Raw genomic sequence first — 84,029 nt, 5'->3', positions numbered from 1 at the left:
GAGGACAGTTCTCATAATCCGTCGGTCGTGGGTTCAAGTCCCACCCACCCCACCGCGCTACTGTCCTTGACCAGGCAAAACGTGAGTATCGGTGTTGCAGTCCGGGCAGGGCTGCCCTTAGCCGGTCACTCCGCCATGCCGGGGCCTGCCGCATGTACCCGGGGTGAGCGATGGGGATGCCGTGCCGGTCGAGACTGCGTTTGATCTGGCCGCGCAGCATCCGGTCGAGCGCCCACTGCTCACCCGGCTGGGTCCGCGCGATGACCCGGACGGTCGTTGCGCCGTTGCCGATGGCGACCACGCCGCTGATGTCCGGCCGCTCGAGCAGTTTGTCCGTGACGTCGGTGTGGTCGGCGAAGGCGTCGATGCCGTCCTGGATGACGTGCGTCGCCCGTTCGAGGTCCACCGAGCTGTCGAGCGGGAGCTCGACGACCACGTTCGCCCAGTCCTGGTTCATGTTGCAGACGCGCAGGATCTCGCCGTTGCGGACGTGCCACAGGCCGCCGTTGAGATCGCGGATCTTCGTGGTGCGCAGGGTGACGGCCTCCACGGTGCCGACCGCGTCGCCAGTGTCGATGACGTCGCCCACGCCGTACTGATCCTCGGACATCATGAAGATCCCCGCGAGGAAGTCCTGCACGAGGCTCTGGGCGCCGAACCCGATCGCGAGACCGAGCACCCCGGCACTCGCCAAGATCGGCGCGACGTTGATCCCCAACTGGCTCAGCACCATGACGAACGCGACACCGATGATCAACGCGGTCGCCATGCTCTTGAGCACAGAAGCGATCGTCTGCGCCCGCTGCCGCTGCCGCTCGGCACGCGCCGTCGACGCCTGCTTCAGCACGCGGTTGGCCATCTTCGAGCTCGACTGGCTCAGGCGGGCGTGCGAGCTGACCATGCGGTTGGTGAACTGGTCGATCAGCCGGCCGGCGAGGAACCGCAGGACCACGGCAACCGCGACGATGATGACGACATTGAGCAGACCGGCCAACAGGGTGCCCACGTTGTCGCTCATCCAGTCACCGATCGCGCTGAGCTTGATCATGTTCTCCGCACCGGAGTCTGGAGCCCGACGTTGGCTGAACCGACTGATGACAACTGCACGGACGCGCCTCTCCTCTCCGGTGCCTGAACGCCCACCCTGTCTAACCAAGCCGGAGACAACAGGCAAACCGGGACCGAGGGTACCTCGATGCGCATGTCCGGCATCGCAGAGCGTGGCCCCCGCGGTGGCTCGGCGCGCTCCGCAAGAACCGAGAACTACCGACTCGGGCGACGGGCCGACTCGGTCGCCGCCGCGGCCAGGACGCCCGTGTCCGGCTGATCTTCACGCAGCCGCCAAGGCGAGCGAAAGGCTCAGCGGCATCCGGTACCTGCGCCCGCCGACGGTGAAGTGCACGGAGGTGTGCCACGCGGTCAGGAGCAGCAGTGCGGCGAGCGGCACTCGCAGGTCGACGATCCAGTGGTGCGTGACGAAGTTGACGTAGATGGCCACCGCCGCGGTGAGCCAGGTGCGGTAGTCCGACACCCGCAGCTCGAGTAGCCGCCACGCCTGGCAGATGTAGCTGCCCACGGCCGCGTACAGGAACCCGCTGTACAGCGGAACCCCACCGATCTTGGTGAACGCCTCGCCCGGATAGCTCCACGAACCGAGCCGCACCTTCACCAGCTCGAACACCAGGCCGATGAGGTGGAACGCGGTGATCACCGTCACCTTGCCACGGTGAGGGCGATGCCGTACACCAACAGCGCGTCGTACCTGGGCACCGGCAACGGCACGCCCGAGCTGGCCAGCAGACTCGGTACAGCTCCTACTGGGTGCCGAGCAACGGCTCGTCGGTGGAGCGTATGTCGTGGTGTGGCAGGCCGTGTGGGTACTCGCGACGGACCCGGTCCAGACACGACAAGGCGATGTCGATGTGCTGGCGCTTGCTGGATTCGTAGAACGCTGCCGCGCTCGCAGTCAGCTTCGGTGATGCGTGCAGCGGTTTGTCCGACACACACAGGAGCGCGGCGTTGGGGATGCGGTAGCGGAAGCCGTTTGCCGCGATGCTGGCCGATTCCATGTCGATCGCGACGCACCGCGCCGTCTGCATCGCCGTGAGTGTCGGGCCCTGGTTGAACTCCCAGTTGCGGTTGTCGGTGGTGCACACCACGCCGAGCCGGTACTGGGCGCCTCGGGACTCGAGAGCGTCCAGCAGGAAGGTGCTGAGCCGGTGGTTCGGGGTCACGGGGACGGTGGGCGGCAGCACGTCGTCGAGTACATGGTCGGCGCGCAGGTAGGACGTCGCCAGCACGAAGTCCCCGAGGCGTTGATGGTTCCGGAGCCCGCCACAGTGTCCGATCATGATCGCCGTATCAGGGCGCAGTACGGCGAGGTGGTCGGTGATGGTCTTCGCGTTCGCCGGCCCGACGCCGATGTTCACCAGGCTCACGCCGTCGCCGTCCGGGGTTTGGTGATGCCAGGCCGGCATCTGTGCCCCATCACGTTCAGGGCCTTGCGCGTCGGCGTATCGCTCCCGGAACGCCTCGACGTGCATGGCGTAGTTCGTGAACAAGACATGCCGCTGGAACGACTCCGCGGGCGTGCCGCAATAGTGCGACAACCGATCCAACGACAACGCCATCCGCTCCGGTCCGAACAAGAACAGCTTCTTCGCCCGCCGATAGAAACGATCCTCGTCGAGCGCAGAAAAGAAGGCGGGATCATGGAACGGCAACGCCCGCCGCGACGGTCGCGCGGTCACCGCCGCTCCCTTGCACAGCAGCGCCGTCAACTCGCGCCGCAGGTACCGCCGAATGGCGCCGGGACGCGCGAACTCGCCGGTGATACGCGGGTTGTGATCAGACCACGGACGCACGACCTCCAGCGAGGGATACCAGCCGTCCGCGTCAACGGCGTCGAGAACGTCGAGCAACCGGTCGACGGCGGTGTCGACCGCACTGGAGTCCAGCTCGGCACCATCCACAGTCGCTTCCACCGCGCCGACATTACACACAGCGGTCGCGGTTGTGTGGCTATCCTTGACGTGTGCAGGGCGATGATGAGGTTACCGAGCTTGCCGTCATCGAGCGGGGCAGCGCCGACGTGCCGTCGGTCCTGTTGGGCGAAACGACGACACGGACTAGCCTGGTCAGGTCCACGTTGCGGGACATGATCATTGCCGGCAAGTTCAAGCCAGGCGACACGCTCGTCGAACGGCACCTTGCGGCCATGCTCGGGGTGTCCAAGACGCCCGTCCGCGAGGCGTTGATCTCATTGGCCAGCACCGGTCTGGTGCGGGTGTCCCACAATCGCGGGGTCGTCGTGCGGCGCCCCAGTTTCGACGACATGTGGAAGGTGTTCGAGACCCGCCTGCTGCTGGAACCGTGGGCTACCGGCCGGGCGACCGCTCGAGGATCGGCGCAGACCTACGCGGACGCAGCTGCGGCGCTCGAGGCGTCGAAGGCGCTGCTCGATGCCGACGACCAGATCAAGCTGAGCCTGGCCAACCGCCGCTTCCACCGGGCCCTGTACTCCCAGGCCGGCAACGAGTTGGTGATCGCCCAGCTCGACGAGATGCAGGACCTGATCTCACTGGGCTTCGTCGTGGTGTGGGAGCGCACCGTGTGGCCCGTTTGGCGGGAAGAGTACGACGAGCACTGCGAGATCCTCGCGGCTGTGCAGGCGGGCGATGCCGACACCGCCACCTCCAGGGCGCGCAAGCACATCGAGAGCTCCCTGGCCCTCTTCGAGAAGCACTGGGACGCCGACACGTAGTCAGGGCCGTGTCTCGGGCTCTTCCGTGGTGCGAGCGTGACTGATATCTTGGTATATCAGTACACCAACCGCATGGTGGTCGTCATGCCCGATGCGCTCATCGCCGAGCTGTCGCCGCGGTCGCTCGACCCGACGGCGAAGACATCGTCCGCGGACGGCTCCGCCCGCGCCCGGACGAACGAAGAGCGGCCATGACCGGGCGAGTCGACTGTGACGTGCACAATGCCGTCCCCGACATCTCCGAGCTCTTTCCTTACCTGCCGACCCGCTGGAGCGACTACTGCGTCGAGCACGGGGTGGACAGCCTCACACCCGGCTACTACCCGCCGAACATGGAGCTGTCAGCCAGACCGGAGACGCGTAACGGCAACGCGCAGCCCGGCTCGGACACCGCGCTGGTACGCAAGCAGGTCCTTGACGACGGCGCGGCCGAGATCGCGATCCTCAACTGTCTCTACGCGATCCAGCCCATCCACAACGAGGACTGGGCGGTCGCGATGGCGCGAGCCCTCAACGACTGGCAGGTGGCCCACTGGCTCGAAGCCGACCCGAGGTTCCGTGCGTCGATCGTGGTGCCCACCCAAGATCCGGCGCGTGCGGCGGAGGAGATCCACCGCTGCGCCGAGCACCCCGGCTTCGTACAGGTCCTGCTGCTCGCCTTCTCCGAGATGCCACTGGGGCGACGCTGCTACTGGCCCATCTTCCAGGCGGCGGCCGAGCGCAACCTGCCGGTCGGTATCCACCCGGGAGTCGCTGGTGCGAACCCGTTGCTACCGGTCGGTTGGCCGTCCTACTGCATCGAGGACTACGCTGCGGCGTCCGGTGCGATGCAGTCACAACTGATCAGTTTGGTCTGCGAGGGCGTGTTCCAGAAGTTCCCCGAGGTCACGGTCGTCATGTTGGAGAGCGGGGTCAGCTGGCTCCCCTCCCTGATGTGGCGGCTGGACAAGAACTGGAAGGGCCTACGGCGCGAGATCCCATGGGTGAACGAGCTGCCGTTCGAGGTGGTCCGCAAGCACGTCAAGTTCACCGTGGCGCCGTTCGACGGGCCGGAGGGCACCGACGCCGTGCAGCGGCTCGTCACGCAGCTCGGGTCCACGGAGTTGCTGCTGTACGCGAGTGACTATCCACACTGGCATCACCGCGACCCGGAAACGTCTCTGTTGCGCCATCTGTCGTCCACCGAACGCGAACAGGTCATGTGGCGCAACGCAGCCGAACTCTACCGACTGGATTTCCCCAGCGTCGTCACGTGACGGCAAGGAGGGCACACCGATGGCCAGCCAAGCGACGTCCGCGATCGCGGCCCCGGACTCGACCCGCGTCGGCCTGATCGACTGCGACGTCCACAACGCGGTTCCCTCCGATGCGGCGCTGCGACCGTACCTGTCCGCGAAATGGCGTTCGTACGCCGAACTCGTGGGCTCGCGCACCTACTCGCCCTACCTGAAGGGCTACCGGTACCCGAAGGTGAGCCCGGCTGGCGGCTCCCGCGTCGACTCGTGGCCGCCCTCCGGCCAGCTTCCCGGCTCGGATCTCCCGTTCATGCGGGAGCAGTTGCTCGACCTGTACGGGATCGACTGTGCCATCCTGAACTGCCTCTACCGCGCCGCGGAGCAGCGCAACGAGGAGTACGGTGCAGCGCTCGCCCGTGCCGTCAACGAGTGGCAGGTCGAGCACTGGCTGGACCAGGACTCGCGGCTGCGCGCGTCGATCACCGTGGCTTTCGAGACACCGGACCTGGCGGCCAAGGAGATCGAGCGGGCTGCGGAGCATCCCGGTTTCGTCCAGGTCCTGTTGTTCCCACGTACGAAGGAGCCACTCGGTCGCCGGCGGTACTGGCCAATGTTCGAGGCGGCCGAGCGCTGTGAACTCCCCATCGGGATTCACTTCGCCTCGACGACGGTGTCTCCCATCACGTCGGGCGGTTGGCCTTCGTACTACATCGAGGACCACAGCGTCATGTCGATGGCGTTCCAGGCCCAGCTGACGAGCCTCATCATGGAGGGTGTCTTCGATCGCTTCCCGAACCTGAAAGTCGCGCTGATCGAGGGCGGATTCGCGTGGGTACCGCCGCTGGTGTGGCGGCTGGACGACCTGTTCCACCGGATGCGCGAAGAAGTGCCGCACTTGCAGCGGCTGCCGTCCGACTACGTTCGGGACCATGTCAAGATCACGACGCAGCCGATGGAGGAACCGGAGAACCCGCGCCACGTCCTCGACCTCATCCAGCAGGTCGGCGAACAGACGCTGATGTTCTCCACCGACTACCCCCATTGGGACTTCGACAATCCGCACAGAGCGTTCCAGGTGAAGCTGCCGAAAGACCTGCGTGAACTGGTCATGCGCGAGAATGCCCGTTCGTTCTACGGGATTTGACCATGAGCGTGCCAGTGAACAACAGGAGGCTGTTCGTCGTCGGCACCGCGGCGGAAATCCCACCGGGAGAACGCAAGATCGTCGATATCGAGGGTCGGTCGGTCGGCGTTTTCAACGTCAACGGTGAGTACTTCGCCGTACGGAACACGTGCCCGCATGCGGGTGGCCCGCTGTGCCAGGGTGTTCTGTCCGGAATGGTGGTCTCGAAGGAGCCCGGGGAGTACGAGTACGTCCGGCGCGGTGAGTTCATCCGCTGTCCCTGGCATCAATGGGAGTTCGACGTACGAACCGGCCAGTCCTGGTTGGACCCGAAGAAGACACGCGTGCGCCGGTACGACGTCCAGGTCGAAACCGGCGCTGAGCTGTTGAGCGACGATGCGGAACTGGTAGGTGCAGGTTTGCAGAAGGGGCCGTACGTGGCCGAGACGTACTTGGTCACTCGTGATGGTGAATACGTTGTCGTGTCGCTGTAACTGACGCACGCTCGCTAGTAGGTGTCGTCTACGCGGGGGACAGCTTCGATCGACGAACCTCAACGACGAGGGGTTGCTCACATGTCGTCCGTAGACAAAACGACGAACAAGGTTCAACAACAAATCGCTGTCCCGCCCAATACACTTCGTGGCTACTTGCGCAGCGTCGGGCCAGGCCTGGTGGTTACCATGTCCTGGCTCGGTGCGGGCGACCTGGTGGATTCCTCGGTCTCCGGCGTGAACTACGGTTACTCGCTGATATGGGTCCTGGTGCTGGCCCTGGTCAGTCGCTACTTCTTCACTCTCGCCATCGCGAAGTACGGGTTGTGCAACTCCGTCGACGACCCCTCGGTAATCTCCGGCCTCGCACACGTGTGGCGCCACCTACCGGCAATCGTCGGTGTGCTGGCGTTCATCTCGGGCTTCATTCTGCAGACCTACATGGCGCTCGCCGTCGGTACCGCACTGTTCCACCTGACCGGCGGCGTCGGTGGCGACACATGGGGCGTCTTCATCTGGACGGCGGTCACGGTGGTGATCACAGGAGTGCTGCTTTTCCGGCGCAGCCGGTATCGCGCGTTGGAGATCCTCGCGCGGGTCACGGTCGCGGTGTTGGTGATCGCCTTCCTCACGAGCGCCATATTCTCCAGTCCGGACGCCGGCGAGCTCGTGTCCGGACTGGCTTTCCAGCTACCCGAGAACCAGGGCATGTTCTCCTCGCTGCTGGTCGCGGCCGCGATCATAGGCGCTGTGGGCGGCTCGGCAGGCAACCTGATGTACCCCGAGTTCATCCGGGAGAAGGGCTGGAACGGCCCCGCATTCCTGAAACTGCAGCGCGTCGATCTGCTCGTCGGCGTGCTCGCGGTGATCGTAGTGAACCTGGCGGTTTGGATCGTTGGCGCGGAGATCGCCCGGTCGCGCGGCATGCAGGTCGAAGGCATCACAGATCTCGCCGCGGTCATGCAGGCGGCGGTCGGTCCCGTGGGTCCGTGGATCTTCTGGATCGGCCTGTTCTTCGTCGCCTTCAGCTCGTTCCCGGCCTATGCCACGGGCTACACGCAGATCCTGTTCCGTGGCCTGTACGAGTCACTGCCTGCCCGTCGGCAGCGCTACGGCGAAGGTTCCCGCGACCCACTGTTCAACTGGCTGCAGATCGGCGTGATGGTCGTGATCCCGCTGGCGTTCGCGCTCCCGGGTCTGCCCGACGTCCTCGTGCTGACGGTCGCGGGAAGTTCGACGGCGGCGATACTCGCACCGGTCATCATCGTCGGCACGCTCGTGTTGACCAACAACAAGCGACTCATGCTGCCGGGATACACCAACAGGTGGTGGACGAACGTCGTCCTCTGCGCGGTTGGCGTCGTCGGGATATGGGCGTCGTACGGAGCCGTGAAGGGAGTCATCGAACTCGTCGCTCAAGGCATGTCTTGACGCGCACTGAAGACCTCGTACCGCAAGACCGACCACATCTGGGAGAGAGCCGGCATGAAACTGTTCGGAGACTATGACGTCGTGGTGGCCGGAGCCGGCATGACCGGCGTGGTCGCCGCGGTCGCGGCCGCGCGGCAGAACGTACGGACTCTCCTGGTCGAATCCAGTGGTCTGATCGGTGGCCTCATCACCGGCGGGCGGTTGACCAAGCCGACCGGCATCGTGCAGCCGGGTGTCTATCGAGAGCTGATCACGCGGGCAGCTCGGCACGGTGGCGCCGACCCGGAGACCCAACACAGCTACTGGGGTGCTTATACCGGCGTGTTCGACTCGGAGGTGATGCAGCGGGTGATCATCGAAGTGCTCGAGGAAGCGTCGGTCGAGGTGCTGCTCTTCGCGCATGCGACCGGAGCCGTCGAACACGAGCACCGAGTCACGGGGCTCGAACTCTTCACAAAGGAAGGTCCACAGTTGGTCACGGCGCGCACGCTGGTGGACGCGACGGGGGACGGCGACGTGGCGACGCTCGCCGGCGCGGAGTTCATGATCGGACGCGACGACGGGCTGATGCAGCCGATGACGAGCTACTTCCGAATACTGAACGTCGACTTCAACGAGCTGGCGGCGTACTGCCGGCAGCATCAGGACGACATCTCGGAGTTGGTGGTGCCGGAGCCGGCGAACACCGCCGCCGACTACGTGCTGAAGTTCTTCGCGACCGGATTCACCCAGCGCATCCAGCACGCTCGGGAGAACGGGTTCGAGTGGATCGTGCCGCGCAACAGCATCACCATGAAGGCGGGGATGTTGCCCGGCGAGATCAACGTCAACGTCACCCGCGTACAGGGCAACGCACTCGACGCGCGTGTCCGGAGCCGGGCCGTACTGGATATTCGCAAACAGGCCTACTGCGCATTCGACTTCCTGAAGAGCTATGTGGCCGGCTTCGCCGATGCGGTCCTGCTCGACGTAGCACCGGTACTCGGGGTACGCGAGACCCGCAGGATCAGCGGCGACTACGTGCTGACCGAGTCGGACGTGACCGGGGAGGCACGCTTCGACGACGCGATCGGCCTGTGCAACGCACCCATCGACATCCATGAGCCCGGCGGTGAACGCGCGATCATGCGCGGGGTCGGCTCGGGCTACGGGATGCCGTACCGCGTGCTGCTGCCGGCCGGCGTCGAAGGCCTGCTGACGGCAGGCCGCTGTATAGCCGCGGATCCGGTCGCCTTCGGTTCGACCAGGAACACCCCGGCATGCGCGCTGACCGGGCAGGCGGCGGGGATAGCCGCGGCCAAGGCGGCGGCGCGAGGTGCTACACCCCGCCAGCTACCGGTCGCGGAGATCCAGTCCGAACTCGAAGCCCTTGACGTAGTGCTCGGCACCGACGTACAAGATCGGTTGCCGGACGCTGCGTTCGCGGCCACCGCGTAGACACCGCGCGCCGGTCGATCGGTCAGAGCAGTGCCAGGAGTTTCGGGGTGTAGCGGGCCGTTGCGGACGCGGCGCCGGCGACCATGTCGAAGTACGTGGCTGTGCGGTCGGGGTCGGACTGTACTGCGCGTAGGAGGGCGAGCCGGGGCTTCGGCGTCTCCAGTTGGGCGACGCTCAGGGTGGCGTGGTAGCCGTCGATCAGCAGCTGGTCGCGCTCCTCTGCGTACCGGCGGAGCGCGGCGTCCAGTCGCTCGGGGGTGTGGAGGTGACCGCTCACCCGCCCGACGAGCGACTCCGCCTGCAGGAACGCGTCGGTGATCCCGCGTGCGGTGATGGAGTCCTTGTGGTGTCCGGCGTCACCGACCAGGGCCCACCCGGGGCCGGTCGGCTGCCGGAAGAAGTTCCGCTGGTCACCGGTGCCACGCAGGCGTTCGACGCGGTGCGCGTCCTGCATGCGGTCGAGCAGCGCAGGCGCGGTCGCGCGTACCTGGTCCAGGTACGCGCGCTGCGCGTCGGCACGTACTTCGGCGAAGCGAGACTGCGGGAAGTAGGCCAGTACGAGCGTCGCGTCGTCGTTGGTGCGGACGGCGCCCACCCAGCCGCCCGGCCGTTCGAACAGCTCGAAGCCGGCCGGCAGGCCTTCCCAGTACGCGTAGTAGGCACAGGTCAACCGCGGGTCCTGCACCGAGTACGGCGCCCCGCAGAGCTTGGCGACCGTGGAGCGCATCCCGTCCGCGCCGAAGACGAGCGGGGCGCGCTCGTGAACCGGCGTCCGCGATGCGCCGCCTCCACACCGACGACGCGTCCGGTGTCGTCACGCAGCAGGGTGGTCACCGAGCAGCGGCCACGGAACTCGACGCCGGCCGCGACCGCCCCGCCCACCAGGATCGCGTCCAGTACCCGGCGCCTGGGTGCGTAGCCGGTGCGCTGCCCGGCCACGCCCCGGCCGCACCCCTCGATGCGGATGTCGGCCACCTGGTAGACGGCATGCTCCAACGGCGGGCAGCCGGACGCGCGCACCCGGTCGAGCAGGCCCCACCGGGCGAGCGCCGCCACGCCGGGCTGGTGGATGAGGTGCGTGGAGAGCGCATCGGAGGGGAACTCCGCCCGGTCGAGCAGCAGTACCCGGTATCCCGCACGGGCCAGCAGCATGGCGGTGGGAGATCCGGCGCACCGTGCTCCCACGACGATGGCGTCGAACATCGGTCAGCCTCCCGGCCGGCCAGCCAGCGCCGACGCCAGGGTGCGTCGGTCGATCTTGCCGTTCGCGTTCAGCGGCAGTTCCTCGAATACGGTGATCCGGCGAGGAAGCATGTAGCGGGGGAGGCGGGCCGCCAGGGCGGAGTACAGCTCGTCGGTGTCGTGGTCGGTCCCGCTGACCGCCGCGCACAGCTCCGGCTCGCCGTCCGGGCTCTCGACGGCCGTGACGATGGCGTCCGTTACGCCGCCACTCTCCCTGAGCAGTGCCTCGATCTCGCCGAGCTCGATCCGGCGGCCGCGGATCTTCACCTGGTGGTCCATCCGCCCCTTGTGGACCAGCAGGCCGTCCTGCACGGTGACGTGGTCGCCGGTGCGGTACCAGTGCCGGTCGGTGAGTGGCGTCTCCCGTGTACGGGTGCACGGTGCCGGCCTCGTCGACGGCCAGGAACCGGCCGACGTCGTTCGCCGGGTCCAGGTAGCCGGGGAAGCGCTGCGGACCGCGGACGCAGAGCTCACCCTCGGCGCCGGGGTTGCCGTTCTCGTCCAGCAGCCGGAACTCCACGGACGGGTGGCAGGTCCCTATCGGTACCGTGCCGCCCGCCGGCATCGGCCACTGCGCAGGGTCGCGCGGCAGCCGGTACTCGGTACACGAGACCGTGGCTTCCGTCGGGCCGTACAGGTTGACCAGGGTGCTGGCCGGCGCGGCCGCCTGCCACGCATGCGCCTGGGGCAGCGTGAGCGGCTCGCCGCCGAACACGCTCCAGCGCAAGGTAGGCATGCTGCCCGACTGCAGGGTGTCCAGACGTGCCGCGAAGGACACCACGGACGGCACGGAGAACCAGTGCGTGAGCCGGTGGGCGTTGATGAACTTGACCGGCGACAGCTGCTGCCCGCGCCTCGGCACCACGAGCGTGCCCCCCGCAGGCCCAGGCGACGAAGAGGTCGTGCACCGAGCCGTCGAAGGTGAGGTCGAAGGCCTGGGAGAGCCTGCTGCCGGGGCCGATCTCGTACCGCGACACCATCTGGGTCAGGTAGGCGGAAACGTTGCGGTGCAGGATCGGCACGCCCTTGGGGTTGCCGGTCGAGCCGGACGTGAAGATAACGTACGCGACGTCGTCCGGGGTGGCCGGGCACGCCGGCAGTTCGGCGAACGGCTCCGCGCCCATCGCCGCCAGCGCTACCGAATCCGCCACGAGCAACGGGACACCCAGGTCGGCGCCGGGGGCGTCCGCGACGGCCAGGTCAAGGCCCGCGGCGGCAGCCACGGCGGCATTGCGGGCCGGCGGGGACTCCGGGTTGAGCGGCACGACCACCGCACCGAGCCGCGCGATGGCGAGGTAACCGACGTACGCGGTCACCGACCGGCTCGCCAGCAGCCCCACCCGCGCCGGTGCGACGCCGTCGTTGGCGGCGAGCAGCCGGGCCGCGAACCGCTCCGCGAGGTGCCGCAGCTGGCGGTAGGTCAGTGTCTCGGCACCCACCTCCAGTGCCGGGCTGGCATCGAACCGGTCGGCGGAGCGGGTGAACCACGCGTACGTGGTCTGCGGTTCGCCGGTCATGCGGCCGGTGCGACCAGCGTGCGGCACCACTTCCGGAACGCGCCCACGGTGGGCAGCTCGGCCAGGTCGTCGGCGTCGACGTCGTGGCCGAGGTCCTGGGTGAGCTCCACGAGGATCTGCACTCTCGCCAGCGAGTCGATCCCGATGTCGGACAGCGCCGAGTCGTCCGAGTAGGACGTGTAGGCGTAGCTGCGCAGGATCGCGTCGACCGGGTCGGCGTCCTCGCCGGTCGTCCGCTCGCCGAACCAGTACCGCTTCGTCCGCCAGGGATGGCCGGGCACCGGGACGAAGGTGCCGCGGTCGGCGAACAGCTCGGCCCAGCCCACCGGTTGGCCCGCGCGGTACCGCGCCGACCGCGTGGAGCCGGTCATCCACGGCAGGCGGGTGGACACCGCCCAGGGCGGCGATCATGTCCTCGTGCGAACGGCCCACCACCGCCAACCGGCAGCGGTGGTGCTGGCGGCGGGTCGCCGCGCTGTAAAGATGTCGCGTAGCGCGAACCCGTTGCCCTGCCCGTCCGGCCCGAGGTATTCCACGTACGCCTGGACAAGCGCATCGAGCGCCGCGGGGGAGCGGGCCGACAGCGGCAGTACGTACGTCTCGCCATCCGCGTCGGGCCGACGTGCTGGTGTGTGGCCCTGCCGGAGTACGAGGTGCGCGTTGAGCGACGAGGCGCCCTGCCCGCTGACGCCCGCGACGGCCGGCCTGCCGCGGTCGGGCAGTTCCTGCAACGTCGTCGGTACCACGAGCGGCAGCTCGTCCCATGCGATCGCCGGGTTGGGGGTGTCGAAGTGCAGGCTGGCCGGGACCTGGCCATGCTCCAGGTACAGCACCGCCTTGAGCAGGCCGGCGATACCGCCGGCGGCCTCCGCGTGCCCTACGTTGGTCTTGACCGAGCCGACGAGGCACGGCCGGTCCGGCGGCCTGCCCACGCCGAGCACCTCGCCGAGACCGGTGAACTCGACGGGGTCGAGCGTGGGTGAGCCCACCCCGTGCGCCTCGACGAAGTCCGCATCCGCCGGGGACACCCCGGCGTCCTCGTAGGCCCACCGGAGCACCTCGGTCTGCCCGGCCACCGAAGGGGTCAGCAGCGAGCCGCCGGTGCGGCCGTCGTTGCCGACGGCGCTGCCCTCGATCACCGCGCGGATCCGGTCGCCGTCGGCGACGGCGTCGGCCAGCCGCTTGAGTACGACGACCCCGACCGCGTCGCTCGGCGCGAAGCCGTCCGCGTCTGCGGCACCGAACTTGCTGCGCCCGTCGTGCGCCAGCGTCCCTGACTGCGTCATCAGGACCTCGCCGTCGGGGAGGGGGTGGTGTTCCCGGTGGCGGAAGGCTGTTGCCGAGCGTGAGCGTCGGTCACGTTTGTCGGGTTCGGGCGGATCGGGCGTGACCTTTTCGTGACCTTCGCCTAGAGTGGCGGACGCCCCATGAGACGCCCCGGACATCTACTTCGTCTGTTCGCCGTCGTCGCCGCGGCGCTTGCGCTGCTGCTCGCCGGCAGCCCCGCGCACGCCGCGCCGTCCGCGAACGGACAACCCCTGTCCAGGGCGGAGACGCCCGACACCGACGAGCTCAGGGAGCGGCTCGCGGACGTCGTGGACGCGTACCAGAAGAGCGAGGACGAGGCCGGCGCGCTGGCGAAGCGCACCGCGAAGGTGACCAAGCGGGTCGACGAGACCAAGGCCCGGCTGGCGCGGTCGCGCGATCGCGTGGCCCGGATCGCTCAGGTCGCCTACATCAACGGTGGGGTGGACACCTCCGCGCTCGCACTCACCAGCAGAGGCAGACCCGACGAGATCGCGGATCGGGTGACCACCATGTCGGTGCTCGCTTCGGCCGACGACGGCACGATGCGCGAGGCCGGGCGGGACCGCCGGAAGCTGGACAGTCAGCTGGCGGACCTGAAGGAACTGAAGGGCCGAGCCAAGGCGAAGCAGGCGCAGCTCGCGTCGCAGCGCGACGAGTTGAACGCTGCACTGCGAAAGGCGGCCAAACTCGCCGCCAAGCGCCGGGCCGAGCGGCGGGCCGAGGACGCCGCCAAGCGGAAGAAGGAGCGTGCCACCCGGTCCCGGGTCGACGGCCGCTTCACCTGCCCGATCGGCAGCCCGTACACGATGATGAACACCTTCGGTGCCCCGCGCGGTGGCGGGCGCAGCCACGAGGGTGTCGACATCGCGGCACCGAAGAGCACTCCGATCTACGCCGTCGAGGACGCCACGGTCAGCCGGGCGTACTCGAACACGCTCGGCGGCATCGCGCTGATCCTGAAGGGCGACAGCGGGGACTCGTACTACTACGCCCACCAGGAGGTCAACCTCGTCAGTACGGGCCAGCGGGTCGAGGCGGGCCAGCTGGTCGCCCGGGTCGGTATGACCGGTGACGCGCAGGGCACCATCTACCACCTGCACTTCGAACGCTGGCCCGGCGGCGGTAGCGCGGTCGACCCGTGGCCGTTCCTGTACCCGCTGTGTGGCAAGTCCGGCTGACCGCCGGCGGCGGCGCTCGGTCAGGCGGAACGGGCACCGGCAGGAGCGTGCGGTGAACCAGCGGTGGCAGCCGGCCGGCCGCGGCTACCGGCACAGGCGTCGGCGTAGTGGGCGAGCAAGTCGTCGGTTGCCGCCTGCCAGCTCCACCGCTGCGCTTCGGCCCGGGCGGCTGCGGTGCGTTCCCTCCGCGGCACGGCGGCGAGCAGCTCGTCGACGAGACGCGGCAGCTGGTCCGCCTGGTCGGCGGGGAACAGCCGACAGGCGCGACAGTCGCCGGTGATCTCGCGGCTGGCAGGTGTGTCGACCGCGACCACAGGCAACCCGGAAGCCAGCGCCTCGAGCAGCACGAGCCCGAGCGTCTCCGTCGTGGACGGGAAGACGAAGACGTCCGCGTCGGCGTACGCCTCGGCGAGAGTCGTGCCGTGCAGGGTGCCGGTGAAGCTGACGGGAACGGAGGCGAACGCCCGCGACAGTCGCTCCCGGTCCGGGCCGTCGCCCACGAGTGTCAGGTGGACGCGGCCAGGTGGCTGCACCAGGGACGTCAGTCGGTGGATGTCCTTCTCCTTGCCGATCCTGCCGACGTAGAGCGCGTCGATCCGGCTCGACGTGTCGGCGCTGCGGGTGCGGCGTGCCGGGTGGAACAGCTCCAGGTCGACGCCGCGACGCCACAGCCGCACACCGCTGGCACCGAAGGAGCGCAGCTCGTCGCACCGTTGGCGCGACGTGGCCAGGTTCACCACGGCCTGGCGGTGCAGTGTGCTCACCACCCACCGGATCAGGGGCTGCAGCCAACCGAGGTGGTAGAAGCGCGCGTAGCGGCTCACGTCGGTGTGGTACGAGGCGACGAGCGGGATCCCGGCCCGCCTGGCCGCCCACACCCCGGCCATGCCGAGGAGCACCGGGTTGACCACGTGCACGAGATCGGGCCGGAACTCCCTGAGATAGCGGCCGACCCGGGGCAGCGGCAGGCCCCACCGGCGGCCGCCGTAGATGAACCGGACGCCGACCGTAGGCACCTCGCGTACCTCCACGCCGCCGAACTGGCTCGACCTGCCGCGTGGGGCGACGACCAGCACCTCGTGCCCGCGACGGCGCAGCTCCCGCACGGTGGCGGAGAGGCGGGTGACGACCCCGTCCGTCGACGGATGCCACGACTCGGTGACGAACGCGATCCTCACCGACCCGACGCTACTGCGGCCATTCGACCCAGCCGGTGAAGAGACGCCATCCACCGGATTGCGGCTAGTAACACGCTTGCCGAACTGGTGCAGGGTTGCCGGTCGGGCGCGCGTGGTCCAGCGTAGATGGTGACAGCCAGGGAGCCCGATCGTGAGGAGGCAGCCATGGCCGTCTGTGAGGTCTGCGGCAACGACTACGCGCTCAGCATCGAGGTCACCGCAGCGGGGAACACCCACACCTTCGACTGTTTCGAGTGTGCGATCCAGCGGCTCGCGCCGATCTGTGAACACTGCTCCTGTCGCATCATCGGGCACGGGGTGGCGCTCGACCGGCGCTTCTTCTGCTGCGCGCACTGCGCCAGGGAGAGCGGAGGTGCGCAGGCGCGCGAGCTCGTCGACGCCGTCGGTCGGCCGTAGGGATCGCGGGCTGTGCCCGGTCAGCTCCGCTCGGCGTATGCCGCGCGGAGCTGACCAAGGACGTCCAACTGCTCGCCGGGGTCGATCATCGCCCAGAAGACGTGGTCGACGCCGAGGCGGTCGAGCTCGAGGAGATCGTCCGCCACCTGTTCCACGGCGCCGGTGAGCGGCGCCCGGTCGTCGGCCGGGCCGTCCGCCGACACCGCACCGTTGACCTGAACGGTCAGCGGCAGCGCGTCCCCGTCGTGCCCGGCGGCGGCCGCGGTGCGGCGGAACGTCGAGATCGTTTCGCGCAGCGCGTCCCAGTCGAACACGACGAGCGTGAGGCCGAGGCCGAGCCTGGCGGCTCGCTCGACGGACCGCGGAGTGGCGGCGCCGACGAGCACGGCAGGCCCACCTGGACGCACCGGCTTCGGGCCGATCTCACACTCGGGCACCTGGTAGAACCGGCCCTCGTAGCGCACGGGGTTCGGTCCCCAGACCGCGCGCATCACCTCGAGCTGTTCCTCGAACCCGGCGCCGCGCCGCCGCATCGGCACGCCGGCGGCGGCGAACTCCTGCGCCATCCAGCCCTGGCCGACACCGGCGAGCAGCCGGCCGCCGCTGAGGTGGTCGAGGGTGGCGAGCCGGCGGGCGAGCACCACGGGCGCCTGGAACAGCGCCACGAGCACGCTGGTGCCGACCAGGATCCGCTCGGTACGCGCCGCGACATAGCTCAGCGCCTCGAGCGGATCGTAGATGTTCGCCCACTCGGGTGGGCCGTCCATCACGGGGCCGCCGGGCCCGCCCATCGGTATCGGCTCGACCGGCCGCAGCAGCCGTTCGTTCGTCCACACGCTGCCCAAACCCATGCGCTCCGCGGTCTCCGCGACCGTGGCGATGGCCTCGGCCGAGATGTCGCGACCCGCAATCGGTAGTGCGGCACCGATCTGCACCATGACGTCCTCCTCGTTGAGCGGTCCGGGTGTACAGACCGCGGGACGGGGGAGAACTCATCGGTCCTCGCCGGGTCAGCGTGCCTCGACGAGCTCCGGGGTGGCGCTGCTTGTCGCCGGGTACGGCTCGACGTCGTAGGCGGCGAGTGCCTCGACGGGGGCCTGGCGGTCCGCTCGTTGTCGGCGTCGTGCGGTGACAATGCCGTAGATGCCGAAGACGATCCACACCACGTTGATGACCGTGTTCGGCACCGCCTGGCGATAGAGCGTGGTCGCGGTCAGCAGCACGCCGCCGATGATGTTGAGCACCTGGAACATCCGGGCATCCGGACTGAGACGCCTGGTGGCGACCAACACGTAGGCCACAGCGACTGCGACACCGCCCAACCAACCGGCTCCGTCGAGCACCACACCGGTCAACTCTGTTTCCTCTCCTGGACGTAATGAATGGATCCCACGGGTTCAGTCTGGGCAGCTTCAGCCTTAGCGTCCAGTGAAGAAAAGCGCACCGTATCGTTTAGGATTCATGCATGGAATTTGCGCTACACAGACTCCGTATGCTGCGCGAGGTCGCCCGCCGTGACGGGGTAAGCGCGGCAGCCCGTGCGCTGCACTACTCACCCTCAGGGGTGTCCCAGCAACTCGCCGCGCTCGAGGACGAAGTGGGTGCGCCGTTGCTCGAGCGCGTCGGCCGTGGCGTGCGGCTCACCGACGTCGGTCGCGTGCTTGCCGAGCACGCGGAGGTGATCCTCGACGCCGAGCAGCAGGCGCAGGCCGCCGTCGAGCAGGTGCGCGACACGCTGGCGGCGGAGCTGATGGCCGGGGTGTTCTCCACGGTGTCCGCCGCGCTCGTGCCCGCCGTCACCGCCGACCTCGCCGAGCGACACCCGGAGATCCGCCTCACCACCCGCGAGACCGACCCTGAGGACGCCGTCGTCGACCTCAGGCACGGCCACCTCGACCTGGCGTTCATGATCGACTACCCGGACGCGTCCGAGCCGTGGCCCAGCGGTCTGCGTACCGTCTCCGTGGGTGTGGAGGACCTGCACCTCGCCGCGCCCGCGGGTCAGTTCACCGACGGGCCGGTCCGGCTGGCCGACCTCGCCGACCTCGACTGGGTCATCTCCGGTCCGCACACGTACTACGGGCGCGCCGTCCGCGCGGCCTGCCGGCGTGCCGGCTTCGACCTGCGCGTCACCCACCAGGTGGACGAGCAGGCCACCGCGCTCGCCATGGTCGCCTCCGGCGCGGGCATCACGCTGATGTCCGACCTGGGCAAGGTGTTCTGCCCCGACACCGTCGACGTGTTCCCGTTGACCAAGGCGATCAAGCGCAGGCTGGTGGTCGCGCACCATCCGGAGGCGACCCGCCGCCCGGCGATCCGCGCCGTCCTGGAGAGCATCGCGGCGGCCGCCGCCGCGCTCGAACTGCACGGCCGGCGCCGGTAGCTGACGGCTACGCCGGTGCCGGTGTTTCACCTGCCGGGCCTGGGGAACCAGTGCGGTGGAACCAGCAGCGAGAGTGGGAGGCCGACGATGCCTCAACAAGCATGGGGCAAGAAGCGTGAACGCCAGTACGAGCACATCAAGAAGTCGCAGAAGCAACGCGGCGCCGGCGAGGACCGGGCGGAGGAGATCGCCGCGCGTACGGTGAACAAGAGCCGGGCACGTACCGGCGAGAGCGAGCGGAAGAGCAAGGTGTCGACGAAGGACGTCGCGCCGCAGCAGCGCGGCGGCAGGCGTTCGGGCCGAGGCGAGGGCCCCGGTGGCCCCACGAAGGCACAGCTCTACAACGACGCGAAGCGGCGCAACATCAAGGGCCGCTCGAAGATGACCAAGCGGCAGCTGCAGAACGCCCTCGGCCGCTGACGCCCATCGCGACGGAGGTGACCCATGTTGACCGGCGACGACACGTTCGCGACTTCGCCGCCTGCGGCGGAGAAGGAAGCGACGCGGGCGGACGAGGCCGAGCAGCGCGCCGAGGTGGCTCCCGTCGACGAGGAGCACGACGAGTACCCGGGCGCTGCAGATGCGCCGCCGACGGAAGACCCGGAGGCGCCAACAGCCGATGCCGTCGAACAGCAGCGGCCAGAACCCCAGGACGACGAGGAGTTCCCCGGCCGGTAACGGCTCGTCAGCTCGCTGGTCCTTCGTGGACGTCGAAGGCAAGGGTGTTGTCCTCGAGGGCGACGGTCACCTGTTGGCCGGCGCGTAGGGTGCCGGCCAGCAGCATCTGCGACAGCTGGTTGTCCACCTCGCGCTGGACAGTACGGCGGATCGGGCGGGCGCCGAACTCGGGTTGGTGGCCGCGGGCCGCCAGCCAGTCGACGGCCTCGTCGGTGAGGTCGAGGGTGATGTCCTGGCCGTGCAGGCGGCGCTTCGTGTCGTCGAGGATGAGGGTGGTGATCTGTCGCAGCTGCGCTGTCTCCAGCCTGCGGAACACGACCACCTCGTCGATCCGGTTCAGGAACTCCGGACGGAACGTGTCGCGCAGCCGTGGCCGCAGGCGGTCCTCCAACGACCTGCCCTGCTGCTCGGGTTCGCCGCCGACGAACCCGACCGCGCCGGCGCTCCCGGTGATCAGCTCGGAGCCCACGTTGCTGGTCATGATCAGCACGGTGTTCCCGAAGTCGACCGTACGCCCTGCCCGTCGGCCAGCTGCCCGTCGTCGAGCACTTGCAGCAGCAGGTTGAAGACGTCCGGGTGCGCCTTCTCGACCTCGTCGAGCAGCACCAGCGAGTACGGCCGCCGCCGGACCGCCTCGGTCAGCTCGCCGGACTCGCCGTAGCCGACGTACCCGGGCGGTGCGCCGATCAGCCGGCTGACGGTGTGCCGCTCCTGGAACTCGCTCATGTCCAGCCGCACCATCCGGCTCTCGGCGCCGAACAGCGCCTCGGCGAGCGCCTTGGCCAGCTCGGTCTTGCCCACGCCGGTCGGCCCGAGGAACAGGAAGCTGCCCACCGGACGACGCGGGTCACCGAGGCCGGACCTGGCACGCCGCACCGCCTCGGCGACGGCGTCCACCGCCTCGTCCTGGCCGACGACCCGCCGGTGCAGGTGCTCCTCGAGGTGCAGCAGCCGTTCCTTCTCCTCCTCGGTCAGCTGGCTGACGGGGATCCCGGTCGACCGGGAGACGATCTCCGCTACGTCCTGCACGTGCACCTCGGCGGTCGCAGGCTCGCGCCGTTGCCGCGCGGCGTCGAGCTGCTGCCGTACGTCGGTGATCTCGTCGCGCAGCTCGGACGCGCGCTCGTACTGCTCGCCGGCCACAGCCTGGTCCTTGTTGCGGACCAGCTCGTCCTGCCGCTGCTCCAGCTAGCGCAGGTCGGTGGACGGCGCCCTGGTACGCAGCCGCACCCGGGCACCCGCCTGGTCCATCAGGTCGATCGCCTTGTCCGGCAGGAACCTGTCGCTGATGTACCTGTCGGAGAGCTCGGCGGCCGCGACCAGCGCCTCGTCGGCGAACCGCACCTGGTGATGCGCCTCGTACCGGTCGCGCAGTGCGCGCAGGATCGTCACGGTGTCGTCGACGCTCGGCTCCGGTACGAGGATCGGCTGGAACCTGCGGTCGAGCGCGGCGTCCTTCTCGATGCTCTGCCGGTACTCGTCCAGCGTGGTCGCGCCGATCACGTGCAGCTCGCCCCTGGCGAGCGCGGGCTTGTACAGGTTGCCGACGTCCATGGTGCCCTCGGTGCCGCTGCTGCCGGCGCCGACCATCATGTGCAGCTCGTCGATGAAGATGATCAGCTCGTCGGCGTGCGCGCGGATCTCGTCGAGCAGGTTCTTCGCGCGCTCCTCGAAGTCGCCGCGGTACCTGGTGCCGGCGACCATGCCGGAGAGGTCCAGCTGGACGACCCGTCGGTCCGCAAGCGTGTCCGGTACGTCGCCCGCGACGATCTGCTGCGCGATGCCCTCGACGATCGCGGTCTTCCCTACACCGGCTTCGCCGATCAGCACCGGGTTGTTCTTCGTCCGGCGCGAGAGCACCTCGACGGTCTGCTCGATCTCGTCGGCGCGGCCAACGACGGGGTCGAGCTTGCCGTCGCGCGCCAGCGCGGTGACATCGGAGCCGAACTGGTCGATGGTCGGCGCCTGCGTCCGCCGACTGGTACTGCCGCCGGACGTGGGCCTGGCTTCCGTTGCCGCCCGCTGCAGTGCTTCCGGTGTCACCTGTGCGTCGGCGAGCAGGCGCCCCGCCGGGGTCTCCGGGTTTGGCCGCGAGCGCGAGCAGCAGGTGCTCGGGGCCGATGTACGTCGATCCGGTCGCGCGGGAGATCTGGTGCGCGTCGAGCATCGCCCGCTTGCTCGCCGGGGTCAGCGTCGTCGGGTGCGCGCCGTCGGTCTCCGCGTCGCCGGCGTGCCCGCCGAGCTGCTCGGCGAGCGCGTCCACGTTGATGCCCGTACGCTCCAGCAGCTCGCGGTGGCCTGACGTACGGCGGTGGCGACGAGTTGCGACGAGCGGGTCGCTCCTGGACCGAAGAAGCGGGCGAAGAACTCGTCGAACGGACCTCGTCCGAAGTCCGCTGGACCCAGGTAGCTGGCCATGCTGACGCTCCTGCGCGAACGGTTGCCGGTTCGCTACGCCACCTACCCGGCGCCGGCGCAGTCACACGTCGGCGGCACCTGCGGGCCCTGGCCAGGCGCCGTGCGCTCCGTCGTGGTCCGGCCGTGCCATGCACCTGTCAGGCGGCGACCTGCACGACCTGCTGCAGGGTGTGCTCGATCCCCGTGGTGCACAGGTGTCGTCGGTCGCCGCGCGGCTGGGGGAGGCCGTCGTGTTCCGCGGCGTACAGGGCGGCGAGTTCCTCGGCGAGTACGGGCGGCGCGCCCGCGTCGACGAGGACGCCCACCCAGTCCGCCCGCGGCACCGTCACCACGTCGAGCGGCTTGCCGAGCACGGCCGCGAGCCGTTCGGCGACCTGCCGCTCCGTGTAGCTCGGTGCGTCCAGGTCGACGATCTCGCTGGCGGACGGCGGCGAGAGCAGCGCTCGTGCGGCCGCGGTTGCGATGTCGCGGGTCGCCACCATCGGCGTCTCGATGTCGGCGGACTCGGCGAACACGGGGTACACGCCGGCGTTGGTGGCCGCGCCGAGCACCGTCTCGACCTTCTCCTGGAAGTGCGGTGACCGCAGCGCCGTCACCACCGCACCGGTGTCGCGGAGCCGGTTCTCCAGGTGGTGCAGCCAACGGATCGGCCCCGTGCCTTCGGCCAGGTCGGCCCCGATGGACGAGAGCGCGACCACGTGCGGCACGCCACTGTCGCCCACCGCGCCCGCGATCGAGTCGGCCAGCCGGCGGTGGTCGGCATCGGCTCCCGTCGGGACGGTCGGCAGCATGACGAACGCGCCGCGGGAGCCGCTCAGCGCGCGGGTGAGTGCCGCCCGGTCGGTGAAGTCGGCGACGGCGACGTCGGCGCCGTTGCGTGACCAGTCGTTGCCCTTCGCCGGATCGCGGACCACTGCCCGCACCCGTTCGCCGGTGGCGAGAAGCTCCTGTGCGGTCGCGCCGCCGGCATGTCCGGTGACGCCGGTGATCGCGTACATGGTGTGGTCCTCTCGGTCGCAGGATCTGTTGTCCTCCACTGAACCGGGTGGCGGCGAGACGGGCCATATTCGTCCTGCTCGCTTTCATGTCCGTCCGTCTACACTCGATCGGGTGGACGCGCTCGCGGATCTACTGGACGGCGTCCGAGCCCGCTCGGCCGCGTTCTGCCGTGCCGTCCTCGAACCGCCGTGGGCGCTGCGGATCGCCGACGGCGCCATGCTCGCTCTCGCGACGTCGCTGCGCGGGCACGCGTGGATCGTGCCGGACGACGACGCGGAACCCGTCCTCATGCGTACCGGCGACGTGGCGATCATCAAGGGCCCGCAGCCCTACACCGTCGGCGACCGCCCGGACACGCCACCGTCGCTCATCGTCCACCCCGGCAACCGGCTGACCACGATGGACGGTGTCGACGTCACCGCCGACCTGCAGCTCGGGCCGCGCACCAGCGGGCACAGCCAGGACGGCTCGGCCGTGGTGGCCAGCGGCACCTACCAGGTCACCGGCGACGTAGGCGGCCGGCTGCTGACCGCGCTGCCGGCCGTCGTGCTCGTGCCGCGTGAAGACGCCCAGTTGCCGGTGCTCGACCTGCTGGCCGTCGAGGTGGGCAGGGAAGAACCGGGCCAGCAGGTGGTGCTCGACCGGCTGCTGGACCTGACCCTCATCGCGACGCTGCGCGCGTGGTTCGCCCGCCCGGACGCCGAGGCACCTGGTTGGTACCGCGCGCAGAGCGACTCGCTGGTGGGGCCGGCGCTGCGGCTGATCCACGACGACCCCGCCCATCCGTGGACGGTGGCCTCGCTGGCCACGAAGGTCGGCGGCTCCCGTGCCGCGTTCGCCCGCAGGTTCACCGCGTTGGTCGGCGAACCGCCGATGACCTACCTCACCGGCTGGCGCATCACACTGGCCGCAGACCTGTTGCGGCACACCGACGCAACGGTCGACACCGTCGCGCGCAAGGTCGGCTACGCCAACGCCTTCGCGCTGAGCGTGGCGTTCAAACGGGCCCGCGGCGTCACACCGCGCCAACACCGCGCCGACCGGCCTGCCTGAACGGATCCGCAACGCCTCACGGCGGTCAGGTGAACACGCCCCTGGGTGCTTCGCGCGGTCGTTACGTTGCCGGTACGAGCATCGTGCGTGGGAGGGCGCCGTAGTGGCTGTGACCGTCGGCAGTTGGAACCTGGAGAACCTGGCCGCGAGCCGGACGGCCGTGGCATCCGGGTCGGTGTGCTGGCGCGGCGGCGGTTGACCCGGGTCGAGCAGGTCGTCGAGTTTCCCGGCGAGCTCGGGCCGGTACGCGTCGACGACGACGGCACGGAGCTGACCACGTTGGGCCGTGCGGGGCTGCGGGTACGTGTGACGGTCGCGGGCACGACTGTCGACGTGGTCACCTGCCACCTGAAGAGCAAGCTGTTGAGCTTCCCCGGTGGCCGGTTCACGCCGCGGGACGAGGGTGAGCGTGCGCGGTACGCGGTCTACGCGCTGCACCGGCGCGCGGCCGAGGCAGCTGCCGTCCGCTCGTACGTCACGACCACGCAGTTGTTGCACGGTCCGCCGGGGTCGGAGATCGGTAGCGGCGGGTTCGACCGCCCGGACAAGGGCGACGGGCAGCGGTTGTGGAACCTGGCGCCGTTGATCCCGGCCGAGGACCGGTTCACCCGGGTCTACCGTGGTCGGCGGGAGCTGATCGACCACCTGCTGGTCAGCCGCGCGCTCGTCGACGCCGTCGACGAGGTCGGCACCGTCGACATCGGCACCACCTCGACCGGCGACGACCCTCGCCGGCGGCGCGACGAACCGGTCTCCGACCACCGTCCGGTCGTGGCCACCTTCCGACCGTCCGCCTGACGGCGTCGCGGGAATGAAACCAGCGCCAGCTTGTTGACGGTAGCGATCGCTATCCAGGGGAGGTGCCGATGTGGGGTACTACGAGCGGTTCCGGTGGGCGCAGAGCCTGTTCGAGCACCGCGACTACCTGACGGCCGCGCGTGTCCTGGAAGAGCTGCTCGCCGACGCAGCGGACGGGTCCGCGGGGCACGGGTTGGCCAGTGCGCGTGAGCTGCTGGCCCGCGCCTACTTCCACTCCGGGCAGCTTGGCCGCGCGGAGGCGACGGCGCGTGCACTGCTCGCCGAGGACGCCTGCGCCGCGTACGCGGCGCTGTTGCTGGCCAGGACCCTGCAGCGCGGCTCCCGCCACGAGGAGGCCGACCGGGCCCTCGCATGGGCGGCGGCCCTCGGCGCACCCGGCACGACCTTCGAGCCGGACGAGGACCCGGCGGCCTAACCCCCGCCGGTCAGGTTCCGCCTGCCTCGCGATGGTGACCGTACGGAACGGCGCGGAGCAGCGTCACCCGTACGGTCGCTCCGCTCGGGACGGCGTAGGTCCGTTGTTCGCCCTCCGTGGCGCCGTACAGTGCCGCGCCCAGTGGCGACTCGGGGGAGTACACGTCCAGGCCGGTTGGTTCGCTGGCGTGGCGCACACTCAGCAGGAACGTCGTCGTCTCGGCCGTGTCGTCGAACCGGATGGTCAGCACCATGCCCGGTTCGGCGACACCGTCGTCGGGTGGCGTCTCGTCGACGACGGCGTGCTGGAGCAGGTCCTCGATCTGTCGGATGCGGGCCGCCCGGCGGTCGGCGCTGATCACCGGCTCCTGGTCGAACTCGCCGGCCGTCGTGCCGCTGGGCTCGGCGCCTGCGGTGGGTTGGCCGAGCAGCTGGTCGAGCTCCCGGTGGAGCTGTTCGAACGCCTGCCGGGTCAGCCAGGTGCGTGCACTCGTCGTCATGGGTCTCTTCAGCTGCTGCGGTAGGTCCAGAGGCGGAAAGGCTCGCGTTCGTGTCCTCGGCGAGGCCGGAGGCGACGCGCGACAGGATGTCGCGCTCGGTTCGCAGCAGCTTGTTCTCCGCGCGCAGCCAGTGCAGCTCGGCGCGCTCGTCGTGGTCGAGCGGCTCGTCGTCGTCCTGCTCCACGGCAGGCTGGTAGTCGTGCATCGTCGTCGGTTCCTTCCGTCGGCGTCAGCGCAGTGGGTCGCAGTCGTGCAGGGCGGCCGGCCGGGTGCCTGACGTGATCTGCTCGGCGAGCAGCCGGCCGGTCACGGGTCCCTGGGTGAGGCCCCACATGCCGTGCCCCGCAGCGACGTAGAGCCCGGGCGGGTGTGCGGCGCCGATCAGCGGCCGTCCGTCGTGCGTCACCGGCCGCGGGCCGCCCCACTCGTCGGTGCGCTCGTCCCAGCGGACGCCGTCGAGGAACGGCCGCACCGAGGCGACGATGGCGTCGATCCGAGCGGCGTCGAGCGGGTCGTCCGGGCCGCGGAACTCCATGGTGCCCGCGACCCGCAGCGCACCGCGGTACGGAGTGCACGCCACCCGCACGTCCGGCAGGTAGATCGGCCCCGAGACGGGTTCGTCGGTCGGGACGGTGAACGAGTAACCCCGACCGGCCCGCACCGGCACCCGCACGCCACTGCGCCGGCCGAGACGGCCGAGCCACGCACCCGTGGCGAGGACGACCACATCCGCTTTCACCGACTCGCCGTCGTTCGACCGCACCGCGAGCCGGTGCCGCCGCCGTACCGTCTCGACGACGTCGAAGCCGGTACGGATCGATGCGCCGCGGTCGCCCACCGACTTGCCCAGCGCCGTGGCGAACTCGCCCGGGTCGACGTAGCGCTGGCCGTCGATCCGCACGCCGGCGCCGATGCCGCGGGACGCCTGCTTGACCGCATCCCTGACCTCGCCTGCGGCCAGTTCGCTGTAACGCAGCGGCTGGCCGGCCGCCTGCATCCGGTCGAGCTCCCTGCGCAGGCGCGCGGTGTGCGCGGCCGTGGTGAAGACCGCAGTGACGGGCGCGCTGGTCGTGGTCGCGTCGACACCACCGGCCACCAGCTCGTCGAACGCGTCCAGGCAGCTGGTGTTCAACGGCAGGTTGGCGCGCATCGCACGCTCCCAGGTGCGCCAGGTGCAGTTCGCCGCGAACCTGGTCAGGAACCGCCACCGGCCCATGTCGAGCGTCGCCGGTATGTGCAGTGGTGCGTCGCGGTCGAACAGGGCGCGCAGTCCGTACCGTACGACCGACGGCTCGTTCAGCGGGATCGCCAGCGCCGGCGACAACCAGCCCGCGTTGCCCCACGACGCTCCCGCAGCCACCTCCCGGCGGTCCACGACCGTGACCTCGAGCCCGTGCTGCTGCAGGAACCAGGCGGTCGACAGCCCGACCACCCCGGCCCCCACCACGACAGCGGTACGCGGGCCGCGGCCGGCGTGCACGAGGTCCATGACCTTCCTCCCACAGCCGTTTCCGACGCAACTCGCTTCGAGCTTCCACGACACAGCTGCCCGGCCGATTGTCCGGACGCAACAATCCCGGCACGCGGTTTTGTCCACCGGCCGAGGCAGGTAGCGGGATCGAGCGATGCGTACAGTGCTCGCAGGAGGGAGGGGCGATGGTCAAGCTGGACCGGCTGATCAACGTGCTCGGTGGCTACGGCGCCCGAGTGATCGGTTCCGGCCGTGCGCGCGACATCGAGCTGCGCAGCGTCGTCCTGCACGACCCGACGGAGGACGCGCCGGCACTCGGCGACGCGTTCCTCGCCGTCGGCGTGGCTTCGGTGTCCGCCGCACTCGACCTCGCCGCCGCCGCGCACGCCGTGGTAGCCGTCGTCCGCGACGACGCGGACCCAGGTGCCGACGTCGTCGCCGCGGTGCGGGAGCGCGGGATCGCGTTGCTGGTCGTCGACCCGGCCGTCTCCTGGAGCCAGATCTCCGAGGTCGTGCACGGCCTGGTCTTCGAGGGCCGCGAGACCGAGTCGGGTCGCGGCCCGATCGACCTGTTCGCGCTTGCCGACACCGTCGCAGCGGGCGTGGGCGGCGCGGTGACCATCGAGGACCAGCGGTCGCACGTGCTGGCCTACTCGGGGCAGCAGGACGTCGACCCGGCACGTCTCGAGACCATCCTCGCCAGGCGGATGCCGGCGGAGCTTCGCGCGCTCCTCGAGGAGCGCGGGGTGTTCACCCATCTCACGGTGTCCGACGAGCCGTTGTTCGTGCGGCCCTCGGAGGAGCACGGCCTGCACGGGCGGACCGTGGTGGCCGTACGGGCCGGGCGGGAGCTCCTCGGCTCGGTCTGGGTCACCTGCGACGCGCCCCTGTCATCGGAGCGTTCGCAGGCGCTCGCCAACGGCGCGCACACCGTCGCGTTGCATCTCCTCCGTTCGCGGGTCAGCGCCGACCTGGAGCGGCAGGTCGAGTCCGAGTTGGTCAGCCAGCTGTTGGAGGGCACGTCGGACGCTGCCGTGGTGATCGGCAGGCTCGGCCTGCCACCCGGCCAGTTCCGTGTCATCGCGTTGCAGGCACACCGCGGCAGCGAACACCACGCGGTGACGCTGCTCGCGTTCGAACGCGCCACCACCGGCTTCGGCTGGTCGCGGCCGGGGCGCAGCACCCTGTTCGGCAACACCGTCTACACCGTGCTGCCGTGCGACGACGACGTCGCCGCCGCGCGGCAGTGGGTCGCGGACCTGGTCCGCAACCTGCCCCGCGACGTCACGGTCGCCGCCGGCATCGGCGGCGCGGCGGATCCCGGCGAGCTGCCGGCCGGCAGGCGCGAGGCGGACGAGTGCCTGGCGCTGCACGCCGCCATGCCGGACGCACAGCCGGTCAGCTACGAGGAGTCCTGGGACGAGATCCTGCTACATCGGTTGCGCACTGCGGCCGCGACCGGGCGCACCCCTGCGCGCGGGCCGATCGCCGATCTCGCCAGGCACGACGCGGCGAACGCGACCCAGTACGTGCCGACGCTGCGCGCCTGGCTGGAGGCACAGGGCGACCTCGGCTTCGCCGCGGCGCTGCTGGACGTCCATCCCAACACCATCCGCTACCGGATGCGGAAGATGACCGACGTCGCCAACCTCCAGCTGGACGACCCGAGGAAGCGCCTCGCCATGCTCGTCAGCCTCGCCGTAGACCGTCCCGCACGCTGAGCCTGTCGCGCCGTGACAATCCCGCCGTAACGGCTTGTACGGCCAGGACAACGACGTCCGGCGCCGCATCGGTGATGCTCGACGCTCGCGATCGTCTCGTCCGAGAGGTCCTGTCATGGCGGGCACCCACCACTTGCCGTCGCAGCTGGCGTCGCTGCCCACCTCGCTGGTGGCCGAGACGGCGGAGATCGCCAGGGACTGCGTGCACCGCAGCCTGGCGGCCGTGGACGCACGGGAACACCACTACCTCGTGCTCGCCGCACTCCGCGAGGTCGACGCACTCACCCCGTCGGAGCTGGCGCGGGCGACGGGCCTGGACGGTGGCGACGTCGCCGCGACGGTGAACATCCTCACCAGGGCCGGCCACGTCACGCGTACGGCGGACGACGCCGCCCGCCGGCGCACCCGCATCACGTTGACGGACACCGGGCGGCAGCGCCTCGACCAGCTCGACCGGCTGCTCTTCCGCGCCCAGGCCGCGCTGCTCGTCGGTCTCACCAATCGCGAACGGCTCCAGCTGATCCGGCTGCTCACGTCCGTACTCGACAGGCACCGGACCGAGCTCGATCACCGTTAGCCGCCCGCCGCGGGGAGAATGCGGGTGGGATGCGTACCACGGATGAACTCCGCACGGCGATCCGCCGACACTCACGGGTCGTGGTCGTCGTCAACCTCACGTCACGCCATGCGCGCAGGGCGGCCGCCGAGGTGGCTCCGCTGCTGCGCCGCGCGGGCGTGCGGCCGTTGGCGGAGCTGACCGTACTCGAGCCCAGCCACCTGCCGGCGGCGCTCGGCCGCGCCATGGCCATGCGTCCCGACCTGGTGATCGTCGGCGGCGGTGACGGCACCTTGTCCACCGCGGCCCACGAGCTGGCACACCAGGACGTCGCGCTCGGCGTGCTGCCCCTGGGCACCACCAACAACTTCGCCCGGTCGCTCGACGTACCACTCAACCTGCGGGCGGCGCTGCGAACGGTGGCCGCGGCCAAGGTGGCTGCCGTGGACCTCGGCCGTGTCACCAGCGAGTCGGGGGAGCGGCTGTTCGCCAACCTCACCAGTGTCGGTCTGTCGGTCGATGTCGCGGATCGTGCACCGCATGCCCTGAAGCGGTTCTTCGGCCGGCCGGCGTACGCCCTGACCGCGCTGTGCGCGCTTCCGCGTCATCGTGCGTTCCTGGCCACGGTCACGACGCCAGAAGGCAGCCAGACGTTGTCGACCCACCAGCTGAACATCGCGAACGGCCGCTTCCACGCCGGCTTCGCGATCGCGCACGACGCCAGCGTCGACGACCGCCAGCTCGTGGTCTACCGGCTGGGTGAACGCTCGCGCTCGGACGTCTCGGCCGCCATGATCGACCAGCTGCTCCACGGCGACAGGCGTCGCCTCGTCGCCGGGCAGTACCTGACGGCGCGCGAGGTCCACCTGGTGACCGACCCGGTGCTCCCCATCGACGTGGACGGCGAGGTCTGGGGCCGCACCCCGGTCACCGTCACGAGCACACCGGACGCCCTGCGCGTCGTCGTTCAGTGACCGAGCAGGCTCCAGAACCTGCGTGCCAACGGCGACGGCCGGCCGGTTGCCGCCTCGGTACGGTCGGCCAGGGCGAACACGCAGGTACCCGCGTTCACCCCGAGCCACCGCAGCGGCTCGGGCTCCCACCGCGGCGAGCCGCCACGTACCCAGGGCAGCGCGGTCTCGGCCGTCTCGCGGCCGGTGATCAGGTGCGCGAGCGTGCGGGTCCGGGTTCGTGCTCGACGAGCGCGGACACGTGCTGACCAACGCGCATGTGGTGGCCGCAGGCAGCGACATCACCGTCGTGCTCGCGGACCGCCGCCGGCTGGACGCGACGCTGGTCGGCGCCGACTCGTCGGCGGACGTCGCGGTTCTCGCCGTCGACGAGACGGCCAGCCCGTCGCCGCTGCCGCTCGGCCGGTCCAGGGACGTGCGGGTCGGCGACCCGGTGCTGGCCGTCGGTTCGCCGCTCGGCCTCGCCGGCACGGTCACCGGCGGCATCGTCAGCGCACTCGACCGCGACGTACGGCTCGGCCAGGGGGAGCGACGGCAGGCGCTGCAGACCGACGCGTCGATCAACCCGGGTAACTCCGGCGGGCCGCTGGTCAACGCGCGTGGCGAGGTGATCGGGGTGAACACGGCGATCGCCACGCTCAGCCGTGGCGGTGGCGGCGGATCCATCGGCATCGGGTTCGCCATCCCCGTCGACGAGGCGGTCGACGAGGCACGGCGGATCATCCGGACCAACTGAGGCGCTGCACAGGTGCGCGGATTCTCGTGGTGGAAGACGAGGAAGACCTGGTCGAGGCGGTACGGGTCGGCCTCGTACGGGCCGGGTACGCCGTCGACACGGCGCTGGACGCACGGGTCGCGTCCGAGAAGCTCTACGGCAACGCGTACGACCTGCTGCTGCTCGATCTCAGCCTGCCAGGTGGTGACGGCTTCCAGATCTGCCGGGCCATCCGCGGCGGCGAGCTCGACGGTATGACACCCGCCGACGTCCGCATCCTCATGCTCACCGCACGCGACGGGCTCACCGACCGGGTCCGCGGGCTGGACGAGGGCGCCGACGACTATCTCGCCAAGCCGTTCGCGTTCGCCGAGCTGCTCGCCCGGGTGCGGGCCCTGCTGCGACGCGACCTGGACAACGTCAGCGCGGTGTGGACCGTCGGCGCACTCCGGTTGGACACCGCCAGGCACGAGGTGCGGCGCAACGGCCGGCACGTCGACCTGACGCCGAAGGAGTTCGGCGTGCTGCAGTACCTGATGGGCAGGCCGGGGCACGTGGTCTCGGCTGAGCAGCTGCTCGAGCACGTGTGGGACGAGAACGCCGACCCGTTCACCAACCCGTGCGGGTAACGGTCGGCACGCTGCGGCGCAAGCTCACCCGCGACGGGGCGTCGCCGATCGAGACGGTCGTGGGACGCGGCTACCGCCTGAAGGAGGACGGCTGATGACCAGGCTCCGGGTGCCGGACTTCGTCTACTCGATCAGGTTCCGGCTGACGGTGATGTACTCGACGCTGCTGTTCGCGCTGGCCGCGCTCGTGCTCGGCGGCATCTACCTGGCGGTCTCGCGTAGCACGGAGGCGCAGCCGATCACCAAGACCTACCGTGCCGAGAAGGTGCTGCGCGACTCCAGCGGCAGCGAGCAGGTGGTGGGTCAGGTCGACGTGGTGAAGGTGCAACAGGTCGAGCAGGCCGTGAACTACCAGACCATGCAGAACCTGCGTACGTACTCGCTCGGCATGCTCGGCGGCCTCTTCGTCGCGAGCCTCGGTATCGGCTGGATGCTCTCCGGTCGTGCGCTGCGCCCCGTACGGGCGATCGCCCGTACGGCCGAGGACATCCAGGCGACCGACCTGTCCAGGCGGATCAAGCTCGGCGGGCCCCGGGACGAGCTGCGCTACCTCGGCGACACGGTCGACTCCATGCTCGACCGCATCGACCGAGCGTTCCGTGCCGAGCGGCAGTTCGTCGACGACGCGTCGCACGAGCTGCGTACACCGCTGTCGATCATCCGCGCCAACGTCGACGCGGTGCTGACCGCTCCGGACGCCACGGACGACGAGCGGCGGCGTGCCGCCCTTGTCGTCGACCGTGCGACGACGCGGATGACGCAGCTCGTCGACGACCTGCTCGCCACCGCGCGCCGGTCGGGCAATGCCTTCCACGACACCGACGTCGACCTGGGCAAGGTCGTGCACGAGGCGGCCGACGAGTACGAACCGCTCGCGGCCGAGCGCGGCCTGACCATCGCCAGAGCCATCCAGGGCGGCCTGCTGACCATCGGTGACCACGACGCGCTGCGCAGGGCGGTCGGCAACCTGCTCTCCAACGCCGTGCGGCTGACGCCCACGCACACCACGCTCACCGTCGCGGCCGGCCGTAACGGAACCTGGTTGTGGGCGGCCGTGAGCGACGCCGGGCCTGGGATCCCGGACGCCGACCAGCTGCAGGTCTTCGACCGCTTCTGGCGCTCCGCCGACGGCGACTCAGGCAGCCGGCGTACGGGGCTCGGGCTGGCCATCGTGCGGCAGATCGTGGAGGCACACGGCGGCCACGTACGGCTGTTCTCCGCGGTGGGCGAGGGCAGCACGTTCGTGATGTGGCTGGCTCCCCGCGACGGTTCGGGTGCGGGCGGCCCGCCAGAAGGCAACCCGCTGGTGGCGCGGTCAACCGGTTGACCGCGTTTCCGGCCGGCTCGTAGATTGACGGCAGGTTGCCCGGCGCGGTGTACGTTGCGGCCGCTGCCGCCGGCGCGTTCTCGTCGACGACAGGGAGGTACGATGCGCGGCACCGTGAAGCAGGCGTTGGGCCGAGGTGACGTCGTACTCGGCACGTTCGTGTTGGAGTTCGCGACGCTGGGCATCGGGCGGCTCGCCGCGAGCGCCGGCGCGGAGTTCGTCATCTACGACACGAGCACACCGGCTGGGGCTGGGAGACCGTCGCCGGCGTGGTGGCCACCACGCGTCCCACCGCGGCCGAGGCGTTCGTCCGGGTCCCGCTGGCGCAGCGTTCGTACGTCTCACGCGCACTGGCCGCGGGCGCGACCGGGCTGATGATCCCCATGGTGGAGAGCGCGGAGAGCGCCAGCGAGATCGTCGGGTGGGCGAAGTACCCGCCGGTGGGCGTACGCGGTGCCGCGTTCGGCGTGGGCCACGACGACTACGCGACCGGCGGCGCCGTGGACTACATGCGCGACTTCAACGCCGACATCGTGCTCATGCCGCAGATCGAGACCGTGGCCGGGCTGGACGCCGTGGACGAGATCGCGGCCGTCGACGGTGTCGACGTGCTGTGGGTCGGCCACTCCGACCTCACCAACAGCATGGGCATCCCCGGGCAGTTCGACCACCCGGACTACCTCGGTGCGCTCGACAAGGTGGTCGGCGCGGCGAAGCGGAACGGCAAGGCCGCCGGGTTCCTGGCCGGGAGCACGCAGGAGGCCACTATGCTGCTCGACCGTGGCTGCCGCATCATCGCGTACGGCGGCGACCTGTGGATCTACCGGGAGGCGTTGCGCAACGGGCTCGCCGAGACGCGTGCGAGCCTGCACGGCTGAGGTCAGCCGGCCGGGTCGCCGTCTTGCACCACCTCCTCCACGGCGCTGATGATCGCCGCGGTGACCGGGTCGATGCTGTCGTCGAAGTCGTGATGCTTCCGCACGTAGCCGGCCACGAACGGGCAGAGTGCCACGATGCGCATGCCGTTGTCGCGGGTGTCCGCGAGCGCCCGCGTCACCAGGGTGCCGGCGAGCCCGCGTCCGGCGAACGCCTCGTCGGTCTCGGTGTGGTAAAAGATCCGCTGCCCGTCGCGGTCGAGGTACTCGGTGAAGCCGGCGGGCGCACATCCGACGGTGCTCTCGTAGCGGTGGTGCCTGCCGACGTTGGTCACGGCGATGTCGTCCACGCCACTCACTATGCCCTACCCGGCGTCCGGGCGAGCATGGCTCGCGCTGCGGGGAGGCAGCCGAGCAGGAGCAGTACGAGACCGGCGATCCCGACCGTCTCGACGGGGCGCCCGGGTAGGACGAACCCCGCCATGGTCACCGGGCTGCTGGCGATCAGTGCCCAGCACGCCCACCGCGCGACGGCGCGGGCCCGCAGCAGCGCGATGCCGAAGAGTACGTAGGCGACCAGGTGACCGAACACGTAGGTGAGGAGGAAGAACGTCATCACCGCGCTGGTCTCGAACCTCGAGTACAGGTCGGCGTACTGCCCGCTGTCCGGGAGCTGGGCCATCGTTCTCGCCAGGTCGTCCAGGGCGATCAGGGCGGCGAAGGGCAGCCAGCCCATGACACCGAGCAGCCCGCTGACCGTGGCGAGCCACGGCGTCCTGCGGTAGGCCAGGTAACCGAGCCCGACGGCGCCGATCGGCAGCAGGAACGAGGCGACGACGTACGCCACCAGGTGGACGCCGTTCGTGACCGGATGCGCGCCAGCGTTGGCGGCGACGGTCAGGCCACCCTCGCCGATCTCCTGGACGGGCGGGTGGAGCGCCGCCCCGACGAGGTAGCCGAGCGGCCCGCCGACGATCGCGATCGCCAGCACCGCCCGGCACAGCAGTTCGGGCCCGCTGGGCCGAGGGTTGGAAGAAGTCATGGCGTGCGCCTCCCGGGCCATGATCGGGCCGCTCGAGGCCGGAAGCCAGCCGTTTCGCGGCCGCCGGCTGCCGTGTTGCGGATCGCGTCACTCCCGGTGACGGCATGCGCCGCCGGCTACGCTGGCCGGGAACGGCGGCGAGTTGTCGAGGGGGCGTGATGAGCAACCTGGAGACCGCACCTGCCGAGCTGGCCTGCACCGGTGCCGAGGCCGAGCTGGAGCGCGGGCGCGTGCTCGATGCGCGCGAGGTGCCGCTCGGCGGCCCGCGGGCGATGACCGTACGCCGCACGCTGCCGCTCGGCGACCCGCGGGCGATGACCGTACGCCGCACGCTGCCGCAGCGGGCGCAGTCGCTGATCGGGGCGTGGTGCTTCGTCGACCACTACGGGCCGGACGACGTCGCAGCCACCGGCGGCATGCGGGTGGCCGGGCACCCGCACACCGGGCTGCAGACCGTCTCCTGGTTGTTCAGCGGCGAGGTCGAGCATAGCGACACGACCGGCGCGCACGCGTACGTCCGCCCTGGTGAGCTGAACCTGATGACCGCGGGTTCCGGCATCGCGCACTCGGAGTACTCGACCCCGGACACCTCAGTGCTGCACGGCGCGCAGCTGTGGGTGGCCCTGCCGGAGCGCGACCGGTTCGTGGACGCGGGTTTCGAGAGCTACCTACCGCCGGTGCTCGAGCCCGAAGGCGCTCGCGTGCTGGTGTTCCTCGGCAGTCTGCTCGGGCACACCTCACCGGTCCGCACCTACTCGCCGTTGCTGGGCGCCGACGTCACCGTCGCCGCCGGCCGCACGCTGCGGCTGGACGTCGACCCGGCGTTCGAGCACGGGGTGCTCGTCGACTCCGGTGTGGTGACCACCGCGGGTGTGTCGGCTAGCCAGGGACAGCTGGTCTACGCCGGCGCCCGACAGCTCACCATCGAGGCGTCCGCCGGCGCAGCGGCGCGCGTGCTGCTGCTCGGCGGCGAGCCGCTGGGCGAGCAGCTGGTGATGTGGTGGAACTTCATCGGCCGCAGCCACGAGGAGATCGTCACCTTCCGCGAAGAGTGGGAGCAAGAACGCACCCACAGTGCACGCAGCGCCCCAGGCCGGTACGGCCGCTTCCCCAAAGCCTGGCAGGAGACTCTGCCCGCCCCCGACCTCCCCAACACCCGACTCAGACTCCGCGGCTGAACCGGACGTCTCTGTGGGGGTGGTCGTGGGTCGGGTCGTCGATGGTGGGTTGTAGTTGGTCGAGCCAGTCCGGGGCGGTGGCCTCGCCGTCGCGTTCTCTGGCCGTGGCCAGTGCGCCGGTGAGTGTGTTGTGGATGGCCAGCTGCCACGTCAGGCCGTGGGTGCGGAGCTGGCTGGTCAGCTCGGGGCTTGGACCGACCAGCTGGAGCTGGCCGCCGAGGAGTTTGGCGCGTTCGCCGGTGCGGCGTAACGCGTCCGCGCCGACGGGGTCGAGGTGGTCGACGCCGCTGATGTCGAGGATCAGGCGCGGGCCGTGCCGCGCTAGCGCCTCCAACAGCATGCTTCGGACGCGCATGACGGTCTGCAGCGTGATGGCGCCGATCGCGGTTACCACCGTGTGGCCCGCACGGTGTTGCCGGGCGAGGTACAGCTTGTGCTCGTCCGTCACCTGTGGATCACCTCCGACCGTGGACCAGTGTTCGGCGATCGAGTAGGAAACGCTTCGGAACTACCTTTCTAGCACTGCTTCGGCACGGTCGAACACCCGTACGCCGACTCGACCTGACTGCGGCCGGGCTCCCGGGTGACCCAGGAGCCCGGCCGGTGATCGTTCGTCAGCGCGACCTGATCGCGCGGTACTTTCCGACCGCGCGTCGCGCGGTGCGGTACGCGACGCCGGTGGCGGTGCGGTTGATCGGGGGGTTCTGGACGCGGGTGAACTTGAGCATCCGCTGGCCGCGTGGGTGCCCCCATTTGCCGATGTAGGTGAGCTTCCAGGGACTGAACGAGGCCGCCCAACGGAGGTCGGCGCGGTAGTACCAGAAGGTGTTGGCGTCGGTCTGCATGTGCCCCTTGACCTTGTCCAGGGGCACGTCGGGCCGTTGCTCGTAGAACGTGGTGTAGAACACCCCGCCTGGACGCATGACCTTGGCGATCCGGTAGAGGCAGAGCCGAATGTTGTTCAACGGGATGTGGGTGAAGACGGACTGCGCGATGGCCATGTAGAAGCCGACACCGAAGTCGGCGTCGAACCGGTTGGTGATGCGGAGGTTCTCGACCGGCAGGCGTGCGCGTTGGTCGTCGTCGAGCTCGTGGTCGTAGCCCGCCTGGACGATGTTCGGGTTGATGTCGATGCCGTAGTAGTTGCCCGGTTGGAGATACTCGACGAGGTGGCGGCCGGCGCGGAAGCTGCCGCAGCCGACGTCGAGGAACCGATGGTCGGGCCGCAGGCCCTGGTCGCGGAGGAAGTCGAGCTGGAGCTTCCCCACCGAGTCCCAGTACCCGCCGACGTAGCGGCGGTGCTTGCCCTTGGCGATCTCCTCAGCGGTGAACTCTCGCCCGTAGTCGCGCTCCGGCCTGAGCTCCTCGATCCGCTGTTCGATGGTTGTCAACGGTGGTCACACCCCTTGAAAGGAAATAGGAATGTCGGCCTTACAGGTGGGTCGGTCGTACTGTGCGGATGTCGCGAAGAGTGGTTCTGAGCAGGCCAGGTGCGCTGTTGTCGAGATGCGACGGCGCATGGCTCGACCTGCCTCTCCGGAAGGGTTTAGGCTAAGTTGGCCCGGTTTACTCAGTCAAACTCGGGCCGTGGTGTGTCGTCGATCGGAGAGCGCGATCATGGTCCAGGCGTTCCTGTTGTACGAGTACCCGTAGCCGAACCCGGTGCGGAACAGGTCCCTGATCTTGATCACCTCGACCGAGTCGAAGCCGACGGCGAGCAGGTCGCGCATCCGCGGCGCGCTGAGCAGGTTCCAGAAGTACCGGCGCACCGGCTGCACGACGTGTTCGGGCTGGTCGGCCATGTGGAAGAAGCTGACCACGAGTCCCACCCGCGCGAGCCGGCGCGCCTCCCGCACCGCCTGCTCGATCGCCGCCGGCGACAGGTGCTCGAACAGGTCGAAGGCCAGTACGTAGTCATAGCTGCCGTTCTCGTACGGCAGGGCGAGGACGTCCTGCACCTCGAAGTCTACGTCGGGGAACCGGCGGCGCGCGTTGGCGACGTTCGCCTCGCTGAGGTCGACGCCGGTGTAGTCGAGGAACCTGGCGAGGCCGTAGCTGTCGAAGTAGCGGTAGTCGTTCGCCGAGCCGCAGGCGAACTCGAGCACCCGCAGGGGTCCGGCCGACCGGTGCCGCAGCGCCTCCGCCCACCGCTTCTCGTAGTGGTCCTGCCAGTCGGCGATCACGGCGGTGACCTCGAGCACCCGCGCGCGCCTCGCGGCGTCGCTCGACGTCCCCATCCGCACCCCGAGCTCACGGGCCCGCCGGCGCAGCGCCTTGGTCGCCCGGACACAGTGCTCGAGCTCCTCGCGCATCAGCTGCGCGTGCTCGTCGCCGAAGAGCTCGCCGATCAGGTGGTGCCGGGTGAGGATGCTCTGCGCATTGATCTGGGGGTTCTGGAAGCCGCTGACCAGGTACGTGTCCAGTGCCGCGGGATCGCCGCCGGCCCAGCTGGCCCTGAGCGTCCTGCGTTCCGCACCCACCGATGTCGGCGGCCGGCCGGGGCACAGCCGGTGCTTCAGCCGGGCAGCCCAGCTCCGCCGCCGGCTACCGCGCGGGGCGATCTTCTCCACCAGACCCATCGGGCGCTCCCTGGTGGCCACCAAATCCCGGATCGCGTCGCGGGTCAACCGCCGCCGGTGGGTTTCCGCCGTACCGGGACGAGCGGTACGGCGAGCAGCGGGAAGATGGCGACGGCGGCGAAGGCGAGCGCGTAGCCGTACTCGGTGACGGCGGCGCCGACGAGCGGCGCGACGGCCGACGCCACGAGCAGCTGGCCGGTGTTGTGGGTGCCCATCGCGCGACCGGACCACGACGGGCCGGCGATCTCGGCGACCGAGGTGAAGGCGAGCGCGTTCGGCGAGACCGTGACCACCGACGCGACGACGGCAAGCGCGATGGCCAGCACCGAGTCCTCGAGCAGCGCGAGCGCGAGCATCGACACGCACGTCACTGCGGCGATGATCCGCATCGGCCCGAGGCGGCTGCGTACCCGGTCGGACCAGACGCCGGCCCCGACCCGGCCGAACGCTCCGAGCAGCTGGACCACGGCGACGAGGGCACTGGCCGCGCCGATCGACCACTCCTTGGCGTCCACGAGCCACACGAGCGTGAACGTCCAGATCGTGAACTGCGGCACTACGAGCAGGATGGATGCGCTGTGGATGCGCAAGAGCCGGCTGTCGCGGCGGTACGGGTTGGCCAGGTAGCCGAGCTCCTCCGACTCTGCGCGGCTCGGCCGGGGCGGGTCCACCACGAGCAGCGCGGTGAGGACGGTAGCGGCGAAGCACATCCCGCCGATCAGCAGCAGGGTGGGGCGTACGCCGTAGCTGTCGACCAGGCTGGGGACGATCGCGGCCGTGATGCCGACGCCGACCGGCTGCGAGGCCTGGCGGATCCCCATGGCCGTACCGCGGCGGTGCGGCGGGAACCAGCCGACGATCAGCCGGCCGCTCGCGGAGTTGATGCTGCCGCCGCCCATGCCGCCGAGGAGCAGGAAGACGCCCATCGCCACGAACGACGAGGCGAAGCCGGCAGTCGCGGACGCCACGGCGAGGATGCCGAGGCCGATGGTGATGGACAGCCGCTCACCGATGCGGTCGACGATCACACCCCACGCGAAGAGGGTGAGCAGATTACCGACTATTGGCGCGGACGCGAGCAACCCCGCCTGCGCGAGGCTCATGTCGAGCGTGAGGTGGAGGTGGGGGATGAAGAACGGCACCACGTTGAGGAACACGGTGGCGGTGATCTGCGCCGCCATGCTGACGACCAGCATCAGCCACAGGTTGGTTGTCGTCGACCTTCGCACGGTTACGCGAGCAACCCACCGATGCGGTTCCGCACCGGGTGGAGCCGGCAGCCTCGCCCGCCGGTCATGTCTTCGCTCACCTCGCGGTCGGGTGCGGACTGCTCCACAGCTACAGGTGTCCACGATAACCCGCGGCGCGAACCGCGGGCGCACACCGACAGGGGACGCTACTCTTGTTGAACTCTTTCGCGGACCCGAGGAGCGCCGTGGGCACAGTGGTGAGCAGGGTGTTGTTGGCGATCTGTGCGGTCTGTGCCGTAGCGGGTGGCGCCGCGCTCGTCGCGCAGGTCGTCGTCTACTTCGGCGCCGACCAGTACATGCCCGAGTTCCAGGTCGGTGGTTACGGCTTCCTCATCGGCGTGGTCGGCCTCGGCCTCTACGTGGGCGGTGCGGTCCGGCTGCACGTCGTCGCGCGGATCGCGGTCGGGGTGCTGGTGGCGTTGATGAGCTACATCGCCACGTTCGTCATCGCGTTCCTCGTCTCGCTGGCTGCCCACCCGGGCGGCCCGCGGGGCAACCTGGAGGACGGCACCATCGGCGCGATCTGGGTGCTGGTCGGCGGGTTCCTCGCCGTCCGCGCGGCGATGCGCGGCTGGCCGGTGCGCCGTACGGCCTAGAGCGTTGCCGCGGTCTCGCGGAGCGCGGTACCGGCCGCTTCGAGAATCGGGTCGCCGTGGCCGAAGCAGGCGGTTTCGACGTCGAGCTCCGCAAGCCGTCGGAACGACGACAGCGTCCGGGCGCGGTTGACGTTGAACACGCCGGGCAGTGGCTTGCCGTCGACGTTCGCCGCGGCGTCGCCGGTGAACAGCACCCGCGCCGCCCGCAGGTGCAGGGCGATGCTGCCCTCGGTGTGTCCAGGCACCGAGATCACCCGTGCGCCGCCGCCGAAGTTCAGGACGTCGCCGTCGTAGAGCTCGCGGTCGACCCGCACCGGCGGCGCCGGCGGCAGGTCGGGTTTGGCGTCCCAGATGTCCCGTTCCCACTCCGGCGCGTGGGTGAGGTTGGGCGGGGGCGCGGACAGGTCACCCCGGATCACCGGGGCGTCGTGCATGTGGGCCATCACCGTCACCTGTCCCCAGGTGCTGATCTCGGCGGCGGAACCGACGTGATCCTCGTGGTGGTGGGTGAGGACGACCCGCTTCAGGTCGGTCTTCTCCAGGCCGATCTCGGCGATGGCGTCCGCGATCTCCCCGGCCGCGGCTGCGGGACCGGCGTCGATCAGCGTGAGTCCGCCGTCGTCGTGCCATAGGTAGACCTGTCCGAACGACAGGGTGACCAGGTGCAGTTCCCGGCGCAGCTCGACGACCTCCATGCATGCGACTCTAAGCATCCGGGAGGCGGGGCGTCATGGGAGGTTCGCGACGAGCAGACACGACCCGTTGACAGGCCTGTATACCACTATGTATCCATGACGGGACACAGGAGGTGCGATGGCGGACCGGGTGGCACAGTCGGCAACAGGAGCGGTTGCCGACCGGGTGTACGAGCAGCTGCGCAGGGAGATACTCGACCTGTCGCTGAGGCCCGGCGAGCGGGTCACGGAGAACACCTGGCCGCGCGGCTCAACGCCAGCCGCACACCGGTCAGGCAGGCGCTGCACCGGTTGCGCGAGGACCGGTTGCTCGAGGCGGCCAGCGGCGGTGGCCTGCAGATCGCGCAGCTCTCGCCGGGTGACGTCGGTCAGCTGTGTGACCTGCTCGCCGTCGTCGACAGCTACCTGTTCTCGCGGGCCGCGGAGCGCGGCAGGGAAGGCGACGCCGGCCAGCGGCTGGTCGAGCTGGCCAAGCAGCTGGTGAAGGCCGCCAAGACGCACGACCTGGACGCCTGGCGCGAGCTCGACTCGGCGTACCACGCGGTGATCCACGACCTCGCGGACAACCCGTGGGCGTCCGACGTGAGCAACGAGACCCGCGCGCGGTTGCACCGGTTCTGGGTGCCGTCGTCCGACCGGCAGAAGCGACTGGCCAAGTGCAGCACCGAGCACACGGAGATGGCGAAGGCGATCGCTGCGGGTAACCCGGACGCCGCCGCCGCGGTGGTCGGCGAGCACGTCGCGCACATGCGCAGCAGCCTGCTCGCGGTGTTCGAGGCGGCCAGCCCACTGCTGGGCTCGTGGTAAGGCGTCCCGTGCTGCTCCTCGGTATCGACCTCGGGCAGAGCGCCGTCAAGGCGACCGCCGTGACGGCGGACGGCGAGGTGCTCGCGAGCGCGTCCCGGCCGTGTCCTGTGTCGCACCCGCGTCCCGGGTGGGTGGAGCAGGACCCGGACGCGTGGGTGGACGCGGCGGCCGCGGCCTGCCAGGCATTGTGGGCCGACGTCGAGCCGGGCCGGGTGACCGCCGTGGGGCTGAGCTCGGCCACCCACCACGGCGTGCTGCTGGACGCCGACCTGCGGCCGGTGCGGCCGAGCATCATGCTGACCGACGGGCGGTCGGCCGCCGTCGCTGCGACACTGGACACGTCGCACGCCGACCACATCCTGGCCAGCACCCGCAACGGCGTCTCCGCCACCTGGACGCTCGCGCACCTCGCCTGGCTGGCGGAGCACGAGCCGAGCGCCCTGGAACGTACCCGCACGGTGGTGTTCGCGAAGGACTACGTACGGCTGCGGCTCACCGGTGAGATCGCCACGGACTGGATCGAGGCCGAGGGCAGCCTGCTCTGGGACGTGGCGCGCCGGCGCTGGGACGACACCCTCGTGGCGCTCGCCGGACTGCGGCCGGACCAGCTGCCGCCGGTGTTCGACCCGGTGGCGCCCACCGGCGTGGTCGGTGCGGACGGGGCGCGGCTCAGCGGCATCCCCGCAGGCACGCCGGTGATCGCGGGCTGCTCCGACACGGCCGCGGAGGCGTACGCCGCGGGAGCGAACGCGCCAGGGATCGCCGTGGTGAAGATCGCCACGGCGGGCAACGTGAACGTCGTGACCGACCGGCCGACGCCGGGACCTGGCCTGCTCACCTACACCCACCCGGTGGCAGGGCTGAGCTACCACGCGGTGGCGACGAACTCGGCGGTCAGCTCGTTCGACTGGTGGCGGCAGCTGGTCGAGCTGTCCGACCCCGAGGCGGCCACCGCGGAGGCGGCCGGGGCACCGCCGGGAGCGGTGGTGTTCCACCCGTACCTGCTCGGCGAGCGGGCACCGTGCTGGGACGCCGACCTGCGCGCGACGTTCCTCGGCATCAGCGCCACCACCGACCGCGGCGCGTTGACCCGCGCGGTGCTCGAAGGCGTGGCGCTCTCCCTCACCGACTGCCTCGAGGTGCTCACCGACGCCGGTCACGAGCTGGCGCGCGCGCAGATCATCGGCGGCGGAGCGCGTAGCGCGCTGTGGCGGCAGATCACCGCGGACGCGCTCGGCATACCGCTGACCTACCCGGCGCTGCCCGACGCGTCCGCAGGGGTCGCACTCCTCGCCGGCGCGGGCGCGGGGGAGCCGATGGCCGCGCCGCCACCGGTCGCACACCACGAGCCGGACGCCGCCAGACACAAGGGCTACCGCGAACTGCTCGACGTCTACCGGGACGCCCGCACCGCACTCGCGCCCATCCAGGCCCGGTTGAAGGGCATCAGCTTCGGCGAGGAAGAGAGGTACGCATGAGCGCGCGCGGCCGATACCTGCAGCGGACGCTGCGGCACGAGCTGGCGACGGTGGTCGGCAGCGAGCACGTCAGCACCGACGCCGAGCAGCTGCAGGCACAGGCGGAGGACTGCTCGTGGGTGGCCATGTACCACCGCATGCGCGAGCTCGAGCTGCCGGCCGCGGACGTGGTTGTGCGCCCGGACACCCCGGAGCAGGTCGCGGACATCGTCCGTATCGCGTACGACCGCGGCGTGCCCGTGGTGCCCCGAGGCGGCGGCACCGGCAGCCAGGGTGGCACGTTCGCGCCCTACGGCGGCATCGCGCTCGACCTCGGGCGGATGTCCAGGATCCGCGCGGTGGACACGACCAGCCTGACCGTCGAGGCGGACGCCGGCGCCACCGGCCAGGCGGTCGAGGAGGCGGCCGGCCGCCACGACCTGACGCTGGCGCACTACCCGGGCAGCCTGTACCGCGGCGCGACCTTCGGCGGCTACCTCGCCGCGCGCGGCTCTGGGGTGGTCTCCACCAAGTACGGCAAGGCGGAGGACCAGGTGCTCGCCGTCGAGGCGGTGCTGCCGCCCGGCCGGCTGGTACGTACGCCGGCGACGCCGAACCACGCGGTGGGCCCCGGGCTGCTGCAGCTGCTCGTGGGTTCCGAGGGCACCCACGGGGTGATCACCGGCGCGACCATGCGGCTGGACCCGATACCGACCCGGCGCGCGTTCCTCAGCTTCGTGTTCCCCACCGTCGACGACGGCCTCGCCGCCGCCCGCACGCTCGTCACCGCGCGCTGGCGTCCCGCCGCGATGCGGCTGTACGACGAGGCCGGTAGCGCGTTCCTGAACAAGGTGGTGGACCACGGCGTCGACGGCGTGCTGCTCGTGGTCGTCTGCGACGGCGAGCCGGCGCTGGTGGACGTTGAGCAGCAGGCGATCACGGAGATCTGCACCGGCGCCGGCGGCAAGGACATCGGCGGGGCGGCGGCAAAGGCGTGGTGGGACGGCAAGTACGAGGTGCACAGCGAGGAACGCGCGCCGCGTCCGCCGCTGTTGTTCGGCACGAGTGACGCGTGCTGCACGTTCGACAAGCTGCCCGCGCTGTACCGGGCGAAGAAGCACGCCGTCGAGTCCGAGTTCGCGTCCGTGGGCGTGCGCTACACCGCGCACTTCTCGCACTGGTACCCGTGGGGCGGCATGATCTACGACCGCTTCTACGTCGACGAGCCACCGGCAGACCCGGACGCGGCGCTTGACCTGCACGACCGGCTGTGGGACACCTGCATCCGGGTGAACCTCGACGCGGTGATGAACGACCACCACGGCGTCGGCGAGAAGCTGGCCAGGTTCATGCGTGCACAGCACGGCCCGGCCTTCGACACGCTGCTCGACATCCGTGGTGCCATCGACCCGCTCGGGCTGATGAACCCGGGCAAGCTCGGCTTCGGGGCACCGCGGGTCGCGGTTCAGGGAGCGCAGCGATGAGGGCCGTCGTCTACACCGCGCCAGGTGAGCTCGAGCTGCGCGACGTGCCCGAGCCGGTCGCGGGTGAGCGCGAGGTCGTCGTCGACGTGGCGTACACCGGCATCTGCGGCACCGACCTGTTGGTGTGGCACGGCGGCATGACGCGGGTGCAGCCGCCGGTCGTGCTCGGCCACGAGTTCGTCGGTCGTCTCGCCGCCGCGACCGCGGAGCTACCCGCAGGCGCGCCGGTCGCCGTGGAGCCACTGCTGGAATGCGGCGACTGCTGGGCGTGCCGCAACGGTTGCCGCCACGTCTGCCGGCGGCTGCGGTTGATCGGCGTCGACGTGGACGGCGGCGCTGCTGCCAGGGTCACGGTGCCGGTCGACCGGTTGCACCCGCTGCCGGCGGACGCCGACCTGCGTACGTTCGCGATCACGGAACCTGCCGCGGTGGCAGTGCACATGGTCCGTCGGGCCGGGGTCGCCGAGGGCGAGAAGGTCGCCGTCGTCGGTGGTGGACCGATCGGCGCACTCGTCGCGTCGGTGTGCCGGGCACGCGGTATCGCCGACGTCATCGTGTTCGAACCGCACGAGGATCGCGCACGGTTGCTGCGCGGGCTCGGTCTCGACGTCGTCGACCCGACAGGTGACGACGACGCACTCACTACGTACGTCGCGGAGCGCGCTGGCGGGGAAGGTTTCGACGCGACGTTCGAGGTGTCCGGACACCCGGCGGGGATCGCCGTCGCTCCCGAGGTGACCCGGGTACGTGGAACGGTGCTCGTCGGTGGGCTCTTCCACGAGGCGCCGCGGGTGCCGCTGCCCACCGTCACGCTGCGGGAGCAGACGCTCGTCGGTGCACGGGTCTACACCCCGGCCGACGTCCGTGACGCGATCGACCTGCTCGCCGCAGGTTCGCTGCCCGCCGCCGACCTGATCACCCGCGAGGTCACGGTGGAAGACGCGATCGACGCCGGTTACCGGCACCTGTACGGGGGACGTTCCGACATGAAAGTACTCATCCGGCACCCGCTCTGAAGGACGCGGATCTTGCCATGCCGTACCGTCCCCAAGGAGTCTGACAGTGTCCACTGGCGCACACTCGACAGCAAGCGGAAGCAGTACCACGTCGACCGGTCCGCGCGGGCTGCGAAAGGTGATCCTCGGGGGTGGTATCGGCAACGCCGTCGAGTGGTTCGACTACTCGATGTACGGCTACCGCGCGGCCACCATCGGCGTCATCTTCTTCCCCAGCAAGGACGACACCGCGTCGCTGCTCTCGGCGTTCGCGGTGTTCGCCGTAGCGTTCGCCATCCGGCCGCTCGGCGGTCTGTTCTTCGGCTCGCTCGGCGACCGGATCGGCCGTCGCTCGACGCTGTCGACGGTCGTCCTGTTGATCAGCGCGGCGACGTTCCTCGTTGGCCTGTTGCCCAGCTACGCCACCATCAGCATCGGTGCGCCGATCCTGCTGCTGTTGCTGCGGCTGATCCAGGGGTTCAGTGCAGGCGGTGAGGTGGCAGGCTCGACGTCGCTGCTCGCCGAGTATGCGCCCAATGCGCGGCGCGGTTCATCGTGGGGTTCCAGAACATCTCCGCGTTCGCCGGTGCACTGCTCGGCTCCGTGGTGGTCACCGCCATGACGTACGGCTTCGGGCAGGACGCCATGCAGGCGTGGGGCTGGCGTATCCCGTTCCTCATCGCAGGCCCGCTCGGCCTCGCCGGTCTGTACGTGCGGTTGCGGCTGGAGGAGACGCCCGAGTTCCGTGCCATCGCGAGCGAGGGTGAGGTGTCGGGCGCGCCGTTGCGGGAGGCCATCCGGGGCAACATCGGTGGTATCGGCCGTTGCCTCGGCCTGGCGACGACGCACGCCATCGCGTACTACACGATCCTCGCGTACGTGCCGAACTTCCTGCTGTCGAAGAACAAGGTCGAGGCGGGGGAGGCGTTCCTCGTCACGTGTGCTGCGCTCGTCACGGCGATCGCCGTGCTGCCGTTCGCGTCGCACCTGTCGGACCGGATCGGCCGGCGGAAGGTCACGATCGCCGCGTGTGTCGGCTACCTGGTGCTCGCGTACCCGGTGTTCATGTTGATGTCCAGCGGCGGTCTCGCCAACGCGCTGCTCGGCCAGGTGATCCTCGGCGTCCTGTTCGGCACGTTCGGCAGCGCACCTTTCGCCATGATGGTGGAGATGTTCCCGACCCGGGTGCGGTACAGCTCAGCGTCGGTCGGCTACAACATCGCCATCGCGGCGTTCGGCGGTACTGCGCCGTTCATCGCGACCTGGCTGGTCGAACAGACCAGCAACGAGCTGTCGCCGGCCTGGTACCTGATGGGTGGCGCGGTGCTCTCGCTGATCGCCGCATGGCGCACGACCGAGACGGCCGGGCAGCCGTTGCGGGCGAACTAGGGGTGGCGGGCATGCAGGCGCAATACGACCGGCCGGTAGCAGTAGTCACCGGGTCGTCCCGCGGTATCGGGAAGACCGTCGCGGACTCGCTCGCCGCCGCCGGCTGGACGACGTACGGCTTCGACACCGAAGCCCCCGCCGACGCATGCACGGATGTGCACGGGCGACAGGTGGACGTGACCGACGAGGACGCCGTGGCGGCGCAGGCGCGTCGGCTGGCCGAGGAGACCGGTCGTGTCGACGCGCTCGTGAACGTCGCCGGCATCATCTACAAGGCGCCGGTCGAGGATCTCGACCTCGACCGGTGGCGGCAGGTGTTCGACGTCAACGTCACCGGCGCCATGCTGTCCGTCAAGCACCTGCGCGGCATGCTGGCGGCCGCCGGCCGGGGTCGGGTGGTGAACATCTGCTCGATGACGGCGCGGGTCGGCGTCCCCACGTACAGCGCCTACAGTGCGTCGAAGGCGGCGTTGTGCAACCTCAACCCAGGTCTGGTCGGCGGAGCTCGCGGCGGACGCCGTCACCGTCAACAGCATCAGCCCGGGCTGGGTGTCCACGCAGATGACCGAGACCGGGCTGGTGGGGGAGCTGTCGCGTCGCGGTGGCGTCGCCGCCGAGCGGGCCCGCGCCGAGCTGCTCGACGGCCTGCCGCAGGGCCGGATGATCGAGCCGGGCGAGATCGCCGCGGCCGTCCGCTGGCTGCTGAGCGAGGACGCCGCGTCGATGACCGGAGCCGATCTGCTCCTCGACGGCGGTCTCACCACGAGCCTAGGTTTCGCGAACCTGCTGCGCCTCGGCTGAACCCGCCGGCTGGCTGTGTAGCCGCACACTCGCGCCCGCTACCTCTGACCCGGCTCGAGCAGCTCGAGGAACCTGTCCCTGGTCGTCGAGGAGCGATTCTCCGGCCAGATGGCGTAGAGGCCGAGCTGAACTCCCGAACGGTCCAAGGGTCGGTACACCACACCGGGCACCCCCAGCTGGCTGATGGACTCCGGAACCAGTGCGACGCCGAGGCCACAGGCGACCATGCCGAGCTCGGTGGTCACGCTGTCGCACTCCTGGATGACGTTCGGCACGAAGCCGGCCTCGCGGCAGGCCCGTAGGAGCGTGTCGAAGTACTGGGCTCCTGCCCGCCGGCCGACGAACATGAACGAGCGGTCGGAGAGGTCGGCGAGGTGTATGCGTTCCTGCGTGGCGAGCACGTCGTCGTCGGGCAGCACCGCGACGAACGGCTCCTGCAAGACGCTGATCGAGCAGTACCCGGCATCGCGCGGCAGGTTACGGACGAAGCCGAGATCGAGGCGTTGGGCGTCGATCTCGCGCAGCTGAGCCTCGCCAATGAGCTCGCGCAACGACAGGGAGACGGCGGGATAGCGCTTGCCGAAGCGTCGGACGACGGGCTGCAGGACGTTGGCGAACCCCGAAGGCACACAACCGATGGCGAGGTGGCCATGCTCGCCCCGGTGTGCCGCCTGCGCGATCTCCCTGGTCCGGTCGGCTTGTAGGAGCAGGTTCTTCGCTTCGGTGAGGAGTGCCTCACCGGCAGCGGTCATGCGGACGAAGTGGCGGCTTCGCTCGAACAGCTGCACCCCCAGCTCACGCTCGAGCCGCTTGATCTGTTCGCTGAGCGGGGGCTGCGCGATGTGCAGCCGCGCTGCCGCCCGGGTGAAGCTGAGCTCCTCGGCGACCGCGACGAAGTAGCGCAGACGACGCAGCTCCATCGCAGCAATGATACGGAACGCGTATCACGGTGGCAAGAGAACTGGTCTTGGACAGATCACACCGCCCCGGCTGTACTTGTCGCACGCAACCAGCGAACCGAGAGGAGCTCGATGCTGCCAGCAGAGTCCGTCGCCACCGCGGTTCCCCTACGGCCCCCCGCCGTGGTCATGCAACCAGCTCGGCTGGCGGCGCTTCAGCCGACGCGACTCTCGGCGTCGCGGGCGTTGGTCAACCGGATGACCCGTGACGGCTGGCAGGTGCGGGTCGTCGCGTGGGACCTGGATGGCGCGGGACGCGGCGAGGCACGGTTCCGGGTGTCGACCGGTCAGCTGGAGTTCGAGTTCCTGGTCTTCTCCAACGAGCCGGACCCGAAGGGCCGTTCACCGCGGATCATCGGCCAGAGCTGGGACATGATGGGTGCACTCGTCGAGGCGCCGGTCGACGAAGACGACGTCGGCCGTACCCGCGAGGAGCTGCCGAAGCTGTATGCCGGCCGCGCACCGAGCAACACGCTTGTCTGGTGCCGGGCCAACCGGAGCCTGTGGGCGTTCGACGCCGCCGTGCCTGCGCTCGCCGCCGGCCGTACCCGCGAGGAGCTGCCGAAGCTGTATGCCGGCCGCGCACCGAGCAACACGCTTGTCTGGTGCCGGGCCAACCGGAGCCTGCGGGCGTTCGACGCCGCCGTGCCTGCGCTCGCCGCCGGCCGTCAGTCGGACCTCGCCGAGCTCGCCCGAATCGGTTACCTGATGCGGAACACCGGCCTGGACGCGAACGGCACCTTCGGCACCAGGCCGTTCCGGTCGTACGGGGCAGAACATCCGCTGCGGCAGCCGTACCAGGCGCAGCTGCTCGCCGCCTACCTGATGCGGGAGTTCAGCCTGGACCTGGCCGAGCACCTGGCCCAGACCCGGAGCCGGGCGGCGGTGCCGTTCGACCCGCAGCTCAGGCGCTACGTGGGGCTGGGGAACGGTTCCGGGCTGGGCCTCGTGCTCTGGGTCAACTGGCACCCGCAGATCGTCGCGCGCTGGATCGAGCTGCGCGAGCTGGCACTCGCCCACGCGAAGAGCCTGCCGTTGTCGCCTGACTCGCCGCAGACCGGTCGGTTGATGGACCTGCTCGACCGGGCGATCACCTTCCGTGCCGAGGACCAGACCGTCTACCAGATCTTCGCCAGCGGCACGCAGGTCGCGAGCGAGCTCGCGCACCAGGCCAGACACCGGTTGGTGGAGTTCAGGGCACACGGCACGATGGACGGCAGGCCCCGCGAGCTGCCGCTCGCCTACCTCGCCGACCAGGTCGATGCGACGGCAGGGATGGAGACGGCGGAGACGCTCCATGCACTCCTGGTGGAGTTGGTGCCGACGGTTGCGGACGAGCTGCTGGACCGGCAGATCGTCGAGAGTGTGCCTCAGGCGGACCCGCGGATGACCGTCGCCGAGTTCCGCGACCTGCTGCACGCCGAGTACGCCTGGGCGCTGCACTCCGAGGCAGAGACCACTGGCGACGATCGCTACGTCTGGTACAAGTCGAGGAACGCAGAGGAACCCAGGCGCGGACCGCGCGATGAGGTTCCCGACGGCACCGTGGACTTCGCCGTCGACCTACCCGAGCTGTTGCCGCGGCTCGACCGTGACCTGCGTGGCGCCGAACAGGACGCACCGGTCGGGTTCTTCCTGCTGCGGCACCCCCAACACCGCGCATGGGTGCAACGAATACAGCACCTCCGAGGGGTCGACTACCACTCGCCGGCGATGTACATGCGCAGCGAGCACTTCCGGCCCGCAGAGATCATCCGGCTCGTCAACGTCGCCTTCTACGGGTTGGACAAGACGTGCGACTTCCTCAACCGCAACCTGCGCGGACTGCTGTTCCACGGTGCTCCGAGCAGGAGCGACCTGACGGCAGGGAGAGGTCCACACCAGGACTGGTTCTGGCCGACGCGACCGGCGGGCGTCGCCGGGAACTCGACGCTCTCGGCGGTGGGCTCGTGAGGAGAGCTGCGAGCGAGCCGCCGACCGGCGTGTTGCGGGTGTCGCCGAGAGAATGCCGGCTGGTGGTAGATCGCCTGCTGCTGTTGCAGGGGTTGCCACTCGGGGCGGTGCCGCCGATCCGGGACGCCGTGCTCGCGTGCGAGTCGGCGGGTCTCGACGCGTTGGCCGAGTTGGTGACCGGACTGGATGCCGGTACGGCTGCCCGGCCGGGCGAACTCGTGGTGACGGAGTCAGGCTGCTCGGTGACGAGCGTGGACTGTGTCGCCCAGCACGCGCTGCTCGTGCTGCCGGCACTGCTCGACCTGGTGCGCACCGTCGGTGTGGTCGGTGAGCACGAGCTGCGCGTACGGGAGGTGCGAAGCGCGGCGTTCCTCGGTGGTCTGAGCGCGTCATTGGGCGCCGGTGACCCGACGGTCGAGGTCACATCGGAGTCGGGGGAGTGCGTGGTGAAGGTACGCCCCTGTGGGCAGCTCGCACCGGAGGACCTCGTGCCGTACGAGTCGGCGCCCACGGGCATCGGCGTCGACGAAGAGCTGTGGTGGCGGCTGTACCGGAAGTCGAACCTGGTGCTGTCGCCGGACGATCCGGTGTCCCGGCGGCACGCGGGCGCGACGTTGATCGACGAAGCGGGGCGCGTCTTCGGCGACACCGACGAGGTCGTCGACAAGGACCTCTACCAGGGCCGCACAGCACCTGGGTTCGACGAGACACGAGTGTAGGGAGAGGAAGCGGAATGCTTTTCGTGGACGGCCTCGAATGCAGCAACGACCGAGAGGTCCTTCTCGACCTGCGCACCGGTGGCGTCGGATGCGTCACGGCGACCCTCGCCTTCTGGGAGGACGCACTCGAGACGATGGAGAACATCGCCCGGTGGCGTGACCTGGAACGCGACAACGAGGACCTGGTGGAGATCGCCGTCACCGCTGCGGACATCGAGCGCATCCACGCGGCAGGGAAGACCGCCATCCTGCTCGGCGCACAGAACTCGACGCCGTTCAACGAGCGCCTGCGTTTCGTCGAGCTGTTCTGGCACATGGGGATGCGGGTCTGTCAGCTGACCTACAACAACCAGAACACGTACGGCGGTTCCTGCTACGAACCGGCGGACTCGGGGCTGTCGCGGTTCGGGCGCGAGCTGGTCGACGAGATGAACCGCGTCGGTATGCTGGTCGACCTGTCCCACGTAGGGGAGCGGACAGGCCTGGACGCGATCGAACACTCGGCCCAACCGGTGGCCGTCACACATGCCAATCCTGCTTCGGTGTTCGCACATCCCAGGAACAAGGGAGACGACCTGCTGAAGGCGCTCGCAGAGCGCGGCGGCGTGCTGGGTCTGGCGGCGTACCGGAACATCACTGGCCCATGGGGCGAGTCCCCGGACAAGTGGGCCGAGTTGGTGGAACGCGCAGTCGAGATCCTCGGCGTCGAGCACGTCGGGATCGGCACCGACCTGAGCACGAAGACAGGACAGGTCGAGCTGGAGTGGATGCGCAAGGGACGCTGGACCCGCCGCACGCAGTACGGTGCCGGCACACCGGAGCGTCCAGGAAAGCAACCGCCACTGGACTGGCTCGCCAGCGCCGCCGACTTCCCGAACATCAAGGAGGCGCTGGTTCGGCGGGGATTCGCCGAACCAGACGTCGAAGCGGTGATGGGCGGGAACTGGCTACGACCGAGCTGGACGACAGGCCTCCTGCCACGGCGCAGGAGCCGATCGTCGTCGACGATGTGTCGCACACCTTCCGCGCGAAAGGCCGGGCTGTGCACGCGCTCTCCAGGGTGTCGCTGGACATCCCGAGCGGCGAGTTCGTGTCGCTCATCGGCCCGAGTGGATGCGGGAAATCCACCTTGCTCAAGGTCATCGCCGGCCTGGTCGCTCCTGAGGCGGGAACCATCACCGTAGGGGCGGCTCGCGTCGATCGGCCCCGCGAGGAAGTGAGCCTGGCGTTCCAGAAACCCACACTGCTGCGATGGCGTACGGCGCTCGACAACGTGCTGCTGCCGATGGCGATCCGTCGCCAGCTGGGCAAGGACGTACGCGCGTACGCCATGGACCTGCTGAAGTTGGTGCACCTGGACGGTTTCGAGCGGCACTATCCCAAGGAGCTGTCCGGCGGGATGGAGCAGCGCGTCGCCATCGCGCGGGCGCTCGTGAGCAAGCCGTCCGTCCTGCTGATGGACGTGCCGTTCAGCGCGTTGGACGAGTTCACCCGTGAGGAGCTGAACGACGAGCTGTTGCGTATCTGGCAGGCGGAGCCGAAGACGGTCGTGTTCGTCACGCACAACATCACCGAGGCCGTGCTCCTGTCCGACCGGGTGGTGGTGATGCAGCCGCGACCCGGCCGGATCTGGGAGTCGATCCCCGTCGAGTTGCCTCGCCCGAGGAGCGCCGCTCTGCGTACGGACGAGGCCTTCTACGAAACGGTGCGCACCGTGCGCAGATCGCTCGATGCCGCACGGCGGCTCGAGGAGGACGGCGACAATGGCTGACACGAAGCTTGCCGACCGCTCGAGCAGCATCGCCGGCATCGCGGAGACCGGGGAGACCCCGAGCCTGACCAGAAACCGTCGCCTGCGGGCGGGAGCCGCACCGCTGTTGTCCGCGGCATTCCTCGCGTTGATCCTGGTGACCTGGGACCTGCTTACCCGCTTCGGCATCGTTTCCGGGTTCATCCTGGCCGCACCGGTCGACGTGGTTGCGGCACTCGTCGAGAGCGTCACGTCGGGACAGCTCTGGCCGCACCTCTGGGCGACCGCCACCGAGACACTGCTGGGCTTCGCGATCTCCCTGGTGGCCGCGGTGGTCATCGGTTCGCTGTTCGCTCTCTCGCCTGTGATCCGCAGGGCGATCTATCCCTACATCGTGGCGTCACAGACCTTTCCGAAGGTCGCCGTCGCGCCGCTGGTCGTTGCGGCGTTCGGGTACGGGCTCGCCCCGAAGGCGGTGCTCGCCGTACTGCTCGCGTTCTTCCCGATCCTGGTCAACACGATCGCCGGGCTGACGGAGATCAGTGACGACGAGATCGACCTGTTCCGGTCCATGCGCGCGAGCAAGTAGCAGGAGCTCCGCTACCTGCGGATCCCCAACGCCCTGGCATTCATCTTTCCCGCGCTCAACAGCGCCGCGGTGCTGGCGCTGATCGGAGCGATCGTCGGGGAGTTCGTGGCTGCCCGGGTGGGTGTCGGTTACGCGATCAAGCTCTACGCGGACACCGGAGATACCGCGGCGACGTACGCGATGTTGATCGTGCTCGCGGCGTTCGGGCTGTTGATGTACGGCGCGCTCACCGTGCTGGAGCGCGCGTTTCGACGTAACCGGTGATCGAAGAGCATCACCTGATGAAGGAGGGCAACCCATGCTCCGGATAAGGCCCCGCAAGACCTTGCAGGCATTGGGCGCCGCGTGTGCGGTGGTGGTACTCGCGGCGACAGCGTCTGGCTGCGGAAGCGGCGGGTCGGAGGCGTCGGACGGGAAGTCGCAGCCCATCACGTTCGTCGGTCCCGACAAGGCGCTGACCGCGGCGTCCGCGTCGTACACCTCGGTGCCACTCGCCGCCGGGTACTTCGCCGACGAAGGGCTCGACGTGAAGATCCAGGCGGTGGACGGCGCTACCTCGGCGGTGAAGGGCGTGGTCACGGGCAACGCGTTCATGACGTACGCGTCGCTCGCGTCGACGATCGCCGCGTACCACAGGGATCCCAACATTCGGATCATCGGCATGACCAACGGCAACATCTTCGAGATCGCGGTGCCGGGGAAGAGCTCCGTACGCAAGCCCGCGGACCTGAAGGGGAAGACGATCGGTGTTCCCAGCTTCACCTCTGGCAGCTTCCTCTACACCAAGGGTGTGGTGAAGCAGGCAGGTCTCGACCCGGAGCGCGCCGTGGAGTTCCTCCCCGTCGGACTCGGTGCGCAGGCCGCGGAGGCGTTGCGCACCGGCAAGATCGACGCGTACGGCGGCTGGGACTCGCCGAACCTGGTGATCGGTGACCTGCTCAAGACGAAGATGCGGGTCCTGCCGTCTCCGCTGAACGACGTGACGGGTACGTCGACTCTCGTCGTCCACGCCGACACGTTGGAGGAGCAGCCGAAACAGGTCGCGAAGCTGGCCCGCGCATTCTTCAAGGCGATGGTCTTCTCGGAGACCAACCCGGAGGCGGGCATCGGCATCCATTTCGAGAAGTTCCCCGAGTCGCGTCCGGTGGGCGTGTCGAAGAAGGTGGCCAAGGACCAGTCGGTGCGGATCCTGGAGCGACGGCTGGAGCTCACCGGTGGCAAGGCGAGTACCGGTGGCTACGGCAAGCAGGACATCGCCGAGGTCCAGGACACCGTCGACGCCTTCGCCAAGTACGGCATCATCGAGGAGGGCATCGACCTGAAGAAGGTCGACCTGGTCGACTACAGCCTGGCGGCGCAGTACAACGACTTCGACGTGCGGAAGGTGCGGCGGGAGGCTCGCGAGCATCGCACCGCCGAGGGGTGACCGTCCGCTTCGACGAGGCCGGCCGGGCGGGCTCCGACCCGTCCGGCCGAGTCACTCGTCGGTGTCGAGGGTGGTGCCGGCGACGATTTCCGTGCGGAGCTGGGTCAGGGCTTGGCGTGCTGCTACGGCGCTGACTCGGTCGCGCTTGGCTAGCTCGAAGGTGAGGGCGTGGGCGAGCAGGATGTCGACGAAGTTCTCGCTGACCGTGGTTGCTGCGGCTTGCGGTACGTTCAGCACGACGTCCACGCGGTCCTGCATCTCCGGGCCCAGGGTCTGCGTCACTAGTACGACGGACGCGCCCACCCGGCGCGCCTGGGCGACTGCCACGTCGATCTCGTGGAAGTGGCGCAGCGGCGCGTAGATGACGACGACGTCCGCCGCGCCGATGCCGAGCAGGGGGTCGGCGAGCCGTAGGCCGGTCTGCGTGATCGCGTGCGCGCGCCGGCGGATCCGGGACAGCTCGAGCACGTGGTACTCGGCGATCAGGCCGGCCGGGCCGATGCCGTAGACCCAGATCGTCTGCGCGGTGTCGAGCAGGTCGACGGCACGCCGCCACGAGGTCTCGTCCAGCTCCTCGGGCAGCTGCGCCAGCAGGGTCGTGGCGTCGGTGAGCATCTGGTCGAGCACCGGGCCGAGCCCGGTGTCGGCGCGCGCCAGCCGGTGTTCGAGCACGGCGGCCGGGTCGCGCGGGTTGGTGACCTTCGCCATCAGCGCCCGCTTGAGCTCGCGCAGCCCGGAGTAGCCGAGCTTCCTCGCGGTACGGACGACGGTGGCGTCGCTTGTGCCGGTGGCGGCGGCGATCTCCGCGGTGGACGCCGTCACCGCGTCGTGCGGCCGGTCCAGCAGGAACTCCGCGACCGTGCGCTCCTGGGGTGACAGCCGGCCCGCGGCGGCGGCCACCTGAGCGGAGAAGTCCTCACTCATCGATGAAGTTTCCACTTCAATCTTGTCTTCTGTATGAAATTCAAACTACAGTCGCGCTCATCCATCGCACAATGGAGGACGCGCGTGCAGTTCCGGTTCGTGATCGTCGGTGCTGGAGTGTACGGGTGCGCGACGGCGTGGCACCTGGCACGACGCGGGGCGGACGTCGTCGTGCTTGAGGCGGACGAGATCGCCTCAGGCGCGTCCGGTGGGCTCGGCCGGCGCGGCGTGCGCGCGAACCGGCGGGCGGGGGCGGAGCTGCCGCTGATGGCGATGGCCTATCCCATCTGGCAGCGGCTCGCCGACGACCTGGGCGCGGACCTCGGCTACGAGCGGTTCGGTGGGCTGAACCTGGTCGAGCAGGAGGTCACCGGCACCCGGGGCGGCCTGGTCAGCCTGGAGGCGGTGGCCTGGCGGCAGCGCGCGCTCGGCATCCCCACCGAGGTCCTCGACCGGGCGCACCTGAAGGAGTACGAGCCGGACGTCACGGACGCGATGCAGGGGGCGTTGTGGTGCCCGCTCGACGGCGCCGCCGACCACACGGCGACCACCCGCGCGTTCGCCGCCGCCGCGAGGCAGGCCGGCGCGGTGATCAGGGAGCACACCCGGGTGCGCGAGCTGGTCAGGTCCGGTAACGAGGTGACGGCCGTCGTCGTGGAGGACGGCGACCGGATCGAGGTCGGCGAGGCAGTGCTGCTGCTGAACAACGCGGGGGTCGGCGAGCTGGTCGCGGGGTTCGGCGACCAGCTGCCGGTGTGGCACCTGTTCCCGCAGGTGCTCACCGCGCGGGCGGACGTCCAGCCGTGCCGGCACCTGGTCGGGCACGACCACCGGGTGCTGTCCATGAAGCCGCACGGCGACGAGGTGATGATCTCAGGCGGGTGGCGCGGCCGGTGGAACCCCGACACCGGGCGCGGCGAGCCGATCCAGGAGCACGTCGACCGCAACCTCGCCGAGGCCAGGTCGGTCTATCCCGCACTGGCGAAGGCAACTGTCGGCGAGGTGGACGTGAGCCGCGCCGAGTCGTGCTGCGTGGACGAGATCCCGGTCATCGACGCCCTGCCGTCCGTACGCAACGTCGTGGTGGGCACCGGCTGGTCCGGGCACGGCTTCGCCATCGCGCCTGCGGTGGCGTCGCTGCTGGCCGACTGGCTCACCGAGCAGGTCAAGCCGAGTGCGCTCGTCCCCTTCAGGTACGGCCGATTCGGCAGTCCGTAACGGCTGCAAGCGAGGAGTCGCCATGTTCCCGACAGAGACCGTCGACAACCTAGAGACCCTGCTGTTCGCCGTCGTCGTGCTCGGCATCCTCGTCTTCGCCGGTGTCCTGCTGCGGGTCGGGATCCGCCCGCTGCGCAAGCTGTTCCTGCCGGCCGCGCTGCTCGGCGGTGTGATCGGTCTCGCGCTCGGGCCGTACGGCTTCGGTCTCTTCCCGGAGTCGATGGTGGCGACGTGGGCGGCGCTGCCGGAGATGCTCGCGACGATCGTGTTCGCGCCGATGCTGATGGGGGTGCGGCTGCCGCGGCTGCGGGAGACGTACCGGCTCATCGTGCCGCAGCTGCTCTTCGGCTACATGGGCTCGTTCCTGCTGATCGGGGTGCCGCTGATCGTCTCTGCGCTGGTGCTCACGCCACTGTGGAACGTCGACGGCATGTTCGGCAGCCTGGTCGAGACCGGTTGGCCGGGCGGCCACGGCACCGCGGGTGCGATGGCCGAGGTGTACGAGTCGCGCGGCTGGTCGGCCGGCGGCTCGCTCGGGCTGACCTCCGCCACCGTCGGGCTCATCTTCGGCATCACCGCGGGCATGGCGCTGGTGAACTGGGGGATCCGCCGCGGGTACGCCAGCAAGGCCACCGCGGGCGAGGCGGAGTACGACGACCGCAGCAGTGACGTCCTGCCGGAACAGCGACGGACGCCGATCGGTCGGACGAGCTTCAACAAGGACCTGATCGACTCGCTCGCGTTCCACGCCGCCCTCGTCGCGGTCGCGATCCTCATCGGGTGGGTGCTCCAGTACTTCGTGGACCAGGTCGTGGCCGGCATGCCGTTGTTCCCGCTGGCCATGCTCGGCGGCGGCCTGGTGCAGCTGGTCATCGGCAGGACCCCGCTGCGCGACACCGTCGACACGGCGAGCCTGCGCACCATCCAGGGCCTCGCCCTCGACCTGCTGATCGTCTCTGCGGTCGCGTCGATCGAGCTGCCGGTGGTGGTCGACAACGCCGCGGCGCTGGCCATCCTCATGGTGCTCGCGGCCGGCCTGTCGGTCGGTTTCTTCTTCCTCGCCGGGCCGCGGCTCTTCGAGCAGGACTGGTTCGAGCAGGCGATCGTGAACTTCGGCAGCCTGACGGGTGTGTCGTCGGTCGGCCTGATGCTGCTGCGCACGTTCGACCCTGGGCTGAACACCGTCGCAGGCAAGGCGTACGCGCTGCGGGCGCCGTTCCTCAGCCCGTTCATCGGCGGCGGTTTGATCACCACGCTGGTGCCGATCGTCGCGGTGAGCCGCGGCCCGCTGGTCACCGGGGCGGTCTCCGTCGGCCTCTTCCTCGTGCTGCTGCTCGTGGCGCGGCTGCTCGGCTTCTGGAACAGGCATGGACTTCGTCATGTCGACGTATAAACTACGTCCAGACGAACTTTTGCCAGCGCCGGTGGTGGTCGTGCCGGCGAGGAGGACCGTTTGGACGTACGAGGGAACGCGCTGCCGCGTGCCCGTGCCCCCGTCGCCTGGCTCCTCGCGCTGGTCATGGCCGTCGGCACGGCGGGGTGCATCCCGCGCAGCGAGCTCGCCGACGGCAAGGTGGTGCTCACCACGTTCACCGTGCTGGCGGACATCGCACGCAACGTCGCCGGTGACCACCTGCGGGTGGAGTCGCTGACCAAGGTCGGCGCGGAGATCCACGGCTACGAGCCGACGCCTGGCGACCTGAAGCGGGCCTCAAGGGCCGACCTGATCCTCGACAACGGGCTGAACCTGGAGGCGTGGTTCGCCAAGTTCGTGGCCAACCTGGACGTCGAGCACGTCGTGGTCAGCAAGGGCGTGGACGCCATCGACATCGCGGAGGACGCCTACGCGGGCCGGCCGAACCCGCACGCGTGGATGTCGCCGCTGAACGTACGGACCTACGTGGACAACATGGTGGACGCGTTCAGCGAGCTAGACCCCGACCATGCCGCCGACTACCGGGCCAACGGCAAGGCGTACGAGAAGCGGCTCCAGCGGGTGCAGGACCGGTTGGTCGCCGACCTCGACGAGCTGCCGGCGGGCAAGCGGGCGCTTGTCACGTGTGAGGGCGCGTTCTCGTACCTGGCCAGGGACGCCGGGCTGACGGAGAGGTACATCTGGCCGGTCAACGCGGAGCAGCAGGCCACGCCGAAGCAGATCACCGGGGTGATCGGGTTCGTCAGCACGAAGGACGTGCCGGCGGTGTTCTGCGAGTCGACGGTGTCGGACAAGCCGATGCGCCAGGTGGTGGGCGCCACTGGCGCCCGCTTCGGCGGCACGCTGTACGTCGACTCGCTGTCCGGGAAGGACGGGCCGGTGCCGACGTACCTCGACCTGATCAGGCACGACGCGTCGACGATCGTCGACGGTCTGAGGGGAGCAGGCGGATGAGTGCGCCTGCGCTGCGCGTGCACGACGTCGTCGTGCACTACGGTGAGGTCCGTGCGCTCGACGGTGCCTCGCTCGAGCTCACCGCCGGACGGGTGTGCGGGCTGCTCGGGATGAACGGGTCGGGCAAGTCCACCCTGTTCAAGGCCATCATGGGCGCCGTCAAGCTCGACCGCGGATACGTCGAGATCGCCGGCGAACCACCGGCGAGGGCGCGGAAGGCGGGCGTCGCGGGCTACGTGCCGCAGAGCGAGGACGTCGACTGGGCGTTCCCGCTGTCGGTGCGCGACGTCGTGACGATGGGCAGGTACGGCCTGATGGGCCCGACCCGCCGGGCCAGGGCAGCCGACCGCGCGGCCGTCGACGACGCGCTGGCGCGGGTGGAGCTGACCGAGTACGCGGACCGCCAGATCGGTCAGCTCTCCGACGGGCAGAAGAAGCGGGCGTTCGTGGCGCGCGGCATCGCTCAGGGGGCGAGCCTGCTGCTGCTCGACGAGCCGTTCGCCGGCGTGGACAAGCGGTCCGAGGCGACCATCGTGCGGTTGCTCCGCGAGCTCGCTGCCGGCGGCGCGACGGTGTTCGTCGCGACGCACGACCTGCACGCGGTGCCCGAGCTGGCCGACGAGGCGGTGCTGCTCATGCAGCGGGTGCTCATGCACGGCGAGCCGAGCGAGGTGCTCCGCCCGGAGAGCCTGGCCCTGGCGTTCGGCGTCGACGTGTCGGCGAGTGGGTAGCGGACGCCATGGCCGACTACCTCTACCTGCTGCTCGTCGAGCCGTTGACGCAGGGCTTCATGCTCCGGGCGTTCGCCGCGGCCCTGGTCGCCGCGGTGGTGTGTGCGGTGCTCTCGTGCTGGCTGGTGCTGATCGGCTGGTCGCTGATGGGTGACGCGGTCTCGCACGCGGTGCTGCCCGGTGTCGTGCTCGCGTACATCGTCGGCGCCCCGTTCGCGGTCGGCGCGGTACTGTTCGGGTTCCTCGCCGTCGCGCTCATCGGCGTGGTTCGTGGAACCAGCAGGGTGAAGGAGGACGCCGCGATCGGGCTGGTGTTCACGACGCTGTTCGCCCTCGGGCTCGTGCTGGTCTCCGTGACGCCGAGCCAGACCGACCTGAACCACATCATCTTCGGCAACCTGCTCGGTGTCGACACGGGGGCGCTGGTGCAGATCGTGGTGCTCGGCGCGGCTGCGCTCGGCGTGCTGCTGGTGAAGCGACGCGACTTCACGCTCTACGCCTTCGACCCCACGCACGCGCACGCCATCGGGCTGAACCCACGGGTGCTCGGCGCCGCACTGCTCGGCCTGCTCGCCGTCACGTCGGTGGTCGCCCTGCAGATCATCGGGGTGGTGCTCGTCGTGGCGATGTTGATCATCCCCGGCGTGACGGCCTACCTACTCACCGACAGGTTCGGCCGGATGCTGGTGGTCGCGCCGGCGATCTCAGCAGCCGCGACCACGGTCGGCACGTACGCCAGCTACCACGCAGACACTGCACCGGGCGCGACCATTGTGCTCACGCAGGGGGTGGTGTTCGCCTTCGTCTACCTCTTCGGCCCGCGCCGCGGGCTGGTGAGCAGCCGGCTCACGGGTGGTCGGCGGCGGAAGGCGACGGTCACGACGTAGCGGGTGGCGACACCCAGATGGCGGACGCGGCCGCGCCGCCGAGGCTGGTCGACGTGTCCTTCCCTGCCACCCGGACGACGACCGTGCCGGAGTACGGCTCGCTCTCCATGACGTCCAGCTGCGCGTCCAGCACGATGCCCTGGGTGGCGAAGTACTGCAGCATGGCCGGATCGGCGTCGGAGATGCGCTGCACCACGACCCGGCTGCCGGCCATGCCCGACGACAACGGTGCTGCGCGGGGCGCGGTCACCGCGCCCTCCGCGGAGGGGATCGGGTCGCCGTGCGGGTCCCGCGGCGGATACTGCAGCAGCCGGTCGATCCGGTCGATCATCAGGTCCGACACTGCGTGCTCGAGGGTCTCGGCCTCGTCGTGCACCTCGTCCCACCGGTACTCGAGCACCTGCACGAGGAACGTCTCGATCAGGCGGTGCCGGCGGACCATCGCCATGGCGTGCGAGCGGCCGGCGTCGGTCAGGTCGATGGTGCCGTACGGCGCATGCGCCACCAGGCCCTGGCTGGTCAGCTTGCGCACCCCGTCGGACACCGTGGACAGGCGCAGTCCCATCCTGTCCGCGATCACCGATGCCGTCACCGGTGAGTCTGACCACTCCTGCAGGTTCCAGATGGTCTTCAGGTAGTTCTGTGCGCTCGACGACAGTTCGGACACGCCCATACGCCAAAGCCTAGCTTCGGCCGGTGTGCCGGGCGTCACTGCTGGGGCGGTGGCCCGAAGTTACGATGACCGGATGGCTGGCATGAAGCGACGGCGACCCCGCTGGCACGAGCTGCGGCGTATGCTGCCGCCGCGCCCCACGTTGCCGTCCACGCAAGCACGGTTGCGCGGTGCCGCGGACGTCGCTGACGTGCGGGAGCTCGCCCGCCGGCGCGCACCCCGGATGGTCTTCGACTTCGTCGACGGCGCCGCGGACGGCGAGCAGTCGCTGCGCGCCGCCACCGAGGCGTTCGACGAGGTGACCTTTCACCCCCGCATCCTGCGGGACGTAAGCACGGTGTCGACAGCGACCAAGATCTTCGGCCGCAGCGTCGGCATGCCGCTGGTGCTCGCACCCACCGGCTTCACCCGTATCTCGCACCGGGAGGGGGAGCCGGCCGTCGCACGCGCCGCGGAGGCGGCGCGGGTCCCGTACACGCTGTCGACGATGGGCACCACGCCGGCAGACGAGGTGGCGGCGGCCGCGCCCGACGGCTGGAACTGGTTCCAGCTCTACGTCGTCCGCGACCGCGCGCAGAGCACGGAGACGCTGCAGCGTGCGAAGGAAGCGGGGATGGACGTCCTCGTCGTCACCGTGGACGTGCCGGTGCTCGGCTCCCGGCTGCGCGACGTGCGGCACGGGATGACCATCCCGCCGACGCTGCGCTGGCGCAGTGCGATGCAGGCCGTCACCCGTCCGGCGTGGTGGTTCGACTTCATCACCAGTGAGCCGCTGCGGTTCGCCACCGCCGGCGGGTCCGCGGACAACCTCGCCGGCATCATCAACACGTTGTTCGACCCCAGCGTCACGTTCGCCGACCTCGAGTGGATCCGCAGTGTGTGGGACGGCAAGATCCTGGTGAAGGGCGTGCAGGACGTCAGCGACGCGAAGCAGCTGGCGAGCATCGGCGTCGACGGCATCATCGTGTCGAACCACGGCGGCCGGCAGCTCGACCGGGCACCGGCACCGCTCGACCTGCTGCCGCACGTGCGCGAGGCCGTCGGCGACGACACCACGCTGTTCCTCGACGGGGGTGTCCGCCGTGGCTCGGACATCGCTGCCGCGGTCGGACTCGGGGCGGACGCGGCGTTCGTCGGCCGTGGGTACCTGTACGGGCTGATGGCTGGCGGGGGACCGGGGGTCTCGCGGGTGATCGAGATCCTGCACCGCGAGCTGATGCGGACGATGCAGCTGCTGGGAGTGCGCACGGTGGCGGAGCTGAACAGCGACCTGGTCAGTGCGCGGACGCAGGTCGGTCGATGAGGCAGCGGGAGCGCATCGACGACGACGAGCGACACCGGTGGGAAGAACCCGGTGTGTACGACGTCATGCCGGGCCTCTACCGCGTGCCGTTGCCGCTGCCGCAGGACGGGTTGCGTGCCGTCAACGTCTACGTACTCGAAGGTGACGACGGGCTGACGCTTGTCGACGCCGGCTGGGCGTTGGATGTGTCCCGCGCGCAGCTCGGCGACGCACTCGCCGAGCTGTCGTACTCGGTGGCCGACGTGCGGTCCATCCTCGTGACGCACGTCCACCGCGACCACTACACGCAGGGCGTGGCGCTGCGCCGGGAGAGCGGGTGCGTGCTGCGGCTCGGCGAGGGGGAGCGGCCCTCGCTCGAGAACCTCAATAACGGGCTGCACCTGAACGGCGAGGGACATCTCGCCCGGCTGAGCCGGCACGGCGGCGAGGATCTCGTCGCCGAGCTGCGTTCCGCGTCGTCCGGCCCCAGCACCGATCCCACCCTGTGGGAGCTACCGGACGAGTGGGTTACCAGCGGCCGCGAGTTCCGGGTCGGTGGCCTGGGGCTGCGGGCACTGCACACGCCCGGCCACACCCAGGGGCACCTGACGTACGTGGTGCCGAGCCACGAGACGGTCTTCACCGGCGACCACGTGCTGCCGCACATCACGCCGTCGATCGGCTTCGAGAACCAGGGCGGTGCGCTGCCCCTGCGCGACTACCTCGAGTCGCTGGCGCTCATGCGCGGCCTGCCGGACTCGATGATGTTGCCGGCGCACGGCCCGGTGCGGTCCAGCGTGCACGCCAGGGTCGGCGAGCTGCTCGCGCACCACGAGGAGCGGCTGGACGCGTGCGTGGCACTGCTGGACGGCAAGCCCTGTACGGCGTTCCAGGTGGCGCAGGAGCTCGGCTGGACCCGGCGGAACCGCCGCTTCGACGACCTGGATGCCGGCAACCGGATGCTCGCCGTTTGCGAGACCGCCGCCCACCTCGACGTGCTGGAGCTGCGCGGGCGGTGCGTACGTACCGACGACGACGGGACCATCCGCTACCACCTCGACGACCCCTGAGGGACGGCGCTCACTTCTGGGTTGCGCGCTGCAGCCGTGCGACCCGCAGCAGGTACTCCTTGCGGTCGAGCGGGTTGTGGTCGGTGCGCGGACGGCACGGCACCTCGTCGGTGACAGGCGCGTAGTGGTCGAAGGTGCACTCGAGCACACCCTCGCCGCGGCTGGCGGACGGCAGCTGCTGCTGCAGCTGGCTCACCCGTGCGGCGGGGATGTCACCCTCGACCGTGCACAGCGACCCGCGGATCTCCTGCCGGCGCGGGACGGCACGCATCGCCGCGAGGGTGCGCAGTGCCGCGGCGGGGGTGTCGGCAGGGACCTCGAGCCGGAAGGCATGTATCGGCTCGCAGACGTGGGTGCCGGCGCGGGCGAGGGCACTCATCAGGACCAGCGGGGTGAGGTTGCGGAAGTCGCCGGCCGTGCTCGACATGCTCTTGTCGAAGACGCCGTGCGCGTGGCTCTGCCGCGCCCAGTAGCCGGAGTGCGTCATGGTCACCGTGCAGTCGGTGACCTGCCAGCCGTGCAGGCCCTGGGTGAGCGTGTCGTGCACCGTCTCCTCGACCGCCCGGACGAACGCGTACGGCAGCGAACCGAGCTCAACCGCGAGCTCGAACCGTACACCGGTGTCGAGTGCGGCCGGCTCGACCCGTAGCCCGACGGTCGCGAGGAACGGGTTGCTGTCCGTGCCGATGGCCTCGACGGCCGAGCTGGTACCGACCGGGCGTTCGATGCACAGCGTGGTCGTCTCGCGGAAGTTGACGGCGATGCCGAAGTCGTCGGCCAGCGTCGCCTCGATGACCTGCTTCAGCACCTCGCCGTAGAGCGGGACGGAGATCTCCCGCCTGGTGTCGTCCTGCCGCACGTCGATCAGCGGGTCCTGCTCGGCGAGCCGGGTGAGCGCGGCGTGCAGCACCCGGCGCTCCGCCGGGTCGCGCGGACTGATGACCGTCTCCAGGCTCGGCGGGCCGAAGAAGTGCTCCGTGCCGGCCGCGTCCGCGGTGCCGACGTGGTCACCGATGCGGACCGTGTCGAGACCGGTGACCGTGCCGATCTGCCCGGCGGTCAGCGTCGTGCTCCACCGATGCGAACCGCGGGCGAACACACGGATCCCCGTGACCCTCGGCTCCTGGTCGCCGAGCCGCACCCGGTCGCGCAGCCGCAGCGTGCCGGACGTCATGCGTACGTACGCGATCCGCTCGTCGGCGGGCCCGCGGTCGATCTTGAACACGGTGCCTGCGACCGGCCCGTCGGGCTCGCCTGCGGTCGGCGGCAGCAGAGTGCGGAGACCGGAGACCAACTCGTCGACACCTGCTCCCGTGATCGCCGACCCGGCGAACACCGGGTGCACGCATGCGCGCACCGTCTGCCGCACCAGCTCGTCACGCAGGCGCGGAGGAGGCAGCGAGCTGTCGTCGGCGAGATATGCGGCGAGCAGCTCGTCGTCGTTGTCGACGAGCAATTCGAGCAGCGCTGCCGTGTGGTCGCTCTCGGCGCCGGCATACGGCCGGAAGCGTGCGTCCTTCGTGCCCGCCCCGCTGGTCGTCCCCATGGCAACGACCGCGGGCGTGAGCCGGTCGGCCATGTCGGTTAGCACGTCGGCCGGCCGGGCGCCCGTGCGGTCGATCTTGTTCACGAAGATCAGCGTCGGCACCCGCAACCGCCGCAGTGCACGCATCAGCACCCTGGTCTGGGCCTGTACGCCTTCCACGGCCGAGACGACGAGCACGGCCGCGTCGAGCACGGTCAGCACCCGTCCCACCTCGGCGACGAAGTCGGGATGCCCGGGGGTGTCGATCAGGTTGATGGTGCGGCCGCCGATGTCGAACGACACGACGGCGGACTTGATGGTGATGCCGCGCTGCCGTTCCAGGTCGAGCGAGTCGGTCTGGGTGCTACCGTCGTCGACGCTGCCGATCTCGTCGATGACGCCTGCCGTGAACAGCAGGCGTTCCGTGAGGCTGGTCTTACCGGCGTTTACATGCGCCAGGATCCCCAAGTTGAGCGTGTGCATGGAGCGTCATGTCCTCGACGTAGGTGTCTGTGGGTCGCGGAATGGACATGAACGCTCGCCGCATTGCCTCTCCTCGGTTAGCTACGGACGACGAGTGAGTACAACACACCACGGAACCGCCCGCCACCGATTTATCCCAGGCGGTCGTGCCGGAACGGGGCGAGCTCCGGGCTGGCTGCGCCGCCCACTATCTCCGGGCCGAGCAGCTCGGCGATCCGTAGGCAGAGGGTCGCGGCGCTGTGCGTGACGGCGAAGTGGAAGTTCTCGATGCCCGCCGACCTGCCGAGCACGGGCAGCCCGTCCGCGGGCATGGGACGGGTCCCAACCCGAACCGACTCCACCGCGGCTCCGTCGATCGCGGGGTAGAGCTCGGCCGCGTCGGCGAGGAGCCGTTCCGCCGTCCCGGGTGCGACGTCCCAGCCACCGTCCGGCCGCTGGCGGGCAGCACCGTCCGCCGCCTCGCTGTGGAGCAGCAGGCGTCCACCACCGTCGGGACGCAGCTGCACGCGCGGACCGTGGATCACGCGCCCCACGGCCACGGCGACCGGCTCGACGTACGTCAGCACGCCCTGGGTGTTGCGCATCGGCAGTTCGAGGCCGGCGAGCGCCGCGACGGCGGCCGCCTCCGGCCCGGCACAGTCGACCACCTGGTCGGCCGCGAACGACGCCCCGGACGCTGTAGTCACCCCGGCCACCGCGGCGCCGTCGAACGTGCAGCCCGTCACCGCGTCGTTGGTCACCACCCGGGCGCCACGCGCACGTGCCAGGTCGAGCAGGGTGCCGACCAGCCGGGTCGGCTCGATCCATCCCTCTTCCGGGTAGTACGCGATGCCGTCGTCAGAGAGTTGGTCCGCCGCGAGCGACGGTTCGAGCGTCAGGGCCTGTGCCCGGTCGAGCAGGGCGACGGGATAGTGATAGCGGCGCAGCCGGTCGACCTTGGCGTGCAGCGCGGCCTCGCCTGCCGCGGTGTCCGTCCACTCCAGGTTGCCGCCGGCGTGGTACCAGCTCGCGGCGGGCAGCTCGGCGGCGAGCCTGCGGTGCGCGAGCATGCCGCCGACGTTGAGGTCGTGGTACTCGCGTGGCTCCTTCGAGTTGGCGTTCGTCCACGAGAACGTCGCGTTCGACGTGCCGCCAGCCGGCCGGCCCGAGTCGATCAAGGTGACGCCAGCGCCGAGGCGACCGAGCTCAGCGGCGAGAGCGGAACCGACTACGCCGGCACCGATGACGACCACACGAGTGGACATGGGTACCTCGTCTCCCGTTGGTGACAGTTGCCGTTCCCACCTCATCAGGTGGCAGGGACACGGGCACGCGCGGCGGTCACTGTCGGTGGTGCGTACAAGGCCCTGCCTGGTCGACATGGTCGGCCGCCGCGGGGTGGTACAACGAAGTGTCGACACCCTTGTTAGTTGACCTAAGTAACACGTACTATCCGATCCGCACGCTAGGTGTCGACACTTGGCTGCCCGTGGCGCAGCTATCCCCGATCACAGTGCAGTGAGGAAGGTATCGACATGTCGTATCGGAACGGGGTTACGCGTTTGGGGCACGCCCTCGGGGTCGGCCTCGCGTTGTCGGCTCTCGTACTCACGACGGCCGGCTGCGGTGGTGGCGGTGGGGCGTCGTCGGAGATGAGCAAGGAAGAGTGCGAGAAGTACCCGGAGAAGGAGGTCGAGCTGGTCATCGGCCGCTCTCCGGGTGGCGGCTACGACGAGTACGGCCGGTTCCTCGCACCGCTGCTGAAGAAGCGGCTCGGCACGAACATCGTGGTGAAGAACGAGGACGGCGCCGGTGGCCGGGTGGCGGCCAGCCAGGTCTACGGGGCCGATCCCGATGGCTACACGATCCACATCACCGAGCCCAACGGTCTCGCGGCGCTGCAGGTAGTCCAGGAAGTGGACTACGACCTGCCGAAGTACACCCATCTCGGCCTGGTCAACAACCGGCCGAGCACGTTCGCGGTGTCCACCAAGTCCGACATCAAGACCTTCGACGACCTGGTCGAGGCCGGTAAGAAGAAGAAGAAGCTGAAGTTCGCGAACGCCGGGTTGACCAGCCCCAACTTCATCAACGGTCTCATCGCTTCCGAGCAGGCGGGTATCAAGCTCACCTCGGTGCCGCACGAAGGGAGCTCGGAGGCGATCACGTCGCTCGTACGGGGCGACACCGACTTCACGGTCTTCTCCGGTGACTCGATCGCAGAAGCGGTCGACGCAGGCGAGGTACGGGCGCTCGCGCAGTTCGGCTCGGAACCGCTGGACATGCTCGGTGACACGCCGATGGCGGAGGACGTCGGGCTCGGTGACCTCGCCGGTAAGCTCACCACCGACCTGATCTTCGTCGCGCCGCCGGATCTTCCCTCCTGTGTGCAGAAGAAGCTGACCAAGGCCGTGCAGGGCGCGTTGAACAGCGACGAGTTCGCTGCGTTCGGGGAGAAGGGCAGGATCGTCCAACCGGGCACTCCGGCGCAGCAGCGGAAGCTCATCAAGCAGTCGGTCTCCTTCTACAAGCAGCACGCGGACACCTATCGGAAGTACCTCACCCGCTGAGGAAGCGGGTGATCGGCGAGGAGTGGGATCGTTGATGATCGAGGCCATCCAGAGCGCTCTCGAGACGCTGCTGTCGTGGCCGAACATCTTGATCCCGCTCCTCGGGACGGTCCTCGGCCTCGTGGTCGGGGCGATGCCCGGCCTGGGTGCCGCAGCCGGCATCGCGTTGGTCATCCCGCTGACCTACGCGTGGGCGCCGGAACAGGCGTTCCTGCTGATGGCGTCGATGATCGGTGGTACGGCGTTCGCCGGTTCGATCACGGCGATCCTCATCAACACGCCGGGTGAGTCGGCGAACGCGTCCACCCTGCTCGACGGCTATCCGTTGGCGAAGAAGGGCGAGGCCTCGACTGCGCTGTCGGTGTCGGCCACCGCCTCGGCACTCGGTGCCATCTTCGGGCTCGCGGTGTTCGTGAGCGTGCTGCCGCTCAGCCGCCAGCTGATCCTGCAGTTCTCGTACCCCGAGACCTTCATGGTCGCCGTGGTCGGGTTGTTCATCATCGCGTTGATCTCGCGGGGCTCGCTCATCAAGGGGCTCGTCGCAGGCGGTCTCGGTTTCCTGCTGTCGTTCGTCGGCCGCGACCTGCTCACCGGCGAGACCAGGTTCACCTTCGACATCCTGTTCCTCGAGGACGGCCTGGACTTCGTAGCGGTGCTGATCGGGCTGTTCGCGTTGAGCGAGGCCATGTCGCTGCTGCTCGAACCCAACCGGCCGCCGGAAGAGCGCAAGCTCGGCGCTAGGGCGCACTGGGCGCAGATACGCAAGGGTGTCGGGCTGTGCCTCCGATATCCGCGCATCCTGTTGCAGAGCAGCGTGATCGGCACGATCTGCGGCATCATTCCGGGTGTCGGCGGTTCGATCGCCGGGTTCATGTCGTACGCGGCGGCCAAGCAGAGCGCGAAGGACGGCGAGAAGTTCGGCACCGGCGACCCGCGCGGCGTGCTGGCGTCGGAGGCTGCCATCGACGCCAAGGACGGCGGCGCACTGTTGCCCACCATCGCGCTGGGACTGCCGGGCAGCGCGGTATGGGCGGTGGTTCTCGGCGCGTTCCTCGTGCACGGCATCGCACCGGGCAGAGAGATGCTGACCGACCACCTGGACGTCGTGTTCCTCATCATCTTCGGTCTGTTGATCTCGAACATCCTGACGTCGGTCATCGGGTTGTTGTTGAGCCGGGTGCTGGCGCCGGTCGCGCGGATGCCCGGCGTCTACGTCGCGCCGGTGATCTTTGTGATCAGCATGGTGGGTGCCTACAGCATCGGTCAGCGCAGCGGCGACATCCTCGTCGCGACGCTGGCCGGCGTGCTGGGCTTCGTGTTGAAGAAGTACGGCTTCAGCCTGGTGCCCGTGGTGATCGGCCTCATCCTCGGCCGGATGGTCGAGCAGGCGTTCGGCCAGACGGCACTCACCATGGGCCTCGGCGCGTTCTTCACGCGCCCGTTCAGCCTGGCGATCCTGGCGGTCGGCGTGCTGCTCTTCGTGGTTCCCCTCATCCGGGAGCGGTTGGCGAAGAAGCGCGGACCGCAGTCGCGGGAGAAGGTGTCGTCGTGAACGCACCGGAACGGCTGGCGACGGTGGCGGCCAATCGGCCGCGGTGGCTCACGGGCGCGGTGGTCGTCGACGTCGTCCTCATCGTGTTCCTGTCGTACCTGCTGTACGAGACGACACAGCTGTTCGGCGGAGCGCGAAGGTTCCCCATCGTCACGCTGCCTGTGACCATCGGGCTGCTGGTGCTGGATCTCGTACTCACCCTCGTCCCTTCACTGCGCCGCCGGCTGGGGTTCGTCGAGCGCGACTACATCAAGGTCGCGCCTGCCGGCTCCGCATCAGCGGACGGTGAAGCTGAGCAGCAGGCGGGTGCGCGGCAGCGGGTGCTGAGTCCGTGGCTCGTGCTGCTCTGGCTGCTGGCTCTCGGGCTCGGCATGTACTTCCTCGGCTACGCGATCATGACGCCCGTGTTCCTGGTTGCGTTCTTCCTCTGGGTACGGGTGCCGTTGAAGGTGGCGGCGGGTATCACCATCGTCATGTCTGCGCTCAACTACCTCGTCTTCTACCAGCTGCTGGGGTACGGGTGACCGAGCGATGCCGGCGACCGTGGGAGACGTACGTACCGACCGCGGAGCTGGAAGACCTGGCGGCCGCCGGTTTCGGCGCGCGTCAGGGAGCCGGCCTGCGTCCTTGCCGGGTGATCGTCGACGTCGTCATGTCGTTCCTCGGTCCTCGCCCGGGCAGCGCCGACCCGCCGTCGGTGATGGGGTGCGGGGAGATGGGATGGGCCCGCCTGCCGGTGATCGTGGATCTCGTCGAGACCATGCGCGCGGACGCCGTTCCTGTGGTGTTCACGCGCGGCGACCCGACGGACAAGGCGTTCTGCGGCGGTTCGATCAAGCGCACGAGCGACGCCGGGCTTGCGCGGCGGGTACACGAGGCGCCGTTCCCGCCCGAGTTGGTGCCACGCGACGACGAGTACGTGTTGGCCAAGCCGAAGGCGAGCGCGTTCTTCGGCACACCGCTGGTGTCGTATCTCGTCCGTACGGGTGTCGACACACTCGTACTGGCCGGCGCGACGACGTCCGGGTGCGTACGGGCGACGGCGGTGGACGCCGCGTCGCACAACTTCCGGGTCGCCGTCGTAGAGGACGCGTGCTTCGACAGGTCGGCGTTCGCGCATGCGGCCAACCTCTTCGACATCGACCTGAAGTACGGCGACGTGGTCGGCAGCGGCGAGGCGCTGACGTGGGCGACGACGCCGTCAGCCGTGGCCCGAGAGCGGGTTCCTGAGCGTGCCGACGAGCTCGAGTGAGTTCACCGGGTCCTGTAGGTCGAGCATCTGCTGGTTGTCCCTGAGCTGCAGCCGGTTGAGGCAGCACAGCGGGAACTCCTCGGCGAAGAGGTCGTACTTGGCGAACCTGTCCGCCAGCTGCGGCATCGACCGCTGGTAGTCGCGGATGCAGTCGGCGGCGATGTGCCACAGGTCGTCCAGCGGCAGGGTGTCGTCGGAGCTGAGCGTGGCGTTGAGGAAGCGCAGGAAGCAGTCCACGACGTCGGTGAAGATCGACAGCGTGCGCAGCTCGTCGGCCATCTCCACCCGTACGCGCTCGGCCTCGGGCGGCAGCGGGATGTCCGGGTCGCAGACCCCGATCTCTTCCGCGATGTCCTTGACGAAGACCCGCAACGGGACGTTGCGCTCGTCGAGCACGAGGATGACGTTCTCGCCGTGTGGTATGAACACCAGCCCATAGGCGTAGAAGCAGTGCACGAGGGGAGTGAGGTACGCGTCGAGGTAACGACGGACCCACTCGTGCGGGGAGAGCCCGGAGTCGGCGATGAATGCGCCTGCGACCGAGCGGCCGGTCTCGTCGGTGTGCAGCAGTGCGGCCATGGTCGCCAGGTGCTCACCCGGCCGTAGCTTCGGCACCGGGCTCTCCCGCCACAGACCGGCGAACATCTTCAGGTAGGGCGAGCCCGGTTTGGCTGCCGCCTCGTAGTGCTCGCTGTGGTAGCCGACGGCCGCGACCTCCTTGAGCACGTCGAAGCCGGCGGTCCGCAGGAGCGGGTCGTTGTGGACGAGGGAGCCCACCCAGTCGTTGATCGCGGGGGTGGCCTGCATGTAGGCCGCGGAAAGGCCGCGCATGAAGCCCATGTTCAGCACGGAGAGCGCCGTCTTGACGTAGTGCCGGGTGGGGTCGCTGGCGTTGAAGAAGGTACGTACCGACTGCTGCGCCCGGTGCTCGTCGTCGCCGTGGCCGAGACAGACGATGTGCCTGCGCGCGATGTCGGCCGCGTAGGTCACGGCGAGCTTGTTCCACCACTGCCACGGGTGCACGGGTACCAGGCGGTACTCGTCGGGATCGAGCCCGAGGTCCGTCAGCGTGCGGTCGAACCGCCGCCGGGTGTCTGCGTCCAGCTCACTGGTCACCAGCTCCTCGTACGTCAGCTCGGCGGACAGCGTAACGGTGGTCTTCGTGTGTCTGGTCGCGAGCCAGATCAACCGGACGGGGGCGCCGGTCTCTGGCGCGTACGAGTGGTACTCGGCGATGTCGAAGCCCAGCCGCGCGTTGTTCGCGACGAAGCACGGGTGTCCTTCTGACATCGAGGACTCGATGGCCTGGAAGTCGGCTGCGGCCAGCTCTTCCGCGGTCGGTGGCTTCGTCGCGAGGTGATACGCGCGGCCGGCGAGGGTGCTGCTGAGCTCCTCCAGGTAGACGGGCAACAGCTCGTCGCCGAGGTTGAGGGTCTCGCGGAACTCCACGACGAAGTCGAGGACGTCCAACGGCAGCGGGCTGCCCGAGGCGCTGCGGGTGATGCTGTCCTGGTCGATCTGCCAGTGGTCGAGACTGAGGACCGACGCCGTGAACGAGTACTCCACAGCGCGGTCGTCGCTGACGAGCACGTACCTGTCGTCGCCTTGCGGCACGGGGGCGAGCAGCCGCTCGTGGGAGAACTCCGCCAGCGCCTTGCGTACCAGCAGCCGGTTGGCGACGCCCCAGTGCTCCTCGGTGAGATGGGCGACAGCTTCTCGCGGGTCGATGGTGTGGCTCACGATAGTGCGGCACCCCTTGCCTTGGTCGCTTCGTGGAAGTCGGTCCGGGTGCAGGTACTCAGCAGTGCCTGCTTCTCCGGGAGCGTGACGGTCTTCTCCACCCGGAAGCCGACGGCCGCGTTGAGTGCTTGGACCGCCTCGTTGCCGACGTCGGGTTCTACGACGATGCGTTCCGCGGTCGGGTCGGCGAAGAACATCTCGACGACGGTCGTGATGACCGCACGGGTGAACCCCGGTATCGGGTTGTCGGTCGGCGCGGTGAGGAAGTGCATACCGACGTCGCCCGGCTGCACCGGGTACGTCTCGCCGATCGGGTCATGGCTCGGGTCGTACCGCTCGACGAGGAAGCACGGCCGGTCGTCGAGGTGGCCGAGGAACGCCTCGTGGGTGGGGGCGTCTGCGATGGCGCGGTACTGCTGCGCGACCTCGTGCACGGTCCAGCCCTGCATCAGCCAGAACCTGGCCTTCTGGTGCGTGACCCAGCCATGCAGCAGTGTCGCGTCGGTCGCCGGGTCCACCTGGCGCAGGGCGAAGCTGCCCAGCGCGGGGTCGGTACGGGTGAAGACGGGGTCGGTCACAGGGATGCCTCCGCTACGTGTCGCGTGGGTGCCGGCGCACCGAACTCCTGGAATGCGATGGACTCCTCGATGGGGTAGTGGTCGCGGCCGAGCAGCTCACGGATGATGTACGAGTTGCGGTACGCGGCCATGCCGAGGTCAGGCGCGACGAAACCGTGGGTGTGCAGCTCGGCGTTCTGCACGAAGACCTCGCGGCCGGTGACGTCCACGCTGTAGTTGCGCCGCACGTCGAACCGGCCCCTGGCGTCCCAACGGAGTCGCTCCGCGACCGGCGCAAGGAACTTCGGCGGCTGGTAGCGGTAACCGGTCGCGAGGACCAGCCCGGCCGTCGTGACGCTGAAGTCGCGTTGCTGTTCGACGTTGCGCGCCTCGAGTTCGTAGCGCTGGCGGGTCTCGTCGAATGCTGCACCGGTGACCTCCGTGTTGGTCAGCAACCGGGTACGGCATGCGCCGCGCAGGTTCTTCGTGTAGAGCAGGTCGAAGATGTCGTTGATCAGGGAGCTGTCGATGCCCTTGTAGAGCCCGTTCTGCGACGCCACCAGGTGGTCGCGAGTGCTGGCGGGCAGGGCGTGGAAGTAGTCGGTGTACTCGGGTGAGGTCATCTCCAGGGTCAGCTTGGTGTACTCGAGCGGGAAGAACCTGGCCGACCGGGTCAGCCAGGTCAGCTCGTATTCGTGGGCGTCGATGTCCTGCAGCAGGTCGTAGTAGATCTCCGCGGCGCTCTGTCCGCTGCCCACCACGACGATGCTGTCGCGTGCCTGCAGCGAGGGTTTGACGTCGAGGTAGCCGGAGCTGTGTACGGCGTCGGCCGGCAGGCCGCGGCACGGCTCGGGAACGTACGGCGGCGTGCCCGTACCCAGCACGAGTCGCCGTGCCTGGTAGATCTCCCGCTCGCCGGTCGACGTCTCGATCGCGTGCACGCGGTAGCAGCCCTCGGCCGCGTCGTACTCGACCGTGTCGACGTGCCGGCCGAAGCGCAGTGTGCTGAGCTGTCCTGCCGCCCAGCGGCAGTAGTCGTTGTACTCCGTTCGTAGCGGGAAGAAGCTCTCCCTGATGTAGAACGAGTAGATGCGGCCGCACTGCTTGAGGTAGTTCAGGAACGAGAACGGCGACGTGGGGTCGGCCAACGTCACCAGGTCTGCCATGAACGGGGTCTGGAGCGTGCTGGTCTCGAGCAGCATGCCCGGATGCCAGTCGAACTCCGGCTTGCGGTCGAGGAAGACTCCGTCGAGCTCGGCGATCGGCTCGGTGAGGCAGGCGAGACCGAGGTTGAACGGTCCGAGTCCGATGCCGATGAAGTCACGGGTGGTGGGCATGGGGTTTCCCGTCCGGTAGGTCAGCTGGCTTGGCGCTCGTCGGTGTCGGTGAGGAAGACCTCGGCGACGTCGGCGATCCGGTCGAGTACGTCGGCGATCTCGTCCGGCGTGGTGCGCGGGTTGAGCAGCGTGAACTTCAGGTACTGGCGGTCGCCGACCCTGGTGCCGGCGATGACTGCCTCACCACTGGCGAACAGCGCGTTCCTGATGTGCTGGTTGAGCTCGTCGCAGCGGCTGGCACTGACCCCCGCGGCGACATACCGGAAGACAAGCGTGCTCAGCTGCGGCCGGGTGACCACCTCGAAGCGCGGGTCGGCGGCGAGCAGCTGCCAGGTCCGCTCGGCGAGGTCGACCACGCCGTCGAACATCTCGCCGATGCCTTCCGCGCCGACGATCCGCAACGTGAGCCACAGTTTCAGCGCGTCGAAGCGCCTGGTGGTCTGCAGGCTCTTGTCCACCTGGTTCGGTATGCTATTGGCCGCGCTCTCTGCCGGGTTGAGGTAGTCCGCGTGGTGCGTCACGTGCCGCAGCGTGGCGCGGTCGCGTACGAGCACCGCGCTCGAGCTGACCGGCTGGAAGAACGACTTGTGGTAGTCGACGGTCACCGAGTCGGCCCGTTCCACGCCGCGGAGCAGCTCGCGCCGCCGCGACACCAGCAATCCGCACCCGTACGCGGCATCGACGTGCAGCCACACCTGGGCTGCCGCGCAGATCTCCGCGATCTCGGGAAGTGGGTCGATGCTGCCGTAGTCGGTGGTGCCGGCAGTGGCGACGACGGCCATCGGCACCAACCCGGCCGCGCGACACGCGTCCAGCTCGGCGGCGAGCGCGACGCTGCGCATGCGCCGGTCGGCGTCGCACGGCACGGCCACCACCGCGCTCTCGTCGAGCCCGAGCAGTGCTGCGGCCTTGACGATGCTGAAGTGGCTCGCGGTGGAGGCGAAGATGCGCAGCCGGTCGGCGGTCGCCGCACCTTCGCCGAGCCGGTGGCGGGCCTCGTTCCTGGCGATCAGCAGCGCCTGCAGGTTGGACTGGGTGCCCCCGCTGGTGAACACGCCGTCCGCCCGGCAGCCGAGGCCGACGCGCTGCGCCGTCCAGTCGACCAGCCGGCGTTCGATGAGGGTGGCGCCGGCGCTCTGGTCCCAGGTGTCCAGCGACGAGTTGACCGAGGACAGGATCGCCTCGCCGAGCAGTGCGGGGATGGTGATGGGGCAGTTCAGGTGGCCGAGATAGCGCGGGTGGTGGAAGTACACCGCGTCGCGCAGGTAGATGCGGTGCAGCTCGTCGAGTGCCTGGGTCAGGTCGCGGATCGGTCGGTCCAGGTCGATGCCGGCGATCACCGGTTCCAGGTCGCCCGGCGTGGCGCCGGTCGTCGGCCGGTCGACCGCGGCGAGGTGGTCGGCGACGTACTCGATGCCGCGGATCACCGTACGCCGGTAGTCGTCGACGGTGTCCGTGGCCAGCAGGTGCCTGCTGTGCTCGAGCGGTGGTGGTTCAGGCGACGTGGGGATGTCGAACGGGATGTCCGGCAGCGTCAAGACCTGGCCTCCTACCAAGTTGTGCTTAGGTTAGCCTAAGCTAAATTACACAACTCGCGCCGCGAAGAACACCCCGCGTGACATCTGCCACGCGAAACTGCGGAGAGCTACTCGGTGAGCCCGGACTGGTAGGCGAAGACGACGAGCTGGGCGCGATCGCGTGCGCCGAGCTTCACCATCGCGCGGCTGACGTGGGTGCGCGCGGTGGCCGGACTGACCACGAGCCGTTCGGCGATCTCGTGGTTGTTCAGCCCCTCGCCGACCAGCGCGACGATCTCCAGCTCCCGCTCGGTCAGCGTGCCCAGCTGCGGGTGCGGCTTCGCCGGGCGGCTGGAGCGGGTGGTGAACTCGCTGATGACCTTCCGGGTGATCGACGGGGACAGCAGGGCGCCGCCCTCGGCCACCAGGTGGATCGCGTGCAGCAGCTCGGCGGGCTTGGTGTCCTTGAGCAGGAACCCGCTCGCGCCGTGCCGCAGCGCCTCGAACACGTACTCGTCGCGTTCGAACGTGGTGAGCACGATGATCTTCGTGTCGCCGAGCGCGGTGTCGGTCGTGATCCGTCTGGTGGCCTCGAGCCCGTCCACGCCCGGCATCCGGATGTCCATCAGCACGACGTCCGGCCGGTGCGACCTGACCGCCTCGACGGCGTCCAGCCCGTCGACCGCCTCGCCGGCGAACTCCAGGCCGTCCTCGCTCTCGATCAGGGTGCGCAGGCCGAGTCGCACGACATCCTGGTCGTCGACGACCAGCACCTTGATCATGGGTGTTCTCCCGTCGGGATGGTGGCGTGCACCTCGAACCCGCCGGTTGCCGTGGCGCCGGCGGAGAACTCGCCGCCGAGCGCCGTCACCCGCTGCCGCATCCCCGTGATGCCGAGCCCCCGTCGGCCGTTGGCGTCGGCGGGTTCGGCCGGCCGGTCGGTGAGCGGGTTCGCGACCGCGATGATCACCGCGTCAGTGTCGTACTCGACGCGTACCGACGCAACCTTGGCGCCGCTGTGTCTGAGCACGTTGGTCAGCGCTTCCTGCACTACGCGGTAGCCGGCGAGGTCGACCGCGGCCGACAGCTTCCGCGGCTGCCCGGTCTTCTCCAGGTGTACGTCCAGGCCGGCTGTGCCCATCCGCTGGGTCAGCTCGTCGAGCCGGTCGAGGCCGGGACTCGGGGTGCGGTCCTGCTCGGCGTCCGACTGCCGCACCACGGCGAGCGTCGCCCGCAGCTCCTCGAGCGCCTCCGCACTCGTCCTGCTGATGGTGGTGAGCGCCTGCTCGGCCTGCTCCGGCTTCTTCGCCAGCAGGTGCAGCCCGACATCGGCCTGCATCTTGATGGCGGCGAGGCCGTGGCCGACCACGTCGTGCACCTCCTGTGCGACCCGCAGCCGCTCGTCGTAGACGTGCTCACGGATCTGCTCGGCGCGGTCACGTGCCGCCGACTCCCGGTTGAACCGCACGGCGACGCCGGCGGCGAACGGCACCGCGATCCACGCCGAGCCCGGGGCGAGCGACAGCAAGCCGGGCGCCGCGCCCTCGTGCACGAGCACGTGGACGAGCAGCACGGGCAGGGCGGCCAGCGAGGCCGGCACCGAACGGGACAGCGGCAGCTGCCTGGCCACCGTGTACACGGTGATGGCCCCGGTCAGCATGATGAACGCGTAGGGGTAGCCGAGGGTGAGGTACGTGGACGTCAGCAGGATGGTCGCGGCCATGACGGGCAGCGGCCAGGTCCGGCGGAAGACCAGCAGCACGCCGCTCGTCGCGGCGAGCGCGTACGCGAGTGCGTCGACCGGCCGGTCGGCCGGCGAGGCGATGTCGGTGAAGTGGGTGCTCACCAGGGCGAGGAGCGTGACCGCGGCGGCGAGCACGATGTCGCCGGTGCGTGGCCTTGGCACTCTCATCGATCCCCACCTGCCGTTCCGGGTCGCCCACGACGTAGCCAACCACCCAAGCATGCCGGGCGGACGCGGTGCTCGCGTCCGCCCGGAGGCGGCACCCGGTGTACGTCCGTCGACGTACCGCGGGGCCTCGGTCACCTGGTGACCAGCTTTGCGCCCAGTGCGCGCGCCGCGACCACGAGGCCGGCGGCGATCAGCACGATGTCCTTGAAGACGTACTGCGCTTCCAGGGTGGGTGCGCCGGGGAACAGGTCGCCGAAGAACAGCACCAGCGGTGACATGATCCCGACGAACGCCGCGCCCAGGGTCAGCAGCCCGACCTTCACCAGCTTGCCGGTGATCATCGTGACGCCGATGAAGCACTCCATCACCGCGGTGATGATCATCGCCGCCTGTGCGGACACCAGGTCGAACGACATCGTCTGCAGGGTCCGGACGACGAGCTCCTCGGCGGGGCTCGCGCCTGGGATGAACTTGAGTGCGCCGAACGCCAGGAAGACCACGCCGAGGCTGATCCTGAGGATGTCGATGCTGTGCGCAGCCAACAGCTCGGTCGCCCGGTGCAGCATCCGGTCCACGACCGGGTGGCTGAGCCGGGGGGCTCGCGGCTTGCTGATGATGGTGTCGTTCGTACTCATGGTGTGCGCTCCAGTCGAGTTGTCGTTGCTCGACTCAGAGTCGCTGGATTCGGCGCTGCTGCCGTCCGCCTGCGGACGGCACCTGGGCTACGGTGTTCCGCGCATGCCTGGGTGGCCCTCGTCGGCTCGTGGACGTAGCCAGCTGCCACGCCGGACGTAGTGCGCTACTGGTGGTGTGTCGACCGGATGTGCTCGAAGATCAGGTTCGTCTCGGTGTTGGCGACGTCCGGGTCGCCGCTGAGGTTGATGACGACGAAGTCGCGTAGGTCGTGCGTCGTGGCGGCGGCGAGGTGGATGTAGAAGTCCATCGGGCCGGCGAGGAAGAAGACGTTCAGTACGTCGGGGAGCGCGGCGACGCGTGCGGCGAACTGGCTGATGTGGCCGCGCGCGTGCGCCTGCAGGCGGACGGCGATCATCGCCTGGATCGGGCGGCCGAGCGCGACCGGGTCGATGTCGGCGTGGTACCCGCGGATCACCCCTCGCTCGCGGAGCGCCCGGACCCGGCCGAGGCAGGTCGACGGTGCGATGCCGACGTGCTCGGCGAGGGTGTTGTTGGGGATCCTCGCGTCCCTGGCGAGGTGCTTGAGTATCCGGTGGTCGATGTCGTCGAGACGGTCGGCGGCCGGATGAATATTCTTCGGCCGGTTGGCGTGCGGCGCAGATCCACTCGAACTATCTGTCATATACGCGAGTCTAGCTCGAATCTTCGTCAGGACACTAGCGCATTCCCTTGCAATGATTCATCATGCAAGGGAGATTGATCTTGCTCCGGGAGGAAACTGTGCAGGTCGGTGTGCCCACTGAGGTGAAGGACCACGAGTACCGCGTCGCCATCACGCCGGCGGGCGTGCAGGAGCTGACCGGGCACGGGCACCAGGTGTTCGTCCAGCCCGGCGCCGGCCTGGGGTCCTCGATCTCCGACGCGGAGTACCAGGCCGCCGGAGCGCGGATCCTCGCCACCGCCGACGACGTATGGGACGCCGCCGAGCTGGTGCTCAAGGTGAAGGAGCCGGTCGCGATCGAGTACGACCGGCTGCGCAAGGACCAGCTGCTGTTCACCTACCTGCATCTTGCGGCGTCGCGGGAGTGCACCGACGCGCTGCTCGCCGCCGGTACCACTTCCATCGCGTACGAGACGGTGCAGCTGCCCGACGGGTCGCTGCCGTTGCTCGCGCCGATGTCCGAGGTGGCGGGCCGGCTCGCGACCCAGGTGGGCGCGTACCACCTGATGAAGTTCAGCGGTGGCCGCGGTGCGCTGCTCGGGGGCGTGCCAGGCGTACATGCCGCCAAGGTCGTGATCATCGGTGCGGGCGTGTCGGGTCAGAACGCCGCCACCATCGCGGTGGGGATGCAGGCCGACGTGGAGGTGCTCGACCGCAACGTGGCGAAGCTGCGTGAGGTGGACGCCAGGTACCGCGGGCAGGTCCAGACGGTGACGTCGAACAGCTTCGAGCTCGAGCGCGCCGTCCTCGGCGCCGACCTGGTGATCGGCGCGGTGCTGATCCCGGGGGCGAAGGCGCCGACCCTGGTGAGCAACGAGCTGGTCAGCAGGATGAAGCCGGGCTCGGTGCTGGTGGATATCTCCATCGACCAGGGCGGCTGCTTCGAGGACTCGCGCCCGACGACGCACACCGACCCGACGTACCAGGTGCACGACTCGGTCTTCTACTGCGTCGCGAACATGCCGGGCGCGGTGCCGCACACGTCGACGTACGCACTGACGAACGTGACGTTGCCGTACTGCGTGGAGCTAGCGAATCGTGGTTGGCGTGCGGCACTGCGTGACGACCCGGTGCTGGCCGCGGGCCTGAGTACGTTCGAGGGCGCGTTGACGAACGCCTCGGTGGCCGAGGCGCACGGCTACGAGTCGATAACGGTCGCCGAGTTGCTCGTCTGAACGGAGAATCACCGCAGCGACACGCCTACCTCTCGATCGCCGGATTCGGTTGCCACGGCAGATGTTTACGATGACACTAGGCATTCACGCCGTGCTGCCGGAGAGGGGTTGGGCGTGGCCGGGAATCACCAGTCGCACCCGGAGTCGCCGGTTCTGCCGAAGCTGCGCCTCGACCAGTTGTTGAACGAGCTCCAGGAACAGATCGGCAACGTGCTCGACGTCCGCGACCGGATGCACCAGTTGTTGGACGCCGTGGTGTCCGTCGGCAGCAACCTGGACCTACCCGAGGTCCTCGACCGGATCGTGCGCGCCGCCGTCGGTCTCGTGGATGCCAGCTACGGTGCCCTCGGCGTGCTGGACGAGGACGGCGAACGGCTCACCGAGTTCGTCTACCGCGGCATCGGCCCGGAAGAGGCCGACCAGATCGGGCACCTGCCGTGCGGGTACGGCATCCTCGGCGTACTGATCAGTGACCCGCGCCCACTGCGGATGCGCGACCTGAGCAAGCACCCTGAGTCGTACGGCTTCCCCGCGAACCACCCGCCGATGCGCAGCTTCCTCGGCGTGCCGGTCCGCGTCCACGGCAAGGTGTTCGGGAACCTCTACCTCACCGAGAAGAAGTCCGGCGACGAGTTCGACGAGCACGACGAGAGCGTGCTGACGGCGCTGGCCGCGGCGGCCGGTATCGCCGTCGACAACGCGCGCCTGTTCGAGCAGTCCAAGCTCGGGGCGGCCTGGCGTAGTGCGTCGTCGGAGGTCACCTCGGCGCTGCTCGCCGGCACCGGGACGTCCGAGGTGCTCGAGCTCATCGCGACGCAGGCCCGGCAGCTCGCGCAGGCACGGCTGGCGTTGGTGCTGCTGCCAGGCGACGACGAGACGACGTTGCAGGTGGCCACCACGGCGGGCAAGAGCGACGTCACGGTCGACCTCTCCAGCGTCGCCGTCCCGGTGAGCGGGACGACGATCGGCGAGGTCTACCGGAGCGGACAGCCGATGACCCTGGAGACGGCCGAGCATGCACCGAGCGGGGAGCTGTTCGGTCACGCCGAGGTGGGGCCCTGTGTGGTCGTGCCGTTGGGCGAGGTCGGCGATCCGGGGCGGGCGCGTGGCGTGTTGCTCATGTACAAGCGCGACGACGACCCGCCGTTCCGCGAGTCCGTGGTGGAGATGGTCTCCGCGTTCGCCGCCCAGACGGCGGTGGCGATCGAGCTCGCCGACCGGCGCAGGGACGCCGAGCGGCTGTCGCTGTACGACGACAGGGACCGGATCGCGCGAAACCTGCACGATCACGTGATCCAGCGGCTGTTCGCCATCGGGATGAACATCCAGAGCGCGACCAGGACGGTGGGCATGAACACCGACGCCACGGCCGGTCGGCTGAACCGCGCCGTGGACGACATCGACGCGACCATTCGCGAGATAAGGTCGACGATCTTCGCGCTGCAGCAGCACACGGAGGCCGAGATCGGGCTGCGTACGCGACTGCTCGGCGTGGTCACGGAGCAGTCGGCCGCCCTGGGCTTCGAACCTTCGATCACGTTCGACGGCCTCGTCGACACCGCGGTGCCGGCCGACGTCGCGGACCACGTCGTCGCCGTGCTGCGGGAGGCGCTGGCGAACGTCGCGAAGCACGCGCAGGCCACCACGGCGGTGGTGGTGCTTTCCGTAGGCGACGCCGTCCGCCTCGAGGTGCGCGACAACGGCGTCGGCCTCACGGAGAATGGGCGCCACAGCGGCCTGGCTAACCTCGCCGCCCGCGCCGACCGCCTCGGCGGCACGTTCGAGGTGCAGCGCGGCTCCGAGGGCGGCACCGAAATGCGATGGCAGGTCCCGCTGGAGCGCCAGTAGGCCAAACTCCGTGGGTGGCCGCCGGCTGCTGCCGGCGGCCACCCACGCCCCGAGTCACAGGGCCGGCGGCACGGCCCCCTAGCCGCCCGGCCCCGGTACACTCCACATTCAACGTTGCGTGCAAACTCCGGCACAGTGTCGATGGTCATCACGTGGCGAGGACCAAGGTCCTTCGGGAACTAGGGCCGTTCCCTGATCACGGCGACCGGGCACGGCGCATGGTGCACCAGCGCCTGGCTGACCGAGCCGAGCAGCAGCCCGCGGAAACCGCCGCGGCCACGGGAGCCGACGACGACCAGCTCCGCCCGCTCGGCCTGGTGCAGCAACGCGGGCGCCGACCTGGAGTGCTCGACGTGCATCCGGACGTCGACGCCTGGGTGCTTGTCGCGCCAGAGACCGAGCTGCTCGGTGAGCTCGCTGCGCACGGTCTGCTGCACCACCTCCGGGTCGTAGACGAGTGGCAGCATCTCCCCGGGACGCACCGAAGCGGGCGCCGTCCAGGTGTGCACCACCACCAGCGGCACGCCGCG

The 84,029-nt window shown here is 69.6% G+C and carries 78 protein-coding genes and 9 pseudogenes; 51 read left to right on the top strand and 36 right to left on the bottom strand.

What is annotated here, in order from left to right:
* The 3 genes and pseudogenes from GEV07_12465 to GEV07_12455 all read right to left on the bottom strand — a co-directional run.
* On the bottom strand, positions 1 to 1,048 hold a 1,048-nt coding region (locus GEV07_12465; protein MQA03488.1), incomplete at its 3' end, for a mechanosensitive ion channel.
* A gap of 282 nt (positions 1,049 to 1,330) precedes the next feature.
* A pseudogene (locus GEV07_12460) lies at positions 1,331 to 1,905 on the bottom strand (DUF817 family protein).
* A complete protein-coding gene (locus tag GEV07_12455) occupies positions 1,815 to 2,984 on the bottom strand; it encodes an AMP nucleosidase (GenBank protein ID MQA03487.1) in 1,170 nt (389 codons plus the stop codon). The pseudogene GEV07_12460 and the gene GEV07_12455 overlap by 91 nt, the downstream one beginning before the upstream one ends.
* 50 nt (positions 2,985 to 3,034) lie before the next feature.
* On the opposite strand from GEV07_12455, the gene GEV07_12450 reads away from it, so the two are divergent.
* The 6 genes from GEV07_12450 to GEV07_12425 all read left to right on the top strand — a co-directional run bounded on the left by GEV07_12450 (position 3,035) and on the right by GEV07_12425 (position 9,483).
* Entirely contained in the window at positions 3,035 to 3,763 is a 729-nt protein-coding gene (locus GEV07_12450) for an FCD domain-containing protein (GenBank protein MQA03486.1), read from the top strand.
* Positions 3,764 to 3,954: 191 nt separating this feature from the next.
* Positions 3,955 to 5,019, top strand: a complete 1,065-nt coding sequence (locus GEV07_12445; GenBank protein MQA03485.1) for an amidohydrolase family protein — start codon at positions 3,955 to 3,957, stop codon at positions 5,017 to 5,019.
* Between the two features lie 19 nt (positions 5,020 to 5,038).
* A complete protein-coding gene (locus tag GEV07_12440) occupies positions 5,039 to 6,142 on the top strand; it encodes an amidohydrolase family protein (protein ID MQA03484.1) in 1,104 nt (367 codons plus the stop codon).
* 2 nt (positions 6,143 to 6,144) lie between these two features.
* The gene (locus GEV07_12435; GenBank protein MQA03483.1) at positions 6,145 to 6,615 is read left to right on the top strand and encodes a Rieske 2Fe-2S domain-containing protein; all 471 of its coding nucleotides are present in this window, start codon (positions 6,145 to 6,147) and stop codon (positions 6,613 to 6,615) included.
* An 81-nt stretch (positions 6,616 to 6,696) separates the two neighbouring features.
* Entirely contained in the window at positions 6,697 to 8,046 is a 1,350-nt protein-coding gene (locus GEV07_12430; GenBank protein ID MQA03482.1) for a hypothetical protein, read from the top strand.
* Positions 8,047 to 8,100: 54 nt separating this feature from the next.
* Positions 8,101 to 9,483 (top strand): FAD-dependent oxidoreductase, encoded by a 1,383-nt coding sequence (locus GEV07_12425; protein ID MQA03481.1) that lies wholly within the window; start codon positions 8,101 to 8,103, stop codon positions 9,481 to 9,483.
* A 22-nt stretch (positions 9,484 to 9,505) separates the two neighbouring features.
* On the opposite strand, the pseudogene GEV07_12420 reads toward GEV07_12425, so the two are convergent.
* The 4 genes and pseudogenes from GEV07_12420 to GEV07_12405 form a co-directional block, all read right to left on the bottom strand.
* Positions 9,506 to 10,686, bottom strand: a pseudogene (locus tag GEV07_12420) (FAD-dependent oxidoreductase).
* Between the two features lie 3 nt (positions 10,687 to 10,689).
* Positions 10,690 to 12,242, bottom strand: a pseudogene (locus GEV07_12415) (amino acid adenylation domain-containing protein).
* Positions 12,239 to 12,613: a hypothetical protein gene (locus GEV07_12410; protein ID MQA03480.1), complete on the bottom strand. Its 375-nt coding sequence runs from the start codon at positions 12,611 to 12,613 to the stop codon at positions 12,239 to 12,241. The pseudogene GEV07_12415 and the gene GEV07_12410 overlap by 4 nt, the downstream one beginning before the upstream one ends.
* Before the next feature lie 36 nt (positions 12,614 to 12,649).
* Positions 12,650 to 13,687: a hypothetical protein gene (locus tag GEV07_12405; GenBank protein ID MQA03479.1), complete on the bottom strand. Its 1,038-nt coding sequence runs from the start codon at positions 13,685 to 13,687 to the stop codon at positions 12,650 to 12,652.
* Between GEV07_12405 and GEV07_12400 the strand changes: the two genes are divergently transcribed.
* Complete coding sequence (locus GEV07_12400; protein ID MQA03478.1) at positions 13,670 to 14,728, top strand: peptidoglycan DD-metalloendopeptidase family protein; 1,059 nt, start codon at positions 13,670 to 13,672, stop codon at positions 14,726 to 14,728. The genes GEV07_12405 and GEV07_12400 overlap by 18 nt on opposite strands.
* Before the next feature lie 20 nt (positions 14,729 to 14,748).
* Here GEV07_12400 and GEV07_12395 read toward each other — a convergent pair whose 3' ends face one another.
* Entirely contained in the window at positions 14,749 to 15,906 is a 1,158-nt protein-coding gene (locus GEV07_12395; GenBank protein ID MQA03477.1) for a glycosyltransferase, read from the bottom strand.
* Between the two features lie 165 nt (positions 15,907 to 16,071).
* Between GEV07_12395 and GEV07_12390 the strand changes: the two genes are divergently transcribed.
* Positions 16,072 to 16,323 (top strand): Prokaryotic metallothionein, encoded by a 252-nt coding sequence (locus GEV07_12390; GenBank protein ID MQA03476.1) that lies wholly within the window; start codon positions 16,072 to 16,074, stop codon positions 16,321 to 16,323.
* A gap of 20 nt (positions 16,324 to 16,343) precedes the next feature.
* On the opposite strand, the gene GEV07_12385 is transcribed toward GEV07_12390, so the two are convergent.
* Positions 16,344 to 17,261, bottom strand: a complete 918-nt coding sequence (locus GEV07_12385) for a TIGR03619 family F420-dependent LLM class oxidoreductase (GenBank protein MQA03475.1) — start codon at positions 17,259 to 17,261, stop codon at positions 16,344 to 16,346.
* Positions 17,262 to 17,333: 72 nt separating this feature from the next.
* Positions 17,334 to 17,678, bottom strand: coding sequence for a hypothetical protein (locus tag GEV07_12380; protein ID MQA03474.1), 345 nt, complete (start codon positions 17,676 to 17,678; stop codon positions 17,334 to 17,336).
* A gap of 110 nt (positions 17,679 to 17,788) precedes the next feature.
* On the opposite strand from GEV07_12380, the gene GEV07_12375 reads away from it, so the two are divergent.
* The 3 genes from GEV07_12375 to GEV07_12365 all read left to right on the top strand — a co-directional run bounded on the left by GEV07_12375 (position 17,789) and on the right by GEV07_12365 (position 19,384).
* Positions 17,789 to 18,706, top strand: coding sequence for a LysR family transcriptional regulator (locus GEV07_12375; protein ID MQA03473.1), 918 nt, complete (start codon positions 17,789 to 17,791; stop codon positions 18,704 to 18,706).
* Between the two features lie 87 nt (positions 18,707 to 18,793).
* Entirely contained in the window at positions 18,794 to 19,126 is a 333-nt protein-coding gene (locus GEV07_12370; GenBank protein MQA03472.1) for a plasmid stabilization protein, read from the top strand.
* Positions 19,127 to 19,150: 24 nt separating this feature from the next.
* Positions 19,151 to 19,384, top strand: coding sequence for a hypothetical protein (locus tag GEV07_12365; protein ID MQA03471.1), 234 nt, complete (start codon positions 19,151 to 19,153; stop codon positions 19,382 to 19,384).
* Between the two features lie 7 nt (positions 19,385 to 19,391).
* Here GEV07_12365 and GEV07_12360 read toward each other — a convergent pair.
* A pseudogene (locus GEV07_12360) lies at positions 19,392 to 21,802 on the bottom strand (AAA domain-containing protein).
* A gap of 137 nt (positions 21,803 to 21,939) precedes the next feature.
* A complete protein-coding gene (locus tag GEV07_12355; protein MQA03470.1) occupies positions 21,940 to 22,800 on the bottom strand; it encodes an NAD(P)H-binding protein in 861 nt (286 codons plus the stop codon).
* 112 nt (positions 22,801 to 22,912) lie between these two features.
* Between GEV07_12355 and GEV07_12350 the strand changes: the two genes are divergently transcribed.
* The 3 genes from GEV07_12350 (at position 22,913) to GEV07_12340 (ending at position 25,088) form a co-directional block, all read left to right on the top strand.
* Positions 22,913 to 23,854: a helix-turn-helix domain-containing protein gene (locus GEV07_12350; GenBank protein ID MQA03469.1), complete on the top strand. Its 942-nt coding sequence runs from the start codon at positions 22,913 to 22,915 to the stop codon at positions 23,852 to 23,854.
* Between the two features lie 123 nt (positions 23,855 to 23,977).
* A complete protein-coding gene (locus tag GEV07_12345) occupies positions 23,978 to 24,652 on the top strand; it encodes a hypothetical protein (GenBank protein MQA03468.1) in 675 nt (224 codons plus the stop codon).
* A gap of 70 nt (positions 24,653 to 24,722) precedes the next feature.
* Positions 24,723 to 25,088 (top strand): hypothetical protein, encoded by a 366-nt coding sequence (locus GEV07_12340; GenBank protein ID MQA03467.1) that lies wholly within the window; start codon positions 24,723 to 24,725, stop codon positions 25,086 to 25,088.
* A gap of 10 nt (positions 25,089 to 25,098) precedes the next feature.
* Here GEV07_12340 and GEV07_12335 read toward each other — a convergent pair whose 3' ends face one another.
* Together GEV07_12335 and GEV07_12330 are read right to left on the bottom strand one after the other, a co-directional pair.
* Positions 25,099 to 25,587, bottom strand: a complete 489-nt coding sequence (locus GEV07_12335) for a transcription elongation factor GreAB (GenBank protein ID MQA03466.1) — start codon at positions 25,585 to 25,587, stop codon at positions 25,099 to 25,101.
* A gap of 229 nt (positions 25,588 to 25,816) precedes the next feature.
* Positions 25,817 to 27,076 (bottom strand): FAD-dependent oxidoreductase, encoded by a 1,260-nt coding sequence (locus GEV07_12330; protein MQA03465.1) that lies wholly within the window; start codon positions 27,074 to 27,076, stop codon positions 25,817 to 25,819.
* A gap of 167 nt (positions 27,077 to 27,243) precedes the next feature.
* Between GEV07_12330 and GEV07_12325 the strand changes: the two genes are divergently transcribed.
* The 3 genes from GEV07_12325 to GEV07_12315 all read left to right on the top strand — a co-directional run bounded on the left by GEV07_12325 (position 27,244) and on the right by GEV07_12315 (position 30,309).
* On the top strand, positions 27,244 to 28,779 hold the full coding sequence (locus tag GEV07_12325) for a PucR family transcriptional regulator (GenBank protein ID MQA03464.1): 1,536 nt from the start codon (positions 27,244 to 27,246) through the stop codon (positions 28,777 to 28,779).
* Between the two features lie 115 nt (positions 28,780 to 28,894).
* Positions 28,895 to 29,356 (top strand): MarR family transcriptional regulator, encoded by a 462-nt coding sequence (locus GEV07_12320; GenBank protein ID MQA03463.1) that lies wholly within the window; start codon positions 28,895 to 28,897, stop codon positions 29,354 to 29,356.
* Between the two features lie 29 nt (positions 29,357 to 29,385).
* The gene (locus GEV07_12315) at positions 29,386 to 30,309 is read left to right on the top strand and encodes a diacylglycerol kinase (protein MQA03462.1); all 924 of its coding nucleotides are present in this window, start codon (positions 29,386 to 29,388) and stop codon (positions 30,307 to 30,309) included.
* Here GEV07_12315 and GEV07_12310 read toward each other — a convergent pair.
* Positions 30,303 to 30,515 (bottom strand): annotated as a pseudogene (locus GEV07_12310) (FAD-dependent oxidoreductase). The gene GEV07_12315 and the pseudogene GEV07_12310 overlap by 7 nt on opposite strands.
* An 11-nt stretch (positions 30,516 to 30,526) precedes the next feature.
* Here GEV07_12310 and GEV07_12305 point away from each other — a divergent pair.
* The 4 genes and pseudogenes from GEV07_12305 (at position 30,527) to GEV07_12290 (ending at position 33,855) form a co-directional block, all read left to right on the top strand.
* Entirely contained in the window at positions 30,527 to 31,042 is a 516-nt protein-coding gene (locus GEV07_12305) for a trypsin-like serine protease (GenBank protein ID MQA03461.1), read from the top strand.
* A 26-nt stretch (positions 31,043 to 31,068) separates the two neighbouring features.
* A pseudogene (locus GEV07_12300) lies at positions 31,069 to 31,745 on the top strand (response regulator).
* A complete protein-coding gene (locus GEV07_12295; protein ID MQA03460.1) occupies positions 31,745 to 32,977 on the top strand; it encodes a HAMP domain-containing protein in 1,233 nt (410 codons plus the stop codon). Before GEV07_12300 ends, GEV07_12295 begins: the two are co-directional and overlap by 1 nt.
* Positions 32,978 to 33,079: 102 nt before the next feature.
* A pseudogene (locus GEV07_12290) lies at positions 33,080 to 33,855 on the top strand (aldolase).
* A gap of 2 nt (positions 33,856 to 33,857) precedes the next feature.
* Here GEV07_12290 and GEV07_12285 read toward each other — a convergent pair.
* Both GEV07_12285 and GEV07_12280 read right to left on the bottom strand, forming a co-directional pair.
* Complete coding sequence (locus tag GEV07_12285) at positions 33,858 to 34,202, bottom strand: N-acetyltransferase (protein MQA03459.1); 345 nt, start codon at positions 34,200 to 34,202, stop codon at positions 33,858 to 33,860.
* An 8-nt stretch (positions 34,203 to 34,210) separates the two neighbouring features.
* Entirely contained in the window at positions 34,211 to 34,894 is a 684-nt protein-coding gene (locus tag GEV07_12280) for a hypothetical protein (GenBank protein ID MQA03458.1), read from the bottom strand.
* A gap of 158 nt (positions 34,895 to 35,052) precedes the next feature.
* Here GEV07_12280 and GEV07_12275 point away from each other — a divergent pair, with 158 nt between their 5' ends.
* Positions 35,053 to 36,072: a pirin family protein gene (locus GEV07_12275; GenBank protein ID MQA03457.1), complete on the top strand. Its 1,020-nt coding sequence runs from the start codon at positions 35,053 to 35,055 to the stop codon at positions 36,070 to 36,072.
* Here the strand turns inward: GEV07_12275 and GEV07_12270 are convergent.
* The 4 genes from GEV07_12270 to GEV07_12255 all read right to left on the bottom strand — a co-directional run bounded on the left by GEV07_12270 (position 36,056) and on the right by GEV07_12255 (position 39,847).
* Complete coding sequence (locus GEV07_12270) at positions 36,056 to 36,559, bottom strand: STAS domain-containing protein (protein MQA03456.1); 504 nt, start codon at positions 36,557 to 36,559, stop codon at positions 36,056 to 36,058. The two genes, GEV07_12275 and GEV07_12270, sit on opposite strands and share 17 nt — an antisense overlap.
* Before the next feature lie 127 nt (positions 36,560 to 36,686).
* On the bottom strand, positions 36,687 to 37,463 hold the full coding sequence (locus tag GEV07_12265; GenBank protein MQA03455.1) for a methyltransferase: 777 nt from the start codon (positions 37,461 to 37,463) through the stop codon (positions 36,687 to 36,689).
* 183 nt (positions 37,464 to 37,646) lie between these two features.
* The gene (locus GEV07_12260) at positions 37,647 to 38,651 is read right to left on the bottom strand and encodes a methyltransferase domain-containing protein (GenBank protein ID MQA03454.1); all 1,005 of its coding nucleotides are present in this window, start codon (positions 38,649 to 38,651) and stop codon (positions 37,647 to 37,649) included.
* Between the two features lie 44 nt (positions 38,652 to 38,695).
* Positions 38,696 to 39,847: an MFS transporter gene (locus GEV07_12255; protein MQA03453.1), complete on the bottom strand. Its 1,152-nt coding sequence runs from the start codon at positions 39,845 to 39,847 to the stop codon at positions 38,696 to 38,698.
* 239 nt (positions 39,848 to 40,086) lie between these two features.
* Here GEV07_12255 and GEV07_12250 point away from each other — a divergent pair, with 239 nt between their 5' ends.
* Positions 40,087 to 40,497 (top strand): hypothetical protein, encoded by a 411-nt coding sequence (locus GEV07_12250; GenBank protein ID MQA03452.1) that lies wholly within the window; start codon positions 40,087 to 40,089, stop codon positions 40,495 to 40,497.
* Here GEV07_12250 and GEV07_12245 read toward each other — a convergent pair.
* Positions 40,494 to 41,192: an MBL fold metallo-hydrolase gene (locus GEV07_12245; protein ID MQA03451.1), complete on the bottom strand. Its 699-nt coding sequence runs from the start codon at positions 41,190 to 41,192 to the stop codon at positions 40,494 to 40,496. The two genes, GEV07_12250 and GEV07_12245, sit on opposite strands and share 4 nt — an antisense overlap.
* A gap of 96 nt (positions 41,193 to 41,288) precedes the next feature.
* Between GEV07_12245 and GEV07_12240 the strand changes: the two genes are divergently transcribed.
* The 8 genes and pseudogenes from GEV07_12240 to GEV07_12205 all read left to right on the top strand — a co-directional run bounded on the left by GEV07_12240 (position 41,289) and on the right by GEV07_12205 (position 48,125).
* Entirely contained in the window at positions 41,289 to 41,999 is a 711-nt protein-coding gene (locus GEV07_12240) for an FCD domain-containing protein (GenBank protein MQA03450.1), read from the top strand.
* On the top strand, positions 41,993 to 43,477 hold the full coding sequence (locus GEV07_12235; protein ID MQA03449.1) for a xylulokinase: 1,485 nt from the start codon (positions 41,993 to 41,995) through the stop codon (positions 43,475 to 43,477). The genes GEV07_12240 and GEV07_12235 overlap by 7 nt, the downstream gene beginning before the upstream one ends.
* On the top strand, positions 43,474 to 44,940 hold the full coding sequence (locus tag GEV07_12230; protein MQA03448.1) for an FAD-binding protein: 1,467 nt from the start codon (positions 43,474 to 43,476) through the stop codon (positions 44,938 to 44,940). Before GEV07_12235 ends, GEV07_12230 begins: the two co-directional genes overlap by 4 nt.
* Complete coding sequence (locus GEV07_12225; GenBank protein MQA03447.1) at positions 44,937 to 45,956, top strand: alcohol dehydrogenase catalytic domain-containing protein; 1,020 nt, start codon at positions 44,937 to 44,939, stop codon at positions 45,954 to 45,956. The genes GEV07_12230 and GEV07_12225 overlap by 4 nt, the downstream gene beginning before the upstream one ends.
* Before the next feature lie 118 nt (positions 45,957 to 46,074).
* The gene (locus tag GEV07_12220; GenBank protein ID MQA03446.1) at positions 46,075 to 46,557 is read left to right on the top strand and encodes an MFS transporter; all 483 of its coding nucleotides are present in this window, start codon (positions 46,075 to 46,077) and stop codon (positions 46,555 to 46,557) included.
* A complete protein-coding gene (locus GEV07_12215) occupies positions 46,491 to 47,324 on the top strand; it encodes an MFS transporter (protein MQA03445.1) in 834 nt (277 codons plus the stop codon). The genes GEV07_12220 and GEV07_12215 overlap by 67 nt, the downstream gene beginning before the upstream one ends.
* Positions 47,279 to 47,806, top strand: a pseudogene (locus tag GEV07_12210) (SDR family NAD(P)-dependent oxidoreductase). The gene GEV07_12215 and the pseudogene GEV07_12210 overlap by 46 nt, the downstream one beginning before the upstream one ends.
* Positions 47,778 to 48,125: an SDR family oxidoreductase gene (locus GEV07_12205; GenBank protein MQA03444.1), complete on the top strand. Its 348-nt coding sequence runs from the start codon at positions 47,778 to 47,780 to the stop codon at positions 48,123 to 48,125. Before GEV07_12210 ends, GEV07_12205 begins: the two are co-directional and overlap by 29 nt.
* Before the next feature lie 38 nt (positions 48,126 to 48,163).
* On the opposite strand, the gene GEV07_12200 is transcribed toward GEV07_12205, so the two are convergent.
* Complete coding sequence (locus GEV07_12200; protein ID MQA03443.1) at positions 48,164 to 49,045, bottom strand: LysR family transcriptional regulator; 882 nt, start codon at positions 49,043 to 49,045, stop codon at positions 48,164 to 48,166.
* Between the two features lie 111 nt (positions 49,046 to 49,156).
* Between GEV07_12200 and GEV07_12195 the strand changes: the two genes are divergently transcribed.
* The 7 genes and pseudogenes from GEV07_12195 (at position 49,157) to GEV07_12165 (ending at position 55,521) form a co-directional block, all read left to right on the top strand.
* A complete protein-coding gene (locus GEV07_12195) occupies positions 49,157 to 51,037 on the top strand; it encodes a hypothetical protein (GenBank protein MQA03442.1) in 1,881 nt (626 codons plus the stop codon).
* A 62-nt stretch (positions 51,038 to 51,099) separates the two neighbouring features.
* Positions 51,100 to 51,756, top strand: coding sequence for a hypothetical protein (locus tag GEV07_12190; GenBank protein ID MQA03441.1), 657 nt, complete (start codon positions 51,100 to 51,102; stop codon positions 51,754 to 51,756).
* Positions 51,757 to 51,770: 14 nt separating this feature from the next.
* Positions 51,771 to 52,709 (top strand): annotated as a pseudogene (locus GEV07_12185) (peptidase M19).
* Positions 52,700 to 53,527 carry an ATP-binding cassette domain-containing protein gene (locus GEV07_12180; protein MQA03440.1) on the top strand — a complete coding sequence of 276 codons (828 nt, stop codon included), beginning with the start codon at positions 52,700 to 52,702 and terminating at the stop codon, positions 53,525 to 53,527. The pseudogene GEV07_12185 and the gene GEV07_12180 overlap by 10 nt, the downstream one beginning before the upstream one ends.
* A complete protein-coding gene (locus GEV07_12175; GenBank protein ID MQA03439.1) occupies positions 53,487 to 54,095 on the top strand; it encodes an ABC transporter permease subunit in 609 nt (202 codons plus the stop codon). The genes GEV07_12180 and GEV07_12175 overlap by 41 nt, the downstream gene beginning before the upstream one ends.
* A 15-nt stretch (positions 54,096 to 54,110) precedes the next feature.
* Complete coding sequence (locus GEV07_12170; protein MQA03438.1) at positions 54,111 to 54,359, top strand: ABC transporter permease subunit; 249 nt, start codon at positions 54,111 to 54,113, stop codon at positions 54,357 to 54,359.
* A 34-nt stretch (positions 54,360 to 54,393) separates the two neighbouring features.
* Positions 54,394 to 55,521, top strand: a complete 1,128-nt coding sequence (locus tag GEV07_12165) for a PhnD/SsuA/transferrin family substrate-binding protein (GenBank protein ID MQA03437.1) — start codon at positions 54,394 to 54,396, stop codon at positions 55,519 to 55,521.
* Positions 55,522 to 55,572: 51 nt separating this feature from the next.
* Here GEV07_12165 and GEV07_12160 read toward each other — a convergent pair whose 3' ends face one another.
* Positions 55,573 to 56,445 carry an SIS domain-containing protein gene (locus tag GEV07_12160; GenBank protein MQA03436.1) on the bottom strand — a complete coding sequence of 291 codons (873 nt, stop codon included), beginning with the start codon at positions 56,443 to 56,445 and terminating at the stop codon, positions 55,573 to 55,575.
* Positions 56,446 to 56,529: 84 nt separating this feature from the next.
* Between GEV07_12160 and GEV07_12155 the strand changes: the two genes are divergently transcribed.
* The 5 genes from GEV07_12155 to GEV07_12135 all read left to right on the top strand — a co-directional run bounded on the left by GEV07_12155 (position 56,530) and on the right by GEV07_12135 (position 61,670).
* Complete coding sequence (locus tag GEV07_12155; GenBank protein MQA03435.1) at positions 56,530 to 57,663, top strand: FAD-dependent oxidoreductase; 1,134 nt, start codon at positions 56,530 to 56,532, stop codon at positions 57,661 to 57,663.
* A 22-nt stretch (positions 57,664 to 57,685) separates the two neighbouring features.
* Positions 57,686 to 59,056 carry a sodium:glutamate symporter gene (locus GEV07_12150; protein ID MQA03434.1) on the top strand — a complete coding sequence of 457 codons (1,371 nt, stop codon included), beginning with the start codon at positions 57,686 to 57,688 and terminating at the stop codon, positions 59,054 to 59,056.
* Between the two features lie 81 nt (positions 59,057 to 59,137).
* The gene (locus GEV07_12145) at positions 59,138 to 60,052 is read left to right on the top strand and encodes a metal ABC transporter substrate-binding protein (protein MQA03433.1); all 915 of its coding nucleotides are present in this window, start codon (positions 59,138 to 59,140) and stop codon (positions 60,050 to 60,052) included.
* A complete protein-coding gene (locus GEV07_12140; GenBank protein ID MQA03432.1) occupies positions 60,049 to 60,783 on the top strand; it encodes an ATP-binding cassette domain-containing protein in 735 nt (244 codons plus the stop codon). The genes GEV07_12145 and GEV07_12140 overlap by 4 nt, the downstream gene beginning before the upstream one ends.
* Positions 60,784 to 60,842: 59 nt before the next feature.
* Entirely contained in the window at positions 60,843 to 61,670 is an 828-nt protein-coding gene (locus GEV07_12135) for a hypothetical protein (GenBank protein ID MQA03431.1), read from the top strand.
* Here the strand turns inward: GEV07_12135 and GEV07_12130 are convergent.
* Complete coding sequence (locus GEV07_12130; protein MQA03430.1) at positions 61,660 to 62,343, bottom strand: metal-dependent transcriptional regulator; 684 nt, start codon at positions 62,341 to 62,343, stop codon at positions 61,660 to 61,662. The genes GEV07_12135 and GEV07_12130 overlap by 11 nt on opposite strands.
* A gap of 121 nt (positions 62,344 to 62,464) precedes the next feature.
* On the opposite strand from GEV07_12130, the gene GEV07_12125 reads away from it, so the two are divergent.
* Positions 62,465 to 63,646 (top strand): alpha-hydroxy-acid oxidizing enzyme, encoded by a 1,182-nt coding sequence (locus GEV07_12125; GenBank protein ID MQA03429.1) that lies wholly within the window; start codon positions 62,465 to 62,467, stop codon positions 63,644 to 63,646.
* Entirely contained in the window at positions 63,643 to 64,695 is a 1,053-nt protein-coding gene (locus GEV07_12120) for an MBL fold metallo-hydrolase (GenBank protein MQA03428.1), read from the top strand. The genes GEV07_12125 and GEV07_12120 overlap by 4 nt, the downstream gene beginning before the upstream one ends.
* A 10-nt stretch (positions 64,696 to 64,705) precedes the next feature.
* Here GEV07_12120 and GEV07_12115 read toward each other — a convergent pair whose 3' ends face one another.
* Together GEV07_12115 and GEV07_12110 are read right to left on the bottom strand one after the other, a co-directional pair.
* On the bottom strand, positions 64,706 to 66,703 hold the full coding sequence (locus tag GEV07_12115; protein ID MQA03427.1) for a GTP-binding protein: 1,998 nt from the start codon (positions 66,701 to 66,703) through the stop codon (positions 64,706 to 64,708).
* Positions 66,704 to 66,834: 131 nt separating this feature from the next.
* Positions 66,835 to 67,947: an FAD-dependent oxidoreductase gene (locus GEV07_12110; protein ID MQA03426.1), complete on the bottom strand. Its 1,113-nt coding sequence runs from the start codon at positions 67,945 to 67,947 to the stop codon at positions 66,835 to 66,837.
* 270 nt (positions 67,948 to 68,217) lie between these two features.
* Here GEV07_12110 and GEV07_12105 point away from each other — a divergent pair, with 270 nt between their 5' ends.
* From GEV07_12105 to GEV07_12090, 4 genes are read left to right on the top strand one after another with little or no spacing between them, the layout of a single operon-like run.
* Entirely contained in the window at positions 68,218 to 69,252 is a 1,035-nt protein-coding gene (locus tag GEV07_12105) for a hypothetical protein (GenBank protein MQA03425.1), read from the top strand.
* Positions 69,253 to 69,286: 34 nt separating this feature from the next.
* Positions 69,287 to 70,804 (top strand): tricarboxylic transporter, encoded by a 1,518-nt coding sequence (locus GEV07_12100; GenBank protein ID MQA03424.1) that lies wholly within the window; start codon positions 69,287 to 69,289, stop codon positions 70,802 to 70,804.
* Positions 70,801 to 71,328: a hypothetical protein gene (locus tag GEV07_12095; GenBank protein ID MQA03423.1), complete on the top strand. Its 528-nt coding sequence runs from the start codon at positions 70,801 to 70,803 to the stop codon at positions 71,326 to 71,328. The genes GEV07_12100 and GEV07_12095 overlap by 4 nt, the downstream gene beginning before the upstream one ends.
* Positions 71,325 to 72,056: an isochorismatase family protein gene (locus tag GEV07_12090; GenBank protein MQA03422.1), complete on the top strand. Its 732-nt coding sequence runs from the start codon at positions 71,325 to 71,327 to the stop codon at positions 72,054 to 72,056. The genes GEV07_12095 and GEV07_12090 overlap by 4 nt, the downstream gene beginning before the upstream one ends.
* Here the strand turns inward: GEV07_12090 and GEV07_12085 are convergent.
* The 8 genes from GEV07_12085 to GEV07_12050 form a co-directional block, all read right to left on the bottom strand.
* Positions 72,006 to 73,784 (bottom strand): IucA/IucC family siderophore biosynthesis protein, encoded by a 1,779-nt coding sequence (locus tag GEV07_12085; GenBank protein ID MQA03421.1) that lies wholly within the window; start codon positions 73,782 to 73,784, stop codon positions 72,006 to 72,008. The two genes, GEV07_12090 and GEV07_12085, sit on opposite strands and share 51 nt — an antisense overlap.
* A gap of 8 nt (positions 73,785 to 73,792) precedes the next feature.
* Positions 73,793 to 74,374, bottom strand: coding sequence for a GNAT family N-acetyltransferase (locus tag GEV07_12080; GenBank protein ID MQA03420.1), 582 nt, complete (start codon positions 74,372 to 74,374; stop codon positions 73,793 to 73,795).
* Entirely contained in the window at positions 74,371 to 75,690 is a 1,320-nt protein-coding gene (locus tag GEV07_12075; protein ID MQA03419.1) for a SidA/IucD/PvdA family monooxygenase, read from the bottom strand. The genes GEV07_12080 and GEV07_12075 overlap by 4 nt, the downstream gene beginning before the upstream one ends.
* A gap of 20 nt (positions 75,691 to 75,710) precedes the next feature.
* Entirely contained in the window at positions 75,711 to 77,228 is a 1,518-nt protein-coding gene (locus GEV07_12070; GenBank protein ID MQA03418.1) for a pyridoxal-dependent decarboxylase, read from the bottom strand.
* A gap of 107 nt (positions 77,229 to 77,335) precedes the next feature.
* Complete coding sequence (locus GEV07_12065) at positions 77,336 to 77,989, bottom strand: response regulator (GenBank protein ID MQA03417.1); 654 nt, start codon at positions 77,987 to 77,989, stop codon at positions 77,336 to 77,338.
* Entirely contained in the window at positions 77,986 to 79,119 is a 1,134-nt protein-coding gene (locus GEV07_12060; protein ID MQA03416.1) for a sensor histidine kinase, read from the bottom strand. Before GEV07_12060 ends, GEV07_12065 begins: the two co-directional genes overlap by 4 nt.
* A gap of 131 nt (positions 79,120 to 79,250) precedes the next feature.
* Positions 79,251 to 79,685 (bottom strand): DoxX family protein, encoded by a 435-nt coding sequence (locus tag GEV07_12055; protein MQA03415.1) that lies wholly within the window; start codon positions 79,683 to 79,685, stop codon positions 79,251 to 79,253.
* A 233-nt stretch (positions 79,686 to 79,918) separates the two neighbouring features.
* Entirely contained in the window at positions 79,919 to 80,437 is a 519-nt protein-coding gene (locus GEV07_12050; protein ID MQA03414.1) for a winged helix-turn-helix transcriptional regulator, read from the bottom strand.
* A 98-nt stretch (positions 80,438 to 80,535) separates the two neighbouring features.
* Between GEV07_12050 and ald the strand changes: the two genes are divergently transcribed.
* Together ald and GEV07_12040 are read left to right on the top strand one after the other, a co-directional pair.
* Positions 80,536 to 81,651 carry an alanine dehydrogenase gene (gene ald / locus GEV07_12045; protein ID MQA03413.1) on the top strand — a complete coding sequence of 372 codons (1,116 nt, stop codon included), beginning with the start codon at positions 80,536 to 80,538 and terminating at the stop codon, positions 81,649 to 81,651.
* Between the two features lie 231 nt (positions 81,652 to 81,882).
* Positions 81,883 to 83,499: a GAF domain-containing protein gene (locus tag GEV07_12040; protein MQA03412.1), complete on the top strand. Its 1,617-nt coding sequence runs from the start codon at positions 81,883 to 81,885 to the stop codon at positions 83,497 to 83,499.
* A 179-nt stretch (positions 83,500 to 83,678) separates the two neighbouring features.
* On the opposite strand, the gene GEV07_12035 is transcribed toward GEV07_12040, so the two are convergent.
* Positions 83,679 to 84,029 (bottom strand): universal stress protein (locus GEV07_12035; protein ID MQA03411.1); only part of this gene is annotated, 351 nt, incomplete at its 5' end.

The organism is Streptosporangiales bacterium, from assembly GCA_009379825.1.
GTDB lineage: Bacteria > Actinomycetota > Actinomycetes > Streptosporangiales > WHST01 > WHST01.
The sequence above is the reverse complement of the archived record's forward strand: the minus strand, read 5'-3'. Positions and strand labels throughout refer to the sequence as shown.

What these genes read in the sequence shown, in the direction of transcription:
- GEV07_12370 (MQA03472.1), top strand. Translation starts at nt 18,794, where the DNA reads ATGCCTCAACAAGCATGGGGCAAGAAGCGTGAACGCCAGTACGAGCAC.
- GEV07_12430 (MQA03482.1), top strand. Translation starts at nt 6,697, where the DNA reads ATGTCGTCCGTAGACAAAACGACGAACAAGGTTCAACAACAAATCGCT.
- GEV07_12060 (MQA03416.1), bottom strand. Translation starts at nt 79,119, where the DNA reads ATGAGAGTGCCAAGGCCACGCACCGGCGACATCGTGCTCGCCGCCGCG.
- GEV07_12295 (MQA03460.1), top strand. Translation starts at nt 31,745, where the DNA reads ATGACCAGGCTCCGGGTGCCGGACTTCGTCTACTCGATCAGGTTCCGG.
- GEV07_12105 (MQA03425.1), top strand. Translation starts at nt 68,218, where the DNA reads ATGTCGTATCGGAACGGGGTTACGCGTTTGGGGCACGCCCTCGGGGTC.
- GEV07_12100 (MQA03424.1), top strand. Translation starts at nt 69,287, where the DNA reads ATGATCGAGGCCATCCAGAGCGCTCTCGAGACGCTGCTGTCGTGGCCG.
- GEV07_12150 (MQA03434.1), top strand. Translation starts at nt 57,686, where the DNA reads ATGTTCCCGACAGAGACCGTCGACAACCTAGAGACCCTGCTGTTCGCC.
- GEV07_12330 (MQA03465.1), bottom strand. Translation starts at nt 27,076, where the DNA reads ATGGACCTCGTGCACGCCGGCCGCGGCCCGCGTACCGCTGTCGTGGTG.
- GEV07_12055 (MQA03415.1), bottom strand. Translation starts at nt 79,685, where the DNA reads ATGCTGCACCGGGCGACCGAGCTGTTGGCTGCGCACAGCATCGACATC.
- GEV07_12225 (MQA03447.1), top strand. Translation starts at nt 44,937, where the DNA reads ATGAGGGCCGTCGTCTACACCGCGCCAGGTGAGCTCGAGCTGCGCGAC.
- GEV07_12255 (MQA03453.1), bottom strand. Translation starts at nt 39,847, where the DNA reads ATGCTGGTCGTCAGCATGGCGGCGCAGATCACCGCCACCGTGTTCCTC.
- GEV07_12390 (MQA03476.1), top strand. Translation starts at nt 16,072, where the DNA reads ATGGCCGTCTGTGAGGTCTGCGGCAACGACTACGCGCTCAGCATCGAG.
- GEV07_12135 (MQA03431.1), top strand. Translation starts at nt 60,843, where the DNA reads ATGCTCCGGGCGTTCGCCGCGGCCCTGGTCGCCGCGGTGGTGTGTGCG.
- GEV07_12125 (MQA03429.1), top strand. Translation starts at nt 62,465, where the DNA reads ATGCTGCCGCCGCGCCCCACGTTGCCGTCCACGCAAGCACGGTTGCGC.
- GEV07_12325 (MQA03464.1), top strand. Translation starts at nt 27,244, where the DNA reads ATGGTCAAGCTGGACCGGCTGATCAACGTGCTCGGTGGCTACGGCGCC.
- GEV07_12405 (MQA03479.1), bottom strand. Translation starts at nt 13,687, where the DNA reads ATGTCCGGGGCGTCTCATGGGGCGTCCGCCACTCTAGGCGAAGGTCAC.
- GEV07_12400 (MQA03478.1), top strand. Translation starts at nt 13,670, where the DNA reads ATGAGACGCCCCGGACATCTACTTCGTCTGTTCGCCGTCGTCGCCGCG.
- GEV07_12245 (MQA03451.1), bottom strand. Translation starts at nt 41,192, where the DNA reads ATGGAGGTCGTCGAGCTGCGCCGGGAACTGCACCTGGTCACCCTGTCG.
- GEV07_12230 (MQA03448.1), top strand. Translation starts at nt 43,474, where the DNA reads ATGAGCGCGCGCGGCCGATACCTGCAGCGGACGCTGCGGCACGAGCTG.
- GEV07_12040 (MQA03412.1), top strand. Translation starts at nt 81,883, where the DNA reads ATGCACCAGTTGTTGGACGCCGTGGTGTCCGTCGGCAGCAACCTGGAC.
- GEV07_12200 (MQA03443.1), bottom strand. Translation starts at nt 49,045, where the DNA reads ATGGAGCTGCGTCGTCTGCGCTACTTCGTCGCGGTCGCCGAGGAGCTC.
- GEV07_12280 (MQA03458.1), bottom strand. Translation starts at nt 34,894, where the DNA reads ATGACTTCTTCCAACCCTCGGCCCAGCGGGCCCGAACTGCTGTGCCGG.
- GEV07_12315 (MQA03462.1), top strand. Translation starts at nt 29,386, where the DNA reads ATGCGTACCACGGATGAACTCCGCACGGCGATCCGCCGACACTCACGG.
- GEV07_12445 (MQA03485.1), top strand. Translation starts at nt 3,955, where the DNA reads ATGACCGGGCGAGTCGACTGTGACGTGCACAATGCCGTCCCCGACATC.
- GEV07_12355 (MQA03470.1), bottom strand. Translation starts at nt 22,800, where the DNA reads ATGTACGCGATCACCGGCGTCACCGGACATGCCGGCGGCGCGACCGCA.
- GEV07_12240 (MQA03450.1), top strand. Translation starts at nt 41,289, where the DNA reads ATGACGGGACACAGGAGGTGCGATGGCGGACCGGGTGGCACAGTCGGC.
- GEV07_12335 (MQA03466.1), bottom strand. Translation starts at nt 25,587, where the DNA reads ATGACGACGAGTGCACGCACCTGGCTGACCCGGCAGGCGTTCGAACAG.
- GEV07_12130 (MQA03430.1), bottom strand. Translation starts at nt 62,343, where the DNA reads ATGGGCGTGTCCGAACTGTCGTCGAGCGCACAGAACTACCTGAAGACC.
- GEV07_12175 (MQA03439.1), top strand. Translation starts at nt 53,487, where the DNA reads ATGCCGCACGGCGGCTCGAGGAGGACGGCGACAATGGCTGACACGAAG.
- GEV07_12440 (MQA03484.1), top strand. Translation starts at nt 5,039, where the DNA reads ATGGCCAGCCAAGCGACGTCCGCGATCGCGGCCCCGGACTCGACCCGC.
- GEV07_12425 (MQA03481.1), top strand. Translation starts at nt 8,101, where the DNA reads ATGAAACTGTTCGGAGACTATGACGTCGTGGTGGCCGGAGCCGGCATG.
- GEV07_12195 (MQA03442.1), top strand. Translation starts at nt 49,157, where the DNA reads ATGCTGCCAGCAGAGTCCGTCGCCACCGCGGTTCCCCTACGGCCCCCC.
- GEV07_12435 (MQA03483.1), top strand. Translation starts at nt 6,145, where the DNA reads ATGAGCGTGCCAGTGAACAACAGGAGGCTGTTCGTCGTCGGCACCGCG.
- GEV07_12260 (MQA03454.1), bottom strand. Translation starts at nt 38,651, where the DNA reads ATGGGTCTGGTGGAGAAGATCGCCCCGCGCGGTAGCCGGCGGCGGAGC.
- GEV07_12115 (MQA03427.1), bottom strand. Translation starts at nt 66,703, where the DNA reads ATGCACACGCTCAACTTGGGGATCCTGGCGCATGTAAACGCCGGTAAG.
- GEV07_12275 (MQA03457.1), top strand. Translation starts at nt 35,053, where the DNA reads ATGAGCAACCTGGAGACCGCACCTGCCGAGCTGGCCTGCACCGGTGCC.
- GEV07_12165 (MQA03437.1), top strand. Translation starts at nt 54,394, where the DNA reads ATGCTCCGGATAAGGCCCCGCAAGACCTTGCAGGCATTGGGCGCCGCG.
- GEV07_12110 (MQA03426.1), bottom strand. Translation starts at nt 67,947, where the DNA reads ATGTCCACTCGTGTGGTCGTCATCGGTGCCGGCGTAGTCGGTTCCGCT.
- GEV07_12385 (MQA03475.1), bottom strand. Translation starts at nt 17,261, where the DNA reads ATGGTGCAGATCGGTGCCGCACTACCGATTGCGGGTCGCGACATCTCG.
- GEV07_12160 (MQA03436.1), bottom strand. Translation starts at nt 56,445, where the DNA reads ATGAGTGAGGACTTCTCCGCTCAGGTGGCCGCCGCCGCGGGCCGGCTG.
- GEV07_12140 (MQA03432.1), top strand. Translation starts at nt 60,049, where the DNA reads ATGAGTGCGCCTGCGCTGCGCGTGCACGACGTCGTCGTGCACTACGGT.
- GEV07_12075 (MQA03419.1), bottom strand. Translation starts at nt 75,690, where the DNA reads ATGCCCACCACCCGTGACTTCATCGGCATCGGACTCGGACCGTTCAAC.
- GEV07_12365 (MQA03471.1), top strand. Translation starts at nt 19,151, where the DNA reads ATGTTGACCGGCGACGACACGTTCGCGACTTCGCCGCCTGCGGCGGAG.
- GEV07_12320 (MQA03463.1), top strand. Translation starts at nt 28,895, where the DNA reads ATGGCGGGCACCCACCACTTGCCGTCGCAGCTGGCGTCGCTGCCCACC.
- GEV07_12120 (MQA03428.1), top strand. Translation starts at nt 63,643, where the DNA reads ATGAGGCAGCGGGAGCGCATCGACGACGACGAGCGACACCGGTGGGAA.
- GEV07_12375 (MQA03473.1), top strand. Translation starts at nt 17,789, where the DNA reads ATGGAATTTGCGCTACACAGACTCCGTATGCTGCGCGAGGTCGCCCGC.
- GEV07_12410 (MQA03480.1), bottom strand. Translation starts at nt 12,613, where the DNA reads ATGACCGGCTCCACGCGGTCGGCGCGGTACCGCGCGGGCCAACCGGTG.
- GEV07_12065 (MQA03417.1), bottom strand. Translation starts at nt 77,989, where the DNA reads ATGATCAAGGTGCTGGTCGTCGACGACCAGGATGTCGTGCGACTCGGC.
- GEV07_12050 (MQA03414.1), bottom strand. Translation starts at nt 80,437, where the DNA reads ATGACAGATAGTTCGAGTGGATCTGCGCCGCACGCCAACCGGCCGAAG.